Source organism: Nonomuraea sp. 10N515B, from assembly GCF_052245915.1.
Lineage (GTDB): Bacteria > Actinomycetota > Actinomycetes > Streptosporangiales > Streptosporangiaceae > Nonomuraea.
The window spans coordinates 113,438-226,942 of sequence record NZ_JBQQBQ010000005.1; the positions used below are offsets into that span (position 1 = coordinate 113,438).

The window sequence follows — 113,505 nt, forward strand, 5'->3', positions numbered from 1 at the left end:
GCCGACAACGCCCGGCGCTGCACCTCCAGCACCAAAGGCGTGACGTCCATCCCGGTGATGGCGATCCCGTGATCACGGAACTTGTGCTCGGCTCCGGGCGGGACCTCGTGGCGAGGCAGCGCCGGTGGGTGGTCGGCGGCCAGCAGCGGCCCTTCACGGGTGAACTGCTTGGGGAAGGGGAGGGTCACGGACAGCTCGGGGACTGCGGCGGTTTCGGTGACCTTCTCGCCGTTGCGGTACACCTCCAGCGAGATGTCGGTGACGAAATAGTCGTGCGCCGGGGAAACGGCCTTGTGGCCGCTGATCACCTCGATGCCGTTCGTGTGGGTCGTGCGCAACGTGTTGCTGATGCCCGTACGGGGCAGGGCGCTCGCCTCGGCCTCGTCCGACGAGTGGTTCAGCGCGCGAATCATCCCCGCGGTCCGCTCCAGGGAGGAGGCCTGCGAGGACTTGCCCTCCACACCGTCCCCGCCGAACGCGACCGGCTTCTCCGGCGCCAGGCTCGGGTGCTCCACGTGGGTGAACTCGCTCGGCGTCAGCTTGAGGTAGATCACCTTGTCTCCGACGCTGAGTGCCACGCCCCTTTGGAGATGGTTGGTCCAGGTGTCGCGGTTGCCGTCGGAGAGCGCCTCCGCAAGCCACTCGCGGATCGCGCGTCGTTCCCGCGGGGTGACACCCGTGATGCCGTCGGTCAGAGCCCGAGCCGCCGCCGTCGCGTTTTCCGGCACCTTGACGTCGTGTACGGCCGTTTCGCCCAGGGCGCCGATCTCGACGGTGCGAGGTGGAAGCCTTTCGGGCGGTGGAAGGATGTCGGGCTTGTCCTTCCAGGCCACCGGGCCGTCCGGTCGGGACGGCGTAGCGGCGCTCGCCACTGTGTCCGGGTTTTTGCTGTTGACCGACTGTGAAGCGGTATCCGGCCGTGAAGTCGGCTCGGCACCCTTGCTTTCGATAGTCCCCTCGGGCCGAGCCGTCCGACTCGGGTCCGCCGACATCTCCGAAACACCTCGGTCAGCCGACTGCGAGCCAGCCTCAGATCTCGCCGCCAGAAGGACTTGAGCGTTGTGCATGGCGCCCTTCGCTGACTGAATGAGCGCCTCACGCGGCTTCCAGGCCGGCGGGCCATCGGGCCGGGCCGCTGCCCCGTCCACTGACTGCGCGGGCAGCGCGGCGTTCCTCACCGCCGGCGAACCATCTGGCCGCGTGAGCGCCTCAGCGCTCTTCCACACCGGCGGGCCATCGGGCCGGGCCGCGGCGACTTCGGCCTGCTGGGACGGCACGTCGGGGCTCTTCCATACAGACGGCCCGTCAGCCCCGGCGTTGATGGTGGTCCGCTGGTTATGGTTCGCCGCCGCCGACAGGGTCGTTTCACCGTTGGTCTCGGGTACGCGCGCGCCGCCAGTGTCCGGGCCGGATGGAGGGCGTCCGGAGGACGGAGGTTTTCCGGACGGCGAAGGATCCCCGGACGGAGCGGCCGGGCCGGGCGTGGGCGAGCCGTCGGCGCCATGGGGCAGGGTCGTGACGAAGTGCTGCCCGTCCGCCCCGAGCGCACTGGACGTGATGCCCTTGGCCAGCATGTCCCAGGTGAAGTGCCCTTGGGCCAGCAAGGTTCCCGCGGTCGTGATGCCGCCGGTCAGGGCATACTGCGCGGCCTGCCCGTACAACGACGAGCTGGCCGCGGCCAGCAGCTTCTCGGCCGTGGACATCTCCGCCTTGGTCAGACCGGCCCGCAGGGCCGGCGTGGCCAGGCGGCTTAGCCCGCCGGAGAGCAGTCCCATGAGCCCGCCCATGGCGCCTCCGGCCGCCGCTGAGATCGCGACCTGCTGGACGTCGATCTCGTCTCTGCGGCCCTTCGCCATCTGCAGGATCTGGATGCCCAGGTCCATGCCGGCCACGATCCCGGCGAACAGCGCTATGTTGCGCAGGCACGTCTTGGCGATCTGCGTGACCGTCATCCGTGCCAGCTGCAGACGTGGTGGGATGAGCGCCAGACTCGCCCCGCCGCTGGCCAGGGCCATGGCCAGCAGATACGCCAGCTGTGCGATCAGCAGCCAGACGGTGGCCTCGATCATGTACTTGGCGTACTGGATCTGCACTCCCACGCCGTTGAGCGCGACAGCGGTGTCCACGAGCCGCTTGACCACGGCGGCGAGCTGACCGCCGACCACCGCCTCGACATGGGCGGCGAAGGCGAGATGTGCCTCCCCATCCCAGGCGGAGCCGATATTGGACGCACTCCCCGGCTGGTCGGCGGCTGTGCCCTCGACGAGCCGGTGCGCGGCGGTCACGCAGGCGTCGGCCAGCCGGAAGCAGCCGGACTCGTCCCCTTCCGGCCAGTCCATGCCGACCACCCAGCCGATGTACGGCTTGGCGAATTCGGGCACGAGGAACCCGTCGAAGCCCATGGGCGATCAGCGACGCTCGACGGGGGGCTGCTCCGCAGCCTCGTAGTTGCGGGCGCTGACGTTCAGGCCCGAGGCGAGGCGCTCGAGCTCGTCCATGTGCGCCTTCAGGGCGTCGAAGATGCCGCGTTCGATTCCGGGCATGTTCTTGGCCAGTTCGGCGCCGTACTCGTCGTTGCCGAGCGTGTTCCTGTCCCGGTCGAAGGCGGCGCGGAGTTCGTCACGCGCCTCTTTCGCGTTGCGCTCGAGCTCGTCGTAGACCCTGGCCTCACGGCGCAGTGCCTTCCGTTCCACGTAGTAGCCGGTCACGGGGTCGGCTCCACAGGGCTGGGGAAGAACGCGTCGAGCGTGGCGTGCTCGCCGAAGACCTCCTCATGCGGCACGCCCTCCGGCATGAGGGGCTTCAAGAGCTCCTTGCTCTGCTCGGAGACCGCGGCGGTGGCCTTGTCGGCCTGTTGCATGATCGCCTCGGCCAGCTGCGAGGGGGACAGGGTGCGATACACCCGAGGGTTCAGCTCGATGGCGCGCATCTGACCGTGCCGGCCGACGGTCACGCTCACCATCCCGTCCGCGGAACGTGCTGTGTGCTCCAGAACGGAGAGTTCTCCGTACGCCTCGCGAACGCGGGCGATCTGCTGGTTGATCTCGCCCGCGAGCTCCCTGATCTCCGCCTCGAACGCATCCGCCACAGATGCACCTTTCGTACGTTCAACACCAACAGGCATCTTACGTCGCCTTTTTTACCGCGCTTCTATGGATCTGTAACGTTCGCCTGCTGTTAACAGAGCCGTCAGACGGGGCATCGGCCGGGAACGGCGGCCCACCAACCCTGAGGATAGGGTTGTGAGTAAAGCGTCTTTTGTGGCATGTGGGGTAGGCGGATGATCGAGCGGGAGTTCGGCGCACTGGATTTCGACAGGATTCTCAAGAACGCCGACGAGCAGATGTCACGCGTCGCCGAGCTGCGGAACTCCATAACCGAGCTGGTCGGCCGGGCCGAGGACGAGGACGGACTCGTCGCCGTCGAGTTCTCCGGCGGCGGGATCAAGGAGCTCGTCCTCCACCCGAAGGCCATGCGCCTGACCTCGGGCGAGCTCGCCGAGCGCATCAAGCTCACCGTCGCCGAGGCCGCCGCAGATCTGCGGCGGCAGATGGGCGAGGTGATGGAGGAGGCCTTCGGCGAGGACAACCCGATGCGCTTCGGCACCGACGCCGACGCCGCCATGGAGCAGGTACGCCAGGCGCAGGCCGCCTACAACCGCACCTTCGAGGACCTCATGGGGCAGCTCGACCGGATCCGGCAGCGCATGGAAGGCTGAGCGGCCGGCCCCGATCCCGCCCCGGGGCCGGCCTCGCCCGGGTCAGCCGATCTTCTCTGGGCTCGTCTCATGGGAGACCGACCAGATGCCGGGCTCCGGGTCGTAGATCTCGCGGGTGCGCTCGTCGCCCTCGCTGCCGACCGCCCCCATGCCCGCTCCCGGCGGGTAGGCCATGAAACCCGAGCCCGGAGTGGCGGCCCCGCCCCTGAGCACGGCCGGGGTGGCCGCCGGAGCCGTGCCGCTCGTGCCGTACCAGGTGCCCGCGCCCGGCTGGCCGGCCGCATACGGGTTGGGGGTGGTCGCCGGAGGCTGGGTGGTCGTGGGGATGACCGTTGCGTTCGGCGTCGTCTGGTACGGGTTCGTGGTCGTGCCGGGCGGCGTGGTGGTGGTCGGGTTGCCGGCGTCCGCGAGCTGGGTCTGGTCCCTGTTGTCGGCGCCGATGACCGCGGGCACGTCCTGCTGCCGGTCGGCGCCGTCCTGGCCCGGGTTCTGGCCGGTCGGCTGTGGGTCTTCGCCGCGGCCGGGCTGCTCCGGCGTGGACGGATCCCGCGGGTCCGTGGACGGGTCGTCCGTGGAGGGGTCGTCCCGGCCCTGCTCGGGATCCGTCCGGCCGGGGTCCTGCGGGGTGTCTCCCCGGCTGTCCGAGCCGTTTCCGGTGTCGCCGCCGCCGGTAACGCCTGATCCCGGGCCGCCGCCGTCCGAGCCGCCGCCGTTCCAGTACGTGGTCGTACCCGTGGGCGTCCTGGTCCCGCTGCCGGGGTCGAGCTTGCTCTGCTTCTCGAGCTCCACCTCCAGAGGGGCGATGTCGGGCATCTGGAAGGCGAGACCCTCGGCCAGCTGGCGGTTCAGGCTGTCGATCTTGATGTTGAGGGCTTCCAGGTCCCTCCTCGCCTGCGCGTCCGCCTGGAGCGCCGGCGGGAGCAACGGAGTGTTCGACAGGTCGCCGTTGCCGGTGATCAGCGGCGGGGTGTAGCCGGTCTGACCCGTTCCCAGGCCCGAGCCGCCGTACGCGCCGTAGTTGCCGCCGTTCGTGTAGAGCCGGCCGGTGTCGTTGTAGAGCAGGGAGCCGTTGTTCGCCGGGGCCGAGGCCACCTTCTCGCGGGTGGTCCTGACCTCTCTGGCGTAGTCGGTCATCGGCTGGCCGGTGTCGTGCATGGCGTCGGCGAGCGCGCCCGCGCTGGCGTACAGCAGCCGCAGCGCCTTCAGCGCCTTGGTGGCGCTCTCGCCCCGCCACACGCGCGCCAGCCCGCTGGCCGCGTCCATGATGGCGTCCTGGACGCCGCCCTCGTCCCGGATCAGCTTGGCGGCCTCCACGTAGCCCTGGCCGGCGGACTCGATCCGGTCCGGATTGGTGCTCTCCAGCCACGTGACGATCTGCTGCTTGGTGGTGTCGCAGTTGGGTGCGGTGACTTCGACCTCATAGACCCTGATCGGTTCCCAGTGATCGGCCATCGCTCATCCCTGCCCGTTCTTACGCACTGCTGTCCTGATGGAATCTCTCGTAGTTGGCGATAGCCCGCTCCACCGCGTTGGCCCACTTCTCGACGTGCTCGATGAGCAGCGCGTAGCTGGGGTCGAACGCGTTGTAGGCGAAGTGGATGTTGTTGCCGAAGGCCGAGGCGGCCTCCCACTGCCCGGCCTCCTCCGGCCCCACGTTGCCCTCGTAGGACACCTGGTTGACGGTGCCGGGCCCGGTCCAGGTGGCGCTCATGTTCGGCACCGTTTCGCCGCGCAGCGCGCCGAGGCTCGTGCGCAGGGCCTTGATGACGTTCCTGACCTCATGGTGGTCGATGAAGGGACCGCTGCCGTCGTCCTCGCCGAGCCCGGGGAAGTCGGTGGGCAGCTTCAGCTCCGGCGGCGGGGTGCCGCCATCCGCGGGGCGGCTCATGCCTTGCCCTTCGCATCACCACGGAGGTAGGGATTCGTGGTCGCCTCGTCGCTCATGAAATAGTCCTCGTCCTCGAGAAGCCAGGTGGTCCGGGTCGACTCCTGACTCTCCTGCTGGCCGCCTCGGCCTGCCGGCGGGATCATCGGAATCATCGGGGACCTGTTGCCCATGCCGCGCATGGCGGCGGCCGCGTTCGCGGCGCTCGCCATTGCGTTGCCCGGGCCTGTGCCGCCACCGCCGTACGGGCTGCCGATGCCACTGGTGTTCTGCGGGTTCGGCAGGTTCGCGGCGGACGGGGTGGCAGAGGTGGCGGGGGTGGGCAGGGCCGTCGACGGGTCGGGCAGGCCCGCCAGCGAGGTCCGCGGGGCGTTCACGTCAGTGTTGGGGGCGTCGGGCGTGTTCGCCGAGGAGGGGTCGAGGTTCGGGCCGTCGGGCATGCCTGTGCCGCTCAGGTCCGTGCTCGGGTCCGGGATCGCGCCCATGCCGGGGCCGTTCGGAAACCTGCTGCCCGGGTCGGTGGTGCCCAGGCTGGGGATCTGGTGCAGGCTCGGATCCCGCAGGCCGTCCTGGTTCGGCTGGCCCAGGCCGTCCAGGTTGGCGTTCGGGGAGGCGATGGACTGGTTGAGGCCGGTCGGCACCGTGCCGTCGAACCTGTCGCCGCCGTTGAACGGGATCTCCGGGATCTTCGGGGCGAGGGGATCGAACTGCGGGATGTCGGTCTGGAGACTGGCCGGGAACGCCCGGTTGTTCTGCTCGGTCGCCTCGGTCAGCAGCCGGATGTGCTCCTTGGCTGCTTTCCTGTCCTGCTCCTCTTTGGAATCGCCGATGATGTTGGCGAAGGGGCCGTCGGTGAACAGGGCGGTGACGCCTCCGGCCAGCGTGCCGACGACGGCGCCGATCACCATTCCTGGCGGGCCCCCGATGAGTCCGCCTCCGATGGTGCCGGCCACGCCGCCCTGGAAGGCCCCCTCGAGGAAGTTGACATCCGAGTCCGCGGACTCCGGCACGTTCTTGCCGCTGAACGCCGACAACGTGTGGGCCTGCAGGAGGAGCGCGGGAGCGACGCCACTCGGGTTGGCGAGGCACTGCTTCGCGTCGGGGTCCAGGGTCTGCTCGCTGATCGTGGTGGACACGTCCGCGGCGGACTCCCGCAACCTGCGAAGCCCGGCCTTGACTGTCCTGGCGTCCTCGCCCACGGTCCAGTGCTGGTCCAGCTCCCTCAGATGCCGGTCGATCACTCCCACCAGGTTGTCGAGGCGGCGTTTGGCCGTGAGGAGCTCAGAGGCCGCGTTGCGCAACAACTCGGGCTTGTTGTTGGCCAGATCTTCCCGCAGGATCTCGAGGTTCGCGTCCTCGACCTCCTCGGTGTTGATCGGCACCCTGATCTCATGTGATTCCTGAGCCATCAGACCCGCACCTGACCGGATCGGTCCTCACTGCCCACTTCGACCCCGTCGTAGTTGCGCAACGCCTGGTCGAACAGCTCGAGGAGGGTCTGCACCTGCAGGACGATGCTGTTGTACGACGTGGTCACGGCCCTGATGCCGTTGCCCGCGCTCTTGTGGAAGTCCATGGCGGCCGGCCACGTGAAGCCGATGGCCGAGAAGTCGTTGGACAACTCGGTCGCCACGCCCTCCGGTTTGAGCACAGGGGTGGCGGTGCCGCCGTTCTCCCTGTCAGGGCTCAGGAGCGCGAGCGCCTCCGCCAGGTCGTTCCTGGCGGTCTGGATGGCTCGCCTGCTGAGGTCCACCCCACGATCGGTGCCCATGCTCCCCCTTCGCTGTCAGGGCTCCGGCGGTCTCGCCTCGTCTGTCCTACCTGCCGTCGAAGATCTGCGCGTTGATCCTCTCGACCTGCTGCATGTTCATGTTCGTGATGTTGATGTTCTGCTTCATCAGGTCGATGAACTGCGACATGTCGTTGGCCTCGCGCTTCCAGAGCTCGCGGACCTCGTCGAAGACGGTCTTGGCCTCGCCCTGCCAGATCGCGCTCTTGGCCAGCAGGTCCCGCTCCAGGGTGTCCAGAGTGGTGACCATGTCGTTGAACGCCCTGGCGAAGGCGTCCTCACCTTCGCCGAGACCGGCGAAGTTGACCTTGGTGATATCGAAGATGTCTTCCGCGGGCATCGCGGCCTCCTGTGCTGCTCGTTAGATCCGGGACTGCGGCGCGGCGTTGATCATCGCGGCGATCTGGTTGATCGCCTCGGTCCGCTCCTGGTTGAACGCGGCGTAGTTGGTGTTGCTCGTCCCGATGTTCTGCGCCAGGCGCGCCAGGCTGCCCATCACGACGTCCATCCGCTCGTGCCACTTCTTGTGCACGGCGTCGAACGCGGCCTCCGACTGGCCCACCCAGTGGGCCTTGAGCGTCACACCCGCGGTGTCGAGGTTCCTCTGGATGCCGCGCAGTCTCTCGGCGGCGTCCTCGATGAGCATGATCGCGGACTTGAGATCGGATTCGCTTACTTGCGCCTGCGGTTGGGTCCCCACAGGGTCTCCCTCCCCTTGCTGGTCGGCTGACTCAGGCCGACAGCGAAGTGTCGTCCTGATTGGTCACATTAGTGAACATCTGTCGCTAGCGTCGCACGTGATCCAGTTAATTTTCCATATCCTTCGGGCAGATCGTAGGTGTATCGCCAGAACAGGGGCTCTGATTCGGGTGCGTCCGTAATGTGAGCTGGCGTAGCGTATGTGGCGTACGTGACAAGGGGGGCGCATGTCCAACTCATCCTCGTCCAGCGGCGATCCCTTCGCCGGCGCCTACGGCAACCTCGGAGCCGGTAATCTCGGCGTTGGTCTCGATCCGCGGTCCATCGACCCGAAGTTCAAGATGCGCCGCTCCAGCGTCAGGACACTGGGCACGAACGTGGGCGGCTACGGCCAGGACCTGACGGAGATGAGCGACAACACCAGGGCCATCGACATCCATGTCATGGCTTTCGGCGCGATCGGCGGCGGCCTGAACGTGGCGCACCGCTCGGTGCGGGACGGCGCGGCCGATGCGCTCAAGCAGGCCAAGGACGTGCTCGACTCCTGGAAGACGGCGCTCAACACGGCCGCCGACAACACCGAGGCGGCCGAGGAGGCGGGCAAGGGGCCGGGCACCGGCCCCGGAGGGCCAGGTGGCCTCCCGACGGGCAAGATGCCGAAGACCGGCCCCCTGGGCGGTCCCGGCGTCGATCCGAGTGACCTGGGGACCGGCCGCCCGCCGACCATCCCCCAGCCGGACCCGGGCGACATCAAGCAGCCGGACCTGACCACCCCCGATCCGGGAGACACCAAGCAGCCGGACCTGACCACGCCGGACCCCGGCGATCTCCAGCGGCCCGATCTCAACACCCCGGGCGTCAACACCCCGGGCCTCAACACCCCCGGCGTCAACACCCCTGACCTCAACACTCCGGGCGCGAAGACCCCCGACCTGAGCGGCGTCAGCAAGCCGAACACCGACCTGGCCTCGGCGAACCCCAACCTGCCGTCGGCGAACCCCAACCTGCCCACCTCCACCACCCCCCCGTCGATCCGCACGCCGGACGCCCCGGCGTTCGACCCGCGTGCCTCCATGCCCCGCACGGGCTATCCGGAGGGTGGTCCGGTGGCGGGAGGGGCGATGCCGCCAGGTAGCGCGGCGCCGGGGAGCATCGCCCGCGCGCTCAACACCGGGATACCGCCGATGTACCCCCCTCCCGGCATGGGCGGGATGGGGGCGAACAACGGGGACAAGGACCGCGAACGCGGCCCGCACCTCGCCGAGGACGAGGGCGTCTGGGGAACGGACGAGGACTACGCGCCGGCGGTGCTCGGCAAGGAAGAGGCATAGGGCAGCCGGATGGCGGATTACGAGAATGATTTCGACGGCTTCGTCACCGCTGTGGGCCTCGCGACCGCGGCAGCCGTGGTCATGCCGTACGCCTGGCCCCTCGTCGGGCTCATGGGGTTGATGGTCGCCGACCCGTTCGCGCAGGACCAGGGGGCCGACCAGTGGCTCAACCCCCACTCCGTGAACATCTCTGCTGCCTCGGCGTCGCCGCTCATCACGGGCGGCGGGCAGCAGGAGTGGCGCCCGCCGATGGCGGCGCCCGCCGGCAGCGACATCGCCTTCCTCCGCGGCGAGCTGCAGCGGCTGACCAGGGAGATCGGTCAGGGCGAGGATTGGGAGGGCCGGGCTTACCAGTCGTTCAAGGACAAGGTCGAGGTCCTCGACGGGCATCTCGCCACGCTCGACGAGAACAGGGTCGGTTGTGGGAACACCCTCAGATGCACGGCACAGGGGTATCACGTGCTGATGTCCGTCTGCATCATCGTCGCGGCCTTCCTGGATGCGCTGGCGGTGTTCGTCGTGGCGTGCAGGATGTCGGTGGCGGGCGCGCTGCAGGGCGAGGCGTCGGCGATGCGCGCGGTGGTGGGGCTGCACGAGTCGGTGTCCACGGTGTTCAAGAGCCACTGGAAGCTCGTGCTGAAGGCCACCGGCATCCTGGGGGTCGCGGGCATCGCCTACAACCAGTTCGCCCAGGACCTGCCGGGCCTGCAGGCGGTGTCAGCGAGCAAGCCGAACCTGATGGAGGCGAGCGCCATCTACGATCCCTCCTCGGTGGACATCGTCGACAACCCGAAGAGCGAGTTCGACCTGGAGCAGCCGTCGCTCATGCCGGAGATGGGCTGGTAGCCGTCACCTGGTTCGCCGGTGCTCCCGCTTCCCCGCACTCACGCTGGGTAGAGGAGTTGCATCGGACGGTGATGGGCAGGGGACCTGATGTCCGCTTCAGGGGAACCGGTGTGGGAGGCGATCTACGCTCTCTCGCGCTTCGCGGCGCTGGCGGCCGTGGCCGAGCTCGGCTGCGCCGATCATCTCGTGGACGGCCCTCGCAGCGCAGACGAACTGGCTGACCTGTGCGGGGCGGACGCGCCATCGTTGCGCCGCGCCTTGCGTGAGGTGGCGAGCATGGGAATCGTGCACTCCACTCCCGACGGCTATGAGCTCACCGAGCACGGAATGACTCTCCGCTCCGGAGCACCCGGGTCGCTGCGTCCCGTCGTGCGGGTGATCGCTCACGAGGGGCTCTGGTACGCGATAGGCGCCCTGACCCGGACGGTGCGGACCGGCAGGAGCGCGTTCGCCGAGCGGTACGGGAGCTTCTACGACTACCTCGACCGCGATCCAACGCTCAGGACGCTCTTCGATGAGTACATGATCGCGCGTACGCGGCCGTGCATCGGGACGATGGCCCAGAGTTATGACTTCTCCAGATTCCACACCCTTGTCGATGTCGGAGGCGGGAGAGGGCATCTGCTGGCCGCGGTGTTGGCCGGGCACCCGCGGCTCAAGGGTGTGCTCCTCGACCTCGAGCATGTCGTACCGGGCGCTGCCCACGCCCTGGGCGAGCGCGGCGTGGCGGACCGATGCCGGCTCGTGGCGGGAGACTTCTTCGACGGTGTGCCGCCGGGCGCCGATGCCTACCTGCTGGCCAACGTCCTGCACAACTGGTCGGACGAGGACGCCGTACGGATCCTCCGCAACGTCCGGTCGGCGATGAGCCCAGGCGGGACGCTGTTCGTGCTGGAAATGGTGCTGCCGGACGACGATGCCCCGCATCCTGGCAAGGACATGGACATCAGGATGCTCGCCCTGTTCGACGGCGGGATGGAGCGCACGCGCCAGGAATACACCACGTTGCTGCGGGCGGCCGGCTTCCGGTTCGCCGAGATCATCCCCCTGCCCGGGAGCTTCGAGCTCATCGTGGCCGACGGCGCCTGATCAGGGCCTCACCTGCCGGCTACCGTCAGCGGCACCATCGCGGCCGCCGGGTCGAGCGCCGGGCCCTGCGGGATGGCGTGCATGATGCTCGCCGGCACCGGAGCGATGTCGGCGGCGTCATACCCGAGCTTGGCGAGCACGTCCGCCGACGGCACCGGATAGCGCACACCCTGGTCGCTGATCAGCGACAGCGTGCCCGCCACCGCGCTGAGCTGGCCCTCGCCGGGCAGCACGCCGGCCACCACGGCGCTCCCCGGAGGGAGCAGGACCTGGTCGAAGCGGTTCTGGACGCCTGCGTTCGCCGGGGCCGGTATGGCGATCCTGCTGCCGACCGTCACCTTCGCCGCGACCGAGCCCGCCATCGTGTTCGCGTACACCGAGCAGAGCGGCACCGAGCCCGACACGGTGATCACGTTCGGCATGGCCGTCGGCAGGGTGGTGTCCATGACGTTCTGGCGTGACGGTGCCGCGTTGGCCGACGCGGCGTCGATCTGGATGGGCTGCACCGGGCGGTTGCCGTACGCCTTCTTGCTGGCCGGATCCTCAAGCAGCAGCCTGGCCTGGACGGCGGTGATGGGGGCCAGGCCGTCGTCGAGCAGGACGTACCAGCGCGCGGCGGTGCCCGGCAGGGCCGGCACCGTGAAGACCTGCCCGACCATCGCCGCGGTGGCCTGGCCGCCGGTGCGGACTTTCTTGCCCCGGTTCGCCACGTCGGGGCCCTTGAAGTCGTGACCGGCCGGCAGCGCGGTCAGCCAGGCGGTGGGCACCTTCCTGGGCTGGGCGTTGAGCGCGCGCACGCCCGGCTCGCCCACGCGCATGCGCCGGTCTCCCCAGATGACCCAGTTCTGCTGCCCGTCGGAGACCACCATCGCGCTCGTGCCCACCGGCTTCCCGCCGACGTCAGTCCCTCCGACCAGCGTCGTGTACGGCCTGCGCCCGCCGGCGTTGTCGGGCCCGTCCGCCACGCACACCGACCACGGGGCCTTGACCAGCTTCTCCCTAACGGGCAGCGAGTCGGGCGCGCCGGAGATCCCGATGAGCGGCCCACGGGTGAATCCCGCCAGGGACGCGGCGGTCACGCTCCGCGTCGTGATCTCCCCGCCGTCCAGGACCAGCCGCGCGGACACGTAGTTCGCCACCGGCAACAGCCGCTGCCGCTGCTGGCTGTAGACGAACTTGGCCCCGCTCTCCTCCTCGACGAGCAGTTGCCCCGGGTCGGTCAGCTTGGTGGCGTTGCCCGGCTTCACCAGGCCCCAGATCCCGAACACCGCCATCACCAGGACTCCGACCAGGATCCCGCCGAACGTGGCCACGTTCTGCCGCCGCATAGGAGACTCGGGCACGTCCGGCTCGGCCTGCAGGAGCGCCATCCCGAGCCGCTGCTGCATCAAGCGGTGGGCCTGATAGAGGTCCTTCTTGGTCTGCACAGCCCCTCCCGCGCGTCACAGCCCGCGCATCAGCATAAACGCCCAGCTTTCCCAAACGTCCCTAAAGAACCATATCCACCTCTGGCCCCGCGATCGCCGGATCACGGGGCCAGAGGCGCATCGCCGCGACAACCGTCAGCCGCAGTGCTCCAAGGGGCTGTCGTACCTGACGGAGCCGATGGCGCCGCCCCACTTGATGCAGACGTGGGCGGCCTTGGCCCGGATCGGACCCGCGTAGTACTGGAAGCTGCCCGCGCCCGTCTTCCTCGGCTGGTCTTTGAGCTCCAGATACGCCCGCATGGCGACCTTGCCGGAGACGTTGTTCCGCAGGGTGACGACGCAGTTCTGGCCGCTGGAGGCCGAGTAGAGCAGCACCACGCGCCCCTGAGTGCCGAGAGCGGCCGAGTCGATCTGCTTGAAGCCCGAGCCGCAGACCTGCGTGGCCGAGTACGGGTTCTTCGTGCCGCCCGTGGCGGGTGGCGGCGTGGTGGCCTGGCCGCTCCCGCAGTTCTTCGAGGTCAGCGTCTGGTTCGGGTAGCGGAACCTGGTGCCGTTGAACGTGGCCGGGACGATCGTCCCCGAGGAGGTGCGCTGCTCGTAGTGGAGGTGGGCGAGCATTTTGTACTTCTTCGACGTCTTGCCCACGGTGCCGATCTTCTGGCCCTGCCGGACCGTCGCGCCCTTGCTGACCAGCAGGTCGTTCAGGTGGGCGTACAGCGTGACGGAGCCGTCGGAATGCCGGATCTTGATGACTTTGCCGAAGCCGTCCGCGGTCCGGAACTCCGACATCACCACCGTGCCCGCGGCCGCCGCCACGACAGTCCTGCCCAGGTCGCCGTTGCCGTCGCCGGCGCTCCCGTTGAAGTCGACCTCGTACCCAGCGGTGTGCGCTGGGCTCTTGCTACTGCCGACCCAGGTCTCTCCACAGGGGAACGGGAGCTGGAACATGGGTCCGGCCGATACCGCCGAGGCGCTCGCCGCGTTCACGCCACCAAGGGAAAGCGCGGCAACGCCGCATAGGCCGGCTAAAAGGGTCTTGATCCGCATGGAGGGAAGGGTGCCATTTGGATCATCAACGCGTCTAGATCTTCGCGAACTATTCATAAACAGTACGTTCACCCCACGCCCCACCAAAGGCCCGCCGCATGGACGTCACCTTCTCCGGACGGTGAGGGCGGCCGTGGCCGTCATTCGTGGTCGGGGAGAGCCGCTTGGATGGGGGTGATGACGCCGGTCGTCACGAGGATCCCTCGCCCGGGCGGGCCTCCGGTTGCCCCACGGGGCAGCCGAATCGTGAAGAGGTCGCCGTCGGTCTGCCCTTGGACCGCCAGGAGCACACCCGTACGGGCCTTGCGGGTCTCCGCCACGAACCCGCGGTAGGCGACGGCCAGATCCCCCGTCGTGCCGGCGATCAGCAGCGCATGATCGCCGTCTCTCCCCGTCTTGAGCACCTCCTCCAGCGCCGTTCCCAGCGGGCCGTCCGCGTTGATCAGCTCGGCGTCGTCGACCAGCACGACATAGTGGTGCAGGTCCGCGACGAGCTCGGCCAGGTTCGTGGCGTTGGCGTCCAGCACGGCGTGTGCTCCGGCCAGCTCTCTCAAGGGGCTGCGTCTCGGCGCGACGACGATGACGGGCGTGCCCTGGGCGAGCAGCGAATGGGCCGCCGACAGCAGCGTCGACGAACGGCCGGAACGCGCGGGGCCGGCGATCACGGCGCCAGGCCCGTGAGCCAGCAGGTCGAGCCCGAGCGGCGCGAGCGCGTCGCCGCCCGCACCCACCAGCGCCCAGAGCGGCGAGGGAGGACTGAAGGCCGGGTCCAGCGCGAGCGACTGGCCGGCGGTGATGCGCATCGGCAGGGCGTCCACCCGCAAGGGCGGCTCCCCGTGCCAATGCCAGCCTTGTGGACCGGCCGCCGGCGGCTGCGCTTGAGCCGGCCCGGCGGCGGCGCGGGCCACGGCCTGAAGGGCCGCCACCTGCGCGGGGCCGGCCGGATCGGAGGAGAGCAGGGCGATGTGATGCTCGACGATGCCGTGATCGCCCATGGACAGGGCGCGGCCCGGGGGCATGGAGGCAGGCAGGCCCTTGAGCGGGAACCCGGCCAGGCCGAAGTCGGAGGAGTCGGACAGGCGCAGGATCAAGCGGTCGTCGAACACCGTGGACACCTGGCCGAGCAGCCCCGACCGGTCACTGGTGATCACTGCCCTGAACCCCACAGCCGCCCCTTCGCGCAGCAGCTGGAGCAACGACTCGATGAGGCGGCCGTAGTCGTAGCTCTCGAACGCGGCCACGAAGCCTTCCCACCGGTCGAGCATGAACACCAGCCAGGGAAGCCGATGGCCCGCCTGGCGGTATTCGGCCAGCGACGCGTGCCCGGCCTCGGCCAGCAGCTGCTGACGGCGGCCTATCTCGACCCGGAGCCGGGTGAGCAGGCGTTCCACCCGGTCGAGCTGGTCACGGGTCACCACCGCCCCGCAGTGCGGCATCGACACCAGGGGCAGCAGCGCACCCGAGCCGCAGTCGACCGCATGAAGGTGCACGTCGCCGGGGGATGCATGGGCCGCTATCGATCCCGCGATCGTCCGCAACGCCGTCGACCTCCCGCTGCGCGCGGAGCCCGCGATGAGCAGGTGCCCACCGTGGGCCAGGTCCAGCGCGAGAGGCAGCCGGTCCTGCGCCCACGGACGATCCGTCAGACCGAAGGGCAGCGGCGTGACCTCCACGAACGGGTCGTATTCCGGCGGCGGCAGGGGCGCGGCCGTCGGGCTCGATGCCGAAGCTCCGTCCGGTCCCAACGCCGGCTGGCTGAAGCCTTTCACCCGCGCCTGGATCGGGTTGCCGCGGAAGGGCACACCAGAGGCGTTGAGGGGCGGGGCGGACCCAGACCCGTCCGAGGTGGCGTGGAGGGAGGTGGGGAGGTCCAGGACGAAATGGGTGGGGAGGGGGTCCAGCCACGGGCTGGGCTGGGCCGGGACGCCGGTCAGCTGGGCGGCCTCGATGAGGGCGTCGGCCACCAACGTGAGGTCCGTGACCGTCGATTCCTCCTCCGGCTCGGGCGGGGAGGGGAGCGGTTTGCCCAGGGAGCGCCAGTTCACCTCGAGCACCCGGATGTTGCCGGTCGCCGCGCTGTGGGCGCCCGGCGATGATCCGACGAGGTCCTGCGGTGATCCCAGAGGTCTCGCCGGGCTGCGGCCCCCGACCCTGGCCGTCTGCACGGCGGTCGCCGCGCCCACACCCGAACGCACGTAGCAGCGGCCCGGTGTGGATTTGGAGATATGGGCCGCGTCGGGCAGGTCGATGACGTCGGCCGACTCGGCAGGCTCGGTCACGCGAAGCGCGATCCGCAGGGACGTGTTGGCCTGGATGTCGGCCGTCACCACGCCCGCCGGTCGCTGCGTGGCCAGGATCAGGTGGATGCCCAGCGAGCGACCTCTGCGGGCGATGTCCACGAGGCCGGTGACGAAGTCGGGCAACTCGGCGACTAGAGCGGCGAACTCGTCGATGATCAGCACCAGGCGCGGCAGCGGGACCGCGCCCGCGTAGTCGTCGATGTCCTTGGCCCCGGCCTTCAGCAGCAGGCGTTCCCTGCGGCGGATCTCCGCCGCCAGCGAGTCGAGCGCCCGTTGCGTCAGATGGCCGTCGAGGTCGCTGACCATGCCGACCGTGTGCGGCAGGCGTACACACTCCTTGAACGCGGCCCCGCCCTTGTAATCGATCAGCACGAACGTCAGCTGGTCGGGCCGGTTGGCCACCGCCAGCGCGCAGATCAGCGTCTGCAGCAGCTCGGACTTGCCCGCGCCCGTGGTGCCGGCGATCAGGCCGTGCGGGCCGTCGAGCTTGAGATCCACCGAGAACGGCCCCTCGGGCCCGACGCCGATCAGCGCGCTGGTGGTGCCACGGTCGCGCCATCGGGCGGCCAGCTCCTTGCCGGAGGGGTCGGGCATGCCCATCAGATCGAGCAGCCGGACCGCTCCGGGCAGGTTGCCCGCGGGGTCGTCCCTGCTGACGTCACGGATCGGAGCCAGGGACCTGGACAGGCGGTCGGACCAGGCGGCCGACACGAAGTCGCCCAGCACCGGGCCGATGACGTCGAGCCCGCCGCCCCGCAGGTGTACGAGGCCGTCGCCGCCGCACGCGGCCACCGTCTGGCACTCCTCCGGCAGCAGGCGCTGGTCATCGTCGATGGCGAGCGTGTAAACCCCGGAACGGGGTCCCTGGCGCAGCACCTGCGGCATGTTGGGCAGGCCGCGCAGCACCTGTGCCCCGTCGAGGATCACCAGCACGTCATAGGGGCGTACGTCATAGGAGGAGAACGTGGGCTTCTCTGGGCCGCCGAGGTCGTCCCACCCGCTGGGGATCTTGCCGAGCTCGGGGATCGCGGTGTTCTGGCGCTCGTCGATGAGGGCGGCGAGCTCGGAGACGCGGCGCGCCGCCGACTCGGGGTCGGTGCCGAACAGCGCAACACACTCCTCGCCTGCACGTGGCGCGCAGTGCGGCAGCCAGCGCATCCAGCCCCAGCGGCGCTCCGCGTCGGGATGCGCCGACACCACCACGATGGCCAGATCGCGCGGGCTGTGGAGGGTCGCGGCCTGGGCGATCAGCCAGCTCGCCAGGCTGGCCGCGACGGCGCGCGGGCCGGTGACGCCGGCCACGCCCAGCCGCCGCATCGGCAGCGCCACGGGCACGGAACGGCAGATCGGCGGATCGATGGGCCCGCCCTGCTCCTCCGACAGCTCCAGGTTGGCGGGCAGGTCGGCGAGCCCGACCCGCAGCCTGAGCGCGTCGGAGTCGTGGATCCTGCGCTCCCACAGCCGCCTGCGCGGCCCCGTGGCCGTGAGCAGCACCTGGGCCGGGTCCGGAGCGTCCGCCCTGCGGGCGGCCTCGTCGGCCATCCTGGCCTGCTCGACCGCCTCGTCGTACGCCTGGAGCCGCTCTTTCCACTCCTTGATCGCCTTCTTGTGCTGCTTCTTGCCGTGACGGCGGTCGCTCCACCACTGGCCGACCATCATGATCGGCGTCATCAGCGCGATGAGCAGGTAGTAAGGCTGCTTGAGCGCGAACGCCAGCGTCACCCCCAGCGCGGCAGGCAGGAACGCGGCCAGCAGTTGCAGGCGCAGGCCCTCGTTCCTGCTCGGCTCCTTCGGCCGGACGAACGTGCGCTCGGGCTCGGGACGCCGGAGCCTGGGCGGGCGGTTGTAGGACACGCCGCCCTCGCTCCTGGGCGCCAGGTGCGCGTCCTTGGGCTCGATCGACGTCAGCACGAAGACCGAGGAACCGCAGGTCAGCACCGCCTGATCGGTCCATTGGACGGGTTCGGTGAGCGGCCGGCCGTCGATCTGGGGCACCTCTTCGTAGCCGGCCGCGAACTCGGCCGCCTCCCGCTCGGCGACCCGCGCCGTCAGCTCCGCGACCTCGCCGGCCCAGCGGCCCTTGAGCTTGGGTTTGGGCGCCTGGCCCGGCTGCTGCCACGTGCGCTCCGCGGTGATCGCGTCCGGCGTCACCCGTACGGTCACCGCCTCCGGCGCGAGTGCCGGATCGGCGGCGGCGATCGCGCACATCGGATCGGAGCCGATGATGTAGGTGCCCAGCCCCAGCCGGTGCACCGCCCCAGCCGCCGGCCCGCCCACGACCCGCACCTCGGCCACCCCACCCGGCTCCTCGATGACCGTCGCCCGGGCCAGGCGGGACTCCAGCGTGACCTTGTCGCCGTCCCGCAGCACGGAGGTGGCGCGAGCTCGGGGGTCGAGGGGGCGGCCGTCACGCCACATGACCGGCTCCTGTCCGTCCGGCATGCCTGGCGTGCCGGCCCGTTCGGGCCCGCGCGGGCGGGGCACGTGGAGCCCGTCGTCGGGTGGAAGCCCACGGCCGGCGGACATGCCGTAGGGCGCTCGGGCTCTGGGCAGCCGGACGACCGTCGCCAGCGGCCCGGCGTCGCTGAGCGCTTCACTCACCCTGGCCACTGTGGTGCTGTCGTCGCCGTCGATCACGACGTCACGGTCGCCCTGCCCGCCGAGCACGGTGAGCATGATCCGCATGGTGCCGTCTCCTCGCTCGACTTCGGCCGCCAAGGTAGCGCCCGAAGCGCGGCCAGGCCGGTCGGTTGACATCAATGGCATGGCTGAGCGCGGGCGGTGCGGGGCCCATTGGTGGGTATAAATCCGTAGAACCGGTAATCGTGTGCCCCATGTGACTCAAGTGGCAAACAGGCGCGACTAGCCGGAAAAATCCCCACTCGTCAATGCGATAGAAACAATAAGCATTGATTATTTCCCATTGACATCCCGCTACCTGCGAAACAAGCATTGGTCCTCGCATTCGGCCCCCGCCATCCGAACAAGCCCCACATAATGGCGTGGATTCCGCAAATCACCTTGGGAGCCCCCCACCCATGAGGACCAGTGAAAAGCCTGCCGTCAACGCGGCGGCGGGGTTGTCCGGCCCGGCCTCGCGCAAGCTCCCCGTGCCACCCCGCGAACGCAAGCCGGCCCTGGCCGCGCTCGCCGTCCTGCTCATCCTCGGCGGCGCGCTGGCCACGACCCTGCTCGTGCTCAACAGTGGTAACCGCGTCTCCGCCATCAGGGTCACCCAGCAGATCGGCGCAGGTCAGAAGTTCCCGCCTGAGGCGCTCGAAGAAGTGAAGATCGCCGACACGGGCGTCGACTTCGTCAGTTGGTCGCAGCGCCAGCAGGTGGTCAACAGCTTCGCGGCCGTCACGATCCTGCCCGGAACCCTGCTGACGAACCAGATGGGCGTCCGGGCCAGCACCGAGCTCGGCGAGGGAAAGGCCACGGTCGGATTGGCGCTCAAGCCAGGACAAATGCCCGCCGGTATCCAACAGGGCGACCGCGTACAGGTGATATACGTCCCGAGCCGCTCGAGCCAGGGACAAACGCGCGTCCTGGCCTCCAGTGCGCTCGTCTTCGCCGCCGGTGACAAGTCCAGATCTGGAAATTCCGGCCAGATCACGGTGGTCGTGGATTCGGCGGCCGCGCCGGAAATAGCGGCGTTCGCCTCCAGCGGTGAGATCGCGGTGGCCGAGCTGCCGGGGGCACGCTGACGTGGGACTGATCGTGCTGGCCGCCGACAAGGGCGCGCCGGGGGTGACGACGGCCGCGACGGCCCTGGCCGCGGTGTGGCCGCGGCCGGTGCTGCTGGCCGAGTGCGACCCGGCGGGCGGCGACCTCGCCTACCGGCTGCCCGCCGCCGACGGCGGCGTGCTCAACCCGGGCAAGGGCCTGCTCACGCTGGGCGCGACCGCGAGGCGCGGCCTGGAGCCCGCCCAGATCCATCAGCACACGCAGAAGATCATCGGTGGTCTTGACGTGCTGGCCGGGCTCACCCACGGTGAGCAGGCCGCCGGCCTCACCTGGCTGTGGGGCCCGCTGGGCAGATCGCTCGCCGCGATCCCGAACGCCGACGTGATCGCCGACTGCGGCCGCCTCGGCGCGCACCCGCAGCTCGGCGACCTGCTGGCCGAGGCCGAGCAGGTCGTGCTGCTCACCAGAGCGACCCTCGACCATGTCGCCCACCTGCGCGAACGCCTCCAGGTCAGCAAGGCCCACGGCGTGGTGGTGATCGCCGACCCGCGTGCCTACCGCGCCTCGATCGAGGACGTCCGCAGGATCGTCGGCCCCAGCGTGCAGTTCGTCTACGGCCTCGCCTACGACCCCAAGGGCGCCGAGCTTCTGCGCGGCCAGTGGGGTGGCCGCCTGGACCGCTCGCTCCTCATCCGAACGGCCCGCGACCTGGCGACGAGGCTGGTGAACCACCGATGATCGATCACTCGCTGGTCAAGCGGTTCCGCCAGGAGGTCGGCGACCGCCTGGCCCACCAGCGCAGGCTCGACCAGGCCAACGGCCTGCCCGCGATGACCGGGGAGGACGAGCGCCAGTTCGCCAGGGCGCTGATCTCCCAGGTCCTCGAGGAACACGCGCGCAGTGAGATCGGCCTCGGCCGCACGCCTCCCACAGTGGAAGAGGAGGAGGCGCTCGCGGCCGGCATCCACGCCGCGCTGTTCGGCGTGGGCCGCCTGCAGCCGCTGCTCGACGACCCCGAGGTCGAGAACATCGACATCAACGGCTGCGACAGGGTCTTCGTCAGCTACGCCGACGGCCAGGAGCTCACGCAGGACCCGGTCGCCGAATCCGACGACGAACTGATCGAGCTGATCCAGATCCTGGCGGCGTACTCGGGCCTGTCGAGCAGGCCGTTCGACACCGCGAACCCGCAGCTCGACCTGCGCCTTCCCGACGGCTCCCGGCTGAGCGCGGTCATGGACGTCACGGTACGGCCGGCGGTCTCGATCCGCCGCGCCCGCTTGGGCAAGGTCTTCATGTCCGATCTAGTCGGCAACGGCACGATAAGTCAGGACGTGGGGAGGTTCTTGAGCGCGGCCGTCGCCGCCCGCAAGAACCTCATGATCGCCGGCTCGACCAACGCCGGCAAGACCACCCTGCTGCGGGCCCTGGCCAACGAGATCCCGCCCAGCGAGCGCCTCATCACCGTCGAACGCGCCCTCGAGCTCGGCCTCGACCAGTTCCCCGAGCTCCATCCCAACGTCGTCGCCTTCGAGCAGCGCCTGCCCAACTCCGAGGGCCAGGGCGAGATCTCCATGGCCGAGCTGGTCAGGCGCTCGCTCCGGATGAACCCCAGCCGCGTCATCGTCGGCGAGGTCCTCGGCGACGAGATCGTCACCATGCTCAACGCCATGACCCAGGGCAACGACGGCTCCCTGTCGACCATCCACGCCAACTCCAGCATGGAGGTCTTCAACCGGATCGCCACCTACGCCCTGCAGGCCAGCGAGCGCCTGCCCATCGACGCGACCCACATGCTCATCGCGGGCGCCATCGACTTCGTGATCTTCATCGAGAAACGCAACGACTACCACCGCGGCGGCACCCTGCGCCGCTACGTCTCCAGCATCCGCGAGGTCAACGGCTGCGACGGCCGTGTCCTGTCGAGCGAGGTGTTCATCCCGGGACCCGATGGCGCCGCCGTCCCGCACGCGCCGGTCTCCTGCCTGGACGAGCTCATGGCGCACGGCTACACGCCAGGGGGGTGGTGACGGATGGCGCTCACGTTCGACCCGCTCGCTCTGCTGGCCGGCGCCGTGGCCGGCGGCGGCCTGTTCCTGTTCGTCCTGTCCCTGTACGGCCTGCGCCCCCGCCCACCGCAGCCCAAGCGGCACCTGGTCAAGATGCTGACCACGCGCGCCGCGATCGCCGCCGTGGCCGCCACCATCGTCCTGGTGATCACCCGCTGGCCGGTCATGGCGGCGGGCACGGTGCTGCTCGTGTTCGCCTGGCGCGGGCTGTCGGGCGGCGCGGCCGAGGAACGCACCGCGATGCGCCGCCTCGAAGGGTTGGCCGCCTGGACCGAGTCGCTGCGTGACACGATCGCCGGCGCGGCCGGGCTCGAACAGGCCATCCCGTCGTCCATCAGGGCCGCCGCGCCCACGCTCAGGCCCCACCTGCGGGCCATGATCGACCGGCTGCACACCAGGATGGCGCTGCCCGAGGCGCTCGCCCTCTTCGCCGACGAGCTCGACGACCCCTCAGCCGACCTGGTGGTGGCCGCGCTCATCCTCAACTCCAAGCTCCGCGGCCCCGGCCTGCGCGACGTGCTCGGCGCGCTGGCCGTCTCGGCCCGCGAGGAGCTCGACATGCGCCGCCGCGTCGAGGCCGAACGCCGCGCCACCAGGCGCAGCGTCCAGATCGTCGTGATCACCGCGCTGGGCTTCGCCGGGATCCTGGTGGTGTTCAACCCCTCCTACGTCGCCGAATACGAGGGCTTGCTCGGGCAGGCCGTGCTCGTGATCGTGGCCGGGCTGTTCGGCGCCGGGTTCGCCTGGATGAGGCGGCTGGCCAGGTTCGACAAGCCGACGCGGCTGCTGATGGGAGGGGGCGGCCATGGTTGAGGGCGCACTGGCGGGCGCCGTACTGGGACTCGGCCTGTTCGTGTTCTTGCGGGCCCTTTTCCCGGCCCGCCCCGGCCTGGTGGCGCGGCTGCTCGCGCTCGATGCCGTACGCGAGGACGCGGACGCCCCCCGCATCCAGCTCGTGCTGCCGGACGAGGAGGTCAGCGCGTTCCGCCGCGGCCTCGGCGTGCGACTGGCCCGCCTCTACGGGGCCCGCGGCTGGGAGGCGAGATCGGTCAAATCGGACCTGGCGCTGCTGGGGCGGTCGTTCGAGGCGTTCCTCGCGACCAAGGCGCTGCTGGCCGCCAGCGGCCTGCTGGCGTTCCCGCTGCTGCTCGGCTGGCTGGTGCTCATGGGGTGGGGCACCTCGCTCGCCATCCCGTTCTGGTCGTCCGTGCTCGTGGCGATCGTGTTCTTCTTCCTGCCCGATCTGCAGATCAGGAAGGAGGCGGCGGCCAAAAGACGCGACTTCCGCCACGCCGTGGGCGCGTTCCTCGACCTCGTCTCCATGAACCTGGCCGGCGGCCGCGGCGTGCCCGAGGCGCTCATGATGGCCGTCTCGGTCAGCGGCGAGCGCCCCAACTGGGCGATGGGCCGCATCCGCGACGCGCTGAGCGGCGCGAGGATCGTCGGCATCACCCCATGGCAGGCGCTCGGCCAGCTCGGCGAGGAGATCAACGTCGACGAGCTGCGCGACCTGTCCGCCGCGCTCGGCCTGGTCGCCGATGACGGCGCCAAAGTCCGCGCCTCGCTCACGGCCAGGGCCGCCACCCTGCGCCGCCGCGAGCTGGCGGAGATCGAGGGCCGGGCAGGCGAGCGCTCGCAGTCGATGCTCGTGGCCCAGCTCCTGCTCTGCGCCGGATTCGTGATTTTCCTCAGTTTTCCCGCCGCTATGAAGATGTTGGGGGTCTCGTGAACCATCCCTGGATCATTTACCTCACCGCGTGGCTGAGCTCGCGCATCCACCGCGCCCGCACGGCGCCCACCCGCGGCGCCTCCGCCGTGGAATGGGTGATCATCACTGCGATCATCGCCGGGGTGGCGCTCGGCCTGGCCACCTTGATCAGGACTCTTGTCGAGCAGCAACAGGAGCAGATCCGGTCGAACTTCGGCGGCGACGGTGGCGGCGGTGGCGGCGGTTAGGCCCCGCGACGGCGAACGCGGCGTGACCGCGATCGAGCTGGCCATCCTCATGCCGGTCGTCCTCGCGGTGTCGCTGCTCATCGTGCAGGTGGCGCTCTGGTTCCACGGGCGGCAGGTGGCCGAGGCGGCCGCCAGGGAAGGTGCCCGCGTCGCCAGGGCGGCGCCCATCGACTCCGGCGACTGGCCGGGCGCGGCCACGGCCAAGGCCACCGAGATCGTCCGGGCCATCGGGCCGCAGCTGCTCGGCAACGCCACCGCCACGACGTCCGAGAAGGAGCCCGACGAGCGCTTCGTCACGGTGACCGGCAGCGCCGTGCAGGTCATCCCGCTGCTGCCGCCGCTGACGTTCACGATCACCGCGACCGCGGGCGGGCCCGTCGAGTGCTTCCGCCCCGACGACGGCGGCGAGGACTGCGGATGACCAGAGATCCCGAGCGCGGCTCCATGGCCGTGGAGACGGTCATGCTGGCCCCGCTCTTCCTGCTGTTCCTCATGTTCCTCGCCGGTGCCGGTGTGCTGGTGGAGTCGCAGGGGCGGGTCAACGGGGCGGCCAGGGACGCCGCCAGGGCCGCGTCGGTGCAACGTACGTTCGACGAGGCCGAGGCGGCGGCCGAGGCGATCGCCGAGAGCGCGCTCACCGGCCCCTGCGGCTCGCCGTCGGTGTCGCTGGACGGCTCGGAGTGGGAGCAGGGCGGCCAGGTCCAGGCCGAGGTGACCTGCGAGCTGGACCTCGCCTTCCTCGGGTTCGGCGGCACCACGCGGATGACCGGCACGGCCGTGGTGCCTCTGGAGCAGTTCAGGAGGATCGATGAGTGAACGCGGCTCGATGTCGGTGTTCACCGTGCTGTTCTCCGTGGCCGTGTTCCTGCTGGCCGGGCTGCTGGTGGACGGCGGGGCGGCGATCAACGCCCGGCTGCGTGCCGCGGACGTGGCCGAGCAGGCCGCGCGGGCCGGCGCCGACCAGATCGACGTCGACCACCTTCGCGCCACGGGGGAGACCCGGCTGCTCGGCGACGATCAGGTGTGCGCCCGGGCCGACGAGATCGTCGCGGCCCAGGGTGGCGACGACGTGACCAGCGGCGAGTGCTCGGTGGGGCAGGGGCAGGCGCTGGTGACGGTCAGCGTGAGGGTGCGGTGGGAGGCGTTCTTCCTCGGCGCGATCGGTTTCCCCGGCGATGAGGCGATCGGCGAGGCCACGGCCGCGCCCGAAGCGAGATAGACCGAATCTCTTCACTCGATGGATTGCGGAACGCACGAGGCAACACGCTGGACGAGAGACCCCAGGGGCACGGAGCCCCGAGGTAAAGGAGACGGAGAGGCGATGCCGACGCGAGAGCCCGCGCGTCCCACGGGGCGTCACACGTCCGCGCGCATGCCGGCCAGGCGCAGCGCCGGCGACGTGCTCGCCGGGCTAGCGGCGCTGGTGGTGCTGGTCGCGCTCGTGGGCGGGGTGCCTTACGCGCTGCTCACGTTCGTCGGTCCGCCGCTCAGACCTGAGCTGCTCGACCTCGAAACGCTCACCAGCCGCGTCGGCCCCAGCACGATCGTGGCGGTGCTGGTGCTGCTGGTGTGGCTGGCCTGGTTCCAGCTGTTCGCGTGTGTGCTCGTCGAGGTGTACGCCGGGGTCCGCCGGGTGGGCATGCCCGCCCGCGTACCGTTCTCCGGCGGCACCCAGGTCTTGGCCAACAAGCTCGTCGGCGCCGTGCTGCTGCTGTTCACGACCGGGGCCATGCTCGCGCCCATCGCCAAGCTGACGCCCACGCCCGCCGCCCCGCCCGTGACGGCGGTGGCGTACTCCGCGCCGATCGTCGAGAAGACGCTGGAGACGAACAAGACCAAGAAGGTCTACGTCGTCCAGCCGCCGCACGGCCGCCACCACGAAAGCCTGTGGGAGATCGCCGAGAAGTGCCTCGGCGACGGCCGCCGCTACCACGAGATCTACCGGCTCAACCAGGCGAAGGTCCAGCCGGACGGCACCCGGCTGAAGATGGCCGACCTGATCAGGCCCGGCTGGGTGCTCGACATGCCGGATGACGCGAGGAACGCCCACATCGTCCCCACCGACCAGCCGCGCGAGGAGACGCTGCGCGAGCACCCGGGCCGGGCGCAGGTGCCCGACGACGGCAGGGCCCACGGCGAGGTCAAGAAGGAGAAGAAGGGCGAGGCCAAGCACCGCCTGCCGGAGCAGCAGGACCAGCGGCGTCAGGAGCCCGAGCAGCAGCAGCCGGCCGTCCGCGAGAGCCAGGGCAACGAGCTGGTCGAATACCTGGCCGGCGCCTCGCTGGCCGCGGCCGGGCTGCTGCTCGTGCTGGCCAGGCGGCGCCGCGAGCAGCTCTGGGGCCGGATGTTCGGCCGCAGGCTCGCCCGGCCACGCGGCGACGCCGCCGAGGCCGAGGTCGCGCTCCGGCTGGGCGGGGACGCGCCGGGCGCCCGCATCCTGGACGTCGGCTTGCGGGTGCTCGGCGCCGAGCTGGCGAGGCAGAACCGCACCCCGCCCATCGTGTACGCGGCCCATCTGTCGCCGCGCACGCTCGACCTGTGGGTGCATCCGCCGGACCCCGACCCGCCCGCGCCCTGGACGGCCGAGGACAGCGGCCAGGTGTGGCGGCTGCCGGCACACGAGGGCCGGCTGCTGCCGGACCGGACGAGCCCGTGGGGGGCACGAGCCGGCCACCACGAGCCCCACCAGCCGGGCGGGGCGCCGTACCCCGGACTGGTCTCGATCGGCACGAACGTGCACGGGCGGGTGCTCATCGACCTGGAAGCCGCACAGGGCCTGATCAACGTACGCGGCGCGCAGACCACGGCCGCGCTGGCCGCCCTCGCCGTCGAGCTGGCCACCAACCGCTGGTCCGACGGCATGCGCGTCACGCTCGTCGGCTTCGGCGAGGAGCTGACCGCGATCGCACCCGACCGCATCAGGGCCGTCGGCGGTCTGGCCGAGGTGCTCCCCGAGCTGGAAGCCGCCGCGGCACCGCGCAGAGAGGTGCTGACCGGGCGCATCAGCGGCAGCCCGCGCGATGCCCACTACCTGCTGTCCGCGGTCGCGCCCACGCATGAGGAGGCGCGCCGGCTGGCGCTGCTGGCCCGCAGGGACACCGCCGGATACGTGGTCGCGGGCGACGTCCCGCACGCCACATGGACGCTGGAGATCACCGACGACGGCAAGGCCAAGATCGCCGAACTGGGGTTCGAGGTGGACGCCCAGCTCCTGCCCCGCCGCCACTACCGTGCGCTCGTCGACCTGTTCCGCACCGCCGGGCGGCTCGACGGCGAGGCCATCCCCGAGGCGGAGCCGCTGCCGGGGCTGCACCCGCCGGCCGTCGAGATCAGGATGCTCGGCCCCATCGAGGCGCTCGGCCTCAGCCCGCTGGAGGAAGGCCGGCTGGCGCTGGCCACGGAGCTGCTGATCTACCTGGCCACGCACCCGGGCGGCGTGCATCCCGTGGTGCTCGGCGGGGTGTTGTGGCCGCGCGGCGTGCAGGACATGGTCAGGGATGCCACGATCGCCAGGGTCGCCGACTGGCTGGGCCCCCAGCACCTGCTCACCGACGAGGTCGGCCGGCTGCGGCTGGGGCCCGAGGTGCGTACGGACTGGGCGTTGTTCCGCGAGCTCGTCCGCCGCTCGCACGGCGACCCGTCGGCCAGGGCCGTGCTGCTGGAGAAGGCGCTCGGCCTGGTCAGGGGCCCGCTGCTGACCGGCAGGCCGCCCGGCAGGTATGCGTGGCTGGCGGCCGAGGACCTGGAGTACGACGTGGCCGCCGAGGTCGCCGACGCGGCACACCAGCTCTGCGAGATCAGGCTCGCGCAGGACCAGCCGGACGCCGCGGTGGCCGCCGTACGCGCGGCGCTGCTGCTGTCGGCCGACGACGAGGGCCTGTGGCGCGACCTGCTGCGGGCCACGCGCGCGACCGAGGACGTCGTCCGCCTGCGCGCCGTCGTCGAGGGCCTGACCAGAAGGGCCGCCTCGCACCCGTACGGCGGCGGGATGGCCCCGGAGACCGAGGCGTTGATCGAGGAACTGCTGCCCACGTGGCGCATTCACGTCGTGAAGGAGTCGTCGGCATGAGACGAACGGCGATGGCGATGGTGCTGTGCCTGCTGGTCATGGCGGGATGCGGCCAGCAGGAACGCCCGTACGCGCCGCTGGAGGCACCCACGCCCGCCGGGAGTGATCCGGTGCAGGCGGAACCCACGGAGAGCAGCCCTGTACAGGAGGAGCCGCCGCCCTCCGGCACTCAGACCATCGACATCGCCGAAGGCATGCGGGTGCGCGTGGAGTGGCCCGCGAACCCCGACCCGCTGCTGAAGGTCATGGTCGACCAGTACGTCGGCACCCGCAAGGCCGTTGTCGAGGGAACGCGCGTCTACAAGCGCAACCTCGAGATCGATGCCGTGTTCCAGGCGACCAAGTGGGTGCAAGAGCTCATCGACCAGGGACACTCGATGCGCGGAACGGGCCGTATCTACAACTTGCGGGTCAGCGCGCGCATGGGCAGCGGGGCGCAGATCGACGCATGCGTGGACGAGTCGAAAGTGCGCCTGATCTCCTCGCGCACCGGGGAGGTCATCTCCCCCCATCCTGATTGGACCCGCCCCTACGCCGAGAGCGTGGCCGCGCACCGTGGTGACGACGGGGTGTGGCGCATCAGGTCCTACCTCACTCCCAGAGAAGGATGCACCCGATGAAAGCGTTGATCTCGTTCGTGACGGCGGGACTGCTGCTCCTGCCCTCTTTGAGCGCCCAGGATCCGGGGCGGGAAGGTGACACGTCGGCCCGTGGCTCCCAGACCGGGAAATCTGGGAGAAACCTATTCGCCGAAATCGAGTCGAGACGGGTCAAAGTCCACGGCAACGGTACCAAGGGCGGCAAGGGTGACGGCTTCCGGATGAAGCGGCCGTGCTGGTACGAGCCTTTCCTGAACGCCGACGACGCCGTCGACTTCTTCACCAAGGGCCGGGACTCGGCCAACCGACACCGGATCGACGAGGAGAGCCGCCGGGATTTTGAGCAGCCGTTCGTGGACAGGCGGGGTCAGGAAGGGATGTGGTGGACGCCCGGCTACAACAGGGGTGATCCCGCAGGCGCGGCCTGCTGGGCGACGCTCCAGCAGTTCCTGTTCGTGCCGCCTGGGGTCACGCCGCCCTCGGGGATCACACTCGAGCAGCTGGCCGAGATCGCCAGGGCCTCGATGACCGTGCCCGAGCAGACCGTCAAACTCAATCCCGACGCCAAGAGCTTCGTGAACCTGCCCACCCACGTCTGGCTGGAAGGAATAGGCGAGACCAGCCGTTCCGTCACCGCTGAGATCCCGGGCGTCATGAGCGTGACACTGGTGGCCACGCTCCAGGACATCAAGATCGATCCCGGCACCACTAAGGAACGCGCGGAGGTGACTGAGAGCGGTTGCGGCACGGCCGGGAAGCCGTACGTCAGAGGCGGCGAGTTCGCCTGCGGCGTGCGTTACCTGCGTTCGTCGATCGACCAGCCGCGCGAGACGTACCCGCTGACCGTCACGGCTGTCTGGCCAGTGGCGGTGCAGGGCAACGTCGTCCCGTTCCAGTTCGCGCCGGTGGAGCTCGGTGTGACCCGGGACGTGCCGGTCGGCGAGATCCAGAGCAACGTCAAGCCACCCAACTGAGGGGCGCGGTGGGGCTGATGGTGACCGGAGTGGCAGGGATCCAATCCCGCCGCCTCGCACCAGCCTGAACACGGGCGAGGGCTGGCACGGAGCCGTGCCAGCCCTCGTCAGCTCAGTTCGACTGCTCTCTGGCGCTGTTAGGTGCGAGGGCGTTGATGTAGGGGTGGAACAGGTCCTCAACGCGGTCGGCCGTAGCGGCCTCATAGATCCAGTGCTGGAGAAGCTCAAGGTCGTCGCAGCGGGTGAGGCGTTCTCGTGCGTGGTTGGGCACGTCAACGTTGCGCGCCGCCAGAATTATTTTGAGGGCCCTGGCCAGGCCCAAGCCGAACCACTCGCGAAGTGGCTCGCTCCTGGGCCGGGTCCATCCATCGACTATCGAGTTTCTCGACAACCAGGGGGCTATCGAGTCTCTACACGAACAGGTCATCGGCGTTCGTGGCCGTGGCGGCCTTGCGGACCCAGGATCTGAGGATGTCCAGGTCCGTGCACTCGGTGATGCGCTTTCGTGTCTCGTCGGGCACGGGAATGCCACGCGCCTCCAGGAACAGGAGGATGGACTCGGCCTCGCCTTCGGCCTTCCCCTTGGCCGTCCCCTCAGCCATCCCCTTGGCCGTCCCCTCAGCCATCCCCTTGGCCATCCCCTTGGCCGTCCCCTCAGCCATCCCCTTGGCCATCCCCTTGGCCATCCCCTTGGCCTCTCCTTCGGCGACCCACTCGAGAAAGAACTCGATTCTGGACTCGGCTGCCATGGTCATCACGACCTCCCTAACCTTGGCGATCATGGACTGGGGGAGACACGCGAACGCAAGCTCAGCATAGCCTTTCAGCTCCTTGGGCCCGCGTGTGACTGCGTAGAGGAGTGTGAGGACCACCTTCAGGCCGGACTCGGTGCGGCCGTGCAGGATGGCCGAAATGGTGGCGAGCTCGGGTTGTTCGATGGCCTGGCCGATGTCGGTGATCATCGGGATTCCGTCCGGGCCGATGACGATCGGGTACAGCACCCACCCGGGATGCCCCATGTCGATGGCCTTCGCGCAGTCCTGGGCTGTTTTCGCGTCCTCGCAGAAGACCAGGAGTAGCACTGGGCACTTAATGTGAGACCGGAGGGTGGCCACGTATACCGGCCAGCTCCACTGTTTGTCTGGGTCGGTCTGTCGCTGAACCTCCAGCACGATCGCCGACACCGGCTTGTTCTCGTTCCTCAGCACGACGACCGAATCCGCCCGGAATTCAGCGGGTGCCCATTGGTTGAAGTCGACGGTGCCCAGATGGGCCTCTTCGAAGGGGGATACGGAGACGCCCGCCTGTGCCAGCAGGGTGGCGGCCAGAGATGGGCGTCTCCGAACGAGCTCCAGAAGGAACTCGTGTCGCAGAGTTGGCATGGCGAACACATTACCGAATGCATCCGAGTCATTACTATAGGTGAGCAATTTCTCCGGATTCGTGGGCAAGCAGCCACTCTTTGACTGGTACGCCGTAGTAATACCCGCCATATCCCCCACCGGCAGGCAGCACTCGGTGGCACGGGACGAACGGTGCGATCAGGTTCTGGGCGCACGCCGAGCCGGCCGCCCGGGCCGCCGTCCTCGGCAGTCCCGCCCGTTCGGCCAGCTCCGCGTACGAGACGGTGGTCCCCGCCTTCACCTCACGCAACGCCGCGTGCAGCCGATTGCGGGTCGGGCTGCCGGGCTGGGAGACCGGGATGGCGTCCAGGGCGGCCAGGTCGCCCGCCAGGTACGCGCGGACGGCCTCCGACGCCGCCCCCAGGTCGTCCACCACCTCCAGGCCCTCCGCCTGGAGGGCGGGCGTGAGGCGGGCGTACATCTCCTTCGGGTCGGCGGTGAAGCCGGCCGCGACCAGGATTCCCTCGCGGGACAGCAGGGACAGAGGCCCCATGGGGGTCGGGATGAGCTGTGCAGCGATCATGATGAGCTCCAGAGGTGCAGCGCGGCGTAGGCCCGCCAGGGCCGCCACCGCTCGATGTGGTCGTCAGTGATGCCCAGGGCGGCCATGCGCTTCTTGAGCACGAGGTCGCCCGCGGGCCAGGCGTCGGGGTCGCGCAGCGCCCGCAACGCGACGTAGCTGGCCGTCCACGGGCCGATGCCGGGCACTTCGAGCAGTCCCGTCACCGCTTCCGCGGGGTCCTGGCCGCCGTCCAGGTCGATCTGGCCCTCGGCCAGGCGCGCGGCCAGGTCCTTGAGGGTCTCGATCCGGCGGTTGGTCAGGCCCAGGCCGGTGAGGTCGGTCTCCAGGAGGTGGGCCGGCGTGGGGAAGAGGCCGCCAGGTGCGGCGGCTCTGGCGACGATGCGGCCGAGCAGGGTACGGGCGCCCGCCACCGAGATCTGCTGGCCCACGACCGCCCGCACCGCCAGCTCGAACCCGTCGAACGTCCCCGGCACGCGCAATCCCGGCCGGGCCGACACGAGGGGTCCGAGCGAGGTCTGGCCGAGGATCTCGGCAATGGCGTCCGGGTCGGCGTCCAGGTCGAGGAGGCGGCGGCAGCGGGCTACGACGCGGGCGAGCTGCCGCGTGTCGTCCACCGCCACATCCAGGGCGATGTGGTCCGGCCGCGGGGTGAGCGTGATCGTCCCGCCCGGCACGGCCCGCGAGTACGACGTCCGGTCCGCCACCTCCAGGCCCGGAATCGCCCGGGAGGCCAGGAACGCGAAGACCCCCTCCACGTCGTATGGCTCCCGCCGGTGCAGCCGCAGCCTGAGCGTCGCGTCGGAAACCCGCGGTCCGGCCGTGGCCCGCAGCTCGCTGGGCGTGAAGCCGTACGTCTCCCGCATCGTTGCGTTGAACTGCCGCACGCTCCCGAACCCGGCCGCGAACGCCACCTCCGTCACCGGCAGCCCCGTCTCGGTCAGGAGCTGCTTGGCCAGCAGCAGCCGCTTCGTCCGCGCCACCGCCAGCGGCCCGACACCCAGCTCGGCCACGAACAGCCGGTGCAGGTGCCGCTCGGTGATGTGCAGCCGCCTGGCCAGCCCCACGACGCCCTGCTCGTCGGCCCCGCCGTCGTCGATCAGGCGCAAAGCCCGGCCGACGAGGTCGCCGCGGACGTCCCAGCCGGGATCCCCGGGGGAGAGCTCGGGACGGCAACGCTTGCACGGGCGGAACCCGGCTGCCTCGGCTGAGGCCGCGTGCCGGTAGAAACGCACGTTGCGCGAGGCCGGCGTACGGGCGGGGCAGATCGGGCGGCAGTAGATGCGCGTCGTCGTCACCGCCGTGTAGAAGCGCCCGTCGAACCGGGCGTCCCTGGCCGAGACGGCCCGGTAGCAGGAGTCGAAGTCGAGCTCTAGTGGTGACATGTCTTCGACGGTATGCGCTTGTGAGGGTGTTGACTGGCGGAAATCGGACGCCACCGTCAAAGGGCAGGTCAGCAGGTCGTAGCCGCTGACCGGCAGGAATCGGACATGGAATCTCAGGGGTGTCGGCGGAGCGGGGAGAAGAAGATCGGGATCCAGCTCATCGCCATGATCAGGGCGCCCAGCCACAGCGCGGAGCGCACGCCCCAGACCTCGCCGAGCGCGCCCGCCAGCAGACCGCCCAGGCCGAGCGCGCCCATGAGCAGCAGCCGCATCGTGGCCGTCATCCGGCCCAGCATGGCGTCCGGCGTGACGCGTTGCCGCAGGCTGACGAGCAGCACGTTGTTGACCCCGGTGCGGAACGTCAGCACGAACCAGGCGGCCGCCCCCGCCCACAACCACGGCCCTCGGTCCAGGAACGGGATCACGGGCGAGGCAGGAGCCGTGGCCAGGCTGACGAGCCACGTTGCCCGGCCGGTGCCGAGGCGGCGGCCGATCAGGTGGGCGGACGACGAGCCCGCCAGTACGCCGAGCCCGCCGACCGCGAGGTACGTGCCCAGCACCCACTCCGGGTAGCCCAGCTCGCCGACGATGAGGACAGGCAGCAGTACCGAGCAGAGCGGGAATGCCAGGTTCGCCATCGCGCCCTGGACCAGGGCCGCCACGAGCACCGGCGCACCCGCGATCTGCACCAGCACCCCGGCCGCGCTCCGCCCAGCGACGTCCATCCCCGCGCCCATTCCCACGAGCAGCGAGTTCGCCGACGTCAACCGCTCGCGCCCCACCAGTCCAGGCACGAGGCTCATCGACGCCACGTCGAACACCAACGTGCCCGCCCCCACCAGCACCGCCACGGTGTACAGCTGCCCCATGGACAACCACCCGCCCCACCACGCGACCGGCACCGACAGCAGCGCCCCGGCCCGCAGCAGATCGGTGGCGATCATCACCGGCCGCCGCCGCACCCGGTCCACCCAGGCCCCGGCCGGCAGTCCCAGCAGGAGCACCGTCAGCGTGCCGAGCGCCGACAACACCCCCACCTCGCCGGCCCCCGCGCCCAGTGTGGTCACGGCCAGCAGGGGGAGCGCGACGTAGCTGATCTGACTGCCGAGCTGGCTGACCGCCCCGGCCACGAAGAGGTTGCGAAACCCGGGAAACCGCAGCAGCGGCTCGTCCACCGCAGTTGCCGACATGTCAGCCAGAGTGGCTGAGATGTCAGCCAACACCGCCATTGATTAAGTGACAGGCGAATCCAATGACCCTGGACCTGACGTTCACGGCCCACGACCTCGCCAACACCCGCTTCGCGATCTCACCGCTCGGCGAGGTCGTGGCCAGCGTCCGTGTGGTGAAGGACCCGCAGGCGCACCCGCTCCTGCGGCCCTGGGCCGACCAGGTGCGCCGGCGCGTCCAGGACGTCGACTGGAGCTTGCTGTCCGAGCTCGTCCCGGTGCCCACGATCACCATCGCGGGCTTCACCTGCACGCCGCCGTCCACGTCCATGCCGGACCTGGAGCTGGAACTCGCCACGATGCGGGGCGCGGCCGACCGGGTCCGCTCAGACCTGGACGAGATTCCAGGTCCGCGTACGAAACGCGTCCAAGCCCTCTACGACGACCCGGAGCGGGGCCTGGAACGTTTGGCCAAGGAGGTCGAGGCCTACTGGCGGGCCGCGATGGCGCCCTATTGGCCGCGGATCAGGTCGCTGCTGGAGGGCGAGATCCTCTACCGGGCCAAGCTGCTCGCCGAGGGCGGTGCCCAGCGCATGCTGGCGGACCTCGACGAGGCCGTCACCTGGGAGGACGGGACGCTGCGCATCAAGCATCGGTACGCGTCGGGAGTGCGCTCGCTGCGCGGGCTCGGGCTGCTGCTGGTGCCGTGCGTGTTCGTCGCGCCGCGGGTCTTCTCGGTCACCACGCCGCCGTACCAGCCCACCGTGCGCTACGCGCCGCGCGGCATCGCCACATTGTGGGAGCGCCGCGACCTGGAACCGCCCGAAGCGCTGGCCGCCGTGCTCGGCAGGACCCGCGCCCGGCTGCTGGCCGAGCTCGACCAGCCCGCCTCCACGCGCGACCTGGCCCGGCGCGCCGGGCTCTCCGAAGCCGGCGTCAACCAGCACCTCACCGCGCTCCGCAAGGCAGGATTGTGCTCGGCGCACCGTACGGGGCGATACGTGCTTTATGCCCGTACGGAGATCGCCGAGGCGCTACTTCGATGAGACCCCCACCCCCAGGTCGAACTCGCGGTAAACGCGCGCCCAGAACCCGTCACGCAGCCACACCCGGGCCTCGGGGAACGGCCGCAGCGAGTGGCCGAGCTCCTTCTCCGCCTCGATCAGCAGCTCCGTGTCGATCACGGTCGGCAGGATCGGCCCCGGCAGCAGGTCGCGGATGTTGTCGCGGCCACGGGTGAGGATCCACTTCTGCGCCACGTGCTCGCCCACGTCCTCCACGCGCGGCCGGCTCGGCCCGAGCTTGGCCACCTGCCCTGGCTTGGCGTGCGGCTTGGCGGGCGCGCGTCCGGCGAAGACCTGCGCGGGCGAGGGAGCGGCGGGCGGGGTGACGGGGACGGGCTGGGGAGCACGGCTGAAAAACGGCCTCAGGAAATCAGCAGAGATCACTTCTACGGTGTCGGACTCCCACACCAGGCGCTCGGCCTGGTTGGTGCCGTACGGCGGCTCGACGCCCCACAGGTGGATGCGCACGCCGTACGCCTGGGCGGCCTCCACCGCCGGGACCATGTCCTCGTCCCCTGCCAGCAGGATCGTGTCGGTGACCGCATGATGTCTCGCCAGGGCCTCCAGATCGCTCCTGATCTGCGCGTCCACGCCTTTCTGCTGGCCACGGGCGTTCAGGTTGCCAAGTCGCACCTTGACCCAAGGGAGCTGGGCGATGACCCGCTGGTCGACGGTGGGCACGCGGTCACGGGCGGCGTCATACCAATAGATCCGCAGAAGTTCGCCAGAAATACGTGCCTCTGCATGTTTCTGTAGACTCTGGATGAGCTCATCAGCGGCCACCCGATATTCCTTGCGCTCCTTGGCGCCGAGCAGCACTTCACCTGCCGCCGCGTACAGATAACCGACATCCACTAGGACGGCGTACTTGGCTGCCACAGGATGCGGCATGAGGTCTGGGATGGCCATGTCGTCCTCCAGGCCGCGGTGTTAGTTGATCGGCCGACTATATACGCCTACTTTCTCTAGATAGTCCCAACTCCCGGCGAGCTTGACACCCGTTTCCCAGGATCTATCTAAGGTAGAGCGCTCATCCGCCATGCCGACTTCCCGGGAAGGACAGGCTTACGCATGCCTCTGGCGGGGTTTCGCCATGTTTGCCGACGGGGTTGGGGAGGCGTTGACGGTTGGGCGTGTCGTGTGGCGAGCGCGGTCACCAACGCGGCGATCTCCTCGGGCGTGGCGTCGCCCCGGACAATACGCAGATGTGGCGTCATAGCGGGATGTTCCCATGCTTCTTCGGCGGGAGCGTGGCCCGCTTGTTCCGCAGCGCCCGCAGCGCCCTGACGACCTGGGGCCGGGTCTCGGACGGCCGGATCACCGCGTCCACGTAGCCGCGCTCCGCCGCGATGTACGGGTTGGCCAGTGTGTCCTCGTACTCGGTGACGAGCCTGGCCCGCTCGGTGTCAGAATCCTCGGCGGCGGCCAGCTCGCGCCGGTAAAGAATGTTGACCGCGCCCTGTGCGCCCATGACCGCGATCTGCGCGGTGGGCCAGGCCAGGTTGATGTCCGCGCCGAGGTGCTTGGACCCCATGACGTCGTACGCGCCGCCGTACGCCTTCCTGGTGATCACCGTGATCAGCGGCACGGTGGCCTCGGCGTAGGCGTAGAGGAGCTTGGCGCCGCGGCGGATGATTCCGTTCCATTCCTGATCCGTGCCGGGCAGGAAACCCGGTACATCAACGAAAGTCAGGATTGGAATATTAAAAGCATCACATGTTCGAATAAATCTCGCGGCCTTCTCGGATGCGTTGATATCCAGACACCCGGCGAAATGCATGGGCTGGTTCGCGACCACCCCGACCGGCTGGCCGTCCACCCGGCCGTACCCCACGACGACGTTCGGCGCGAACAATGCGTGCACTTCCAGGAACTCTCCGTCGTCGAGCACGTGCTCGATCACCCGGTGCATGTCGTACGGCTGGTTCGGCGAGTCCGGGATCACCTCGTCCAGCTCGGGATCCGGCTCCAGATCCGCGGCGGTCTCGAAGACCGGAGCCTCGTCGAGGTTGTTCGACGGCAGGTACGACAGCAGCGCCTTGACGTAGTCGAGCGCGTCCTCCTCGTCGGCGGCCTGGTAGTGTGCCACGCCCGACTTCGTGTTGTGCGTGCGGGCCCCGCCGAGCTCCTCGAACGTGACCTCCTCGCCCGTCACCGTCTTGATCACGTCCGGGCCCGTGATGAACATCTGCGACGTCTGGTCCACCATCACGACGAAGTCGGTCAGCGCGGGGGAGTAGACGTGCCCGCCGGCCGCGGCGCCCATGATGAGCGAGATCTGCGGGATCACGCCGGAGGCGTGCACGTTGCGCTTGAAGATCTCCGCGTAGAGGCCGAGTGCGACCACGCCCTCCTGGATCCGCGCGCCGCCGCCCTCGTTGATCCCGATGATCGGGCAGCCGGTCTTGAGTGCCATGTCGAGGACCTTGACGATCTTCTCGCCGTACACTTCGCCGAGCGAGCCGCCGAACACGGTCACGTCCTGCGAGAACACGCACACCTGCCGCCCGTCGACGGTGCCGTGCCCCGTGATCACCCCGTCGCCGTACGGCCGCCGCTTGTCCAGCCCGAACATGGTGGACCGGTGCCTGGCGAACTCGTCGAACTCCACGAACGAGCCCTCGTCCAGCAGCGTGAGCACCCGCTCCCTGGCCGTCATCTTGCCCTTGGCGTGCTGCTTCTCCACCGCCGCCGCGGACCCGGCGTGCACGGCCTCATCGAGGCGGCGCTCGAGGTCAGCGATCTTTCCGGCAGTCGTATGGATATCCGGCTTGTCCGGCATGGATTCCGCAGCTGCGCTCATACGCGCAAGGCTAGTCTCTCCTCATAGATTGGTTCCATGACGGATGCCGTTCGCACCCAGGGCCTGTTCAAGCGATACGGACAGCAGGTCGCGGTGGCCGGAGTCGATCTCGTCGTCCCCGCCGGCAGCTTCGCGGGCCTGGTCGGGCCCAACGGCGCGGGCAAGACGACCACGCTCAGCATGATCACCGGGTTGCTCCGGCCGGACGGCGGGTCGGCCGAGGTGGACGGGCTCCATGTGTGGCGCGATCCCGTCGAGGTCAAGGCCCGCATCGGGGTGCTGCCGGAGGGATTGCGGCTGTTCGAGCGGCTGTCGGGCCGCGAGCTGCTCCTCTACGCGGGGCGGTTGCGCGGCATCCCCAAAGGCGAGGTGGAGCAGCGGGCCGGCGAGCTGCTGCACCTGATGGACCTGGCCGGCGCCGCCGACAAGCTGGTCGTGGACTACTCCACCGGCATGCGCAAGAAGATCGGCCTGGCGGCCGCGTTATTGCACAACCCGTCGGTGTTGTTCCTGGACGAGCCGTTCGAGGGCGTCGATCCGGTCAGCGCCAACACGCTCACCGAGGTGCTCCAGCGCTTCACCGCCTCCGGCTCGACCGTCATCTTCTCCAGTCACGTGATGGACCTGGTCGAGCGGCTGTGCGACTGGGTGTCGGTGATGAATGCGGGACACATCGTGGCGCAGGGGTCACTGGAGCAGGTGCGCGGCGGCCGCAGCCTCAACCAGGCGTTCCTTGACCTGGTCGGCGGCTCGGCGCAGGGCCGCGAGGCCGGACTGACCTGGCTGGGCGCCAAGACCAAGGGAGCCCCATGAACACGGTGTCGTTGTTCGCGCGGCTGAAGCTCCGGCTGCTGGTCGGCAATCTGCGTGGCGACCTCCAGCGCAAGCTCGGGTTCATCTTCACCCTGATCATGGCCACCGGTCTGGCCGCGTTCGGCTTCCTCCTGATGAGCCTGCTCCGGTTGGCGCCCGGCGACATCAGGACCTCGCTCGTGATCGTGGCGTTCGCGTTCTTCCTGTTCGGCTGGATGATCGTGCCGCTGATGGCGTTCGGCCTGGACGACACGCTCGACCCGGCCAAGTTGTCGTTGTTCCCGCTGCGGACGCGCACGCTGGCGGTCGGCATGTTCACCGCGTCCGTGACGGGCGTCTGGCCGGCCGCGATGCTGATCGTCACGGTCGGCGCGCTGATCGCGCTGCCTGTCAACATCGGCGGCGTGCTGCTCGGTGTGCCGGCCGTGCTGCTGCAGTTCGCGCTCTGCGTGGTGACGTCACGGCTGATCACCACGTCGCTGTCGAGCGCGCTGCGCACCCGGCGCGGCCGTGACGTGCTGGCCGTGGCCGCCCTGCTCGTGGTGGTGCTCGCGCAGCTGCCCAACCTGGTGTTGAACCGCGGCTTCGGCGACCCGGAGGCGATGCTGCACCAGATGGCAGCCGTGCTCCGGTGGACCCCGCCGGGCATGGCCGCGCACGCGATCGCCGACGGCGGCCTGGTCGGGCTGGCCGAGCTCGCGTTCCTCGCGGTGCTCGTCGTGGCGCTCGCCTGGCTGTGGATCAAAGCACTGAGCCGTGCGCTGGTCACGCCGGACGTCTCCACCCAGGCGGCCTCCGTACGCAGGGAGAGCGGACTGGTGGACCGGATCTTGCCGGACGGGCCGCTGGCCGCTGTGGTTACCAAGGAGCTGAAGTACATCAGGCGCGAGCCGAGGTTCCGCGTGGGCTGGTTCAGCGCCGTCGTGGTCACGCTCGTGTTGTCGGTCTCGCTGAGCAACACGTCGGATGGGCCGCCGGGGCCGGGCCTGCCGATCGTGATCGCGACGGGCGGCGCCCTGATGATCGCGCTGCAGTCGGGCAACGCGTTCGGCATCGACGGGCGCTCGCTCTGGATGAACGCCGTGACGTTCGGCTCCGAGCGCAGCCTGGCCACGGACCTGGCCGGGCGCCACCTGGCCAACGCGCTGGTCGCGGTGCCGCTGCTCGCCGTGATCGCGGTCGGCGCGGGCCTGTTCGCCGGCCACCCGGCGGCGATCCTGCCGGCGATGCTGGCCGGCTGGGGCGCGCTCGGGATCGGCCTCGGCGTCGGCTCCGTGACCAGCGTCGTGCTGCCCTACTCCGTGCCCGAGCGGATGAACGCCTTCAGCGGCGCCGCTCCCGGGCAGGGCGGGCAGGCGTTCGCCTCCTCCATGGGCGCGATGCTCGGGATCGCGCTGCTGTCGCTGCCCTTCGTGGTGCCCCTCATCTTCGGGCTCCTGTGGGTCAGCGTGCTCGCGCCGTTCTACGGGCTGCTGGCCGAGGTGCTCGGCAGGCGGCTGGCCGCCAAGATCGGCTTCGGCCGGCTCCCCGAGCTGCTCGGGGCCGTGTCGAAGGCCTCCTGACCAGTGTCTATGGCCCCACTCCGTTCGGCGGCTCCAGGCGACGGCACTCCCTCGCAGTGGTCTAGTCCAATTGGTGAGACCGGTCTACGGGCACTTCGGGCGACTAGATACCCTTCGAGACATGATTGACCAGGGGCTCGAACATCGCAGCGCCGCAGTGACGGAGATGCCGGACGAGCTGCGCCACGACGTGCGGATGCTCGGCAAGCTGCTCGGCCAGGTGCTCGCCGAGCAGGGCGGCGAGGACCTGCTGGCCGACGTCGAACGGCTGCGCAAGGCCGTCATCGCGGCACGCAGGGGCGAGATCTCGGCCGATGTGATCACCGACATGGTCGCGGCGTGGGACATCGAGCGGGCGGTCCAGGTCGCCCGCGCGTTCACGTGTTATTTCCACCTGGCCAACCTGGCCGAGGAGCATTATCGGATCCGCACGCTGCGCGAGCGGGACGCCGAGGGCAGGGTCCAGCGGGAGTCGATGGCGCAGGCCGTCCACGAGCTGGGCCACGACCGGGTCGCCGAGCTGCTGGAAGGCCTGGAGCTGCACCCGGTGCTGACCGCGCACCCGACCGAGGCGCGCAGGCGCGCGGTCGTCACCGCCATCCAGCGGATCAGCGGCCAGCTCACCGAATACAACACCCCAGGTCGCGGGGCCTCCGAACGGGCCGAGAGCAAGCGGCGCCTGCTGGAGGAGATCGACCTGCTGTGGCGCACGGCCCAGCTGCGCTCGACCAAGCTCGACCCGCTCGACGAAGTGCGCACCGCCATGGCCGCCTTCGACGAGACGTTGTTCCGCATGGTGCCGCAGGTCTACCGCGCGCTGGACGCGGCACTCGACCCGGGCACTGGCACCCGCCCGCCGCAGGCGAGGCCATTCGTCAGATACGGCAGCTGGATCGGCGGCGACCGCGACGGCAACCCCAACGTCACGGCCAGGGTCACCCGCGAGACCATCCAGATCCAGTCCGAGCACGTGCTGGCCGCGCTGGAGGCCGCGTGCCTGCGCATCGCCCGCACGCTCACCGCCGCCGCCACGCTCGCCCCCTGCTCACCCGAGCTGAAGACGGCGCTGGCCGCGACCGTGGCCGCCCACCCCGGGGTCGTCTCCGAGCTGGCCACCCGGTCGCCGCGGGAGCCGCACCGGCAGTGGTTGCTGTTCGTGGCCGCGCGCATCGCCGCCACCCAGCGGCGCGACCTCGACCTGGCCTACCGCTCGCCCGCCGGCCTGCTGGCCGACCTGCGGCTGGCGCAGGAGTCGCTGGCCGCCACGGCGCCGCGGCAGGCGTACGGGGAGTTGCAGCACCTCATCTGGCAGGTGGAGACGTTCGGCTTCCACCTGGCCGAGCTGGAGGTGCGCCAGCACTCCCAGGTGCACGCGGCGGCGCTGGAGGAACTGCGGGCCGACGGTGAGCTGTCGGAGCGCACCGAGGAGGTCCTGGCCACGATCCGGGTGATCGGCTGGATCCAGGAGCGGTTCGGCGTCACCGCCTGCTCCCGTTACGTGGTCTCCTTCACCCGCTCCGCCAACGACGTCGCGGCCGTCTACGAGCTGGCCCGGCACGCGCTCGGCGACCGCGCGCCCGTCCTGGACGTGGTGCCGCTGTTCGAGTCCGGCCAGGACCTGGCCAACTCGCCGCGCGTGCTGAGCGGCATGCTGGAGATCCCGCAGATCCAGGAGCGCCTGGCGGCCACCGGCCGGCGCCTGGAGATCATGCTCGGCTACTCCGACTCCGCCAAGGAACTCGGCCCGGCCGCCGCCACGCTGCGCCTGTACGAGGCGCAGGAGGAGCTGACCGCCTGGGCCGCGAAGCACGACGTGAAGCTGCGCATGTTCCACGGCCGTGGCGGCGCGCTCGGCCGTGGTGGCGGCCCGGCCAACCGCGCGGTGCTGGCGCAGGCCCCCGGCTCGGTCGCGGGTCGTTTCAAGGTCACCGAGCAGGGCGAGGTCATCTTCGCCCGCTACGGTCACATCGCGATCGCCCGCCGCCACCTGGAACAGGTCACCAACGCCGTCCTGATGGCCTCCTCGCCCACGATCGGCGCCCGCACCGCGGCCGCGGCCGAGCGCTTCCGCGGCCTCGCCGAGCAGGTGGCGGTCGCGTCGGAGCAGGCGTACCGGGCGCTGACCGAGGCGCCGGGCTTCCCCGAGTGGTTCGGCCTGGTCAGCCCGCTGGAGGAGATCGGCACGCTGCGCCTGGGCTCCCGCCCGGCCCGCCGCGGCCTGGGCGCGCCGCGCTCGCTCGACGACCTGCGGGCGATCCCGTGGGTGTTCGCGTGGGCGCAGACCCGGGTCAACCTGCCCGGCTGGTACGGCCTGGGCACCGGACTGGCGTCGGTGGGCTCGCTGGAGGAGCTGCGGGCCGCGTACGCGGAGTGGCCGCTGTTCAACGCAATGCTGGACAACGCGGAGATGTCACTGGCCAAGACCGACCGCTCGATCGCCATGCGCTACCTGGCCCTGGGCGGCAGGGAGGACTTCACCCGGCAGGTCCTGGAGGAGTACGACCGGACCCGCGACCTGGTGCTGCGCGTCACCGGGCACACGAGGCTGCTGGAGAACCGCAAGGTGCTGTCGCGCGCCGTCCAGCTGCGCGACCCGTACGTGGACGCGCTGTCGCACCTCCAGCTGCGTGCCCTGCGCGCCCTGCGCACCGGCCAGCCGTCGGAGCAGGAACGCGATCGGCTGTCCACGCTCCTGCTCCTGTCGGTCAACGGGGTGGCGGCGGGCCTGCAGAACACCGGCTGATGCGCGACAACGGGGCTAGCGCAGGCCCGTGAAGAAGGCGATGACGTCGGAGGTGAGCGCCTCGGTCGCGGTGTGCGCGGTGTAGTGACCGTGGGCCGGGGCCGGCAGCGTCTTCCAGCTGACGATGTTGGCGTGGTCCCGGTCGGCGAAGCGGCGGATCGACTTGAAGTCGCCCTCGCCCATCGCCAGCGCCGTCGGCACGGTCGTGGGCTCCTTGGGCTGCTCGGCGCGCGCGTTCTCCCAGTAAAGGCGGATCGCGGAGCCGGCGGTCCCGGTGAACCAGTAGATTGCCGCGTTGGCCAGCACGAAGTCGTCGTCCAGGTCGTCGTCGAGGAGCTGGGCCAGCCAGCCGAGCAGGCCGGCGGGGGAGTCGGCGATGGCGTGGGCGAGCGTCTGTGGCTGCTGTGCGTGCAGCACGTTGAAGGCGCCCTTCTCCTTCCAGAACCACTCCAGCACCGCCAGCCCGGCCTGCTCCTCCTCGCTCAGCTCCGCGAACTCGGCGGGGTCGCCCGAGGGGAACGAGAACAGCTGCGTGACGTGCACGCCCACGACGTGGCCGGGATCGACGCGGCCGACCTCGGGCGAGATCATCGAGCCGGCGTCGTTGCCCACCGCGCCGTAGCGCTCATAGCCCAGCCGGGCCATCAGCTCGGCCCACGCGCGGGCGATGCGCGGGTTGTTCCAGCCCAGCTCCTTGGTGGGGCCGGAGAAGCCGTAGCCGGGCAGCGACGGGACGACCAGGTGGAAGTGGCGCGAGAGCGGCTCGATGGCGTCGAGGTATTCGACGATCGAGCCGGGCCAGCCGTGGGTGAGGATCAGCGCCAGGGCGTCGGGGTTGTCGCTGCGCACGTGGATGAAGTGGATGTTCTGCCCGTCGATCTCCGTGGTGAACTGCGGGTACGCGTTGAGCCTGGCCTCCTGGGCCCGCCAGTCGAAGCCGTCGCGCCAGTAGCCGACCAGGCGCTTGACCCGCTCGACGGTCACGCCCTGGTCGGCGCCGGGGATCTCGTCGGTGAAGCGGGTCATGGCGAGGCGGGCCTGGAGGTTGTCGAGGTCGGTCTGAGGAATCTCGACACGGAAGGGGTTCATGACGCATCCTCTCGGAACGGTTTGTTCTGTTCCAAGAATATCAGAACGGAATGCTTTATTCCATAACTATGGTCTGATCCGTTCCTGATCCGCGTACACGTTGCAGCGCTCCCCGCGCAGGAAGCCCACCAGCGTCATGCCGAACTCCCTGGCCAGCTCCACGGCGAGCGACGAGGGCGCCGACACCGCGCAGACCGCCGGGATCCCGGCGGCGAGGGCCTTCTGCATGATCTCGTAGCTGGCCCGGCCGCTGACCATGAGCACATGCTCGGCCAGCGGCAGCCGCTCCGCCATCGCGGCCCAGCCGACCAGCTTGTCCACCGCGTTGTGCCGCCCCACGTCCTCACGCAGCGCCACCAGCGTGCCGGTGGCCGAGAACAGCCCCGCGGCGTGCAGTCCGCCGGTCTTGCCGAACACACCCTGGGCGCTGCGGAGCGTGTCCGGCAGCCCGTACAGGATGTCGGGGGTGAGCCGCAGCGAGCCCTCCGGGAGGGGCGCGCAGCGGTCGCGCAGCGCGTCGAGGCTGGCCGAGCCGCAGACGCCGCACGCGCTGGAGGTGAGGAAGTGCCGGTCCAGCGCGGGCAGGTCGGGGATGGGGCCGCGCAGGCGTACGGTGACCGTGTTGTAGCGGGCCTCCGGCGGGAGGTCCTCGTCGGTGCAGTAGACGATGGCCGCGACGTCGCCGGGCCGCGCGAGCCCTTCGCCGTGCAGGAACCCGGCGGCCAGCTCGAAGTCGTGGCCCGGCGTGCGCATGGTGATGGCGACGGTCTTGCGCTCGCCGTCCGGCGCGGTGAGCCGGATCTCCAGCGGCTCCTCCGTGGCCAGGTCGTCGCGGCGGTCCCTGGCGACGGAGCCGTTGAGCTCCCGGATCCTGGCGCGGGTGGTGGGGCCGGGTCGCCTCTTCATAGCGGCCGCACGGTGACGAGGGCGTTGTAGTCGGGGATGCGCGCCTGGGGCGAGCGGCGGGACTCATCCAGCAGCACATTGCCCTCCGGCCAGTGAATCTGCAGGTTGCCGGGCATGAGCGGGGCCCGCAGGACCCTGCCCTGGTATGTTCGCCCGCCCGAGCGTAGCTCGACTCTGGCGCCGTCGGGCAGGCCCAGGCGGTCGGCGTCGTACGCGCTCATCAGCACGGCCTCGCGCACCGCGTTGTTGAAGGCGTCGCGTCGCTCGTGGACCATACTGTTGAACTGCTTGCCGCGCCTGGTGGCCACCATGAAGGTCCCATCGGGGCGTTCCAGCGCGGGCGGCTCGACGGCGGAGAACCTGCCGAGCCCGTCCGGGGTCTGGAAGCGGCCGTCGGCGAACAGGTGGCGGCCGCCGTACTGGACGTTGTCTCCGAACTTCGACAGGCCGGCGATGCCCTCGTAGAAGGGGACGGCCTTCTCGATCTCGGCGCGGATCTGCGGTGTGCCGGTGAAGCGGATTTTTGCCGAAATTTCAGGGCGGGTGTGGGCGGCCAGCTCCGTGAAGATCTTCCACTCCGGCCACGCCTCGCCGATCCGCGATCCCTCCACCTCAGGCGAGAAGATGATCCGCCGCTCGGTGGAGGTCTCGGTCACGCCGCCGACCATCTCATAGCGGGTCTGGGCGGGCAGCAGCAGCACGTCGCCCTCGCCAGGCACGAGCATCTGCGACGACAACACGATGTCGATGTGCACCCGCAGCCGCAGCCGCGACAGGGCCTCACGGCAGTAGGCCGGGTCGGGGAGCACCTCCAGGAAGTTGCCGCCCGAGGAGACGAGCGCGTCGAGGTCCCCGCGGTGGGCGGCGTCGATCATGTCGGTGGCGGTCAGGCCGGGCGTGTCCGGCACCTCGAATCCCCACATGTCCGTAAATTTCGCGGCATTTTCTGGTGTGATCGGCAGCCCGCCCGGCAGCCCGGTCGCGTACGCGCCCATCTCCGCCCCGCCCTGCACACCGCTGTGCCCGCGGATCGGCATCAGCCCGCACTTGTCCCGCCCGACGAAGCCCCGGGCGAGTGCCAGATTGACGATCGCCCGCACGTTGTCCTCGCCGTAGGCGTGCTGGGTGATCCCCATGGACCACACGAGCACCGCCGACCGGGCCTCGCCCAGCATCCTGGCCAGGCGGAGCATGTCGTCGCGCGAGGCGCCGGACAGCGCTTCCAGCTCCTCCCACGACTGGCCGGCGACGGCCCGCCGCACGTCCTCGAAGCCGCTCGTCCGCTGGTCCACGAACGCCTTGTCCACCCAGTCGTTCTCGATGAGGTGCTTGAGCACGCCGTTGAGGAAGCCGATGTCGCCGCCCACGTTCACGCCGAAGAACTCATCGGTGATCTTCGTGCCGAACACCGCGGACTCGGCGTTCGACGGCACCCAGTATTTGTCCATGCCGGGCTCGCGGTAGGCGTTGACCATCGCGATCCGGGTGCCCTCCTTCTTGGCGTGGTAGAGGTATTTCATCGCCACCGGCTGGTTGTTCGACGGGTTCGAGCCGATGAAGACGATGAGGTCCGAGCCGATCCAGTCGCTGTAGGAGCAGGTCGTGGCGGCCGCGCCGATGGTCTGCTTGAGTGCGACGGTGGACGGTGAGTGGCAGATGCGGGCGGCGTTGTCGACGTTGTTGGTGCCGAGCGCACGCACCGCCTTCTGTGCCGCGTAGTAGTTTTCGTTGGGCATGCCGCGACTGGTCAGGTAGGCCCCGAACCGTGCTCCCCGCAGCCCTTCCGCCGCCACCCGCAACGCCTCGTCCCACGAGATGCGGGTGAATCCGGCCTCCCCGGCCCGCCGCAGCATCGGATAGGGCAGCCGGCCGAGCTCCCGCAGCTCGGCGCTCTTCTTGCCGGCGAGCCCGGAGACCTCGCGCAGCACGGAGACGTCCATGGCCGGCATCGTGTTGAGCGGCAGCAGCCGCAGCCTGATGTTGCACAGATGGATCTCGTCCATCGTCCAGTCACGCATGCCCTGCGTGCCCAGCGCGCACCCGTCGCAGGTGCCCTGGTTGAGTATCCGCCACGCGTAGCGCCTGTTGCCCTTGACGGACCTGAACGCTTTCCACAGCTCCAGGTAATTGTTCGGCTTGCGCAACCCGATGCCGAACGGCCGCCAGGACGCCCAGTTACGCGGATCCAGACGCTTGCTGCTCATGTCTCCATCCTCCCTCCTGCGAAGATATGAGAATGCGCTACTCCGACCTCGACCGGCCGCCCCTCTCTGCGGCGGCGCTCAACCGCGCCCTGGTCCGCCCGGGCAGCCTGTGGACGGGCATCACCGTCGTGGAGAGCACCGGCTCCACCAACTCCGACCTGGCCAAGGCCGCACAGGAGGGAGCCGCCGAGGGCGCGGTGCTGGTGGCGGAGGAGCAGCTCGCCGGCCGCGGCAGGCTGGCCCGCACCTGGTCGGCGCCGCCCCGCTCCGGGCTGACGTTCTCGATCTTGCTGCGACCGCAGGTCCCGGTGGCCACGCAGGGCTGGCTGTCCCTCCTGTACGGCGTCGCCGCAGCCTCGGCCGTACGCCGGCTGGCCGAGGTGGACGTCCGCCTGAAATGGCCCAACGACCTGCTGATCGGCGAGCGCAAGCTGGCCGGGGTGCTGGCCGAGCGGGCCGGCGACGCCATCGTCATCGGCATGGGGCTCAACGTGTCGCTCAAGCCCGAGGAACTGCCCGTCGAGACGGCCACGTCGCTGGCCATCGAGCAGGCGGCGTGCGTGGACCGGGATCCGCTGCTCAGGGCCGTGCTCAGGGAGGTCGAGACCCACTACAGGGAGTGGACGGCGGCCGGCGGCGACGCCGAGGCCTCCGGGCTGCACTCGGCCTACCTGGCGGCCAGCGCCACGATCGGCCGCCTGGTGCGAGTGGACCTGCCCGGCGGGCAGGTGCTGATCGGGCAGGCGACCGGCGTCGACGCCTCCGGCCACCTGCAGGTGGCGAGCGAGGGCGAACGTCACACGCTGAGCGCGGGCGACGTCGTGCACGTACGGATCGCGGGATGAGCCGGTTTGCGCCGTCCGCGTAGCCGCCGGGCGGCGATGGTGGCACGATGTGCGCCATGACCCTTCCCGACCATCATCTGACGCAGGGTGAGCGGCGCGTCCGATCCTTCAACCCGCACTGGAAGCGGCTCATCGGCCCGTTCCTCGCGCTCGTCCTCATCGTCGCGGCCTCAAGCGCGGCGCTGTGGTTCATACCTGAGTGGGAGTTCGCTCTCTACGCCAGGATCGCCGTCGTCGTCATCGCGCTCGTCCTGCTGACGATCTGGTCGTTCGTGCCCTACCTGCAGTGGAAGAACACCGGCTACGTGCTCACCACGCACCGCTTCACGATCAGCACGGGCGTGCTCAACAAGTCCACCGACGAGATCCCGATCGCCAAGGTCAACACGGTCAGCTCCGACCAGACGTTCGCCGAGCGCCTGCTCGGCTGCGGCACGCTGACCGTCGAGTCCGCCGGCGAGCGGGGCGAGATCGTGCTCCGGGACATCCCGAAGATCCAGGACGTCCGCACTGACATCTTCAGGCTCGTCGAGGACGCCTCGGACGGCGAAGTCGACGGCCGTTGAGCCCGGGCTCCCGGGGGCGGCCGACCGCCGAGGAGATCGAGCTCCGGCTCCTCGGCCTGCCTCGCCGCTACACACGCGCGCAGGTCGCGGGCCTGGCCGGCGTGTCGCAGGAGCTGGCGGGGCGCATCTGGCGGGCGCTCGGCTTCGCCCAGCGCGCCGATGACGACGCGGCGTTCACCGACGCCGACATCGACGCGCTGCGCCGGGTGCGCAGCATGCTCGACAGCGGCCTGCTCGAGGAGGAGACGGTCGTCCGCATGGCCCGCGCGCTCGGCCAGACCACGGCCAGGCTTGCCCAGTGGCAGGCGGAGATCATGACGGGCTCGATGCTGCCGCGAGATCCCGACGAGGGCGACCTGGCCGACGTGCTGGACACCGCGCAGGAGCTGCTGCCGGACTTCGAGCACGTGCTGATCCACGTCTGGCGGGCCCAGCTCGCCGCGGCCGGCACGCGGCTGCTGGCGCTCGCCGACGGCCACGACGAGCTGGTGCCGACCCGCGTGTCGATGGCGGTGGGGTTCGCGGACCTGGTGTCGTTCACCCGGCGCGCCCGCGAGCTGGACGAGCGGGAGCTGGCGGAGCTGGTGGAAGGGTTCGAGTCGCGAGCCTCCGACGTGGTGGCCACGCACGGCGCCAGGCTGGTCAAGACGCTGGGCGACGAGGTGCTGTTCACGGCGCCGACCCCGGCGCAGGCGGCGGCGATCGCGCTCGACCTGGTCGAGGCGGAGGAACTGCGCATCGGCATGGCCTACGGGCCGGTGCTGCCGGTGATGGGCGACGTCTTCGGCACCACCGTCAACCTGGCCGCCAGGCTCACCGCGATCGCCCGCCCGGGCACCGTTCTGGTGGACCAGGAGCTGGCCGGCGGGCTGGACGGCTACGAGGTCCACAAGATGCGACGCCGCCCGGCCAGAGGCCTCGGCGTGGTGCAGCCCTATGTCTTGCGGAGATCATCCTCCTGACACAAGATGGCTGCCATGCCGTACGAAGTGCAGGGCGTCATCGCCCGAGGTAAGGGCAAGGAAGTTTCCCTCGAGACGGTCCTCGTGCCGGACCCGGGGCCGGGTGAGGCCGTCGTGAACGTGCAGGCCTGCGGGGTCTGCCACACCGACCTGCACTATCGGGAGGGCGGGATCAGCGACGACTTCCCGTTCCTGCTCGGTCACGAGGCGGCGGGCGTCGTCGAGGCGGTCGGCCCCGGAGTCACCGAGGTGGAGCCGGGCGACTTCGTGATCCTCAACTGGCGCGCCGTGTGCGGCCAGTGCCGGGCCTGCCTGCGTGGCCGCCCTTGGTACTGCTTCAGCACGCACAACGCGGCCCAGAAGATGACGCTCAAGGACGGCACCGAGCTGTCCCCGGCCCTCGGAATCGGCGCGTTCCTGGAGAAGACGCTGGTCGCGGCCGGGCAGTGCACCAAGGTCGCGGCCGAGGCCCCGGCGCAGGTCGCGGGGCTGCTGGGCTGCGGGGTGATGGCCGGGATCGGCGCGGCGATCAACACCGGAGGAGTGACGCGGGGCGACAGCGTGGCCGTGATCGGCTGCGGCGGGGTCGGCGACGCGGCGATCCTGGGCGCCTCGCTGGCCGGCGCCGCCACGATCATCGCGGTGGACGTGGACGACCGCAAGCTGGAGTGGGCGCGTGGCTTCGGCGCCACACACACGGTCAACTCGCGCGAGAACGACCCGATCGAGGCTGTTCGCGACCTGACCGGCGGTTTCGGCGCGGACGTGGTCATCGAGGCGGTGGGCCGGCCGGAGACCTACATCCAGGCGTTCTACGCCCGCGACCTGGCCGGGACTGTGGTCCTGGTCGGCGTGCCGACGCCGGAGATGAAGCTGGAGCTGCCGCTGCTGGACGTCTTCGGCCGCGGCGGGTCGCTGAAGTCGTCCTGGTACGGCGACTGCCTGCCGAGCCGTGACTTCCCGATGCTCATCGACCTGTTCCTGCAGAACCGGCTGCCGCTCGACAAGTTCGTGTCGGAGACGATCGGGGTCGGCCAGGTCGAAGAGGCGTTCGCGAAGATGCACCGGGGCGAGGTGCTGCGTTCGGTGGTGACGTTCTAAATGATCGACCGGATCATCACCTCAGGCACGTTCTCGCTGGACGGCGGCACGTGGGAGGTCGACAACAACGTCTGGCTCGTCGGTGACGCGCGCGAGGTGGTAATCGTCGACGCCGCCCACGATGCCGCCGCGATCGCCGAGCGGGTCGGCGGGCGCACGGTCAAGGCCATCATCTGTACGCACGCGCACAACGACCACATCAACGCCGCCCGGCCGCTGGCCGAGCTGACCGGGGCGCCGATTCGGCTGCATCCCGCCGACCAGGTGTTGTGGGAGATGGAGTACTCCGACGCGGTGCCGTACGAGCCGCTGACCGACGGCGAGCGCATCGAGGTCGGCGGCTGCGCGCTGGAGATCCTGCACACCCCCGGCCACGCGCCCGGCGCCGTCTGCGTGCACGCGGGGGAGCTCGGCGCGTTGTTCAGCGGCGACACGCTGTTCAAGGGCGGGCCTGGCGCGACCGGCCGCTCCTACTCCTCCTTCGACACGATCATCGAGTCGATCAGGAAGCGGCTGCTGGCGCTGCCACCCGAGACGGTCGTGCACACTGGTCACGGCGACTCCACGACGATCGGCGCCGAGGCCCCGCATCTGGAGGAGTGGATCGCCCGAGGGCACTGATTGGGACAAGCCGTAATCTTCCGATCGCACAGGGATACAGGAGTGTGTCCCACCTAACGTAGGCAAGCCTTACCAAAGTGGGATATCTTAGGTGTGCCTAACCTTGGCATTCCAACTCCTGGCGAGAGGCCGTCCCTGGATGTACGTGTGCATTTGTCGTGCTGTGACCGAGAACGAGGTGCACGACTGCATCGCCTCGGGGGCGACGAGCGCGAAGGAGATTCGCGACACCACCGGGGCTGGTGGGGACTGTGCCCGATGTGTGCGGAAGATCTGTGCGATCCTGAAACGGTCGGAAGAACTGACGACCGCATAGCCGGATAGCAGCAAGGGGCCCGTCACATGCAGGGCGACAAGCAGATCATCGAGTTGCTCAACGAACAGTTGACCGCCGAGCTCACCGCGATCAACCAGTATTTCCTGCACGCGAAGATGCAGGAAAACTGGGGCTACACCAAACTCGCCGAGCACACCCGGGAAGAGTCGATCGACGAGATGCGCCACGCCGAGCGCCTCACCGATCGCATCCTCTTTCTGGAGGGCCTTCCCAACTACCAGAGACTAGGCACCCTGCACATCGGGCAGACCGTCGAGGAGCAGCTCAGGGCCGACTTGGAAGTGGAGATGTCGGTGGTGCAGCGGCTGCGCCCGGCGATCGCCCTCATGCGCGAGAAGGGCGACATCACCTCGGCCAACATCTTCGAGGACATCCTCCGCGACGAGGAACAGCACATCGACTATCTGGAAACCGAGCTCGGCCTCATCAACAGCCTCGGCATCCAGCTCTACCTGGCTCGCTACGCCGAGCCGCCGTCCGCCGACGACTGACCCTGCCGATGGGGCGGGCGGGCCCGGCTCACCCGCCCATCGTGTACGACTCTCCGGCCTGCGCCTCCCAGCTCCACATGTCCCCGGAACGGCTCGCGCCGTCCCACACCGGGCCCTCGACGGCCGCCCGCACCCTGATCTCCCCGTCACGTCCCGCGTGCAGCGTCACCTTCTCGGCGACCCCGTCGCGCCACGAGACGTCCACGGTCAGGTCGCCGCGGGCCCGCAGGCCGCGCACCGACCCCGTACGCCAGGCCGGCGGCAGCGCCGGCAACACGTGGATCACCTCGTGGTGGCTCTGCACCAGCATCTCCGCGATCCCCGCCACCGCCCCGAAGTTGCCGTCGATCTGGAACGGCGGATGCGTGTCCCACAGGTTGTCCAGCGTCGAGTGCGTGAGCAGCTCGACCAGCATCCGGTGCGCATGATCGCCGTCGAGCAGCCGCGCCCAGAAGTTGATCTTCCAGGCCTTGCTCCACCCGGTGCCGCCGTCGCCCCGGGCCGCCAGCGTGATCTTGGCGGCCTCGCCCTCAGGGCTTTCCGCGACGATCTGCCGTCCGGGATGCAGTCCGAACAGATGCGAGACGTGCCGGTGTGTGTCGTCCTGCTCGTCCCAGTCGGCCTTCCACTCCTGCAACTGGTCCCATGACCCGATCCGCAGCCCGGGATCCAGCCGCTCCAGCGCGTCCAGCACCCGCGCGCGGAACTCGGCGTCCACGTCCAGGATGTCCGCCGCCTCCGCGACGTTCGTGAACAGGTCCCAGACGATCTGCTGCGACATCGACGCCCCCGCGGAGAAATCCCCGTGCTCGGGCGAGTAGCTAGGGGACACGACGAGCGTCCCGTCCCGCGGGTCGTCGTGCAGCGTGTCCAGCCAGAGCTCGGCCGCCCCCTTCAGCACCGGATAGGCGCTCTCCCGCAGATAGCCGGCGTCCCCGCTGAACCGGTAGCGGTCGTACAGGTGCTGTGCCACCCAGGCCGCCGCCTCGGGGAACCAGAACGCGGTGGCCCAATCGTGCACGCCGGTGAACCCGAACGGGTTCGTCTCGTTGTGCACCACCCACCCGTCCGCCTCGAACATCTCCCGCGCCGTCCGCCTGCCCGGCGCCATCAGGGCCTGCACGTAGTCGTCGTACGGCTGCGCGGTCTCGGCCAGGTTCGCCACGTCCGCGGGCCAGTAGTTCATCTGCAGGTTGATGTTGACGTGATAGTCGCCTGCCCAGGCCGGGCTGGTGGAGTCGTTCCACACGCCCTGCAGGTTCGCCGGCAGCGACCCCGCCCGCGAGGAGGCGATCAGCAGATAGCGTCCGTAGGCGAAGTACAGAGCCTCCAGCGCGCGGTCGGCGGCCGAGTCGCCGCCGGTGTAGGCCGCCCGGAGCCGGTCCGTCGGCACCTGCGGCGTCTCCTGCCCGAGGTCCAGCTCCACCCGGTCGAACAGCCGCACGTAGTCGTCCTGGTGCGCCTGCTTGAGCGCGTCGTACCCCTGCGCCGCCGCCTTGTCCACGCTCGCGGTGACGGCGTCGTGCGGGTCCTCGCCCCGGTAGGCCGGGTAGACGGGGGAGTAGTCGGTGCCGGCCGAGAGGATGAACACCGCGCTGTCGGCCCCGGTGACCGTGATGCGATCGGCCTCGTCCACCCGAGTGCCGCCCTCCACGACCACCTGCACCTGGGCCTCGAACACCATCCCGTTGTCCGCCAGCGCCCCGCGCATCGTCAGCCGCCCGTCCGCGACGCTGATCCGCTTGTCGTCGTGCGGCGAGGACGCCCGCAACGTGAACTCCACCGCGCCCGGCCGGTCGGCCGAGATCCGCCCGACGATCACGTTGCCCGGGTGACTGGCGAAGTACTCGCGCGTGTGCCGCACCCCGCCGGCCGCATACGTCACCCCGGCCACGGCCTCGCGCAGGCTCAGCTCCCTGCGGTAGCCGGTCGCGGGCGGGCCCGCGGGCAGGTCCAGCCAGAGGTCGCCGAAGGTCTGGTAAGCCCCGAAGCCCGACTTCGGCTGGCCCAGCCTGGCCGCGACCTCCTCCGGGTCCATTCGCCCATCGCGGTCCAGCCGCTCGCGGACCTCGGAAAGCGCGCCGGGGCGCGGGGCGGTCCAGTTGCCGAAGTCGTAGCCCTGCCGCGAGCCCGGCCCTCCCGTCCACAGGGTCTTCTCGTTGAACTGGATCTGCTCGAGTGCCGTGCCACCGAAGATCATCGCGCCGAGCGCCCCGTTGCCGATCGGCAGCGCCTCGGTCTCCCAGTCGATCGCAGGCCGGTCGTACCAGAGCGTCAAGCGTGTCATGAGGGACAACGGTAACTAAGTGGTCCACGGGAATGCGGGTCAAGTGGACTATTTCCCCGAACCGGCGACGCCCTAGCGTGAGGTGGCATGACCTTGCAGGTGTTCCTGGCCGGCGGCACCGGGGTGGTGGGCCGCCGGATCGTCCCGCTCCTGGTCGCCCAGGGCTACACGGTGACCGCGACGACACGTGACGAGGCGAAGGCCGTGATGCTGCGGGACCTGGGCGCCGTTCCCGTGCACGTGGACGTGTACGACGCCGCCGCGCTGCGGGCCGCGGTGCGTGAGTCCGGCGCCGACGTCGTGATGCACCAGCTGACGGATCTGAGCGGGGGTGACTTCGCCGCCAACAGCCGGCTCCGCGAGATCGGCACCCGCAACCTGGTCGACGCTGCCCTGGCGGCTGGAGTGCGGCGCATCGTGGCGCAGAGCATCGCGTGGGTGTACGGGCCGGGCGACGACCCCGCTGTCGAGGAGACCCCGCTCGACGTGCACGCACCGCAGTCACGCCGGCCCATGGTCGAGGCGGTGGCGAGCTTGGAGTCGGCGGTCCGGGAGCTACCGGAGTGGGTGGTGCTGCGCTACGGGATGTTTTACGGCCCCGGCACCTGGTTCGAGCCGCGCGGGCTACGGGCGGAGCAGGCCCGCTCGGGCGCGCTCATGGCCGATGCGGACGTGACGAGCTTCGTGCACGTCGACGACGCGGCGGCCGCCGCCGTACAGGCCCTGGAATGGCCGTCCGGTCCCGTCAACGTCTGTGACGACGAGCCCGCGCCCGCACATGACTGGCTGCCCGCCTTCTGTCGCGCCGTCGGCGCGCCCGCGCCGCCGGAGGACGACGCGCCGCGGAACGGGTTCGCTCGCGGCGCGGACAATCGTTACGCCCGTAAGCGCCTCGGCTGGACGCCTGAGTACGTGTCCTGGCGCGACGGCTTCGCGGCTTACGGGATCAGCCGGTAGAAGCGCCAGAAGCCGAAGTCCTCGATCGGCAGGACCTCGATGTCGCCGAACCCGGCCTCCCGCGCGTAGCGCCGCAGCGTGTCCGGCCGCAGCACGGTTCCGGTCCCGGCCGACGGCTGCTCGCTCATCCCGTCCGGCAGGCAGATGAGCAGGCTGAAGCCGTACATGAGCCGCTCGGTGTCGTCAGCCGGGGCCGCGAAGGACTCGCCCACGGCCTCGTCCATGATGACGACAGCCCCGCCGGGCACGACCGCGCGCCGCACCGCCGCCAGCGTGTCCACCGGCCGCGGCATGTCGTGCACGCACTCGAAGGCGAAGACGGCGTCGTACCGGCCGTCGCCCAAGGCTGCGGCGTCGACACGGCGGAACGAGACCCGCTCGCCGAGACCTGAGGCGGCCGCGTTGCGCTCGGCAAGCTCGATCGACGGCGCGTCGATGTCGACGCCCTCCACCGTCGCCTCCGGGTACGCCCTGGCCAGCGCGATGGTCGACCAGCCACCGCCGCAGCCGACGTCGGCGATGCGGGCGCCGGGACGGCGCAGCGCGGCGTCGAGGTCCGGCACGCCGGCCAGGGTGCCGGGCAGCGCGTGCTCGAACCACGGCCGGTTCATGTCGGCCTGCGATTCCCGCACATCCGGCCCGAACTCCGCCCAGCCGACGCCACCGCCACTCCGGTACGCCTCCAGGAGGGCGGGCATCTGCACGGCGGCGCCCGCGAGCATCCGCGCCAGCGGCGCGAGGTAGGCCAGGCTGGCCTCGTTGGTCAGCACCTCGGCCGCGCCCTTCGGCAGCACGAATCGGCCGTCCGGGGCGACCTCCAGGATCCCGTAGGCGGCCTGCTGCTCCAGCCATTCCCTGGCGTAGCGTTCGTGGCCGCCGGCCCGCGCGACCAGCTCGTCCGGGCCGGCCGGGCCGTGCGCGGCCAGCGCGCGGTACCAGCCCATGCGGTCGCCGATGTGCACGGAGAGGACCTCGATGGTGCCGAGCGACGCCTGGAACAGGCGCTCGGCGAACTCGTCGGTAGTCGTTGACATGATCGTTCTTCCCTTTCCCCCTCAGAATGTCCTGGATGAGGATCGGTGCAGTTCCCCAGCGGCGAACAGGTCATACGACACAGAGCGCAAAATTGCCCACGACGATACCGTCACGGAAGGGCGTGACCCGCCTGCAGGGGTGCCGTCGCGCGGCGGAGGGTTAAGAATTCCGGCTCTGGGCATGATCAGCCAATGATCTCCCCCGGAAAGCCACGGTAATTTAATCACGACCAACCGTATTTTAGTCGTGTTTGCCCAGGTCAATAGATAGGTCAATGACGAGTCAAACTGCGCGCTGTGCCCGGGAAACGATCGCCTAAGGTCCTACGATCGCTTCATGACCTGCGTACTTCTAGCCGAGGACGACACCTCGATCTCTGAGCCTCTTGCGCGTGCTCTGCGCCGTGAGGGCTATCAGGTCGAGGTGAGCCCGGATGGCCCACAGGCCCTCGAGAGGGCCCTGTCGGGCGGCATCGACCTCATTGTTCTTGATCTTGGTCTTCCAGAGATGGACGGCCTGGAAGTGGCCCGCCGAATCCGGGCCGAGGGCCACGGCACTCCAGTTCTCATACTCACCGCCCGCGTCGACGAGGTCGACACCGTCGTCGGGCTCGACGCCGGCGCGGACGACTACGTCACCAAACCGTTCAGGCTGGCCGAGCTGCTGGCCCGAGTACGCGCGCTGCTACGTCGCGGCACCTCCGAGACCCCGGTCGTCCAGGGGGTGCGGATCGACGCCGACTCGCGGCGCGCCTGGATGGGGGAGAAAGAGCTACATCTCACGACCAAGGAGTTCGACCTGCTGCGCGTGCTCGTACGGGACGCCGGCAAGGTGGTCACCCGCGAGCAGATCATGCGCGAGGTGTGGGACACCAACTGGTGGGGTTCCACCAAGACACTCGACATGCACATCTCGTGGTTGCGCCGCAAACTCGGCGACGACGCCGCCAAGCCTCGCTACATCACGACCGTCCGGGGAGTCGGCTTCCGGTTCGAACGCGAGTAGGCGGATGCGCCGTCGACTGCTCACCTCCACGCTGGTCGTCGCGGTTATCGCGGTCCTGTTGCTGGGGGTCCCCCTGGGCGTCGTGGTGAGCCGCCTGATCGTCGACGAGGCGGCTCAAGAGCTCGGGGCTGAGGCAAAACGCCTCGTGGGTGAGGTCGAGTATGCCCGCGTGCAGGAGACACCGCTGGATCCCCAGCAACTGGAGCAGAAATACCCAGGCAGGTACATACAGATCTGGGAGCGCGGAACCCCCCTTCGGGTGACCGTGGTCGGCACGCCGCCGCCGTCCGGTCACCTGATGACAGAGGACGCGCAGACCAACACGGGCGTCTACGTCCGGATAAGTCGTGACCGCGATCAGGTTGAGCGGGATGTCCGGGCCCGCCTGCTCCTCATCGTCGCCCTGGCCGTGGCCGCCCTGGCGGTGGCCGTCAGTCTGGCCGTCGTACAGTCCCGGCGGCTGACACTGCCCTTGCAGGACCTCGCGAAGATCGCCGAACGGTTGGGCTCCGGCGACGCGCGGCCGAGCAAACACCGCTACGGCATACCCGAGCTCGACCGGGTGGCCCAGGTGCTCGATCGCAGCGCCACCCGCATCTCCGACCTGCTCACCCGGGAACGCGAGTTCGCCACCGACGCCTCGCACCAGCTCCGCACTCCGCTGACCGGCCTCACCATGCGCCTTGAGGAGATCGTCGCCGCTTCCGACCACCCCGAGGTGGTACGCGAGGAAGGAGAGGCGGCGATCGTGCAGGCGGAGCGGCTGACCGCCGTGATCGACGAGTTGCTGTCGGCGGCCCGCCGCCAGCGCCACGCCCAAGCCGAACCGGTCGCCATCGACATCGTGCTCGGCCAGCAGATCACCGAGTGGGAGCCGGTGTTCAGGGACGCGGGACGCACGCTGCGGCTGGAGGGCGCGCGCGAGCTGATGGCGATGGCCACGACCGGCGGGTTCGGCCAGGTGATCGCGTCCCTGCTGGAGAATTCCCTGCGCCACGGCGGTGGCGCCGTCACCATCACCACCAGTAGCGGCGACAACTACGTGGTGATCGAGGTCGCCGACGAGGGCCCCGGCATCGCCGACGAGATCGCGCCCAAGATCTTCGACCGCAACGTCAGCGGCGGCGGGGGGACCGGCCTCGGCTTGACGCTCGCCCGCGCGCTGGCCGCCGCCGACGGCGGCCGGCTGGAGCTCGTGCGCCGCCGTCCCGCGACGTTCGCCATTTTCCTGCGGCCGGCGAACGAAGACAGCAGGAGCCGGGTCGTCAGCGGTCCTGCTTGACGGCCTCGGGCAGCTCGACCGGGATCGGCTCGGTGGCCTCCAAGAACACCCACTTCTTGTACGACCAGTAGCGGAACAGCGTGCCGAGCCCGACGCCCAAGAAGTTGGCGATGTTGAGGCTGAGGCCGTCGTCCAGGTTGAGCGTGTATTTGGTGAAGCCGATCACCAGCAGCCCGAACAGCAGTGCGATGCCGTTGAGCAGGAAGAACAGGAAGTATTCGCGCCCCAGCCCGCTCTGCTCGCGGTGCCGGAACGTCCAGAAGCGATTGCCCGCGTAGGCGAACGTCGCCGAGATCGTGGTCGCCAAGACCTTGGACGTCAGCGGCCCCCACTCCAGCCCCAGCAGGAAGAGGTTGTAGACCCCGGTGTCGAGGACGAAGGCGACGGCGCCGATGCTGCCGAACTTGGCCAGCTCATGCACAAGGGCCGCGAACCGCTCGTAGAGGCGTCTAACGAAGTCCACGTCTCCGCTCGGTCCCTTCCGTCGGCTGCTGCTGGTCACCCCAGCGTACCGGTCACGATGTAGGGCCGGTGTCAGACGGATGAACTTACCGCGTCAAGAGCCGGTTTAGAAATGTCGTCCTAAAGGCGGCAATTCCGATCGGCTGCCATTACGCTGCGGTGCGGGTCGCTGGGCGGCCGTGCCTGCAAGGCGACCCGGAACGACCGCCCAGCCCCGTCAGCTTCGAGATCTCGGCACGATGACGTGGACGTCAAGCCGCACGTCAGCGAGCTACTTGAGGAGTTGCCTGGCCATGACCATGCGCTGGATCTGGTTGGTGCCCTCGTAGATCTGGGTGATCTTGGCGTCGCGCATCATGCGCTCCACCGGGAAGTCCTTCGTGTAGCCGTACCCGCCCAGCAACTGCACCGCGTCCGTGGTGATCTCCATGGCCGCGTCCGAGGCGGCGCACTTGGCCGCGCTCGACAGGAACGTCAGGTCCTTCTGGGGCTCGCCGTGCATCGCGCGTTCCGACTTCGCGGCCGCGTGGTACGTGAGTTGCCGGGCCGCCTCCAGTTTCATGGCCATGTCGGCCACCATGAACTGCAGGCCCTGGAAGTCGGCGATCGGCCGGCCGAACTGCTTGCGTTCCTTCACGTAACCGATCGCGTAGTCCAGAGCGCCCTGGGCGATGCCCAGGGCCTGGGCGGCGATGGTGATGCGGGTGTGGTCCAAGGTCGCCAGAGCCGTCTTGAAGCCGGTGCCGGGGGCGCCGATCAGGCGGGTGGCGGGGATTCTGACGTTGTCCAGGATGACCTGGCGGGTCGGGGAGCCCTTGATGCCGAGCTTGCGTTCCTTGGGGCCGAAGGAGACGCCCTCGTCGGACTTCTCCACGACGAAGGCGGAGATGCCGCGGGCGCCGGCTGACGGGTCCGTGACCGCCATCACCGTGTAGTACTCGGAGACGCCGGCGTTCGTGATCCACATTTTGGTGCCGTTGAGGATGTACGAATCGCCGTCCGCCACCGCCCTCGTCTTCATCGCGGCGGCGTCCGAGCCGGCCTCCGGCTCCGACAGCGCGTACGAGAACATGGCCTCGCCCCTTGCCACCGGCGCCAGGTAGCGGGACTTCACCTCCTCCGAGGCCGAGAGGAGGAGCGGGACGGTGCCGAGCTTGTTGACGGCGGGGATCAGGGAGGTGGACGCGCAGGCGCGGGCCACTTCCTCGATGACGATCACCGTCGCCAGCGCATCCGCCCCCGCGCCGCCGTACTGCTCAGGGACATGCACGGCGTGCATGTCCGCCGCCACCAGCGCCTTGTAGACGTCCCAGGAGAACTCCTCGGTCTCGTCGGCCTCCGCGGCATGCGGGGCGATCTTCTCATCGGCCAGGGCCCGGACGGTCTCCCTGAGCATGTCGTGCTCTTCGGCGAGCGCGTAAAGAGGGAAGCTCATGCGGTAGATACTAGGACGTCCGAGCATCTTGTTACCAGCCGGTACGGTTTGCGGAGGGGCACCCGTGGCACGTAGCTGGTAGCGAAAGGCCGGTAGCATGCCTGCGCGATCGAAAGGAGCTCACTCGTGCCATATCGCCTCACGGTGATCGGGACCGGATACCTGGGCATCACGCATGCGGCATGCATGGCGGATCTTGGATTCGAGGTCCTAGGCCTCGACATCGACGCCGACAAGGTCCGCCGCTTGAACAGCGGTGAGCTCCCGATCCATGAACCGGGGCTGGAACCCGTGCTCCGCCGTGGGCTCGACTCCGGCAGGCTTCGCTTCACCACCTCCTACGAGGAGGTCGCCGAGTTCGGCGACGTGCACTTCATCTGCGTCGGCACACCGCAGAAACGCGGCGAGTACGCGGCCGACGTCTCCTACATGGACGCCGCGATCGAATCTCTTGCCCCGCTGCTCGACCGGGAGTGCCTGGTCGTCGGCAAGTCGACCGTGCCCGTGGGCACCGCGGAGCGGCTCGCGGACAAGATGGCGCGCCTGGCCCCGGCCGGCGTCGAGGCCGAGCTGGCGTGGAACCCCGAGTTCCTGCGGGAGGGGTTCGCCGTGCAGGACACCTTGCACCCGGATCGGATCGTGTTCGGCGTCCGTACGGAACGGGCGGAGAAGGTGCTGCGTGAGGTGTACGAGCCGCTGGGCGACGTTCCGATCGTGGTGACGGATTTCGCCACGTCCGAGCTGGTCAAGACGGCCGCCAACGCCTTCCTGGCCACGAAGATCTCTTTCATCAACGCCATGGCCGAGGTCTGCGAGGCCGCGCATGCCGATGTCCAGCAGCTGTCGGAGGCGCTCTCGTACGACGACCGGATCGGCGGCCGTTACCTCAACGCCGGACTCGGGTTCGGCGGCGGTTGCCTGCCCAAGGACATCCGGGCGTTCATGGCCCGCGCCGGTGAGTTGGGCGCGGACCAGGCGCTGACGTTCCTGCGCGAGGTGGACGCCATCAACATGCGGCGGCGCGCCCGCATGGTGGACCTGGCCAGGGTGCTGGCGGGCGGTTCCTTCCACGGGTGCACCGTGGGCGTCCTGGGAGCGGCGTTCAAGCCGAACTCGGACGACATTCGCGACTCGCCCGCTCTCGACGTCGCGGTCACCATTGGCCACCAAGGCGGACAGGTCACCGTCTACGACCCGATCGCGCTCGACAACGCTCGCAAGGCTCATCCCGAGCTGAACTATGGCGCGTCCGCTGTCGAGGCGGTTCGCGGGGCGCATGTGGTGTTGCTGCTCACGGAGTGGCAGGAGTTCGTGGACCTCGATCCGGAGGAGCTGGGCGCGGTGGTCGCCACCCGGCGCATCGTCGACGGGCGCAACGCGCTGGACGCTGAGACGTGGCGGTCGGCCGGCTGGCACTACCGGGCCCTGGGCCGGCCGTAGGGCCTCCCGCCCCGGTCAGAGCTCGGCGGCCTCGGCACGCAGGCGCTCGCCCTTGGCGTGCGCCTGCTCCTTGAGCCGCTCCTGGAACTCCTCCATGCGCCGGCGAAGGTCGGCGTCGGAGGCGGCGAGGATGCGTACGGCCAGCAGGCCCGCGTTGCGTGCCCCGCCCACCGCCACCGTGGCGACCGGGACCCCGGCCGGCATCTGGACGATCGACAGCAGAGAGTCCATGCCGTCGAGGTATTTCAGCGGCACCGGCACCCCGATCACCGGCAGCGGCGTCACCGACGCCAGCATGCCGGGCAGGTGCGCGGCCCCGCCGGCGCCCGCGATGATCACCTGGAGGCCCCGCGAGGCGGCCTGACGACCGTATTCGATCATCTCGGCCGGCATGCGGTGCGCGGACACGACGTCCGCCTCGAACGGCACGCCGAACTCCGCCACCGCCTCCGCCGCGGCCTTCATCACCGGCCAGTCGGAGTCGCTGCCCATTACGATGCCGATTTTCATGTGTATTCCCCGGTGGTCAGGTAGACGGCGGCGTGGCGAGCGCGGGCGCGGACCTCGTCCAGGTTGGAGCCGAGGGCGGTCACGTGGCCGATCTTGCGGCCGGGACGCACCTGCTTGCCGTAGAAGTGCACCTTGATGCCCGGGTCGTGGGCCAGCACGTGCTCGTAGCGCTTGAACAGGTCGGGGTCGTCGCCGCCCAGCAGGTTGACCATGACGACGGCCTGGGCGGTCATCGTGGGCGAGCCGAGCGGCAGATCCAGCACGGCCCTCAGATGCTGCTCGAACTGCGACGTCCGCGCGCCCTCGATCGTCCAGTGGCCGCTGTTGTGTGGCCGCATGGCCAGCTCGTTGACCACCAGACCGCGGGCCGTCTGGAACATCTCGACCGCCAGCAGCCCGGTCACCCCCAGCTCGTGGGCGATCTTCAGGCCGATGCGCTGGGCCTGCGCGGCGTCCTCCTGGTCGAGATCGGGGGCGGGCGCGAGCACCTCGACGCAGATGCCGTCCTGCTGCACGGTCTCCACGACCGGGTAGCTGACGCCCTGGCCGTGCGGCGAGCGGGCCACCAGCACCGCCAGCTCCCGCTCGAACGGCACGAACGCCTCGGCCATCAACTCGGTCCCGGACGCGAACGCCTCCTCCGCCTCGGCGGCGTCAGCGCACACCCACACGCCGCGGCCGTCGTAGCCGCCGCGCACCGCCTTCAGCACCACGGGCCAGCCGTGCTCGTCCGCGAAGCCCGAGACGTCCTTCGCCGACGACACCCGCGCCCAGGCCGGGCAGGGCACGCCGATCGCGGTCAGCCGCTCGCGCATGGCCGCCTTGTCCTGCGCGTGCACGAGGGCGTCGGCCCCCGGGTGAACGGCGTGGCCGCTCTTCGCCAGAACCCTGATGTACTCGGTCGGGACGTGCTCGTGGTCGAACGTGATCGCGTCGCAGCCCTGGGCGAACTCGCGAAGGACGTCCAGATCGCGGTAGTCTCCGATGCGCGTGTCGACGATCACCCGTGCGGCGCTCTCGTCCGGGGCGCCGGCGAGCACCCGCAGCTCGACGCCGAGTGCGATGGCGGGCGGCTGCGACATCCTGGCCAGCTGGCCGGCGCCGACGATGCCGACGACCGGGCCGATGGGGTGGTATGAACTCACGCCAGGTGAGCTTACCGGGACGCAACGATGACTAACCCACCGCTCGCTTCCATAGGGTCTAGGGGTGAACGACACGCCCACCACTGGAACCGCGAGCGACATGGCCACCACTGGAACCGTGAGCGACACGCCCACCACTGGAACACTGCACCACGTGGAGATCTGGGTCCCCGATCTGCCACGGGCGATCGGCAGCTGGCAGTGGCTGCTGGAAGCGCTCGGCTACACCGTGTTCCAGGACTGGGAGGGCGGCCGGAGCTGGCTGCTGGGGCCGACCTACCTGGTGATGGAGCAGTCGCCCGCCCTCACCGCCGACCGCCACGACCGCCGCCGCCCCGGCCTGAACCACCTGGCCTTCCACGTGGGGAGCCGCACCCGGCTGGATGCCCTGGTGGAGCAGGCCCCGGCGTATGGCTGGACGCTGATGTTCCCCGATCGCCATCCGTATGCCGGCGGCGAGCAGCATTGCGCCGCGTACCTGGAGGACAAGGACGGGTTCGAGATCGAACTTGTCGCCTTCGATGGGGCAGGCCGCCTCTGACGCGCGGCAGCTCCGTGGCCTTCGAGGTTTGGGTGGACGGGGGCAAGCGCGCGGCCTCTCGCGGATGATACAGAACTGTACTTCTGAGAGGTATAGTTCTGTACTGGCGTGTCATCGTTCGAGGGAGAGATCCTTGATCGTTAAGCCGGAGCGAGTTTTCGATCGGGTAAGGGAGTGGCAGGGGCTCGCGGGCTTCGCGGCGCCGCAACGGCGGTCTTCGGCGCCAGCGGGTGCAGCACTCGGTGTTGTCAGCGGACGTCGGCGGCAAGGGAAGAGCTTTCTCCTGCAAGCCCTGGCTGAAGTGACCGGGGGGATGTACTTCGCCGCCACCGAGGCGACGGAGGCCGAATCGCTGCGGCTCTTCACCGAAGCCCTCACGCGATACACCCGAGAGGTCGTGGAGATTCCCTTCAGGGACTGGAACGACGCGATTCCCTACCTGTTCCGGTGCTTCCGCGATCGGCCGGTGCCCCTGATCATCGATGAGTTCCCGTTCCTCATCCGGGCTTCTCCCTCGTTGCCGTCCATTGTCCAGCGCGAACTCGGGCCTGGGGGAAGCGGGCGTGAGAGCGCCGCGCGGCTGATTCTTTGCGGATCGGCCATGTCCGTGATGGGCGGGCTCCTTTCCGGGCAGGCGCCGCTGCGCGGGCGAGCCGGATTGGAGCTCATGATCCATCCGTTCCGCTATCGCGATGCGGCGGAGTTCTGGGGGATCACCGACCCGCGACTCGCCATCCTGGTGCACGCCATCGTGGGTGGGACTCCTGCCTATCGGTATGAGTTCACGCAGGGTGACGTACCGGAGGACCTCGACGACTTCGATTCCTGGGTCGTCAGGACCGTGCTCAATCCACAGACGCCACTCTTCCGCGAGGCGCGCTATCTCCTGGCGGAGGAGCCGGATATCCGGGATCCGGCCCTTTACCATTCGGTGCTGGCGGCCATAGCCAGCGGGAATTCCACGAACGGAGGAATCGCCAGTTACGTGGGGCGCAGGTCGGATCAGATCACGCATCCGCTCAATGTTCTGGAGGACTGTGCGCTCATCGCGCGGGAGCCCGACCTCTTCCGGTCCGGACGGGCCCGTTACCGCATCGTGGAGCCCCTGATCACGTTCTATGAGGCGATCATGCGGCGGCGCTGGCCGGAGTTGGAGATCTATCGCGCGGAGACCGTCTGGCAGGCGGTTCGGCAGACGTTCCTCGCCCAGGTCGTGGGACCACACTTCGAGTCGCTCTGCCGCGACTTCGCTCTGGACGCGGATGACACCGTTTTTGGGGAGTTCCCGGCGGAGATCGGCTCGGGTGTGGTCCCCGATCCGGCCAACAAGACTCAGATCGAGGTCGACGTGGTGGCATTGGCCGCCCAGGAGCCCGGACGACCGCGGCGGATCCTGTCGATCGGGGAGGCGAAATGGGGTGAGGTGATGCGGCGTCATCGCCTCGAACGCCTCGCGAGGGCACGTGACCTGCTGAGCGTGAAGGGATACGACACACGAGACACCGTGCTGGCCTGCTATGGGGGAGCGGGTTTCAGTAAGGAACTGATGGTGTCCGCCGATGGTGACGCACGTGTTCGGTTGGTGGATGCCGAGCGGCTGTATCGACGGTGATGGTTTGAGAGGGGCGTAGTTCGGCTCTATTTCACTGTTGGTTTACCAATTTGTCAGACATAATCATGACAGCGGGCTAGCGTCTCGTCTCGGTAAGATCCACAACCGAAGACGGGTACCGCACCATGCGCAAAGTCCTGACGCTCACCCTCGCCGCCACCGCCACCTTCGGCCTCTTCTCTACCACCCCGGCCACAGCGACCCCCGCCGACCTGCCGAAAGAGATCTACGGGGGCACCTGGGCCGCCGGGCACGTGCAGGGCATGGCCATCGACCAGCGCAAGGGGTTCATGTACTTCTCCTTCACCAACCTCCTCGTCAAGACCGACCTCAAGGGCAACCCGGTCGGCTCCGTGACGGGCTTCACCGGACACCTCGGCGACCTGGACTTCAACGCCCAGGACGGCCGCGTGTACGGCTCGCTCGAGTACAAGGCGCAGGAGTCGTTCTATATCGCGATCTTCGACGTCGACCGCATCACCAGCATGAACATGGACGCCCAGACCACCGACGTCGTCAAGACGGTCTACCTCAAGGAGGTCGTGGCCGACTACGTGGCCGACATGAACGGTGACGGCAAGTTCGACGGCAACATCGCCAACACCCCCGACCACCGCTACGGCTGCAGCGGCATCGACGGCGTCTCCTTCGGCCCCGCGTTCGGCAAGAAGCACGGCAAGCAGAAGCTGACCGTGGCGTACGGCATCTACTCGAACGTGGACCGGCAGGACAACGACTACCAGGTCCTGCTCCAGTACGACATCCAGCAGTGGAAGAAGTACGAGCGGCCGCTCACCGAAAGCGACCCGCACACCAGCGGACCGGAGCACACCGACGGCAAGTACTTCGCCTACACCGGCAACACCACGTACGGCGTGCAGAACCTCGAGTACGACGAGCACACCGGCAACTGGATGATGGCCGTGTACAAGGGCAAGAAGCCGCAGTTCCCCAACTACTCGTTCTTCATGGTCGATGGCAGCGCGCAGCCCAGGAAGGGGGACATCGTCGGACAGCCTCGTCCGGAGCAGGGCGAGCTGCTCACCCTGGCGCCGGGTGGCCTGCAGCATGACGCGTCCGGGGTGCGGGGCTGGGAGTTCACCGGTGAGTACGGCCTGATCTCGCTCGGTGGCGGCCGCTATTACGTCTCCAAGGCCGGGACCGTCACGGAGGGCGGCGTCACCAAGCAGACCGGCACCGCCCAGCTGTACCGCTGGACGGGCCAGACCCCGACGCCTTTCGAGCGGGTCGGCTGATCAGCCGCCGGGGCACCCATCCTGCGCGGTGCTGAGCTTTCCTGGGCCTTCCAGACCCGGCTACCCAATCCTCGACGCCGGGCACCCCATGTCCAGGGTGCCCGGCGTCGGTCAGCGGGCCAGGATGCGGACGTTTCCCGAGGTGCTGTGGGCGACGATCTTGCTGGTGGCCATGGAGTCGTTCTTGATCTCGGAGCGCTCGCTGCCGTCCGTGCTGTTCGCCGTCACCGCATAGGAGCCCCTCGGCACGGTCGCCGTCACCTTGCCATCGCTGGACTGGAGGTCCAGGTTGGCCGGTGCACTCGTGAAGGAGAGGTCGATCGCGCCGTCCAGGGTCCGGCATCGGACGTTCGCGGACTTCAGCCCGTCACCCGTGATCGGGCCCTCGCTGCGCAGCCGCAATTTTCCCGAGGTGCCGGACACCTGGATGCGATCCCGGCTCGCCACGTCCACGTCCTGCGGGAGGTCCTTCAGGATGACGCCGTCCGCCGCGTCGATCGACAGCCGTACGCCCGGCGGGACCTTGACGTGGTAGCGGGCGCCGCAGTCGCCGAACACCATGGTGCAGTTCGCGCTGAGCCGGAGGGTGCCGTCCCGCAGGGACCAGGCGGCGCCGCCGTCGTCGGCGGCCTTGCCGCGCACCCACCGCTCCACCTCGACGGTGCTGCCGGTGCCGGCGAGTACGTGGACGCCGCCCAGAGAGGAGATGATCCTCAGAGAGGTCCCGTTCACGGGGAACGACTGTGCTGAGCGCACCTCTTCGGCATCCAGATCCAGGCCGCCGCAACCGCTCGTGGCCAGTGCCACCGTCGCCGCGCATGCCGTTAATGCTGCGATTCGCCTCATGGGTCGATCGTGGCCGGGCGCCGATCGTCGCTCATCGGCCATCCGACCGAGCACCATCGGCCATTCGGTCCTTCCCTCGTTGGAGGCGCGGCCCGGCCGCTACAAAGCCGACAGCAGCGCCGTGACGTGGCGCAGCGGGTCGGAGCCGAGCGGCCGCACCGCCACCGTGTCCGCCCCCGCCGCCCACAAACTCTTGACCTGCGCCGCCGCCCGCTCCGGCGACCCGTCAGCCATCACCACATCCTCCGGAGCCACCCCCAGGAACGACGCCTGCCCCTCCACCATGGGTTGGGCGACCTGCGAACCGTCCGCCTCGGTATGCAGGAACGTGAAGACCACCAGCTCGTGGTCCGCGCCATCCGCGGCCCCGATCTGCTCCAGAATCCCCGGCACCTGGGCGGGACCGATGCCCTCGGGCACGATCGTCCCCTGAGCCACGCGCCCGGACAGCGCCAGTGAGCGCGGGCTCTTCACCCCGGTCAGCACGGGCGGCACCACAGCGGGCGGATGCACCAGCGACACCCCGTCGAGGTGGACGGACTTGCCGTGCAGGGTGACGGTCTCGCCGCGCAGCAACGCGCGGACGGCCGTGACCGTCTCCTCCAGGAGGGCGAGCGGCGACGGCGGGGCGGCGCCCACCTGGCGCATCCAGTCCTGTACGCCGTGCCCGATCCCCGCCGCCAGCCGTCCGGGATGTACGCGGGCCAGGTTGGCCAGCTCCATCGCCAGCAACATCGGGTTACGCAGGGGAGCGGGGGCGATGCCGATGCCGACGCGCAGGCGGGAGGTGACGGCGAGGGCGGTGGCCGCCGAGGAGATGCCGCCGGTCCAGCCCAGGTCCTCCACCACCCACAGGTCGTCGACGGTCGTCTCGTCCAGCGCCCTGGCGAACGGGATGAGTTGCTCGGGCGGCAGGTCCCTGTCGAACATCACGCCAAGTCTCATGATTTGCCTCCAGTAATAACGGAACACCCGGTCGATCTCCGAGTATCCAGTACGTGGGAAGGGGAAGGCCTGGGGCGAGCGGACATCGGCGACGCCCGTGGCCACGGCGACGCGCTGCGCGGCTGCGTCGGCCGCCCTGAGCGCGCGGTGTTCGACGGCGCGGGGCAGCGGTGTGGGTCGGCGGCGTGGGTCGATGGGGCAGGTCGTCAGGCGGCGCTGCCGAGCGCCGTGCGTGCCTCGCCGATCGATTCGCTGGTCTCGAAATGCCGATCGAGGTTAGTGATCATCAGCAGGTGCCGGATCATGCCGGGGCCCAGCACCAGGATCATGCGGCCGTGGATGTGATGGATGCGGTTGAGCGTGGCCACCAGCACGCCCAGGCCCACGGAGTCACAGAACGGCACCTCGGTCAGGTCGACGACCAGGTTGGGCGGATCGGCCTCGGCGATCGCCTGCTCTAACTCGGCCCGCAACCGAGGAGCACCTGCCACATCGAGATCACCGACGACGTGCAGAACCGTACAGGGGTCCTCCCGCCAACGCCTGACCACCACCGGCCTCACCTGCCCAATATGCACAAAGTTATGATTACTTCTTACATATGTTCTGCATTGCCGTTTCCGTTGTAGTTGTAACGCGCGGCTGAGCAGTTGGGGCAGTAGTAGCCTTCTGTTTCCGAATGGTCGGCCGATCGCTCCCGACGACGACCTCGATGCCCTCGACATCGGCCTTCTTCAACTCCGCCCCCGGAACGGCGGCGGCCACCACGCGAGCGGCGGCCTCCTGATCGGCGGCGTACCGGATGACGGTCTTCTTGTAATCCTTCTTCGGGGTGTTGCCCGGCTCGCCCGGGACCTTGAAGCCGTACGCGACCAGCCCCGCCTTCGTACGGGCCCCGAGGCCCGTGATGAGCGTGCCGTTCTTGACCTTGATCGAGATGCTCCCCGGCGCGATGGGCGAGGGCTTGGCGGAGGCCGAGGGAGAGGCTGTAGGCGTGGGCTTGCTTGGGTCCTGGTCGGCGTTGATCTTGGCGAACATGTCGCGGGCCGCCTGCTTGTCCCACAACACCGCCGACTCGCCCGTGGGCGCCTTGAAGTCGACGTTCGTCAGCGGCACCTCGGCGAACTTCACGTCCTGCAGCGACACGTCCCTGAGCTGCGTGGCCAGGCCCAGCAACCCGTCGTCCGGGTCCACCTTCACCGTGCTGAGCGTCGAGTTGACGAACGAGGCCAGCTTGCCCGGATTGGCCAGCGTGCCGGCGCTCAGCGCCCGGTTGAGCAGAGCCGAGATGACCTGCTGCTGCCGGTCGATGCGGTCGAGGTCGGAGCGGGCGGTGGCCCGCGTGCGGGCATAGCCGAGCGACTGCACGCCGTCGAGCTGGTGGGTGCCCGCAGCCAGGTTGAGCCCGGTCTTCGGGTCGTTGATCGCCACCGGCGTGCACACCGTGACGCCGCCCAGCGAGTCCACGACGTCGATGAAGCCGAGGATGTTGACCTCGATGTAGCGGTTGATCTGCAGCCCGGTGGCGGCCTCGACGGTCTGCTTGGTGAGCTTGGGCCCACCGAACTGGTAAGCGGAGTTGATCTTGTGGTCGCCCTTGCCGGGGATCGTCGTCCAGGTGTCGCGGGGCAGGCTCACTACCGTGACCCGGCGGTGATCCTCGGACAGGTGGATCACCATCATGGTGTCGGTGCGCTGGCCGGCCTCGCGGCCCAGCTTGAGCCGGTTTTGCTGCTGACGGGTGAGGTCGTCGCGCTTGTCCACGCCGACCAGCAGGATGTTCTCGGCGCCGCGGGAGGGGGCGGTCACGCCCGCGTCCACGGTGCCGATCTGGCGCGGGGTCGCCCACACCACGCCCGTGGTGACGAGCACGCACGCGGACAGGAGCCCGGCCGCGATCACATTCCGGCGGCGCGCCTTGGCGCTCCTTTTGAACGGCCGGCGCGGACGACCGGGCGGGAGCCTGACGCCGCCGTAGGCGTCGCCGCCCACGAGAACTCCGGCGTCCTCCTCGCCCGAGCCGCGCATGCCGTCCCCCTCATGTCGCACGGAGGATCGAGCTTTCGATTGCCCTCCTCCCCTGCCGGTACAGTAGCGTGAGCCCCGCCATGAAGCAGTTCCCCGACTCGCCGCAGGCGCCCGCGGAAACGCGCGCCTGGCCCCCCATTTCCGTCGTCATGCCGGTCCTCAACGAGGAGCGGCACCTCCGCGAGGCCGTCGACCAGGTCCTCGCCCAGAGCTACCCCGGCGCCATCGAGGTCGTCCTCGCCGTGGGGCCGTCCCAAGACCGCACCCAGGAGGTCGCCGAGGCCATCGCCGCGGCCGATCCCCGGGTGACCGTGGTGCCCAACCCCACGGGCCGCACTCCCAACGCGCTCAACGCCGCGATCGCCGCCTCCCGCAACGGCATCATCGCCAGGGTCGACGGGCACGCCATGTTGCCCCCCGACTACCTGCGCGTCGCGGTCGAGACGCTGGCGGAGACCGGCGCCGACAACGTGGGCGGGATCATGGCGGCCGAGGGCGTCACACCCTTCGAGCAGGCCGTGGCCTGTGCCATGACGTCCAAGATCGGCGTGGGCGCGGCCGCGTTCCATGTGGGCGGCACGCCGGGCCCCGCCGACACCGTCTACCTCGGCGTCTTCCGCCGCTCGGCGCTCGACCGGGTGGGCGGCTACGACGAGCACTTCCAGCGGGCCCAGGACTGGGAGATGAACCACCGCATCCGCCAGACCGGCGGCCTGGTCTGGTTCCAGCCGCGCATGCGGGTCTCCTACCGGCCGCGGCCCAACGTCAAGGCGCTGGCCAAGCAATACTTCCACTACGGCCGCTGGCGGCGCGTGGTCGCGCGCACCCATGACGGCACGATCAACCTGCGCTATCTGGCGCCGCCCGCCGCGGTGCTGGCCATGCTGCTGGGGCTGGTCGTCGCGCCGTTCTTCCCGCTCGCGCTCGTCATCCCCGGCGGCTACGCGCTCGCCATCGTGGCGGGCTCGGTGGTGACCGGCGGCGGGCTGTCGCCGGCGGCGCGGCTGCGATTGCCGATCGTGTACGCCACCATGCACTGCTCCTGGGGATGGGGCTTCCTCACGAGCCCGAAGAAGCTGGCCCGCCCGCCGAAGTCATGACCCGCTCGACCGCCGCGTTGAAGCGGGCCAGCGCGTCGGGATACTCCGGCCCGAACAGATAACTCCTGAGCTTGATCCTGGCCCGGGCCAGCGTGTCCTCCCCGTCGAGGAACTCCGCGAGCCCGGCCAGGTCCTCGCCCAGCAGCACGCCCGCCTCGGTGCTCGGATAACGCTCGTGGAAGGCGCGTTCGGGCAGGCCCGCGACGTTCGTCACGGCGTACGGCTTCTCGCTGGCCAGGAAGTCGGCCACGACGCTGGAGATGTCGCTGATCAGCAGGTCGCACTCGTTGAAGCAGTCGTAGAGGTGCGGCTCGCGGCCCGTGACGACCATGTGCGCGATCCGCGGTGTCGACCCGGCCGCTCGCGACGGGTGCCTGGCCTTCGACTTGGCCAGCTCGACCGTCTCGATCATGGTGACGATCTTCCGGTGCGCGCGCAGGGCGCTCTTGTCGCGGTATCCGGTGAGCGGGTGCGGCTTGTAGATCACGCGGAGCGGCGGATCATGCTCGAGCAGCGCCCGGACGATGCGCGGCCCCATGGTGATCAGCGACGTGTGGAACAGGTCGTCGTTCCAGCCTTCCCACGTGGGGGCGTACAGGACGGTCCGGTACGGCAGCCCGGGCCCCTCCGTCGAGATGCCCTCCAGTTGCGGCCGGCCGACCTCGTGGATGGTCTCGTCCCTGACGCCCACCTTGGCCCGGCGGTAGCGGTCGCGTCCCGCCGGCCCGGCCACCCACACCTCGTCGTAGACCCGGGAGAACGGGTTGAACGACGCCTCCTTGTCGCTGTCCCCGTGGTTGAGGAAGGCGCTGCGCAGGGTGGGGATGCGCAACATGTGGACGTTCCTGCCGACGTTGGAGACGTACAGGCACAGCTTGGCGCTGAAGAGCGTGTGGAAGCTCATCAGGTCGGCCGAGGACGGGATGCACACCATCGGCAGTGTCGTGGGCTCCAGATGGGCGGCCATGCCGCGCTCGCGCAGCACGACGATGGCCCGCCGGTCCATGCGCTCCAGTGTCGGCAGCCACATCCTGGCCTGGTAGGCGGCCGCGGTGGCGCCGGAGAAGTAGAGGATGACCTCCGGATGGTAGGCCCTGACCTGCTCGCTCACGACCTGGATGGCCCGGGCCTTGTCGGTGAGCGGCAGGGCCCGGCGCACGTACGGGAACAGCGTGAGCGCGCCGACGGCGCCGGCCAGGAGTGCCAGGGCCGCGCCGCAGGCCGCCGCGACGGCGCCGGCCGCGGCCCCGAGCACCGGCAGGACGTCCAGATAGAGGAAACGCACGCTGCGGGCGTCACCCAGCCAGCCCGGCGGCATCTTCGGGATACGCAGCGCCGACACGTCCAGGTTGCGGGTGGTGACCGGCATCCTGCTGAGGATCAGCCTGAGCCGCAGCGCCAGCCCGGTGTGCACGGCCCGAACCCCGTGAATCCCGAACATCCCCGCCGCCAGCGCCACGAACCATGGCGAATCCGGCCCCGCCGTCCGCGCCACCAGCAGCAGCGCCGCCGTCTGCCTGACCACGAACCGCAGCGTCATCCCCAGGTGCACCTTGCCGAGCACGTCGGTCAGCCGCCTGACGACGCGCGGCGCGGCGTACTCGGCGGCGTAGGAGAGCGCGGCCACCACGCCGAACAGCACCGGCGCCGGCCAGAGCGCCGACACCAGCAGCACGGGGTAGCAGACGAGCAGAGCCGCGATCACGATGAGTTTCCTCATGTGATCGCACGGTAACAAGGATCAGGTCAAGCGGCATCTCCCCACACGCCTACAACGCGGGGGTTTTCACGCACTTGACCCTTATGCCATTGGCCGCTCGGCGGCCAGCCGCAAGAGCAGCTCGGCGATCCGCAGATCGGCGGGATGGGTGATCTTGATGTTGTGCTCGCTGCCCGGCACCACGTGGATCGGCACCTCGGGCAGGTAACGCAGCACCACACCGCAGTCGTCGGTGGCCGGGCGGCTGCCGAAGTCGGGGTCGGCGAGCGCCCGCTCGTACGCCTGCCTGATCACCGACAGCTTGAAGCACTGCGGCGTCTGGCTGCGCCGCAGCCGCGACCTGTCCAGCACCTCGCCGATGACCTCGCCGTCCGGCCCGGGCACGGCGACGAGGACCGTGTCGGAGCTCGGGATGGCCACGTCGACGGCGCGATGCGTGCGCAAGGCCTTGACGCATTCGGCGATGATCCGGGGCTCCACGAGCGGTCGCACGGCGTCGTGCAGCAGCACGTTGCATTCCTGCGTGCCCAGCGCCTGCAGGGCCCGCCACGTGCTCTCCGTACGGCTCGCGCCGCCCTCCACGATCTTCGTGACCTTGCGGTAGCCACCCTTGTCCACGATCTCGCGGACCCGGTCGGTGTAGCCCGGGGTCATCAGCACCACGATCTCATCGATCTCCGGCGCATCCTCGAACACGGCGATCGAGTGCTCGATGATCGTCTTTCCGGCGATCTCGGCGAGTTGCTTGGGAGTGGCCAATCCCACCCTCTGCCCCACACCGCCCGCCAAAAGCACCCCAACCGACCTTGAATCCATACTGGCAGAGTAACGGTGCTGTTCCGTGATATTGGCCTGACCTGTCGCTACGCTGGCTACGCACCCCCCAAGTCCACGCGCTCCACCCCGGCCGGGAGGAGACCCGCGCTTTGCCCGACTCGTTCACGACCCGCGAGAGCACGACCACGTCGGTCGTGCTGCTCGCCACGACCCCGGCAGCCCGGCTCTCCTGCGCGGACGGCACGTTGCTCGACCGGATCGCCGGCCAGCTCGCCACGCTGCCCGTGAACGAGGTCCAAGTGGTCACCCCGGACGGCGGACTCGGAGCCGACCTCAGGGGCGTCGCCAAGATCGCCCGGATCTCGGCAGGCGCCGTCGCCGTGCTCCCCGCCGACCTCGTGGCCCACACCGAGGCGCTCGCGCTGCTGCTGGAGCACCCCGCGCACGCCACCGGGGCACTGATCTCCCACGACGCGACCGCGGGGCCCATGCGGCCGCCCGTACGCGTCGAGGGCGGCAAGGTCGTCGCCGCGGGCAGCTCATTTCACCTCGTCCCCGAGGCCAACGCCACGTTCCGCGGCGTGCTGCAGGCCGGCGAGTCCGATCTGGGCACACTGGCGGACATCGCCGAGGAGCTGGCCGAACTGGCCGACGCCGGCAAGCTCGGCCCCGTCACCCCGGTCGAAGCAGTGGACCTGCTGCTGGTCGGGCTGGTCAGGACGGGCGTGCCGGTGCGGGCCGCCGGGATCGGGCCGCTGCACGCCGACCGGGTGACCGGCCAGCACGCCGCCGACAGCGCCGTCGCGGCGCTGGCCGAGGTGGACGAGGCCAAGGTCAGGCTGGACACCTCGGTCAAGCAGGACGACGGCTTCTTCGCCACCTACTTCGTCTCCACCTGGTCGCGCTATTTGATCAAGCCGGCCGTCAAGCTCAAGCTCAGCCCCAACACCGTGACCGGCGTCTCGGTCGGCCTGGCCCTCCTGGCGGCCGTGTGGTTCTCCGCGGGCACCCAGGGCGGGCGGCTGCTCGGGGCGCTGCTGTTCTACCTGTCGTTCACGCTCGACTGCCTCGACGGTCAGCTGGCCCGCTACACCCGCACGTTCTCGCCGCTCGGCGCGTGGGCGGACTGCATGGCGGACCGCATCAAGGAGTACATCGTCTACGTCGGCCTGGCCTTCGGCTCCACCGACCCAGGCATCTGGTATCTGGCTGTGGCCGCGATGATCCTGCAGGTCGTCCGGCACGCCATCGACTTCGCCTATGCCGGGGCGGTCGCCGACGCGGCCCGGGTCGGCGCGAGCTGGGGCAGACCGGCCCGCTCGCTGCAGGAGTCGGCCGACGCCCGGCACGCGGCCGGCGTGCTCAGGCTCGCCCAGCGTCTGGACCGCCGGAGAGCCACCCGCTGGATCAAGAAGATCATCGTGCTGCCCATCGGTGAGCGGACCGCACTGATCGCCGTCACCGCCGCCGTCTGGAACCCCAGGGTGACATTCCTCTCCCTGCTCTGCTGGGGTGGCGTGGCGGCCCTCTACCAACTTGCCGGGCGGATGATGAGGTCGGCGCGATGAGTCCTGTGCACATGGCCCCCGTACCCAACAGCACGGTCGTGGCCTACCGCGACGACGGTCCGCTCTCCCGCGCCATGGGCCTGCTCGTGGCCGGGCAGTTGCCGCCGCTGCCGCCGGTGCTCGCCGGCACGTTCGTCACCGGCGTGCTGCTGGTGCTCGGTGTCGCGGGTACCGACGGGCTCGCGGTGTTCGCGCCGGCCGTGACGTTGCTGCTGGCCGGGCCCGGCAGCACCCATCCGCACGACGGCAGGCTCGACTGGCTCGTGCCGCCGATCCTGCGGGTGATCGAGTACACGTTCGTGGCCGCGTGCGGGTTCGCCCACCAGCTGAACCCGGCGCTGATCTTCCTGTTGCTCGGCGCGCTGGCGTTCCACCACTACGATCTCGTCTATCGGCTGCGCCAGCGCATCTACGCGCCGTCGTGGCTGTCCACGCTGGGGCTCGGCTGGGACGGCCGGATGATGGCGGTCTCGCTGGTCGCTCTCCTGGGGTCGTTGACCTTCGGTTACCTTGTGCTCGCGCTCTACCTGTGGGGGTTGTTCGCCTGGGAGAGCTTGACCTGCTTGCTGGCCGCACCCCGATCTGGGGTGGAAGCGACCGATATGGGAACGCAAGACTAACGCCGGATTACCCGCGGAGGGCCCAAAGGGAACTAACCTTTGGGCCTACGTACGTCATGCTCGACATGCTCGACTGAGGAGTGCACGTTGCTGGGAATGGTGCTGGCCGCTGGGGCCGGACGACGCCTGCGGCCGTACACCGACACGCTGCCCAAGGCGCTCGTGCCGGTCGACGGTGAAACCACGATCATGGACATCTCGCTGCGCAACCTGGCCGAGGTGGACCTGCGCGAGATCGTGATCATCGTCGGGTACGCCGCTCAGGCCGTGCACGAGCGCAAGGACGCCTTCGAGAAGAAATACGGCGTCAAGCTCACCCTGGTGCACAACGACAAGGCCGAGGAGTGGAACAACGCCTACTCCCTGTGGTGCGCCCGCGACTACTTCTCCCAGGGCGCGCTGCTGGTCAACGGCGACACCGTGCACCCGGTCTCGGTCGAGAAGACGCTCCTGTCCGCCCCCGAGACCAGCGACATCCTGCTGGCCGTCGACGACGTCAAGAAGCTCGCCGACGAGGAGATGAAGGTCACGCTCTCGCCTGACGGCTCGCTGCGGCGCATCACCAAGCTGATGGACCCGGCCGAGGCCTACGGCGAATACATCGGCGCCACCCTGATCAGACCGGGTGCCGGAGAGCGGCTGGCCGACGCGCTGAAGGCCACGTTCGAGCGTGACCCGCAGCTCTACTACGAGGACGGTTACCAGGAGATGGTCGAGCGCGGTGAGACGATCCACGCCGCGCCCATCGGCGAGGTCGACTGGGTCGAGGTGGACAACCACGACGACCTGGCCAAGGCCCGCACCATAGCCGTTCGCTACTGAGGGGGCGGGCATGCCGCTTCTCGCGAGGATGTTGCCGGCGCCGCTGACCATGCAGGTCAGACGTGGCGCCGTGGCCGAGCTCGGCGCTCTGCTGGCCGATAGCCGCGTGGCGACCTCCGGCAGGGTCGCCGTGGCAGTCGGCCCCGGCCAGGGCGACCACATCGAGAGCCTGATCGCGCCTCAGCTGGATGAGGCCGAGGTGTTCAGGGTGGCCGACGGGTCGGTCGACGCGGCCGTCACGCTCGGCGCGGACCTGCGCAAGGGCGCCTACGAGGTGGTGGTCGGCGTCGGTGGCGGCAAGACCATCGACGCGACCAAATACGCCGCGTCGCTGGCCGGCATCCCGATGGTCGCGGTGGCCACCAACCTCTCCCACGACGGCATCTGCTCGCCCACCGCCTCCCTCGTGTACGAGGGCGGCAAGGGCACCTTCGGGGTCCCGATGCCGCTGGCGATCCTGGTGGACCTCGACTTCGTGCACAGCGCGCCGAAGTCGCTGGTCAGGGCGGGTGTGGGCGACGTGGTGAGCAACCTGTCGGCCATTGAGGACTGGCAGCTCGGCAACATCGAGCGGGGCGAGCCCATCGACGGGCTGGCCTGCTCGATGGCCCGCACCGCCGCAGAGGCGCTCATCGGCCGCGGCGACTCCATCGAGTCCGACGCGTTCCTGACCGTGCTGGCCGAATCTCTGATCCTGTCCGGCATGTCCATGGTGATCGCGGGGTCATCGCGGCCCGCGAGCGGTGGAGACCATGAGATCCTTCATGCCGTGGATCAGCTCTTCCCCGGCACCTCCAACCACGGCGAGCTCGCCGGCATCGGTGCCGCCTTCTGTTTCTTCCTGAGGGAGGACAAGGCCCGGGTCACGCAGGTGGTCGACTGCCTGCGGCGGCACGAGCTGCCGGTCGTCCCCGCCGACATCGGGCTGAGCGACGAGCAGTTCGCCGAGGCCGTCGCGCTGGCGCCGGCGACCCGCCCCGGCCGTTACACGATCCTGGAGCACCTGCGCATGCAGGACAACGAGATCCGCGATCGGGTGGGGGACTATGTCCACGCCTTCGGTCGCTGAGCTGCGGCGGGTCGCCCAGCCCGCCGGCCACCTCGATCGCAGGAACGGCGAGCACTGGGCAGGCGTGCTCTACATGCGCAGGTTGTCGATCTACGTCACCTGGCTGATGACCAAGACGCCGGTCACGCCCAACCAGCTCACCTGGCTGATGACGTTCGTCGGGATCGCGGCGGGTGTCGTCCTGGCCTTGCCGGGGCTGTGGGCCGTCGTGGCCGCCGCTCTGCTCGTGCAGGTCTACCTGCTGCTCGACTGCTCCGACGGTGAGCTGGCCCGCTGGACGGGGAAGACCTCGCTGGTCGGCGTCTACCTGGACCGCGTCGGCGCCTACTTCACCGAGGCCGCGTTGCTGGTCGGGCTGGGCTGGCGGGCGTCGGCCGTCATGCCCGATTGGTATACGGTGCTGGGCGTCGCCGCCGCGCTCGGCGCCATCCTCATCAAGGCCGAGACCGACCTCGTGGAGGTGGCCCGGGCAAAGGGGGGCCTGCCGGCCGCTACAGAGGCGTCCGCGGTGCAGTTCCGCTCCGGGCTGCTGGCACTGGGCCGGCGGGTGCTGTCGGCGACGCAATTCCACCGGATCATGCAGCCGATCGAGCTGTCGTTGCTCGCGCTGGCGGCAGCGATCGTCGACCAGTTCGCCGGCGGCCTGACGGTCACCCGGGTTCTTCTCGTCGCGTGTTTCGTAGCGGCTTGCCTACAGGTTGTTCTGCATTTGGTAAGCATCGTCTCGTCGAGGCGCCTGGCGTGATGGCATATCGGAACCGAAGAGGGGCGATGTCCGTCGTATTGATCGGACGTCCGCCGTTCGGTGGGGGTTCATCCCCGGTTCCGATACGCTTAGCTTCACCCGTACCCAGAAACAGACTCGGTGATCATGAAAGCATGCCACGACCGCCTGGTGATCTCTTGAAGATCTCGTGTGTCATTCTCACCATGGGCAACCGGGTCGCGGAGCTGAACCGGGCGGTCGAGTCCGCGCTCAACCAGGTCGACGGCGACGTCGAAGTGGTGATCGTGGGCAACGGCGCCGACGTGCCCGAGCTGTCGGCCACGCCACCCGAGGGGTCCGCCGCGGTCGTGAAGTCGATCCGGCTCGACCAGAACACGGGCATCCCCGCCGGCCGTAATCGCGGCGTGGAGGAGTGCTCGGGAGACGTCGTGTTGTTTCTCGACGACGACGGCTGGTATGCCAGCCAGAAGGTCGTCGCGCACGTGCGTGATCGCTTCGCCACCGAGCCGGACCTGGCGGTGATCTCCTTTCGGGTGATGGACCCCGACGGCGGCATCGGCCAGCGGCGGCACGTGCCCCGGCTGCGTGCGGGTGACCCGCAGCGCTCCTCGCCGGTCACAACCTTCCTCGGCGGCGCCTCGGCCGTCAGGCGCTCGGCGTTCCTGCAGGTGGGTGGCCTGCCCGAGCGCTTCTTCTACGCCCACGAGGAGACCGACCTGGCCTGGCGGCTGCTCGGCGAGGGTTACCGGATCGAATACGACGCCGAGACGGTGATGTACCACCCGCAGGTCCCGCCGACCCGGCACGCCAACTTCCACCGGCTCAACGCCCGTAACCGTGTCTGGCTGGCCCGCCGCAACCTGCCGTGGCCGCTGGCGGTGCTCTACCTGACCAACTGGGTGGCGCTCACCCTCGTCCGCGAACGCGGGTCGTCGACGGCGCTCAAGGCGTGGTTCGCCGGATTCATGGAGGGCCTGCGCAGCCCGGCGGGCGAGCGGCGGCCGATGGCCTGGCGCACGGCCTGGCGCATGGTCAAGCTCGGCCGCCCCCCGATCGTCTAGCTCGGCCGTCCGCGATCGTCTGGCTCGGCCGCTCCCCGATCGTCCGGCTCAGATCTCCACGGCTGCGCCGAACGTCATCGTCGCCCGCGAGACCGTCGTGGTGAACATGGCCCGCTTGGGCAGACCCAGCTCGCTCAACTCCTTGGCGATGGGGTGGTTGCCCAGGCGGATCAGCGCGCCGCTGGGCCGCATCCTGGCGCCGCGGGCGCGTACGGACCAGGGGACGCGCCGCGTGACCCCATCCCGGTGCGTGTAGGCGTCCATCGGTGCCATCGCCGCGGCGCCCGGCACCGGCACCCCCGGTTTGATCAGCATGTCCAGCACGAGCCTGTCGTCCTTGCGCAGGATGCATCGTTTGTACGGCGAGCCGAGCCGCAACTCGATGTCCGCGAGCTCTTTCGGGAACCCCCAGATCGTGCGCCCCGCGTCCAGCGTGAACCGCTGGTCCACGGGCAACCAGTGCACGAAGATCCCCGCTTCCCGGAGATCGGCGAGTCCCTTGGCCCCCGAGCCGCCAGGAGGGCGGACCAGGAAGGCCATCCCGAACTCGTGGTAGGTGTCGAGGTCCCCGTCGCGGTAGTCGACGAACAGCAGCATGCAGACGGCCTTGCCGGGCAGCGCCTCGGCCACGTCGAGCCCGGAATACGCGATGACCGCCCGGGCGGCGTCGGCACGCACCGGGTAGAAGGCACTGCAGATCTCCGCGTCCCTCACCCGGACAGGCATGTCCACCGTCCGGCCCTGGATCAGATGAGATGCCATGGTCCCAGTACATCAACCTCGGGCCCGGCTTACCATGACTACACCGCCAGAGCGTGCGTGGCGGGCTTGCCCGCCCACGACTCGGCCTGGCGCACGAAGGCCGCCGCGTGGTCCGGCCAGTGGTGGTGCAGACGCGCCTCGGCGTGGCCCTGGGCGCCCAGCCTGATCCGCCGCACCGCGTCCTCCTTCAGGTCCAGGACAGCGTTCAGCACGGCGTCCACGTCCAGCGGCACGACCAGTCCGCAGCCGGCGCCCTCCACCACCGTGGCCCCCTGCGGCGTGGTGATCACCGGCAGCCCGCGGCCCATGTAGTCCATGATCTTCGTCGGCACCTCGCGTACCGTGCCGTCGGCCAGCGACAGGCCGGCCAGCGCGCCCTCGGCCATGCGCAGCGCGTGCCTGTTGGGCACGTACCCGAACCAGTCGAGCAGGCCGACCCGCTGCGCGTCCCGCAGCAGCGGGCGCACGTCGCGCTCGGCGGACCCCATGAGGTCCAGCCGGATGCCGTGCGGCACCAGGCGCTCGGCCAGCCCGATCAGCTCGTTGACGCCGCGCTCGACCGACAGACGGCCGATGTGCACCACCCTGGTGTCGCCAGGAGGGGGAGGACTGGGCGACACCAGGGTCGCTTCGGGCACCACCGCGGAGGTGATCACTCGATGGCGCCGCTCGGCGCGGGCCAGTTGTCTGGGCGTGACATCTTCGCGCATGTCCCACACGACCGGAGGACGCCGGTACGGCAGTGCGCTCAGCAGCCGGTGGTCATGGACGATCAGCAGGTCCGCGCCCCTGACGCCGCGTCTGAGCGCCGCCCGTGCCTTGCCGAACAAGGCCGAGCGGGCCACGTCCACCGCGGTGAGCCCCATGGCCGGGGTCACGTTGTAGTAGGTGAACGGCGCCACATAGGTCACCTCGTGGCCCGCGTCGAGCAACGCCCTGATCTGCCTATGCATGATCCGGGCGTCCTCGGGGTGATGGACGGTTGTGGCGACACATGCGCGCATGTGTCGATGCTCCGCGCCTACCAGGTCAAAGGCGTTAATGCGGGTGGAACGGCCGCTTAACTTCCAGAGGGACGGCGATAGAGCCAGACGAGGCGGGGCTCGAGCACCCACTTGAAGACCGTCCTGGTCTCCGGCAGACACAACACGATCGCCAGGGCGAAGCAGCTGGAGCTGATCGCCAGCACGCCGAGCGGCCCGTGCAGCCACGGGAACTCCAGCCAGCCCATCTCCTTGGCGATCAGCACCGGGATGCCGTGCAACAGGTAACAGTAGAGGGTGCGGGTGCCGAGGTCGGAGAACCACGTCTCACCCCTGGGCACCAGTGCCAGGACGGCGAAGCACATGGCCAGCGAGCACACCAGAAGCCCGGTACGCAGGCCCAGCCCCATGTACCAGGACAGGTCCATGTCCTGGAAGCTGTGCTTGAAGTAGAACGGGTCGAGCGGCGCCTGGGGCGCGACGTAGATCGCCACCGCGGCCGCGCCGATGACCGTGAACCCGGACACGATCTTGATCCACCGCCGGTTGAGCAGCTCGAAGTGCTCGGGCTGCAGCACCAGGCCGATCACGAAGAACGGCAGGAGACCGAAGAAGCGGTCCATGCTGAAATCGCCGGAGATCTGTGAGAACCCGGCGAACAGATAGATCGCGATGGCTACCGGGATGGGGTATTTCATCCGCTTCCACACCGGTGTGGACAACCGCCAGAACAGCAGCGCCAGCAGATACCAGTTGAGCCACGCCGGGTCGATGATCGTCAGGCTCCACTTCTGGCCCAGGGAGAAGCGGAGCGCGGCGTAGCCGACCTCGACGACGACGTAGGGGACCAGGAACGTGTCGACCAGCTTGTTGGTCTTGGCGTTGGAGTTCCAGAAGTTTCTGGACAGGTAGCCGCTGATCAGCACGAACAACGGCATGTGGAAGGTGTAGATGAAGATGTAGAGGGCCCTGGAGGAGTCGGCCGACAGCGTCGGCACCAGCGAGTGGCCGACGACCACGAGCGCGATCAGGACGAACTTGACGTTGTCGAGGAAGGGGTCGCGCTTGCGCTTGCCCGGCTCGGCCTCCGGCGTCGGCTCGGCCTGCGTCAGCGGGCGCTCGTCCGTCGCGACCCCATGCACTCGGGAGCGCTCGTCCGTCGTGATCTCGTGCTCTTCACGCCCGACGCGCTCTCCATGCCCGATGCGCTCCCCATCCGCGCCTGGCGGCCCGACGGGCACCCCGGGAGCCGTGGTGGGCGTCCTGGAGGGCGCGGCGGTGACGGCGCGCGGATCGGCCGGCGACGTGGCGGCGCGAGGGCCCGGCTGGTCGTCCGGCAGGACGCCGTGCGGGTCGGTCTGCTCGCTCCAGAAGGTCTCCTCCGGCAGCGGCCACCGCGCGCCCGTATTGGCGGGCCCACCTCCCTCTTCCGGACCCGCCGGGCTCGGCGGGGATGCAGCCGGTCGAGAGAATCTGGTGTCAGACACGAGCGTCGCTCTTCGCTAGGGGCCGGGGAACACGACGACAACACGACGTGAATGCCACCTTACGATGCGGTGTCGCGCTGCGTCGCCGACCCGCAACAGACTATCCCGCTCCACGGGTCCTGTCTCTCAAGGACGCCCAGAACGGCCGCTTACACAGGGAACTTGGAGTCTTAGGTGCAAACGTTCGTCTGCTGCGAGGCCGTGATGGTGCTCTGCTTCACGCTGTCGGGCAGCTCGGTCACCTTGACGGACTCGAAGTCCTCACCGACGACGAGCTGGATCACCGGGCCGCTCTTGGGCGCGGTCCCCGCAGCCGCGGTCGCCGGGACGTACGCCTGCGCGTTGGTCGCCGGCACCTTGCCCGCCGCCGGAGCCGGCTTGGGCAGGACCGCGCCGGCGAGCGTGTCGGCGTAGTCGGGCGCCGTGTCGATCGTCTTGGCGTAGTGGATCTCGCTCTTGGCCATGCTCTGGCCGTCCGCGGCCTCGTAGTTGCCCACGCCCACGACGTTGAAGCCCTGCTCGGCGAGCTGGTCGGCGACCTCCTTGGCCTTGCCCACGGTCTTGGTGCCGTTGAGCACCTGGACCTTCACCTGCTGCGGCTTGACCGTTTCCTTGGGCTTGGCGCTGGCGCTGGCGGACGGCGCCGGGACGGCGACCTCGGTGTCGGTCTTGACCGAGGTGAACAGCTTGGTGGCGTCGGGCTCCTTCCACACCACGCGAGCCTCCGGGTTCTCGGGGTCGGGGACCCACGGGACCGTCGTGAACTGCACGCCCTTGGCCGTCAGCTGCTTGGCGCTCATCGCGATCTCGATGAGCCGCTCGGTGTCGTTGGCCAGGTCGGGGTCCATGGTGACGGACCCGGCCGCAGCGGCGATGAAGTCCCGCAGCTTGCCCACGTCGGTCATCAGATCGCTGCTGGTGGCCTTGGCGACGACCTTGCTCAGGAAGATCTGCTGGCGCTTGATGCGCTGGATGTCGCTGCCGTCTCCGTATTTGCGCAGGCGCACGTAACCGAGCGCCTTCTCGCCGTTGAGCAGGCTCTTGCCCGGCGGCAGGACCAGCTTGGACGCCTTGTCGTTGACGCCGGACTTGAGGCAGATCTCGATGCCGCCGAGCGCGTCGACGATGTTCTTGAAGCCGCTGAAGTCCACCTCGACGAAGTGGTTGATGCGGATGCCGGTGAGGGTCTCGATGGTGGACATCGTGCAGGCGATGCCGCCGGTGTTGTAGGCCGCGTTGATCATGTCGCGGTGCGGCGCCATCTCCTGCTTGGTGGTCTCGTTCTTGCACCGGGGGATCTGCACCATCGAGTCGCGCGGGAAGCTGATCAGCCGTGCCTTGTCGCGGTTGGGCGAGATGTGCATCAGGATGATCGTGTCGGTGCGCTTGCCGCCCGCGTCAGCGGTCCTGGCCAGCTGCTGGCCGTATTTCGCGTTGCCCTCGCCCGCACGGGTGTCGGAGCCGACGAGCAGCACGTTGAGCGCGCCGGTGTCCGGGGGACGCGGGGTGATGATGTCTTCCTTGACGCTCTTCTGGGTGATGTTGCCGAAGGCGTCCCGGTAAACGGTGTAGGCGGTCAGCGAGCCCGCGACCATGACCGACGTGACGCCGATGCTGATCCAGGCCAGCACCCGCATCTTGCCCTGGCCGCCCCCGCCACCGCGGTGGCTGCGCGACGGCCGGTCGTCGGGTGGCGGCGGTGGCGTGGCGGCCGCCGCGGCCCTGCGCGCCATCCTGCTGCCGGGCTGGGTGGGGGCGCCCCTGCGGTCCTGCGCCGGGTCGGCTACCGGCACGCTTCTGTACTCACTCATACGCCCCCTAGCCTCGTTCCTCGCGCTCGCGCGCCGGCTTGGTCCTTCCGCGCCACGAGACTAGGTCAGGTTCGGCGTGTCCGGTGTGACGACCGCCGGAAACGGCCGTGACCCGGGCGTGATGTTTCCGCGGGCAAGCATACTCAGAGCCGGACATGAGGTGGAATATCATTCGCTGAACTCTTTCTGGCTTCCTGACTGATTTCGCAGGTCAGGCCTGATGCTCAGGGCCGCGGCAAGACAGGCCAGAGGTACGGCCGGCAACACGTAGCGATAGTCGAACTCCGCCGCGGCGGCCGGTGTGATCAGCAACACAATGGCCACCGACCACGGCACCGGCCAGGACGGAGCTCCCGCGAGGCGCCCTGCCTTTCGCCTGCGCCGGAGCTCGGCGATGGCCGCTATGGGAGGCACCAGGAGGACCCCCAGGAGCAGCGGGCCGGGCAGCCGCACCATGCTCTGGTAGGCCCTCAGCCATCCGGCATAGGGCTCGACGATCTCCGTGCCGATCGCACCTTGCTCATAGAGCTTGGCATACTCGGCGCCGACCTGCGCGGGATAACGTCCAGGTGGTCCCGGTGGCGTCACGGGAAACTGGTAATAAGCGTAGATCTCCTGGTCCGGATAGACCGGGCGGTCCCACCGGAACGTGCGGCCGAGCTCGGTCAGCACGGAGGCGGCGTAGTCGAGCGGCTGCTTGACGATCGCCAGGGTCGCGAACCTGGCCGCCAGGTCGTCGGTCTCCTTCGTGAACGTGATGCCAGGCAGCCGCACCAGAGGCGCGTCCTTGGCCCAGATGTACTCCTGGGACGGCGGACGCTGCTCGGGCGGGCGCGGGTCGCACAGGACCTTCAGGTCCGGAGGCGGGTCCATCCTGGCGCAGTCGGCGAACGACATCGTCCTTGCGTACAGGAAGGCGCCGTTCGCGCCGATGAGGCCGACCCGCTGGTAGGTGGCGTAGAACCAGGCGCCGTAGGCGACGAGCGGCACCAGGGCGGCCGCCAGCAGCATCCCGGCGTGCCCCACCCGCCTGCGCAGCAGCACCCCGGTGTGCCCCACCTGCCTGCGCAGCAGGAACCAGGCGGCGAACACCGCGATGAGCGGCTGGCCGACGGTCCTGGTCAGCGTGGCGGCGGCCAGCAGCAGCCCGGTGACGGCGACCGTGCTCGTCCGGCGCGTCGTGCACAGCGCCACGGCGGAGACGACCAGGAACATGAACAAGGTGTCGGACACCAGCAGGTGCTCCAGCTCGACCTGGTAGGCGTCGAGCAGCACGGGCACCGTGGCCAGCGTCGCCGCCCACCGGGGGGCCTTTCTGGCAACCCGGTAGATGAGCACGCCGGTGGCCAGACCGAGCAGATGCTGGACCGCCGCCACCGCGGCGAAGGAATGGAACGGCTCCAGCAGCTTGATGAACATCGAGTAGCCGGCCGGGCGCACCAGGTCGGGGCGCGGCTTGAAGACGGTGACGATGTAGGTGTAGGTGTCGGGAAACCACAGGGCCGGGCGGTAGCCCAGCATGGCCAGGGCGCGCAGCAGCGTGCCGAGGGCGAGCACCACGAGGAACCATCGGTGCCGTCGGGCCACACCGGCCCACCGGCCGCTCAGCGCGGGCTCGGCCGCGCGAACCACCGACGTCACCCGCCCATCCTCCTGCTTGTCCGGCACGTCGCGTACGCTACCGGCCGTCACACGACACCCGCGCCATGAGCGGCCGCCATGTGATGGCGCACACGTGCACTGGGTACGCTCGCTCTCCGATGGAACTCGATCGACCCGGCCGGGTGCTCGCCGCGCTCTCGGTGGCGCCCGCGCTCGCCGTGGCGGGCTGGCTGCTGGCCGGGCTGCCGCTGCTGCTGCTCGGCCGGTTCGCGCCGCTGCCCACGCTGCTGCTCGGCGTGCCCGCCGCCGCCCTGCTGTGCTGGGCGGGGACGCGACAGGCCGGCAAGGTGGTCGAGGCCACGGTCTGGCAGGTCGTCGGGGTGGTGGCGGTCGCGGCGGCGTCGGCCGTCTTCAACGGGGTCATGCACAGCGAGCAGTTGATCGTCAGGCGCGACCCGGCCACCTACGCGCAGTACGCCGCCTGGATCGCCGGCCACGGCGCGCTGCCCATATCCGTCCAGCCGGAGGCGTTCGGCGGGGCCGATTCTTGGCTGCTCTTCGAGGGCGTCGGGTTCTACGGCGTGGATGGAGGGGTGGCGCCGCAGTTCATGCCGGGAGCGCCGATGATGTTCGCGCTCGGCCACTGGCTCGGCGTGCCGTTCGCGGTGCCGGCCGTGCTGGGCGGGCTGGCCGTGCTCACGGTGGCCGGAGTGGTGGCGCGGCTGGCCGGGGCCCGATGGGCGGTGCTCGCGGCACTGACCTTCGCGGTGAGCATGCCGATCCTCTACACCTCGCGGACCACGTTCAGCGAGATCCCGTCGCTGATCCTGCTGTTCGGCGGGCTGGCACTGGCGCACGACGCGCTCGGGCGGCCCGGCTGGGGCCGGGGGCTGCTGGCGGGGCTGGTGTTCGGGCTGGCCGTGCTGGTCAGGGTCGACGGGCTGCGGGACGTGCTGCCGGTGCTCGCGTTCGCGGGGTTGCTGATCGCGATGCGGCGCTCGCGTCCCGCGGGCTCCGCCAGGCCGTATGGGGCGCTGGGGCTGCCGCTGGCGGCCGGGCTGGTGGCCGGTGCCGGGCTCGGGATGTTGGCGGCGTACCTGCTGGCCCGGCCTTACTTGTCGTACCTGTCGAGCTCGGTCAGGCCGCTGCTGTTCATCTGCGGCGGGGTCCTCCTGCTCACCCTGGCCGGCACCGCCGCCGCGCCGATGCTGTCCAGGATCCGGCTGCCCAGGTGGGCGCCCGCGGTGGGGGCCGGGCTGGTGGTGCTGCTCATGGCCGCCCTGTACGTGCGCCCGTGGCTGCAGACCGTCACCCGCGACCCGGTCACGCCGGAAGACCGGCGCACGTTCGCGATGATCGAGTCGATCCAGCGGGCCAACGTCATGCCCGTGGACGGCCGGCTGCTCTACTTCGAAAACTCCCTGCACTGGGTGATCTGGTACGTCGGCCTCCCCGTGGTGGTGCTGGCCACGATCGCGGCGGCCGTGCTCGTCCGCAGGCTGCTGCGTGACGGCACGCCCTTCGACTGGCTGCTGCCGCTCGCGGTCATCGGCTGGACCACCGTGACCACGCTGCTCCGCCCCGAGATCACCCCCGACCACCCGTGGGCGGCCCGCCGCCTGGTCCCCATCGTGATCCCGGGGTTGATCCTGCTCGCCGCGTACGCGCTGAGCCGCCTGGGCACCAGGCGCTGGTGGGTGACGGCGGCGGCCGTCCTGGTCGTGCTCGTGCCGCCCGTAGTGACCTCGATCGGCACCGCGTTCACTCCGGTCGAGCGGGGGGAGGCGGCGGCGGTCGAGGCGATGTGCGCCAAGATCCCGCCCGACGCGTCCGTGCTGGTCGTGGAGAGGGTCACCGGCGACCGATTCACTCAGCTCGTCCGCGGGATGTGCGACCGGCCGGCGGCGGAGGTGAAACGGGGGGCCGGGGCGGAGACCGCGCCCGACGCCGAGGTGCGCCGCCTGATCGAGCGGGTTCGCGCGGCCGGCCGCGTCCCGGTCGTGCTGGCCGCCGCGCCCGGGCAGGTCGCGCCGTACGGGCCGGCTGATCATGTGATGGCGCTGGTCACGCTCCAGGACGAGCGGTCGCTCACCGACGCCCCTAACGGGACGTGGTCAATGGAGATCAACGTGTGGATGGCCGTGGCTCGGTGAAGAGATCGGCCTGATGTGGACCTGGCCTTAAGGTGGGCACAGTAACCTCGAGCCCCGTGAGCACGCCTGAGACCCCCAAGAGTGGACCTGCCGTGGAAGAAGCGCCCTACGTCACCATCGTCCTTCCCTGCTACAACGAGCAGGATCACGTCATCGACGAAGTCGAGCGCATCACGAGGGCCATGGACTCGAGCGGCTACACCTATGAGCTCCTGGCCATCGACGACTGTTCCACCGACCTGACGCTGGCCAGGTTGCAGGAGGCCGCGCCGAGCTATCCGCATCTGCGCGTGCGCGCCTTCCATCGCAACGGCGGTTCCGGCACCGTGCGGCGCATCGGGTCGCAGGACGCCAAGGGCCAGATCGTGGTCTGGACCGACGCCGACATGACCTACCCCAACGAGCGCATCCCCGAGCTGGTGCAGATCCTGGAGAAGGATCCGACGATCGACCAGGTGGTCGGCGCGCGCACCACCGAGGAGGGCTCGCACAAGCTGCTGCGGGTGCCCGCCAAGTTCGTGATCCGCAAGGTCGCGGAGATGCTGGCCGGTCAGAAGATCCCCGACCTCAACTCGGGGCTGCGGGCCTTCCGCAAGTCGGTGGCCAAGCCCTATCTGCGGCTGCTGCCTCCCGGGTTCTCGTGCGTGACGACGATCACGCTGTCGTTCCTGTCCAACCAGCACGACATCTACTACCTGCCGATCGACTACGCCAAGCGGGCCGGCACGTCGAAGTTCAGCTTCGTGTCCGACGCCTACCGCTACATCCTGCAGGTACTGCGGATGATCATGTACTTCAACCCGCTCAAGGTGCTGATGCCGCCCGCTTTGTGGCTGGTCGGCATCGGGTTCGTGAAGGGTGTCTGGGACATGGTCCAGCACCCGTTCTATTTCCCGGCCAACACCGTCATGATCTTCCTGTCCGGGATGCTGATCGGGTCCGTGGCGCTGCTGGCCGACCTGATCGTGCGCTCGCGGGGAGAATAGGCTCGTGCGGATCGCGATCGTCGGGCCGACCTATCCGTACAAGGGCGGCGGGGCGCAGCACACCACGGAGCTGGCGCACCGGCTGTCGGCGCTCGGGCACGATGTGGTGATCGAGTCGTGGCGGGCGCAATATCCGTCGTTCCTCTACCCGGGACAGCAGACGATCTCCACCCCCGAGGGCACGCCCTATCCGGAGACCGTGCGCAGGCTCGACTGGCGGCGGCCGGACGGGTGGGTGGCGGCCGGGCGGCGGCTGCGGTCGGCCGACCTGGTGGTGCTGGCCGTGCTGAGCCCGGTGCAGGTCCCCGCGTACCTGGGGATCTTGTACGGGATTTCGCGAAAAGTCAGGACGATTGCCCTCTGCCATAACGTCCTGCCGCATGAGCCGAAGCCCTACGACGAGCCGCTGATGAAGGCCCTGCTCAAGCGGGTCGACGGCGTGCTCGCCCACTCCGAGCAGCAGGCCGGTCTGGCCCGGGGGCTGACGGGCAAGCCGGTCAGCGTGGCGGCGCTGCCCCCGCACCTGCCGTCCACCACGGCCGAACGGTCCTCGCAGGTGCACCGCCGGTTGTTGTTCTTCGGCATGGTCCGCCCGTACAAGGGGCTGGACCTGCTGCTCAGGGCGTTGCCCGAGGGCGTCTCGCTGACCGTGGCAGGTGAGTTCTGGGGCGGGCTCGACGAGACGAAGGCGCTGATCGACGAGCTGGGCCTCGGGGAGCGGGTGGAGCTCCGGCCCGGCTACGTGGCGGCCGAGGACGTGCCCAAGCTGTTCGCCGCGGCCGACGCGCTCGTGCTGCCCTACCGGAGCGCGACCGCGAGCCAGAACGTCTGGCTCGCCCACGAGCACGGCGTCCCCGTGATCGCCACCCGGGTGGGGGCCCTGGCCGACCACGTCACCGACGGCGTGGACGGGCTGCTCGTCGAGCCCGGCGACGCCGGCGCGCTGCGGGAGACTCTTGAGCGGTTCTACGCCTCGGGGGAGCCCGAGAGGTTGCGGTCGGGGGTCAAGGCCGTCGATCCCGAGCCGTTCTGGGCCGCGTACGCGGGGACACTCCTGGGCACCTGACGGCCGAGCAGGAAGGAAACGCCCGCGGCCGTCGCGTCTGCCAGCGTGAACGCCAGCCGCGACACGATCGCCACGGCCAGCGCGGGCGCGGTGCCGATGACCGGCCCGAGCACGAGCACCAGCGCGCCCTCCCTGATCCCGACGCCCGCCGGCACCACGACGGTGAGGATGCCGGTCGCCCAGGCGAACGCGTAGGCCCCGGTCGCGATGATGTAGAGGTCCGCGCGTCCGCTGAGCAGCCAGATGTGGATGCCGTAGACGAACCAGCCGAGCGCGGTCCACGCCACCGCGACGACCACGGTCCGGCCGGGCAGCACGCTCTCCAGCGGCTCCTTGCGGGCGATGCGCAGCGCCAGGTTGAGGCCCCAGGTGAGCACCTTCGGGTGCAGGCACACGGCGATCACCGGCACGAGCAGCGCCAGATACCAGGCCTGCCGCACCGCGTCCAGCGTCCACAGGGTGGCCGCCGCGATCGAGATCGCCACCCCGATGTTGATCACCAGGCCGAGCGAGATCGTCGCGAACGTGCGCCGCGGCGGGCTCCCATGATCACGGCCCAGGTCCATCATCGCCGCGTACGCCCACACCGCGCCCGGGATGTATTTGCCCAGCTGGCCCACGAACATGATCCGCCCGGCGATCCGCAGCGGCACCCACGTGCCCAGCCCCGCCAGGATCTCCCGCCAGGCCACCAGCATGCAGAACTGGCCGACCAGCACCGCGAGGAAGGCCCCGAGCACCGCCCACGGAGACATCGCCGCCACGGCGGCGGTGGTCTCCTCCCAGTTGCGCGCCAGGCCGTAGCCGAGGAATCCGACCGCGATCAGGGCGAGGACGATGCGCAGCAGCCGACGGAGCATTCGCTCAGGCTACGCGCGGTTCGCCAGGTAAAGCCAGACGACAAGCCCGACGAGCGCCACCGCGGCGAGCACCGCCAGAGCGATCTTGAGTGCGCTGTACGGCCGGTCGCCCTGGACCTCGCCGTTCACGCCGTTGATCAGCACTTGGTACGTCTTGCCGCCGTACACGTAGTTCCCGATCCACACCGGCAGCAGCACCAGCTTGAACGCGACGTGCGAGTAGCTCGTGTCGACCGAGGAGACACGCTGCACGTCGCCGCCGATGTCGCGGCGGCAGTCGTCGTGGATGACCCCCGCCATGACGGTCTTGGCCTGCTCCAGGCCGGTCTGCGGCTCGGTGTCGTAGCGCAGGGTGTGGTGCCCGGCCACGTAGCCCGGGTCGAACGGGACCGCCTGCTGCAGCGGCCAGGGCTGGAGCTTGTCCAGCCGCTCCTTGGGCGCCTGCGTCGTGGCGGCGACCACGACGTCGTCGAAGGCACGCGCCACCCTGCCGCCGGCCGGGTACCAGCGGGTGCGCCTCTCGCGGCGGGTCGTGCCGTTATGGCGCTTGGTGACCCAATAGTGCTCGCCGCGCTGGCCGACGTAGTCCGAGACCGTGTGCGCGTCGAACGTCCAGTGCGGCAGGTACGTGCTCTTCATGGTCTCCGCCTCGCTGACCTTCTTGAGGCGGTTCGGGGCGAACCAGCGGGTCTTCACCCAGCCGCGCAGGGCGTTCCTGGCGCCGCCCCGGTCCAGGCCGAACGGGAGCACGGCCTCGGGAGCGATCTGGGTGTCGTTCGCCGTGTCGGCCACCAGGGCGGCGCCGCAGAACTGGCACGCCTTGGAGATCGCGTCGCTCTCCGTGCGGGCGGCGCAGCCCGGGCAGGTGAACTGGCGGGATGCGAGGGTGTGGACGCGGGGCTTGGCCAGGAAGGCGTCGTAGGAGTGCTCGCGTACGTCGCGGGTGGGTGGGGCGATGCCCTGCCGCAGGCCGCAGTACGGGCACTGGAGGGTCGTCGTGCCGGGGGCGAAGGCCACGCTCGCGCCGCAGCCCGCGCACGGGTGCGCCGGAGTGGTGGTGGTCACGGGGGTCCTCTCGGGCGTGTTCAGGCAGGCGGCAACGGTGGCGGCGTGTCATGCAGCAGGGCGGCCAGCTCGGGCACGTCACGGGCGGGCGCCCATTGCGGCATCCCGGACCTCCAGACCAGCACGTCCGGGGTCAGGCCGGCGGCGGGCAGTGCGGCCTCGTCGAACGGCCCGCGTCGCTCCCCGCCGATGCCGAGGTACCACTGGGGGAGTGGCGGGGGTCCCTGGGGATGCTGGGCGGTGGGTGCTTGGCCGGGCTGGGAGTACTGGGCGGTGGGTGGCTGGCCGGGCTGGGGTTGCGGGGCGAGGGAGGCGGCCATGTGCTGGCCGGCGGCGATGCCCATGCCCAGGCCCATGCCTTCGGCGGCGCCGCCGGCGTTCTCCAGCGCGTTCGCGGCCTGGAAGCGCGCGTAGTCCCCGAGGTCACCGACGATGCCCATCTGCGAGCGCTTGTCCAGCGCCCGCTCCACCTCCTCGGGCAGCGAGATGTTCTCGATCGTGAAGGTCGGGATCGCGATCCCCACCCCGGCCAGGTCGGCCGTCAGGACCTCTGCCAGCCGCCGCCCCATCTCGTGCTGGTTGGCGGCGAGGTCGAGCACCGGCACGCCGGCCGTGCCGAGCGCGTGGGCGAGCCGGCCCACGACCATCTGGCGCAGGTAGCCCTCCACCTCTTCGGTGCGGAACTGCTGATCGGTTCCCGCCAGCTCCCGCAGGAGCGCACGCGCGTCCGTGACCCGGGCCGAGTACGCGCCGAACGCCCGCAGCCGCACCGGCCCGAACTCGGCGTCCCGCACCATGACCGGGTTCTGCGTGCCCCACTTGAAGTCGGCGAACTGGCGGGTGCTGACGAAGTACACCTCGGCCTTGAACGGCGACTGGAAGCCGTACTTCCAGCCCTTCAACGTGGACAGGATCGGCAGGTTCCGGGTCTCCAGTGTGTACGTGCCCGGCGCGAACGCGTCGGCGATCTCGCCCTCGTTGACGAAGACCGCGACCTGCGACTCGCGGACCACGAGCCGGGCGCCCATCTTGATCTCGTTCTCGTAGCGGGGGAAACGCCAGACCAGGGTGTCCCTGCTGTCGTCCAGCCATTCGACGATGTCGATGAATTCGCCGCGGATCTTGTCGAACAGCGCCACTTCGCCCCCGTACGTCCTTCTCATGCCAGGTCGGCCACCGTACCAAAGCGGGTTGGCGGCGAGATGGGTACTGTGGGGCTCCGTGGGGAAGCAACGGCTCGCGCAGCTCGAATACTCGCAGTTCCAGTCCGCCATGCTCGACGAGGAGAAACGGCGGCGGAAGGCAGCGAAGATCATCGCTGTGCTGGAGCACTTCCGCGGGCCGCTCGGCGGGCTGACCGTGGGTGATGTGGGATGCTCGGCCGGTTTCATCGCCGACGAGCTGGCGCAGGCCGGGGCCGGGCACACGCTGGGCATCGACATCGACGTGCCGGGGCTGCGCAAGGCGGCCGACCGGTTCGGCGAGCGGGTGGCGTTCGTGTGCGGTGACGGCACGGCGCTGCCGTTCCCCGACAGGTCGATCGACGTGCTGGTGTTCAACCACATTTACGAGCACGTCGTCGACCCGGACGCGGTGGTGGCCGAGATGCACCGGGTGCTCTCCGACGACGGGGTGCTCTACCTGGGGCTGGGCAACCGGCTCGGGGTGATGGAGCCGCACTACAAGCTGCCCTTCCTGTCCTACCTGCCTCCGGCGCTCGCCGATCGGTACGTGCGGGCGTTCGGGCGGGCCGATCATTACTACGAGCGGTTCAGGACGCGGCGCGGGCTGCGGAAGATGCTCAGGGCCTTCCACGTGTGGGACTACACCTTCCCCGTGCTCGCCACGCCGACCCGGTTCGCCGGCGGCGAGCTGTTCCCCGGCCTGCCGGGGAAAGTGGTGAAGGCCGCGCTGGCCAGGATGCCGCGCGCGGTGCTCAGGCTGCTGCTGCCGGTCGTGCCGACATACCTGTGGGTGGCCACCAAGACCCCGAAGCGCCCCGTGGGCGCGGCGCTGCCGCAGGCGCCTGAGCGGGTGCGCCCGCTGTGAGCGAGCATCCCCGTGAGGCGGCTCTTGCCGGCGGTTCCGCCGACGAGGGCGCGGTGAAGCCGTCTCGCCCCGGCCGGTCACTGGCGAAGAAGCTCGTTCGGTTCGGGTTCCTGCTCGTCGCGCTCGGGTTCGGCGGGTGGGCCGTGGCGTCGCAGTGGGACGCGGTGATCGCCGGGTTCGCCCGGCTGTCCTGGGCCGCGCTGGCCGGGTCGCTGGCCGCCGTGGTCGTCGCGCTGCTCGGGGCTATGCTGACCTGGCGCACCCTGCTGGCCGACCTCGGCTCGCCGCTGCCGCTCAGGCCCGCGGCCAAGGTGTTCTTCGTGGGCCAGCTCGGCAAATACATCCCCGGCGCCGTCTGGCCCGTGCTCGCCCAGATGGAGATGGGCCGCGACCTCGGCGTGCCGCGCTCACGCAGCGCGGCGGCGTTCTTCCTGATGATGCCCATCCAGCTCGCCACCGGACTGCTGGTCACGCTCGGCACGCTCGGCTGGGACCGATACGGCTGGCTGCTGCTGCTCATCCCGCTGCTGCTGGTCCTGCTCGAGCCCAAGGTCATCAACGCCCTGATCGCGTTCGGGCTGCGGCGGCTCAAGCGGGAGCCGCTCGAGCGCCCGCTCACCCGGCGCGGCATGCTGACCGCGCTCGGCTGGGCGCTGGCCGGCTGGACGGCCTACGGCGTGCACCTTTACTTGATCGCCCCGCAAGGCGGCCTGCTGTTCGCCGTTGGCGCCTTCGCGTTGTCGTGGTGCCTGGGCATCATGACCTTCGTGGTCCCGGCGGGCGCGGGCGTGCGGGAGGTCGCCATGGTCGCGGTGATGGCCCCTCACCTCGACCGCGGCTCCGCCATTGCGGTCGCCCTCTCCTCCCGGATCGTCATCGTCCTAGGGGACCTGATCTGCGCCGGCCTGGCGGGAATTGCGGCGCGTCGGGACTCGGTGTGATTTGACGCACCTTTTAGGGGAGGCTGGTCATAAGCTGAACTTTAGAGGGGGACGTCCAGTCCCACGTTGATCTTGAGGGGAGAAGATCTACGTATGCCTCGTGTGCTCGTCGATGCGGCGGCCGTCCCCGCGGACCGCGGTGCGTTGATCAGATATGTGGATGGGCTTGTGGCGGCCCTCCATCGGGCCGGCGCCGACCTCGCCGTCGTATGCCAGCGGGCCGAAGCGGATCGATATCGGCGGCTGGCGCCCTCCGCCGATGTGCTTTCCGGACCCGTCGCGATCACCAACAGGGCCGCCAGGCTCGCCTGGGAGCAGACCGGGCTGCCGTTGCTCGCCCGCCAGGCCGGGGCCGACGTCATCCACGCCCCCTACTACTCCATCCCGCTCAGCTCTGGTCTGCCGACCGTCGTGACGGTGCACGACGCCACGTGGTTCACCGAGCCCGACCAGCACAGCCCGCGGGCGTCGTTCTTCCGCTCGGCCACCCGCACCGCCGTACGCCATGCTCAGCGGGTGATCGTGCCGTCCAAGGCGACGCGTGACGAGCTCGTCCGCGTGCTGGCAGCCGACCCGACCCGCATCGACGTCGCCTACCACGGCGTCGACCTGGCGCAGTTCCACCCGCCGAGCGAGGACGAGATCCGCCGGGCCGCGATGCGGTGCGGGCTGCACGGCCAGCCGTATGTGGCGTTCCTCGGCAATCTGGATCCGCGTAAGAACGTTCCGAACCTCATCCGCGGGTTCGCGGCCGCCGTCAAGCGGCTGGAGAAGCCGCCCGCGCTGGTGCTCGGCGGCGGCGTGCATGAGGACGACGTCGACGCCGCCTGCCGGGAGGTCGAGGCCACGGTCAGGGTCGTGCGACCCGGCTACCTGCGGGCGCCCGACCTGTCCGGGTTCCTCGGCGGGGCGCTCGTAGTGGCCTTCCCCTCGCGCGGCGAGGGGTTCGGGCTGCCCGTGCTCGAGGCCATGGCCTGCGGCGCGCCCGTGCTGACGACACACCGCACCTCGCTGCCCGAGGTGGGCGGGGACGCGGTGGCCTACACTGAGCCGGACGCGGACAGCATCGCCGCGGCACTCGGGGAGTTGCTCGCCTCCGCAGAACGGAGAAAGCAGCTGCAGGAGGCGGGGCTGGCCAGAGCACGTGAATTCACGTGGGACGCCTCGGCCGAGGCGCATCTCAGCTCTTATCAACGCGCCATCGAATAGTCCGATAATCTCACGGAGTGATGGAGAGCTCTTTGCCAGACCTCGAGGCGATCCTCCTGGTCGGGGGGCAGGGCACGCGCCTGCGTCCGCTGACACTGGGCACGCCGAAGCCACTGCTGCCCACTGCCGGAGTGCCTTTCCTGGCCCACCAGTTGGCCCGGGCGCGATCGTTCGGCGTAAGCCGGATCGTGTTCGCGACTTCTTACAAGGCGTCCATGTTCGAGCCGGTCTTCGGTGACGGGGCGGCATTCGGGCTCTCGCTTGAATACATCACGGAGGAGACCCCGCTCGGCACCGGCGGGGCGATCCGCAACGCCGCCGAGGCGCTCACCTCCGGCCCGGACGACCCCGTGCTCATTCTGAACGGGGACATCCTGTCCGGACACGACATCGAGCACCAATTGCGCATGCACCTCGCACAGCGGGCCGCTGTCACGCTCCATTTGACTGAGGTGGACGATCCCACGCGATTCGGGTGCGTGCCGACCGACGAGAGCGGGCGGGTCACGGCGTTCCTGGAGAAGACTCCCAATCCGGTGACCAACCGGATCAATGCCGGTTGCTACGTCTTCACCCGGTCGGTGATCGACTCGATCCCGAAGGATCAGATCGTGTCGGTGGAGCGGGAGACGTTCCCGGGGTTGATCGAGTCGGGGCAGCTCGTGCTCGGCTATGCCGACCGCACCTACTGGCTCGACGTCGGCACTCCCGCCGCGTTCGTGCAGGGCTCGCGCGACCTGGTGCTGGGGCGGCTGCACTCGCCCGCGCTGCCGGGGCCGACGGGCGAATACCTGGCGCTCGCCGGGGCCCGGATTTCGCCGGAGGCCAAGGTCCGGGGTGGCACGGTGGTCGGCGCGCGGGCGGTCGTCGAGGCCGGGGCGTCGGTGGTCGGCTCGGTGCTGATCGACGACTGCGTTGTCGAAGCAGGCGCGTCCGTGACGGACTCCGTGGTCGGCAAGGGCGCGCGGGTGTGCGCGGGCACGGTGATGCGGGACGCGGTGATCGGCGATGGGGCCATCGTGGGGGCCGGCAACGAGCTGCAGCACGGCGTGCGCATCTGGCCGGGAATCGAGCTGCCCGAGCGCGCGATGCGTTATTCCAGCGACGTCTGAGGATCGCATACCTGGTCCGAACGTCTGAGCGGGTGGGGCAGACTGGATCGGTGATGGAGCGCAGGTGGGCGCCCGAGGGGCCGCTGGACGTGGGGCTGGCGTTGTCGCCGCACAGGCACGGCAACGGCGATCCCACCTGGCGGCAGACCCCCGACGGGGCCGTGTGGCGCACCTCCAGGACGCCCGACGGGCCGTGCACGCTCAGAGTGAGCCTCAAGGGCGGATGCGTGCACGGGCAGGCGTGGGGCCCGGGGGCGGAGTGGGCGCTGGAGACGCTGCCGGCGTTGGTGGGGGCCGACGACGACGTTTCCGGATTTGTCGTCAAACACGAGCTTCTGGCGGACGTTGCCCGGAGACATCCGGGGCTGCGGATCGGGCGGTCCGGCCGCGTCATGGAGGCCCTCGTGCCCGCCGTGCTGGAGCAGAAGGTCGTCGGGCGGGAGGCGTGGCGGGCGTGGCGGTGGCTGCTCAGCCGCTACGGAGAGCCCGCTCCCGGCCCGGCTCCCCAGGGCATGTGGGTGATCCCCGAGGCGGCCGTATGGCGGCAGATCCCGATCTGGCACTGGCACCGATCGGGCGCCGAGGCCGTCCGCGCCAGGACCATCGCCAACGCCGCCTGGCACGCCGACAAGCTGGAGGCCGCCACGACCACGCAGGAGCTCGACCGGCTGTTGCGGGCCCTGCCGGGGATCGGGGTGTGGACGTCCGCCGAGGTGCGTCAGCGCGCCATGGGAGACCCCGACGCCGTGAGCGTGGGCGACTTCCACCTGGCCAAGATTGTGGGATACGCCCTGACGGGGGAGAAGACCGACGATCCCGGGATGTTGCGGCTGCTGGAGCCGTACGAGGGGCATCGGCACCGTGCGACGCTGCTCATCACTCTCTCGGGACTGCGCCCGCCCGCACGCGGGCCGCGGATGTCCGTCCGGGACTACAGGTCCTTCTGACCGGCCCCTAGGTGCGGGTCGCGAACTCAGCCCGTCGTACTGTGCCCTTATGGATCTGGTCAGTGATTCCGCGCTCCGCCGTGCTCTCGCCCGCGCCCGCGACGGCAAGAGCCTCGATGTCGCCGAGGCGACCGTACTGCTGCACGCCCGTGGGCCCCACCTCGACTCACTCCTGGAACACGCCTCCCGCGTGCGTGATGCCGGCTTGGACGCGGCCGGCCGGGCCGGGATCATCACCTACAGCAGGAAGGTGTTCATCCCGCTGACCAGGTTGTGCCGGGACCGGTGCGGATACTGCACGTTCGCGACCGCGCCGCACAAGCTCGAGTCGCCGTTCCTGAGCCCGGACGAGGTGCTGGAGATTGCCCAGCAGGGGGCGGCGATGGGGTGCAAGGAGGCGTTGTTCACGCTGGGGGACCGGCCCGAGGACCGCTGGCATCAGGCCCGCGAGTGGCTGGACGCGCACGGCTACGACGACACGCTGTCATACGTGCGGGCGATGGCGATCAGGGTGCTGGAGGAGACCGGGCTGCTGCCGCACCTCAACCCCGGCGTGCTGAGCTGGCGTGACCTGCAGCGTCTCAAGCCCGTCGCGCCGTCCATGGGGATGATGCTGGAGACGACGTCGCGGCGGCTGTTCGAGGAGAAGGGGCAGCCGCACTACGGCTCGCCCGACAAGGACCCGGCGGTACGGATGCGCGTCCTGGAGGACGCCGGGCGGACCAACGTGCCGTTCACGAGCGGGATCCTGATCGGGATCGGGGAGACCGTCCAGGACCGGGCCGAGTCGATCTTCGCGATCCGGCGGGTGGCCCGCGAGTACGGCGGGATCCAGGAGGTCATCGTCCAGAACTTCCGCGCCAAGCCGGACACCGCCATGCGCGGGCTGCCCGACGCCGACCTGCAGGAGCTCGCCGCCACCATCGCCGTGGCCCGCCTCGTCCTTGGCCCCCGCGTCCGGCTCCAGGCGCCGCCGAACCTGGTGGACTCCGAGTACGAGCTCATGATCCGGGCCGGGATCGACGACTGGGGCGGGGTGTCGCCGCTGACCCCCGACCACGTGAACCCCGAACGGCCCTGGCCGCAGATCGACGAGCTGGCCGCCCGTACGGGGGAGGTGGGGTTCCTGCTGCGGGAGCGGCTGACGATCTATCCGGAGTACGTGCTGGCCGGGGAGCCCTGGCTGGACCCTCGTCTTCACGCTCACGTCGCCGCCCTGGCGGATCCGGCCACCGGGCTGGCGCGGGAGGACGCCGTGCTGGAGGGCCGCCCCTGGCAGGAGCCCGACGGCGGGTTCGCCGCGTCGGGGCGCGTGGATCTGCACGTCGAGGTGGACACTTCCGGGCGCGCCCAGGACCGGCGGGACGACTTCGACCACGTCTACGGCGACTGGGACGCCCTGAAGGATCGCCTCGGCCCGGCGGGCCCTGTGTCGGTGGGTGGCGTGGCGGGGGAGGTGTGGCGGGCGCTCCGGCGGGCCGAGACGGATCCGGCGGGCCTGACCGACGACGAGGCCGTCGCGCTGCTCAGCGCGGACGGCGAGGCGCTCGACGAGCTGACGGCCCTTGCCGACGCCCTCAGGAAGCAGGCCGTGGGCGACGACGTGACCTACGTCGTCAACAGGAACATCAACTTCACCAACGTCTGCTACACCGGCTGCCGCTTCTGCGCCTTCGCGCAGCGCCGCACCGACGCCGACGCGTACACGCTGAGCCTCGACCAGGTGGCCGACCGGGCGCAGGAAGCCTGGGAGGCCGGAGCGACCGAGGTGTGCATGCAGGGCGGCATCCACCCCGACCTGCCCGGCAGCGCGTACTTCGACATCGCCAGGGCCGTGAAGGCGCGGACGCCGGACATGCACGTGCACGCGTTCTCGCCGATGGAGGTGATCAACGGGGCGAGCCGGACGAACATGTCCGTCCGGGACTGGCTGGAGGCGGCGAAGGAGGCCGGTGTCGACTCGCTGCCCGGGACGGCGGCGGAGATCCTCGACGACGACGTGCGCTGGGTGCTGACCAAGGGCAAGCTCCCGACGAACGAGTGGATCGACGTCATCACGACCGCGCACAAGGTCGGCATCCCGACGACGTCCACCATGATGTACGGCCACGTCGACACCCATCTGCACTGGGTCAGGCACATCAAGCTGATCAGGCGCCTGCAGGAGGAGACCGGCGGGTTCTCGGAGTTCGTGCTGCTGCCCTTCGTGCACACCAGCGCCCCCATCTACCTGGCCGGCGTCGCCCGCCCCGGCCCCACGCACCAGGAGAACCGGGCGGTGCACGCGTTGGCCAGGATCCTGCTGCACGGCGCGATCGACAACATCCAGTGCTCCTGGGTGAAGCTCCGCGACGACCTGTGCCGCCAGGTGCTCCAAGGCGGCGTGAACGACCTCGGCGGCACGCTGATGGAGGAGACGATCAGCAGGATGGCCGGCTCGGAGAACGGCTCGTACAAGACCATCAGTGAGCTGCGCGCGATGGTCGAGGTCACCGGCAGGCCGGTCAGGCAGCGCACCACCGAGTACGGCGTCCCGACCCCCGAACGACTCCAGGCGTCCGCGGCGAGCGACGGGGTCTGCCAGAGCGTCAGGAGGGTGTTGCCGATCGCCCAGTTGTAACATGTTCTAATAACGGCTTGCACCCACTGTGGGAGTCGCTGGGAGAATCGTCACTCCCCTGGAGAGAGGTTCACCGTGCGGTTGGGTCGACACCGCGCCGCGCTGCCCCCTGAGCAGCGACGCAGGAAGGCGCTGCAGCGCGGCATGCTGGCGGGGCTCGCGGCCGTGGCCGTGGCCGCCGCGGCCGTCGTCGTGGTGTTCGGCGGCGTCGGCACGCTGTGCTCCACACGAGAGCCTGTTCTGGTCAGCGTGGCCGCCGCGGTCGACGTGGCCCCCGCCGTCATGGAGGCCGCCGGGCGGTTCAACGAGACGAAGACGTCGGCGGGCCGGCGGTGCGTGCTGGTCCAGGTGACCGAGCAGCCGCCGGCCACCGTTCTGCGCACGCTGATCGGCGACCGGGCGGGTGTGCTGAGCGAGCGGCCCGACGGCTGGATCGCCGACTCCTCGGCCTGGATCAGGCTGGCCCGCCAGCAGGGCGCGAGCGCGCTGCCGGCGGGGGAGAGCGTGGTGGCGACCTCGCCGCTGGTGTTCGCCACCCGCTCGTCGCTGGCGCAACGATTCTCCGTGGGCAAGACCGAGATGAACTGGCGGATGGTCTTCCCCTCGACCGTACGCGGGCGGCTGACGCCCACCTCGGACGAGCCCGACGTCGTACGCGTGCCGGACCCGTCGCTGGCCGGGGCGGGCATCGCGACCGTGGCCGCCGCCAGGGACGTCGTCGGCACCGGGCCGGAGGCCGACAAGGCGCTCACCGCGTTCGTCCGCTGGGCGCAGGCCGGCTCCGCGCCCGACTACCGCAGCATGCTGGATGCGGTCGACGATCGCTCGTTCTGGCAGCGCCCGGTGGTCATCGTCCCGGAGCAGTCGGTGTGGAACCACAACCTGCGCCCCTCCGCCGACCCGGTCGTCGCACTGCACCCGCGGGAGGGCACGATCAGCCTCGACTACCCGTACGTCGTCACCGCCACCGACCCCACGGTGGCCGAGGCGTCCGCCGCGTTCGCCGTATGGCTGAAGGGGGCGCGGGCGCAGGAGATCGTGCGGCGGGCGGGGTTCAGGTCGGGCGACGGCAGCCAGGGGCCGATCTCGCCGGGGCCGCAGATCCCGCCGGCCGCCCCGAAGACCAGGTCGTCGGTGTCGCCGCAGGACATCGACGAGGCACTGCGGGCCTGGAGCAGGCTGGCCCCGCCGACCAACATCCTCGTGCTGGCCGACACCTCCAAGCACATGGCCGAGCCGCTGAAGGGCAGCACCCGGGTCAGGGTGGCACTGGACGCGGCCAAGATCGGACTGCAGCTCTTCCCTGATTCCACGCACATGGGGTTGTGGGAGTTCGCGGACGGACTGGGGCGGATCAAGGGATACCAGGAACGCGTCGGGCTCGGGCCGATCAATGAGCCGGAGAGCGGTCAGGTGATCCGCAGGAGCCGCCTGGGCGAGATGACCACCACGATCACCGCCCATCCGGGGCGGGACAGCTCGCTCTACGACTCGATTCTCAGCGGGTTCCGGGAGGTCGCCGGGGAGTACCGGGAGGACATGAACAACACGCTCCTGGTGATCACGGCGGGCAGGGACGACGGCAAGGGCACCCGCTTGTCGCAGCTCCTCGAGGTGCTGCGGCGCGACTGGAAGCCGGATCGGCCCGTGCAGATCGTCATCATCGCCTTCGGGGCGGATGTGGATCGGGGGAGTCTCGGGCAGATCGCGGCGGCCACCAACGGGTCGCTGCATGTGGCGCAGGAGCCAGAGGAGATCATCGATGTCTTCCTCGCCGCCCTGGCCCGCCGCCTCTGCCATCCCACGTGCAAGCCGACCGCCTGAGGAATCGGCGGCGCAGACGCGCAAGGGGCGCCCCAGCGGCGCCCCTTGCGCGTCAGGGGGTCAGAGTCGTTGCCAGAGGGCCGGGACGTTCGGCGGTTCCCAGCCGGCGAGTGACGTGTGCGCCTGGATGCAGCGGTAGCTCACGCCGTTGTACGTCACCGTGGTGCCGACCGCGTACGCGACCCCGGCCCGCCACGTGCCCGACGGGGCGGTGGTCGTCGGCGTCGGGGTCGGGGTGGGCGTGGCGGTGACGGTCGGGGTGGGCGTCGGGTTGGGGTTGCCGCCGCCACCGATCTGCAGGTCGATGCAGGAGTAGAAGGCGTTGGCGGTGTCGGAGATGTTCCAGATCGCCAGGACCTTCTGGCGGCCGGAGTAGCCGGACAGGTTGACCGTGTGCGAGACCGTCGCCGGCGGCTGCTGGTTGTTGCCGCTGAACACGGCCACCCTGGTGTTGCCGATGTAGTACTCGTAGGTGCTGGTGGCGTGCCTGGCGGTGAACGTCCAGGTGAAGGTCACCGTGCTGCCCACCGACGCCACCGGCCACGGCTTGCTCTCGTCGCTCAGCTGGGCGAACTGCGACAGGTTGGCGTGGCAGCTCCGCAGGCCCTTCGGCCCCTCCACGCTCTGCGGCTCGTAGATGATGTTGCCGCAGTTGGGCACCTTGCCCTGGGCGCAGTTGGCCTGCCGGCTCGGTGGCGAGTTGACGTACCCGTGCGCGAACGCCGGGGTGGTGTTGAAGAGCGTGGTGGCGAGGGCGATCACCACCACGGCGACTAACGTGAGCATCCTTCGCATGGAAGCGGCTCCTTTACATGGGGGGATGCTCCAAATGTAAAGGAAACTTTCCTAACGGTAAATGGCCTGTTGACCCCTTGTCAGCGCGTCACGATGAAGTCCGCAGCATCGCGGGGCGCCCGATCGCGGGGTGGGGCCGCCGCGTGGCCCACGGCCACGCAGCCCATCGGATCCCACGACTCCGGCAGGTCGAGCACCGCGCGGACGATCGGGCGGCAGAACATCGTGGACGACACCCACGCCGAGCCGAGCCCTTCGACGGCGAGCTGAATCAGGAAGTTTTCCACCCCGGCGCCGGTCGCCACCACGAACATCTCCCGTTCGGAGGCGTTGCGCCGCGCGTCGCGGTAGGTGTGCGAGCCCTCCATCACCAGGCACGGCACCACCAGGTAGGGCGCCTGACGCAGCACGTCGCCCCGCCTGATCCGCTTGGCGATCGACTGCTCGCTGAACCCGTCGCCGCGCAGGTCCTCGATCCACGCCTCGCGCATCGCGTCGAGCAGCTTCGTCCGCGTCTCCGGCGACTCGACCAGCACGAACCGCCACGGGGTCGTGTGGTGCGGCGCCGGCGCGGCGATGCCCGCCGCCACCGCCCTGCGCACCGCCTCGGGATCGACCGGCCGGTCGGAGAACTCCCTGATCGTACGGCGCGCGAACACGACGTCCCGCGACCCGAACCGGAACAGGTCGTCGTCGGCGGCCCGCACCAGCGGCCGCACCCCGGGGCCGTCGTCGCCGGTGACCAGGTGGGACAGCCCGCGGACGATCGCCACGGGCACGCCATCGAGCTTGCCCTTGACCAGCTCGGCCGCGCCCGCGATCTCGTCGGCCAGCGCCGTGACGGTGGCGCTGAGCTGGTTGCCGTAACCGTCGGACGTGCCGCGGAAGTCGTCCAGCGGCCGCATGCCCGCCACCCCGATCGCCACGTCAGTGAGCCCGTTGCGCCACGGCCGGCCGAACGTGTCGGAGACGATCACGCCGACCCTGGCGGCCAGTCCCGCCCTGACACGCCTGGCCGAGGCGTCGGGGTCCTCGGGGAGGAGCAGCACCGTGCCCGGCTCGGTGTTGGAGGCGTCCACCCCGGCGGCGGCCATGACGAAGCCGTGGCGGGTCTGGGAGATCACGGTGTCGCCGCGCCTGGCGACCACGCGCTCGGTCTCGTCCTCGATGGCCTGGACGCGGTCCGGCGCCCGGCGGATCCGGCCCTCGGCCTTGCTCACGATCTTGGAGGTGACGACCAGGATGTCGCCGTCCTGGAGATCCGCGTCCGCGAGCAGGGCCGCGATGTCGTCCCCCGGCCGCACCTCGTCGATGCCCGCCACGGCGATCACTTCGATGCGCTGGGGCGTGGTGGGGAGCGCGGCGTCCGCGGTGTGATCCGGACGTGGTGCGATGGTCATCGGGCGAGCTCCAGGGCCAGGTCGAGCGCCGCGCGGGCGATGGCGGACGCGGCTCCGGCGTCGTGCATGAGGAGCGGGCGGGCGATGACCCGCACGCCGTCGAGCGCGACGCCTTCGTCCTCCTCGGCCACCAGCCAGCCGTCGATCAGATCCGAGCCGTAGAGCTCCAGGACGGCCTGAGCACTCGTGTCGACCCCGATGGCCGTCAGACAGGCGTCGGCCATGCCCCGCACCGGCGCGCTGCCGATGATCGGCGACACGCCGACCACGGTCTTGGCGGTCAGCGCGTCGCGGATGCCCGGGACCTGGAGAATCGTGCCGATGCTGACGACGGGGTTGGACGGCGGCAGGATGACCACGTCGGCCTGCTCGATGGCCTCGAGCACGCCGGGCGCAGGCTTGGCCGTGTCCACCCCCACCAGCGCGAACGAGTGGGCGGGGACGGAAGCGCGCAGGCGCACCCACCACTCTTGGAAGTGCACGGCGCGCTTGCCGTGCTCGTCCTCGATCACCACGTGTGTCTCGCAGCGCTCGTCGCTCATCGGCAGCAGCCGCACGCCCGGCTGCCAGCGCGCGCACAAAGCTTCGGTGATCTGCGAGAGCGGGTAGCCGGCCGCCAGCATCTGGGAGCGGACGATGTGGGTGGCGAAGTCGCGGTCGCCGAGCCCGAACCATTGGGGCTCCATGCCGTACGCGGCCAGCTCCTCCTTGACCACGTGGGACTCCTTGGCCCGGCCCCAGCCCTGCTCCTCGTCGATGCCATTGCCCAGGGTGTACATCACGGTGTCGAGGTCGGGGCAGACCCGCAGGCCGAACAGGGTGATGTCGTCACCCGTGTTGCCGATGACGGTGACCGTGGCCTCTGGCTCGGTCGCGCGTAGACCGCGCAGGAAACGGGCGCCGCCGATGCCGCCGGCGAGTGACACGATGTGCATGCGGCCCAGTCTTTCACCGGCCTCTGACAGGCCTGCCGCGGGAGTGGTTTTCCCCACTTTCAGAGCTGTACTTGCTGGTGTAGGCCTAATTGAGATGAAAGGGGTTGCTGGGACTCCCGTCGCACGACTTGACGATGTGGCAAACTCCCTTCGGGCTAAAGGGTCCGTTGGGGGTATTTGTGAGCAAACTTGACGTCGCCCGGCTGAAGGAGCCGGCCGCCTGGGTCATGCTCGTCACCGGGCTGATGAACGTGCTGCTGGCGATCGGTCACATCCTGATCGGCTCGTCGTCCAGCTCGACCTTCACGGGCCGTGCGGCCTCGAACTTCTTCAGCGTGACGAGTCCGGTCGCCGTGGCGTTGTTGCTGGGTGCGGTTCTGTTGGTCACAAAAGTCGGCCAGCCGTCGCCCAAAGCCAAGCCGATCATGTACGGGGCGGCGGTCGGGCTGCTCCTGGCGTCGGTGTTCGGCATGCTGGCGCTCCTGCTCGGGCTGTTCGCCGGTGACGGGGCCCGTGACGTCGTGGAGTTCGTGCTCTTGGGCGTGCCGCAGCTGGCCTTGGCTGCCATCGTGCTCGTGTACCTGATCCCGCAGGTCCTGCCCGAGCGTCCGGCCGCGCAGATCTACCACCACCCCCAGTTCGGCCAGCAACCGCCGTTCGCCGGTGGCCCGCAGGATCCGGCCGCCGCTTATGGGCAGCCCCAGCCCGGCTACGGCCAGCAGCCTCCCGCCGCGTACGGCCAGCAGCCGCCCTCCGGTCACCAGCCGGACTACGGCCAGCAGCCCGGCTATGGTCAGCAGCCGCAGATGGGCCAGCCCCCGTCCGGGCAGCAGCCTGGTTTCGGTCAGCAGGAACAGCCTCCCGCCGGGTACGGCCAGCAGCCGATGTCCGGGCAGCAGCCCGCCTACGGTCAGCAGCCCGTCTCCGGTCAGCCGGAGCAGGCGCCGCCCGCCTTCGGCCAGCAGCCCGCCTACGGCCAGCCGGAGCAGGCGCCACCCGCCTATGGCCAGCCCGAGCAGGCGCCACCTGCCTACGGCCAGCAGCCCGATTACGGGCAGCAGCCGCAGCAGCCTGGATACGGGCAGCAGCCGCCGAGCTTCGGCGGTGGTCAGCCCGGGCACTACGCGCCGCCCGCCGACGCCCAGCCCCACCAGACCGCCGAGCCCGCTTACGGCCAGCCGCAGCCGGAGGCGTACCAGCCGGTCAGGGCCGCGCTCCCGCCGGCGCCGTCCGACCAGCAGCAGCCCCAGAGCTTCCCGCCGGCCCAGGAGTACAACACCCCCGCCGCCGAGTACCACCCGGCCCCCTATGTCCCGGCCGACAGCCAGCCGAACCTCTACGCCCAGCCGAGCCCGAACCCCTACGCGCCGCCCCCGGCGAACGACCCCTACGCGCCCCCCGCGAACGACCAGAGCCCGTACGCGCCGCAGGACGTCTTCGACACCCCGGCCGAGCAGCCCTCCTACCCGACGGGCGAAACCTCGCCGAACGTCCCGTTCCAGCCGCCGTACCAGGGGCAGAGCGCGTTCGACCAGCCGCAGCAGGGCGGCACCCCGTTCACCGGCTATTCGGGCTCCGAGTTCGCCACCCCGAACGCCTACCAGGAGCCCGACCCGGCCGTGGACCCGCGCTCCCAGCAGCTCATGGACGCCTACCAGCAGGCGGAGACGTACCAGCACACGGCCACCGCCGGCACCGCGCCCGACCTGCGCGTGCCGGACTACGCCGCCCAGGCCGGGCCGTACGAAGACCCGTTCGGCCAGCCGCAGCAGCCGCCCCAGCAGCAGAGCGCGTACGAACCCCAGCAGGGCGCCTACGAGCCTCGTCCCTACCAGCCGACCCACCAGGCGCCGGCCGGCAGGCAGGACCAGGGGGAGTCGACGATGCGGCTCGACCCGTCGGCATACCGGGGAGATCCCCTCGGCGGCCGCCCGGGGGACGACCCCATTGACCCGACCGCCATATATACCCCCAACGAGCCACGCAGGTAACGGACCGGCAATGAACAGCTAGAGAGAGGGTGCGTCGCGGGCGGGCGTCTATCCCGCCCTGATACGGTTCGGACCGCTGGCAGGTTGAACGAGCCTGACCGAAACCATTGCGCGGATGGGGTGGGCCGGGCGAGAACATCACATGCCAAGCACACCGGGGCGAGGTCTAGTCTTTCCCCGGATACCTGCATGCCGCTTGACGTCAGCTACGACACGCGCGTGTAATTACAACCATGTTGTTACGCCTTCCGGTGGGTGGGTACTAAGGAAGGCGTCCATGGGGGGCTCCATTGCGGGCGGGCGGCAGGGAGGTGTGCAGTGACCGATCCGGTCATCGCACAGGATCAGCTTGACGCTGAAGAACTCGGCTGGCAGGAGCGCGCGTTGTGCGCGCAGACCGATCCGGAGGCGTTCTTCCCGGAGAAGGGCGGCTCCACCAGAGAGGCCAAAAAGGTGTGCCGATCGTGCGAGGTCCGTGCCGAGTGCCTTGAATACGCACTCGAGCACGATGAGCGGTTCGGCATCTGGGGTGGGCTGTCCGAGCGGGAGCGCAGACGGATCAAACGCCAGGCCGTTTAGTCATAGAGAGGGTCACGCGGCACTGCCGCGTGACCCTCTTCGCACCTCTTTGACCCGATTTCGCCTGTAGGGTGGGCGCGCCTGATCATCCCCCCAGGAGTGACCCGCCCATGTCCCGCCCGTACGTCACTGTGATCGTCGTCGCCCACGACGGCGCGCGCTGGCTCGGAGAGACGCTGCGCGTGCTGGCCGGCCAGAGCCGCAGACCCGATCGCGTAGCCGGCGTCGACAACGGCAGCAGGGACGGCTCGGCCGACCTGCTCGCCCAGACGCTCGGCAGCGGCAACGTCATTTCCCTGCCGCGCTCGACCGCCTTCGCCGAGTCCGTCGCCGAGGCGCTCGAGAGGCTGCCCTCGCGCGGGCCCGACGAGTGGATCTGGCTGCTCCACGACGACTGCGCCCCCGACAGGCGTGCGCTGGAAGCCCTGCTCACCGCCGCCGGCCACGATCCCAAGGCGGCCGTGCTCGGACCGAAGCTGCGTGACTGGCTCGACCGGAGACGCCTGCTCGAAATCGGCGTGACGGTGGGGCGTACCGGGCGCAGGGACACGGGGCTGGAGCCGCGCGAGTTCGACCAGGGCCAGCACGATGGCACGCGCGACGTGCTGTCGGTGTCGACGGCCGGGATGCTGATCCGCCGCGAGGTGTGGGAGGAAGCCGGCGGGCTGGACCCGTTCTTCCCGCTGTTCCGCGACGACCTCGACCTGTGCTGGCGGGTGCGCAACGCCGGGCACAAGGTCCTGATCGTGACCTCGGCCGTGGCCTGGCATGCCGAGGCGGCGGCCCGCAGGCGACGGCGCATCACGGTCAGCGGCGACCACCCGCGCCGGCTCGACAGGCGAAACGCGATCTTCGTGGTCATGGCGAACCTGCCCTTTCGCGCCATGGTGTGGGCACTGCTGCGGAACGTGCTCGGCTCGGCCTTCCGCACGCTGTTGTTCCTCGTCAGCAAACAGCCCGCGAACGCGCTGGACGAGATGGTGGCCATGGGGTCGATCCTGGTGCACCCGTTCCGGCTGCTCAGGGCGCGGCGCGCCCGCCGCCACGGCCGCAAGCAGGGATATGTCCGCATCAAGCGGTTGATGACGCCTCCGGGTGCGGCCTACCAGCGGCTGATCGACATGGCGCAGAGCTTCCTCGCAGGCGAGGCCCCTGTCGACTCGGCCGGCCGCCACCACCACGTGTCCGCGGAGGAGGACGAGGTGCTCCCGCCGCCGGACACCGGCGCGGTCAAACGGTTCCTGGCCCGCCCAGGCGTCGTCCTCATGCTCGCGCTGACCGCGATCTCGCTGGTCGCCGAGCGGTCGCTGCTCGGCGGCGACCGGCTCGGCGGGGGCGCGCTGGTGCCCGTGATCGGCGGAGCCGGCGACCTCTGGGCGTTCTACACCGAAGGATTCCACGACATCGGGCTCGGCTCGGACGCCTGGGCGCCGCCGTACGTCGCGGTCGTGGCCGCTGTGTCCACGCTCGCGTTCGGCAAGACGTGGCTGGCCGTGTCGGTGCTGCTGCTCGGCTCGGTGCCGCTGGCGGGCGCCACCACGTACCTGGCCACGCGGCACTTCATCCCCTCGGTGCCCGCGCGGGCGTGGGCGGCGGGGACGTACGCGCTGCTGCCCGTCGCGACCGGCGCGATCGCGGCGGGACGGCTGGGCACGGCGGTGGTGTTCGTGCTGCTGCCGGTCTACGCCTCGCTCGGCACGACCCTCCTGTCCGCCGAACGCCGTCCTGCCCGCCGCGCCGCCTGGGCGCTCGGGCTGCTGCTGGGGGTGGGGACGGCGTTCGTGCCGCTGGTGTACCCGATGGTGGCGGTGATGGGCGGACTGTCCTTGGCGGCGGGACGACGGCGCGGTGCGACGCGGCGGAGCCGTACGGGCCGGCGGGCCGGCGCCGGCGGCGTGGGCCGGGATGGCCGCGCACCTGGCCTGGGGCGGCGGGATGGTGTCGCGGTGTCCATGGCCATCGCGCTGCTCGTCCCGGTGGCGCTGCTGTTCCCGTGGCTCGCGACGCTGGTGAGCGACCCAGGAAGGCTCCTGCTGGAGGCCGGGCTGCACGATCCCGCGCTGGTGGACGCCGCACCGGCCCCCGAGTCGTTGCTGGCGTTGGCCCCTGGGGGGCCGGGGCTGCCGCCGTTCTGGGTGACGGCGGGGCTGCTGGCGACGGCGCTGTCCGCGCTGCTCTTGCGCCGCCGGCGCATGATCGTCGCCGTCGGCTGGGGCGTCGCCCTGTACGGGATGCTCGCCGCGATCCTGGTCACCCGGTTCTCTGTCGAGGGCACACGGGTGTGGCCTGGGGTACCGCTGGCGTTCGCGGGGATGGGGCTGGTCGTCCTCGTGGGCCTGACCGCGCACCGCCTGGCCGGGCTGCGCGCCGGCGGCGGCCTGCGGCGGCTGGGGGCGACGGTGATGGTGGGCGTGGCATTCAGCACGCCGCTGCTGGCCGCCGGCTACTGGGTGGCCACCGGGGTCCGCGGTCCGCTCGCCGGGGACGCGCCCGACGTGCTGCCTGCCCTGGCCGCCTCCAAGACCGTCCAGGGGGGACGCACATTGGTGATCAAGGGGTCGGAGTTCACCGTGCTGCACGGGCGTACCCCGCTGCTCGGCGAAGCGGAGCTGCCCGTCGCGTCCGAGGCCCGCACCCGCGTGGCCACCGCCGCCCAAGGGCTGGCCGGCGGGCGCGGCGGCGACGCGGCCACGCTGGCGCAGCACGGCATCGCGATGGTCGCCGTGGCGCCGCCGGTCGCGCCGCAGCTGACCAGGACGCTCGACTCCCAGCCTGCGCTGCAGCGCATGAGCCTGTCGGAGGCCGGCGGCCTGTGGCGCGTCGTCGAACCGGTCACCCGCGTGCCGGCGCAGCCCGAGAGCGCCCTGCACAAGCCGTGGTTGTGGACGCAGGCAGCGATGGTGCTGGTGTTCGCCGTGCTGGCCGCGCCGGGGCGGCGTGAGAGTCAGCAGGAGGCTGTGGAGCCTGCGCCCGGTGCGGTCCTGGTGGGGGCATCATGAAGTCCCTGGTCGAGAACAGATTCGGCCTGCTGGCGCTGGTGGTCGTGGCGTTGGCGGCCCTGTACGGCGTCGCGTACGTCACCAGACCGGCCGCCCCCGCCGCCCCGGGGCAGGTTGCACCCCGGAAGGTGGCGGTTGAGTCGGTCACCGCCGTGTGTCCCGGCACGAAGAGGGAGAAGGTCGGCGTGTACCTGCCCGGCGGCCTGTCCCACGAGACGATGGCGGACGGCAAGCCGTACGTGACGAAGGGCCCCGCCGCGCTGGAGGCCGGCTACACCACCCGCGCCACCCGGGGCGCCGCACGCGGCCTGGCCGGCGTACGCTGCACCGAGCCCGCCCCCGTGACCTGGCTGCTCGGCCCCGGACCGGCGAACGGGGGCGTGATCCTGCACCTCACGAACGCGGACAAGGCGCCGGCGCTGGCCGACGTACAGGTCCACGCGGCCGAGGGCCCGGTCTCCGGCGACAAGGGGATCGGCCTGGAGATCGCGCCCGGCGAGCACCGCGAAATCGACATGAGGACGCTCGCCCCATCGGCCGACATCATGGCCGTGAGCGTCACCACCGTCTTCGGCCGCGTCGCCGTCGCCGCCCGCACCACGCTCGAGACCGGAGGCGTCGACTGGCTCCCGGCCGCCGCACCACCCGCGACGCGCGTCGTCGTCCCCGGGATCCCGGGCGGCGGCGGCCGCCGCGAGCTCCTCGTCGCCGCCCCCGGCGAGACCGACGCGCTCGTGCGGGTGAGGGCGGTGAGCGAGGACGCCGAGTACGCGATGCGGGGCCGCGAGACGGTGGACGTACCGGCGGGAAGCGTCGTCTCGGTGGACGTGACCACCGGCGTGGGCGGCTCCTCGGCGGCCCTCGTCCTCACCTCGGAGACCCCGATCGTGGCCGGCCTGGTGATGACCGGCACCGGCGGCCGCTCGGACATCGCCTTCACCGCCGGCACACCTTCCCTGGACCTGGGCAGCGCGGTGGCCCGCAACGGCACCGGCTCCCGCCTGATCCTC

At 70.0% G+C, this 113,505-nt stretch carries 100 protein-coding genes (2 of these 100 only partly in view); 55 read left to right on the top strand and 45 right to left on the bottom strand.

The window, feature by feature from the left end:
• The 3 genes in view from ACTWQA_RS08945 to ACTWQA_RS08955 are tightly spaced (at most 6 nt apart) and all read right to left on the bottom strand, a layout consistent with a single transcriptional unit that may run on beyond the window.
• On the bottom strand, window positions 1-2,402 hold the beginning of the coding sequence (locus tag ACTWQA_RS08945) for a WXG100-like domain-containing protein (RefSeq protein ID WP_443158806.1). Its footprint begins 3,811 nt before the window's first position; only the first 2,402 of its 6,213 coding nucleotides appear in the window; the start codon lies at window positions 2,400-2,402; its stop codon lies beyond the left edge, outside the window.
• 6 nt (window positions 2,403-2,408) lie between these two features.
• Complete coding sequence (locus tag ACTWQA_RS08950; protein ID WP_443158807.1) at window positions 2,409-2,708, bottom strand: hypothetical protein; 300 nt, start codon at window positions 2,706-2,708, stop codon at window positions 2,409-2,411.
• Window positions 2,705-3,088: a YbaB/EbfC family nucleoid-associated protein gene (locus ACTWQA_RS08955; RefSeq protein WP_443158808.1), complete on the bottom strand. Its 384-nt coding sequence runs from the start codon at window positions 3,086-3,088 to the stop codon at window positions 2,705-2,707. Before ACTWQA_RS08955 ends, ACTWQA_RS08950 begins: the two co-directional genes overlap by 4 nt.
• Window positions 3,089-3,280: 192 nt before the next feature.
• Between ACTWQA_RS08955 and ACTWQA_RS08960 the strand changes: the two genes are divergently transcribed.
• Window positions 3,281-3,718 carry a YbaB/EbfC family nucleoid-associated protein gene (locus ACTWQA_RS08960; RefSeq protein ID WP_443158809.1) on the top strand — a complete coding sequence of 146 codons (438 nt, stop codon included), beginning with the start codon at window positions 3,281-3,283 and terminating at the stop codon, window positions 3,716-3,718.
• A gap of 42 nt (window positions 3,719-3,760) precedes the next feature.
• Here the strand turns inward: ACTWQA_RS08960 and ACTWQA_RS08965 are convergent, their stop codons facing one another.
• Genes ACTWQA_RS08965 through ACTWQA_RS08990 form a run of 6 tightly spaced genes read right to left on the bottom strand, consistent with a single transcriptional unit; the run spans window position 3,761 to window position 8,092 of the window.
• On the bottom strand, window positions 3,761-5,170 hold the full coding sequence (locus ACTWQA_RS08965; protein ID WP_443158810.1) for a WXG100 family type VII secretion target: 1,410 nt from the start codon (window positions 5,168-5,170) through the stop codon (window positions 3,761-3,763).
• Window positions 5,171-5,189: 19 nt separating this feature from the next.
• Window positions 5,190-5,606 carry a hypothetical protein gene (locus tag ACTWQA_RS08970; RefSeq protein ID WP_443158811.1) on the bottom strand — a complete coding sequence of 139 codons (417 nt, stop codon included), beginning with the start codon at window positions 5,604-5,606 and terminating at the stop codon, window positions 5,190-5,192.
• Window positions 5,603-7,012 carry a hypothetical protein gene (locus tag ACTWQA_RS08975; protein ID WP_443158812.1) on the bottom strand — a complete coding sequence of 470 codons (1,410 nt, stop codon included), beginning with the start codon at window positions 7,010-7,012 and terminating at the stop codon, window positions 5,603-5,605. The genes ACTWQA_RS08970 and ACTWQA_RS08975 overlap by 4 nt, the downstream gene beginning before the upstream one ends.
• A complete protein-coding gene (locus ACTWQA_RS08980) occupies window positions 7,012-7,374 on the bottom strand; it encodes a hypothetical protein (RefSeq protein ID WP_443158813.1) in 363 nt (120 codons plus the stop codon). Before ACTWQA_RS08980 ends, ACTWQA_RS08975 begins: the two co-directional genes overlap by 1 nt.
• A 46-nt stretch (window positions 7,375-7,420) precedes the next feature.
• Window positions 7,421-7,732 carry a WXG100 family type VII secretion target gene (locus ACTWQA_RS08985; RefSeq protein ID WP_443158814.1) on the bottom strand — a complete coding sequence of 104 codons (312 nt, stop codon included), beginning with the start codon at window positions 7,730-7,732 and terminating at the stop codon, window positions 7,421-7,423.
• 21 nt (window positions 7,733-7,753) lie between these two features.
• Complete coding sequence (locus ACTWQA_RS08990; protein WP_327585496.1) at window positions 7,754-8,092, bottom strand: WXG100 family type VII secretion target; 339 nt, start codon at window positions 8,090-8,092, stop codon at window positions 7,754-7,756.
• 226 nt (window positions 8,093-8,318) lie between these two features.
• On the opposite strand from ACTWQA_RS08990, the gene ACTWQA_RS08995 reads away from it, so the two are divergent.
• From ACTWQA_RS08995 to ACTWQA_RS09005, 3 genes are all read left to right on the top strand, one after another.
• Window positions 8,319-9,422 carry a hypothetical protein gene (locus ACTWQA_RS08995; protein ID WP_443158815.1) on the top strand — a complete coding sequence of 368 codons (1,104 nt, stop codon included), beginning with the start codon at window positions 8,319-8,321 and terminating at the stop codon, window positions 9,420-9,422.
• Between the two features lie 9 nt (window positions 9,423-9,431).
• The gene (locus tag ACTWQA_RS09000) at window positions 9,432-10,268 is read left to right on the top strand and encodes a hypothetical protein (RefSeq protein WP_443158816.1); all 837 of its coding nucleotides are present in this window, start codon (window positions 9,432-9,434) and stop codon (window positions 10,266-10,268) included.
• Window positions 10,269-10,355: 87 nt separating this feature from the next.
• Entirely contained in the window at window positions 10,356-11,357 is a 1,002-nt protein-coding gene (locus ACTWQA_RS09005; protein WP_443158817.1) for a methyltransferase, read from the top strand.
• Window positions 11,358-11,365: 8 nt separating this feature from the next.
• Here ACTWQA_RS09005 and eccB read toward each other — a convergent pair whose 3' ends face one another.
• The 3 genes from eccB to ACTWQA_RS09020 all read right to left on the bottom strand — a co-directional run bounded on the left by eccB (window position 11,366) and on the right by ACTWQA_RS09020 (window position 18,816).
• Window positions 11,366-12,784 (bottom strand): type VII secretion protein EccB, encoded by a 1,419-nt coding sequence (gene eccB / locus ACTWQA_RS09010; protein ID WP_443158818.1) that lies wholly within the window; start codon window positions 12,782-12,784, stop codon window positions 11,366-11,368.
• A gap of 135 nt (window positions 12,785-12,919) precedes the next feature.
• A complete protein-coding gene (locus ACTWQA_RS09015; protein ID WP_443158819.1) occupies window positions 12,920-13,771 on the bottom strand; it encodes a M23 family metallopeptidase in 852 nt (283 codons plus the stop codon).
• A 200-nt stretch (window positions 13,772-13,971) separates the two neighbouring features.
• On the bottom strand, window positions 13,972-18,816 hold the full coding sequence (locus tag ACTWQA_RS09020; protein ID WP_443158820.1) for an FtsK/SpoIIIE domain-containing protein: 4,845 nt from the start codon (window positions 18,814-18,816) through the stop codon (window positions 13,972-13,974).
• A gap of 353 nt (window positions 18,817-19,169) precedes the next feature.
• On the opposite strand from ACTWQA_RS09020, the gene ACTWQA_RS09025 reads away from it, so the two are divergent.
• From ACTWQA_RS09025 to ACTWQA_RS09080, 12 genes are all read left to right on the top strand, one after another.
• On the top strand, window positions 19,170-19,838 hold the full coding sequence (locus ACTWQA_RS09025) for a hypothetical protein (RefSeq protein WP_443158821.1): 669 nt from the start codon (window positions 19,170-19,172) through the stop codon (window positions 19,836-19,838).
• 1 nt (window position 19,839) lies between these two features.
• Window positions 19,840-20,556 (top strand): hypothetical protein, encoded by a 717-nt coding sequence (locus ACTWQA_RS09030; RefSeq protein ID WP_443158822.1) that lies wholly within the window; start codon window positions 19,840-19,842, stop codon window positions 20,554-20,556.
• Entirely contained in the window at window positions 20,553-21,848 is a 1,296-nt protein-coding gene (locus ACTWQA_RS09035; RefSeq protein ID WP_305920259.1) for a CpaF family protein, read from the top strand. Before ACTWQA_RS09030 ends, ACTWQA_RS09035 begins: the two co-directional genes overlap by 4 nt.
• Window positions 21,849-21,851: 3 nt before the next feature.
• Window positions 21,852-22,700: a type II secretion system F family protein gene (locus ACTWQA_RS09040; protein ID WP_443158823.1), complete on the top strand. Its 849-nt coding sequence runs from the start codon at window positions 21,852-21,854 to the stop codon at window positions 22,698-22,700.
• Window positions 22,693-23,616 (top strand): type II secretion system F family protein, encoded by a 924-nt coding sequence (locus ACTWQA_RS09045; protein ID WP_305920261.1) that lies wholly within the window; start codon window positions 22,693-22,695, stop codon window positions 23,614-23,616. The genes ACTWQA_RS09040 and ACTWQA_RS09045 overlap by 8 nt, the downstream gene beginning before the upstream one ends.
• On the top strand, window positions 23,613-23,843 hold the full coding sequence (locus tag ACTWQA_RS09050) for a hypothetical protein (RefSeq protein ID WP_305920262.1): 231 nt from the start codon (window positions 23,613-23,615) through the stop codon (window positions 23,841-23,843). Before ACTWQA_RS09045 ends, ACTWQA_RS09050 begins: the two co-directional genes overlap by 4 nt.
• Window positions 23,830-24,264 (top strand): TadE family protein, encoded by a 435-nt coding sequence (locus tag ACTWQA_RS09055; protein WP_443158824.1) that lies wholly within the window; start codon window positions 23,830-23,832, stop codon window positions 24,262-24,264. The genes ACTWQA_RS09050 and ACTWQA_RS09055 overlap by 14 nt, the downstream gene beginning before the upstream one ends.
• Window positions 24,261-24,659 carry a TadE/TadG family type IV pilus assembly protein gene (locus ACTWQA_RS09060; protein ID WP_443158825.1) on the top strand — a complete coding sequence of 133 codons (399 nt, stop codon included), beginning with the start codon at window positions 24,261-24,263 and terminating at the stop codon, window positions 24,657-24,659. Before ACTWQA_RS09055 ends, ACTWQA_RS09060 begins: the two co-directional genes overlap by 4 nt.
• Window positions 24,652-25,062: a flp pilus-assembly TadE/G-like family protein gene (locus tag ACTWQA_RS09065; RefSeq protein ID WP_327585483.1), complete on the top strand. Its 411-nt coding sequence runs from the start codon at window positions 24,652-24,654 to the stop codon at window positions 25,060-25,062. The genes ACTWQA_RS09060 and ACTWQA_RS09065 overlap by 8 nt, the downstream gene beginning before the upstream one ends.
• Window positions 25,063-25,164: 102 nt before the next feature.
• Window positions 25,165-27,912 carry a BTAD domain-containing putative transcriptional regulator gene (locus tag ACTWQA_RS09070; protein ID WP_443158826.1) on the top strand — a complete coding sequence of 916 codons (2,748 nt, stop codon included), beginning with the start codon at window positions 25,165-25,167 and terminating at the stop codon, window positions 27,910-27,912.
• Window positions 27,909-28,532 (top strand): hypothetical protein, encoded by a 624-nt coding sequence (locus tag ACTWQA_RS09075; RefSeq protein ID WP_443158827.1) that lies wholly within the window; start codon window positions 27,909-27,911, stop codon window positions 28,530-28,532. Before ACTWQA_RS09070 ends, ACTWQA_RS09075 begins: the two co-directional genes overlap by 4 nt.
• Window positions 28,529-29,485 carry a hypothetical protein gene (locus ACTWQA_RS09080; RefSeq protein ID WP_443158828.1) on the top strand — a complete coding sequence of 319 codons (957 nt, stop codon included), beginning with the start codon at window positions 28,529-28,531 and terminating at the stop codon, window positions 29,483-29,485. The genes ACTWQA_RS09075 and ACTWQA_RS09080 overlap by 4 nt, the downstream gene beginning before the upstream one ends.
• A 410-nt stretch (window positions 29,486-29,895) precedes the next feature.
• Here ACTWQA_RS09080 and ACTWQA_RS09085 read toward each other — a convergent pair whose 3' ends face one another.
• The 4 genes from ACTWQA_RS09085 to ACTWQA_RS09100 all read right to left on the bottom strand — a co-directional run bounded on the left by ACTWQA_RS09085 (window position 29,896) and on the right by ACTWQA_RS09100 (window position 33,983).
• Entirely contained in the window at window positions 29,896-30,867 is a 972-nt protein-coding gene (locus ACTWQA_RS09085) for a hypothetical protein (RefSeq protein ID WP_443158829.1), read from the bottom strand.
• A 34-nt stretch (window positions 30,868-30,901) separates the two neighbouring features.
• Entirely contained in the window at window positions 30,902-31,411 is a 510-nt protein-coding gene (locus ACTWQA_RS09090; protein WP_443158830.1) for a methylated-DNA--[protein]-cysteine S-methyltransferase, read from the bottom strand.
• Window positions 31,408-32,793 carry an AlkA N-terminal domain-containing protein gene (locus ACTWQA_RS09095; protein WP_443158831.1) on the bottom strand — a complete coding sequence of 462 codons (1,386 nt, stop codon included), beginning with the start codon at window positions 32,791-32,793 and terminating at the stop codon, window positions 31,408-31,410. Before ACTWQA_RS09095 ends, ACTWQA_RS09090 begins: the two co-directional genes overlap by 4 nt.
• 113 nt (window positions 32,794-32,906) lie before the next feature.
• Entirely contained in the window at window positions 32,907-33,983 is a 1,077-nt protein-coding gene (locus ACTWQA_RS09100; protein ID WP_443158832.1) for an MFS transporter, read from the bottom strand.
• Window positions 33,984-34,045: 62 nt separating this feature from the next.
• Between ACTWQA_RS09100 and ACTWQA_RS09105 the strand changes: the two genes are divergently transcribed.
• Complete coding sequence (locus ACTWQA_RS09105; RefSeq protein ID WP_443158833.1) at window positions 34,046-35,008, top strand: DUF5937 family protein; 963 nt, start codon at window positions 34,046-34,048, stop codon at window positions 35,006-35,008.
• On the opposite strand, the gene ACTWQA_RS09110 is transcribed toward ACTWQA_RS09105, so the two are convergent.
• From ACTWQA_RS09110 to ACTWQA_RS09120, 3 genes are all read right to left on the bottom strand, one after another.
• A complete protein-coding gene (locus ACTWQA_RS09110; protein WP_305920277.1) occupies window positions 34,997-35,935 on the bottom strand; it encodes an NYN domain-containing protein in 939 nt (312 codons plus the stop codon). The genes ACTWQA_RS09105 and ACTWQA_RS09110 overlap by 12 nt on opposite strands.
• Before the next feature lie 107 nt (window positions 35,936-36,042).
• Window positions 36,043-36,243, bottom strand: a complete 201-nt coding sequence (locus ACTWQA_RS09115) for an acyl-CoA carboxylase subunit epsilon (protein ID WP_327585476.1) — start codon at window positions 36,241-36,243, stop codon at window positions 36,043-36,045.
• Entirely contained in the window at window positions 36,240-37,829 is a 1,590-nt protein-coding gene (locus ACTWQA_RS09120) for an acyl-CoA carboxylase subunit beta (protein ID WP_443158834.1), read from the bottom strand. Before ACTWQA_RS09120 ends, ACTWQA_RS09115 begins: the two co-directional genes overlap by 4 nt.
• A gap of 36 nt (window positions 37,830-37,865) precedes the next feature.
• Here ACTWQA_RS09120 and ACTWQA_RS09125 point away from each other — a divergent pair, with 36 nt between their 5' ends.
• The 3 genes from ACTWQA_RS09125 (at window position 37,866) to ACTWQA_RS09135 (ending at window position 42,947) form a co-directional block, all read left to right on the top strand.
• On the top strand, window positions 37,866-38,642 hold the full coding sequence (locus ACTWQA_RS09125) for an ABC transporter ATP-binding protein (RefSeq protein WP_443158835.1): 777 nt from the start codon (window positions 37,866-37,868) through the stop codon (window positions 38,640-38,642).
• Window positions 38,639-40,204, top strand: coding sequence for a hypothetical protein (locus ACTWQA_RS09130; protein ID WP_443158836.1), 1,566 nt, complete (start codon window positions 38,639-38,641; stop codon window positions 40,202-40,204). The genes ACTWQA_RS09125 and ACTWQA_RS09130 overlap by 4 nt, the downstream gene beginning before the upstream one ends.
• A 121-nt stretch (window positions 40,205-40,325) precedes the next feature.
• Complete coding sequence (locus ACTWQA_RS09135) at window positions 40,326-42,947, top strand: phosphoenolpyruvate carboxylase (RefSeq protein WP_443158837.1); 2,622 nt, start codon at window positions 40,326-40,328, stop codon at window positions 42,945-42,947.
• Between the two features lie 15 nt (window positions 42,948-42,962).
• Here the strand turns inward: ACTWQA_RS09135 and ACTWQA_RS09140 are convergent, their stop codons facing one another.
• The 3 genes from ACTWQA_RS09140 to ACTWQA_RS09150 form a co-directional block, all read right to left on the bottom strand.
• Entirely contained in the window at window positions 42,963-44,036 is a 1,074-nt protein-coding gene (locus ACTWQA_RS09140) for an epoxide hydrolase family protein (RefSeq protein WP_443158838.1), read from the bottom strand.
• Between the two features lie 66 nt (window positions 44,037-44,102).
• Window positions 44,103-44,942, bottom strand: a complete 840-nt coding sequence (gene fdhD, locus ACTWQA_RS09145; RefSeq protein ID WP_443158839.1) for a formate dehydrogenase accessory sulfurtransferase FdhD — start codon at window positions 44,940-44,942, stop codon at window positions 44,103-44,105.
• Window positions 44,939-47,146: an FdhF/YdeP family oxidoreductase gene (locus tag ACTWQA_RS09150; protein WP_443158840.1), complete on the bottom strand. Its 2,208-nt coding sequence runs from the start codon at window positions 47,144-47,146 to the stop codon at window positions 44,939-44,941. The genes fdhD and ACTWQA_RS09150 overlap by 4 nt, the downstream gene beginning before the upstream one ends.
• Window positions 47,147-47,178: 32 nt before the next feature.
• Between ACTWQA_RS09150 and ACTWQA_RS09155 the strand changes: the two genes are divergently transcribed.
• The 7 genes from ACTWQA_RS09155 to bfr all read left to right on the top strand — a co-directional run bounded on the left by ACTWQA_RS09155 (window position 47,179) and on the right by bfr (window position 52,069).
• Window positions 47,179-47,991, top strand: a complete 813-nt coding sequence (locus tag ACTWQA_RS09155; RefSeq protein ID WP_443158841.1) for a biotin--[acetyl-CoA-carboxylase] ligase — start codon at window positions 47,179-47,181, stop codon at window positions 47,989-47,991.
• Between the two features lie 56 nt (window positions 47,992-48,047).
• On the top strand, window positions 48,048-48,557 hold the full coding sequence (locus tag ACTWQA_RS09160; protein WP_327585467.1) for a PH domain-containing protein: 510 nt from the start codon (window positions 48,048-48,050) through the stop codon (window positions 48,555-48,557).
• On the top strand, window positions 48,554-49,519 hold the full coding sequence (locus ACTWQA_RS09165) for an adenylate/guanylate cyclase domain-containing protein (protein WP_443158842.1): 966 nt from the start codon (window positions 48,554-48,556) through the stop codon (window positions 49,517-49,519). The genes ACTWQA_RS09160 and ACTWQA_RS09165 overlap by 4 nt, the downstream gene beginning before the upstream one ends.
• 15 nt (window positions 49,520-49,534) lie before the next feature.
• On the top strand, window positions 49,535-50,620 hold the full coding sequence (locus ACTWQA_RS09170) for an S-(hydroxymethyl)mycothiol dehydrogenase (RefSeq protein WP_443158843.1): 1,086 nt from the start codon (window positions 49,535-49,537) through the stop codon (window positions 50,618-50,620).
• Window positions 50,621-51,241, top strand: coding sequence for an MBL fold metallo-hydrolase (locus tag ACTWQA_RS09175; RefSeq protein ID WP_443158844.1), 621 nt, complete (start codon window positions 50,621-50,623; stop codon window positions 51,239-51,241). It begins immediately after the preceding gene.
• 139 nt (window positions 51,242-51,380) lie between these two features.
• A complete protein-coding gene (locus tag ACTWQA_RS09180) occupies window positions 51,381-51,557 on the top strand; it encodes a (2Fe-2S)-binding protein (RefSeq protein ID WP_327585463.1) in 177 nt (58 codons plus the stop codon).
• Between the two features lie 26 nt (window positions 51,558-51,583).
• On the top strand, window positions 51,584-52,069 hold the full coding sequence (bfr, locus tag ACTWQA_RS09185; protein ID WP_127939837.1) for a bacterioferritin: 486 nt from the start codon (window positions 51,584-51,586) through the stop codon (window positions 52,067-52,069).
• 28 nt (window positions 52,070-52,097) lie between these two features.
• On the opposite strand, the gene ACTWQA_RS09190 is transcribed toward bfr, so the two are convergent.
• Window positions 52,098-54,356, bottom strand: a complete 2,259-nt coding sequence (locus ACTWQA_RS09190) for a glycoside hydrolase family 95 protein (RefSeq protein ID WP_443158845.1) — start codon at window positions 54,354-54,356, stop codon at window positions 52,098-52,100.
• Between the two features lie 87 nt (window positions 54,357-54,443).
• Here ACTWQA_RS09190 and ACTWQA_RS09195 point away from each other — a divergent pair, with 87 nt between their 5' ends.
• Window positions 54,444-55,313, top strand: coding sequence for an NAD-dependent epimerase/dehydratase family protein (locus ACTWQA_RS09195; RefSeq protein WP_443158846.1), 870 nt, complete (start codon window positions 54,444-54,446; stop codon window positions 55,311-55,313).
• On the opposite strand, the gene ACTWQA_RS09200 is transcribed toward ACTWQA_RS09195, so the two are convergent.
• Window positions 55,295-56,347, bottom strand: coding sequence for a class I SAM-dependent methyltransferase (locus ACTWQA_RS09200; RefSeq protein ID WP_443158847.1), 1,053 nt, complete (start codon window positions 56,345-56,347; stop codon window positions 55,295-55,297). The genes ACTWQA_RS09195 and ACTWQA_RS09200 overlap by 19 nt on opposite strands.
• A 337-nt stretch (window positions 56,348-56,684) precedes the next feature.
• Here ACTWQA_RS09200 and ACTWQA_RS09205 point away from each other — a divergent pair, with 337 nt between their 5' ends.
• Entirely contained in the window at window positions 56,685-57,353 is a 669-nt protein-coding gene (locus tag ACTWQA_RS09205; protein WP_043620820.1) for a response regulator transcription factor, read from the top strand.
• A gap of 4 nt (window positions 57,354-57,357) precedes the next feature.
• Complete coding sequence (locus ACTWQA_RS09210; protein WP_443158848.1) at window positions 57,358-58,635, top strand: ATP-binding protein; 1,278 nt, start codon at window positions 57,358-57,360, stop codon at window positions 58,633-58,635.
• Here ACTWQA_RS09210 and ACTWQA_RS09215 read toward each other — a convergent pair.
• Window positions 58,619-59,098 (bottom strand): GtrA family protein, encoded by a 480-nt coding sequence (locus ACTWQA_RS09215; protein WP_443158849.1) that lies wholly within the window; start codon window positions 59,096-59,098, stop codon window positions 58,619-58,621. The two genes, ACTWQA_RS09210 and ACTWQA_RS09215, sit on opposite strands and share 17 nt — an antisense overlap.
• A 270-nt stretch (window positions 59,099-59,368) precedes the next feature.
• Complete coding sequence (locus ACTWQA_RS09220; protein WP_443158850.1) at window positions 59,369-60,532, bottom strand: acyl-CoA dehydrogenase family protein; 1,164 nt, start codon at window positions 60,530-60,532, stop codon at window positions 59,369-59,371.
• 126 nt (window positions 60,533-60,658) lie between these two features.
• On the opposite strand from ACTWQA_RS09220, the gene ACTWQA_RS09225 reads away from it, so the two are divergent.
• Window positions 60,659-61,972: a UDP-glucose dehydrogenase family protein gene (locus ACTWQA_RS09225; protein WP_443158851.1), complete on the top strand. Its 1,314-nt coding sequence runs from the start codon at window positions 60,659-60,661 to the stop codon at window positions 61,970-61,972.
• 15 nt (window positions 61,973-61,987) lie between these two features.
• Here ACTWQA_RS09225 and purE read toward each other — a convergent pair whose 3' ends face one another.
• The gene (gene purE, locus ACTWQA_RS09230; RefSeq protein ID WP_443158852.1) at window positions 61,988-62,482 is read right to left on the bottom strand and encodes a 5-(carboxyamino)imidazole ribonucleotide mutase; all 495 of its coding nucleotides are present in this window, start codon (window positions 62,480-62,482) and stop codon (window positions 61,988-61,990) included.
• On the bottom strand, window positions 62,479-63,627 hold the full coding sequence (locus ACTWQA_RS09235; protein WP_443158853.1) for a 5-(carboxyamino)imidazole ribonucleotide synthase: 1,149 nt from the start codon (window positions 63,625-63,627) through the stop codon (window positions 62,479-62,481). Before ACTWQA_RS09235 ends, purE begins: the two co-directional genes overlap by 4 nt.
• Before the next feature lie 64 nt (window positions 63,628-63,691).
• Here ACTWQA_RS09235 and ACTWQA_RS09240 point away from each other — a divergent pair, with 64 nt between their 5' ends.
• From ACTWQA_RS09240 to ACTWQA_RS09250, 3 genes are all read left to right on the top strand, one after another.
• A complete protein-coding gene (locus tag ACTWQA_RS09240; protein WP_443158854.1) occupies window positions 63,692-64,168 on the top strand; it encodes a VOC family protein in 477 nt (158 codons plus the stop codon).
• Window positions 64,169-64,301: 133 nt separating this feature from the next.
• Window positions 64,302-65,780: an ATP-binding protein gene (locus ACTWQA_RS09245; RefSeq protein ID WP_443158855.1), complete on the top strand. Its 1,479-nt coding sequence runs from the start codon at window positions 64,302-64,304 to the stop codon at window positions 65,778-65,780.
• A 125-nt stretch (window positions 65,781-65,905) separates the two neighbouring features.
• Window positions 65,906-67,036, top strand: a complete 1,131-nt coding sequence (locus ACTWQA_RS09250) for a hypothetical protein (RefSeq protein ID WP_443158856.1) — start codon at window positions 65,906-65,908, stop codon at window positions 67,034-67,036.
• A 111-nt stretch (window positions 67,037-67,147) separates the two neighbouring features.
• On the opposite strand, the gene ACTWQA_RS09255 is transcribed toward ACTWQA_RS09250, so the two are convergent.
• From ACTWQA_RS09255 to ACTWQA_RS09270, 4 genes are all read right to left on the bottom strand, one after another.
• Entirely contained in the window at window positions 67,148-67,882 is a 735-nt protein-coding gene (locus ACTWQA_RS09255; RefSeq protein ID WP_443158857.1) for a DUF4097 family beta strand repeat-containing protein, read from the bottom strand.
• A gap of 99 nt (window positions 67,883-67,981) precedes the next feature.
• Entirely contained in the window at window positions 67,982-68,827 is an 846-nt protein-coding gene (locus ACTWQA_RS09260) for an LLM class flavin-dependent oxidoreductase (RefSeq protein ID WP_443158858.1), read from the bottom strand.
• 206 nt (window positions 68,828-69,033) lie between these two features.
• A complete protein-coding gene (locus ACTWQA_RS09265; RefSeq protein ID WP_443158859.1) occupies window positions 69,034-69,405 on the bottom strand; it encodes an STAS domain-containing protein in 372 nt (123 codons plus the stop codon).
• A gap of 10 nt (window positions 69,406-69,415) precedes the next feature.
• Entirely contained in the window at window positions 69,416-70,876 is a 1,461-nt protein-coding gene (locus ACTWQA_RS09270; protein WP_443158860.1) for an LCP family protein, read from the bottom strand.
• Between the two features lie 59 nt (window positions 70,877-70,935).
• On the opposite strand from ACTWQA_RS09270, the gene ACTWQA_RS09275 reads away from it, so the two are divergent.
• A complete protein-coding gene (locus tag ACTWQA_RS09275; protein ID WP_327591210.1) occupies window positions 70,936-71,955 on the top strand; it encodes a glycosyltransferase family 2 protein in 1,020 nt (339 codons plus the stop codon).
• Here the strand turns inward: ACTWQA_RS09275 and ACTWQA_RS09280 are convergent.
• A complete protein-coding gene (locus tag ACTWQA_RS09280) occupies window positions 71,915-73,675 on the bottom strand; it encodes a CDP-glycerol glycerophosphotransferase family protein (protein WP_443158861.1) in 1,761 nt (586 codons plus the stop codon). The two genes, ACTWQA_RS09275 and ACTWQA_RS09280, sit on opposite strands and share 41 nt — an antisense overlap.
• 81 nt (window positions 73,676-73,756) lie before the next feature.
• A complete protein-coding gene (locus ACTWQA_RS09285; RefSeq protein WP_327585446.1) occupies window positions 73,757-74,491 on the bottom strand; it encodes an IspD/TarI family cytidylyltransferase in 735 nt (244 codons plus the stop codon).
• Between the two features lie 110 nt (window positions 74,492-74,601).
• Here ACTWQA_RS09285 and ACTWQA_RS09290 point away from each other — a divergent pair, with 110 nt between their 5' ends.
• The 6 genes from ACTWQA_RS09290 (at window position 74,602) to ACTWQA_RS09315 (ending at window position 80,319) form a co-directional block, all read left to right on the top strand.
• On the top strand, window positions 74,602-76,020 hold the full coding sequence (locus tag ACTWQA_RS09290; RefSeq protein WP_443158862.1) for a CDP-alcohol phosphatidyltransferase family protein: 1,419 nt from the start codon (window positions 74,602-74,604) through the stop codon (window positions 76,018-76,020).
• Window positions 76,017-76,640 carry a DUF5941 domain-containing protein gene (locus tag ACTWQA_RS09295; RefSeq protein ID WP_443158863.1) on the top strand — a complete coding sequence of 208 codons (624 nt, stop codon included), beginning with the start codon at window positions 76,017-76,019 and terminating at the stop codon, window positions 76,638-76,640. Before ACTWQA_RS09290 ends, ACTWQA_RS09295 begins: the two co-directional genes overlap by 4 nt.
• Before the next feature lie 87 nt (window positions 76,641-76,727).
• Window positions 76,728-77,462, top strand: a complete 735-nt coding sequence (locus ACTWQA_RS09300) for a phosphocholine cytidylyltransferase family protein (RefSeq protein WP_305920312.1) — start codon at window positions 76,728-76,730, stop codon at window positions 77,460-77,462.
• Window positions 77,463-77,490: 28 nt separating this feature from the next.
• Window positions 77,491-78,531, top strand: a complete 1,041-nt coding sequence (locus tag ACTWQA_RS09305; RefSeq protein WP_443159020.1) for an iron-containing alcohol dehydrogenase family protein — start codon at window positions 77,491-77,493, stop codon at window positions 78,529-78,531.
• Complete coding sequence (locus tag ACTWQA_RS09310; RefSeq protein WP_443158864.1) at window positions 78,509-79,276, top strand: CDP-alcohol phosphatidyltransferase family protein; 768 nt, start codon at window positions 78,509-78,511, stop codon at window positions 79,274-79,276. The genes ACTWQA_RS09305 and ACTWQA_RS09310 overlap by 23 nt, the downstream gene beginning before the upstream one ends.
• Before the next feature lie 158 nt (window positions 79,277-79,434).
• Window positions 79,435-80,319: a glycosyltransferase family 2 protein gene (locus ACTWQA_RS09315; protein WP_443159021.1), complete on the top strand. Its 885-nt coding sequence runs from the start codon at window positions 79,435-79,437 to the stop codon at window positions 80,317-80,319.
• A 48-nt stretch (window positions 80,320-80,367) separates the two neighbouring features.
• Here the strand turns inward: ACTWQA_RS09315 and ACTWQA_RS09320 are convergent, their stop codons facing one another.
• The 5 genes from ACTWQA_RS09320 to ACTWQA_RS09340 all read right to left on the bottom strand — a co-directional run bounded on the left by ACTWQA_RS09320 (window position 80,368) and on the right by ACTWQA_RS09340 (window position 87,030).
• The gene (locus ACTWQA_RS09320) at window positions 80,368-81,081 is read right to left on the bottom strand and encodes an acetoacetate decarboxylase family protein (RefSeq protein WP_443158865.1); all 714 of its coding nucleotides are present in this window, start codon (window positions 81,079-81,081) and stop codon (window positions 80,368-80,370) included.
• 38 nt (window positions 81,082-81,119) lie between these two features.
• Entirely contained in the window at window positions 81,120-82,034 is a 915-nt protein-coding gene (locus tag ACTWQA_RS09325; protein WP_443158866.1) for a glycosyltransferase, read from the bottom strand.
• A gap of 107 nt (window positions 82,035-82,141) precedes the next feature.
• Window positions 82,142-83,551 (bottom strand): acyltransferase family protein, encoded by a 1,410-nt coding sequence (locus tag ACTWQA_RS09330; protein ID WP_443158867.1) that lies wholly within the window; start codon window positions 83,549-83,551, stop codon window positions 82,142-82,144.
• Window positions 83,552-83,721: 170 nt separating this feature from the next.
• A complete protein-coding gene (locus tag ACTWQA_RS09335) occupies window positions 83,722-85,362 on the bottom strand; it encodes an LCP family protein (protein ID WP_443158868.1) in 1,641 nt (546 codons plus the stop codon).
• Window positions 85,363-85,530: 168 nt separating this feature from the next.
• Entirely contained in the window at window positions 85,531-87,030 is a 1,500-nt protein-coding gene (locus ACTWQA_RS09340) for a hypothetical protein (protein WP_443158869.1), read from the bottom strand.
• Window positions 87,031-87,122: 92 nt separating this feature from the next.
• Here ACTWQA_RS09340 and ACTWQA_RS09345 point away from each other — a divergent pair, with 92 nt between their 5' ends.
• From ACTWQA_RS09345 to ACTWQA_RS09355, 3 genes are read left to right on the top strand one after another with little or no spacing between them, the layout of a single operon-like run.
• Complete coding sequence (locus ACTWQA_RS09345; RefSeq protein WP_443158870.1) at window positions 87,123-89,117, top strand: glycosyltransferase family 39 protein; 1,995 nt, start codon at window positions 87,123-87,125, stop codon at window positions 89,115-89,117.
• Window positions 89,118-89,173: 56 nt separating this feature from the next.
• Window positions 89,174-90,103: a glycosyltransferase family 2 protein gene (locus tag ACTWQA_RS09350; RefSeq protein ID WP_305920321.1), complete on the top strand. Its 930-nt coding sequence runs from the start codon at window positions 89,174-89,176 to the stop codon at window positions 90,101-90,103.
• A 4-nt stretch (window positions 90,104-90,107) separates the two neighbouring features.
• On the top strand, window positions 90,108-91,169 hold the full coding sequence (locus ACTWQA_RS09355; RefSeq protein WP_443158871.1) for a glycosyltransferase family 4 protein: 1,062 nt from the start codon (window positions 90,108-90,110) through the stop codon (window positions 91,167-91,169).
• On the opposite strand, the gene ACTWQA_RS09360 is transcribed toward ACTWQA_RS09355, so the two are convergent.
• The 3 genes from ACTWQA_RS09360 to ACTWQA_RS09370 are packed head-to-tail and all read right to left on the bottom strand — an operon-like array spanning window position 91,070 to window position 94,257.
• Window positions 91,070-92,029, bottom strand: a complete 960-nt coding sequence (locus tag ACTWQA_RS09360; protein ID WP_443158872.1) for a lysylphosphatidylglycerol synthase domain-containing protein — start codon at window positions 92,027-92,029, stop codon at window positions 91,070-91,072. The two genes, ACTWQA_RS09355 and ACTWQA_RS09360, sit on opposite strands and share 100 nt — an antisense overlap.
• Window positions 92,030-92,038: 9 nt before the next feature.
• Window positions 92,039-93,094 carry a hypothetical protein gene (locus ACTWQA_RS09365; protein ID WP_443158873.1) on the bottom strand — a complete coding sequence of 352 codons (1,056 nt, stop codon included), beginning with the start codon at window positions 93,092-93,094 and terminating at the stop codon, window positions 92,039-92,041.
• Window positions 93,095-93,114: 20 nt separating this feature from the next.
• Complete coding sequence (locus tag ACTWQA_RS09370; protein WP_443158874.1) at window positions 93,115-94,257, bottom strand: SPFH domain-containing protein; 1,143 nt, start codon at window positions 94,255-94,257, stop codon at window positions 93,115-93,117.
• Window positions 94,258-94,315: 58 nt separating this feature from the next.
• Here ACTWQA_RS09370 and ACTWQA_RS09375 point away from each other — a divergent pair, with 58 nt between their 5' ends.
• The 7 genes from ACTWQA_RS09375 (at window position 94,316) to ACTWQA_RS09405 (ending at window position 103,796) form a co-directional block, all read left to right on the top strand.
• Window positions 94,316-95,143 (top strand): class I SAM-dependent methyltransferase, encoded by an 828-nt coding sequence (locus ACTWQA_RS09375; protein WP_305920325.1) that lies wholly within the window; start codon window positions 94,316-94,318, stop codon window positions 95,141-95,143.
• Complete coding sequence (locus ACTWQA_RS09380; protein WP_443158875.1) at window positions 95,140-96,084, top strand: lysylphosphatidylglycerol synthase domain-containing protein; 945 nt, start codon at window positions 95,140-95,142, stop codon at window positions 96,082-96,084. The genes ACTWQA_RS09375 and ACTWQA_RS09380 overlap by 4 nt, the downstream gene beginning before the upstream one ends.
• A gap of 93 nt (window positions 96,085-96,177) precedes the next feature.
• Window positions 96,178-97,293, top strand: coding sequence for a glycosyltransferase family 4 protein (locus ACTWQA_RS09385; RefSeq protein WP_443158876.1), 1,116 nt, complete (start codon window positions 96,178-96,180; stop codon window positions 97,291-97,293).
• Between the two features lie 32 nt (window positions 97,294-97,325).
• Complete coding sequence (locus tag ACTWQA_RS09390) at window positions 97,326-98,405, top strand: sugar phosphate nucleotidyltransferase (protein WP_443158877.1); 1,080 nt, start codon at window positions 97,326-97,328, stop codon at window positions 98,403-98,405.
• Window positions 98,406-98,458: 53 nt separating this feature from the next.
• A complete protein-coding gene (locus ACTWQA_RS09395; RefSeq protein ID WP_443159022.1) occupies window positions 98,459-99,352 on the top strand; it encodes a DNA-3-methyladenine glycosylase family protein in 894 nt (297 codons plus the stop codon).
• Between the two features lie 49 nt (window positions 99,353-99,401).
• Window positions 99,402-101,972: a bifunctional FO biosynthesis protein CofGH gene (locus ACTWQA_RS09400; RefSeq protein WP_443158878.1), complete on the top strand. Its 2,571-nt coding sequence runs from the start codon at window positions 99,402-99,404 to the stop codon at window positions 101,970-101,972.
• A gap of 75 nt (window positions 101,973-102,047) precedes the next feature.
• Window positions 102,048-103,796: a substrate-binding and VWA domain-containing protein gene (locus tag ACTWQA_RS09405; protein WP_443158879.1), complete on the top strand. Its 1,749-nt coding sequence runs from the start codon at window positions 102,048-102,050 to the stop codon at window positions 103,794-103,796.
• 60 nt (window positions 103,797-103,856) lie between these two features.
• Here the strand turns inward: ACTWQA_RS09405 and ACTWQA_RS09410 are convergent, their stop codons facing one another.
• The 3 genes from ACTWQA_RS09410 to cofD form a co-directional block, all read right to left on the bottom strand.
• Window positions 103,857-104,591 (bottom strand): lytic polysaccharide monooxygenase, encoded by a 735-nt coding sequence (locus ACTWQA_RS09410; RefSeq protein ID WP_443158880.1) that lies wholly within the window; start codon window positions 104,589-104,591, stop codon window positions 103,857-103,859.
• Between the two features lie 80 nt (window positions 104,592-104,671).
• Complete coding sequence (locus ACTWQA_RS09415; RefSeq protein WP_443158881.1) at window positions 104,672-105,991, bottom strand: coenzyme F420-0:L-glutamate ligase; 1,320 nt, start codon at window positions 105,989-105,991, stop codon at window positions 104,672-104,674.
• Window positions 105,988-106,926 (bottom strand): 2-phospho-L-lactate transferase, encoded by a 939-nt coding sequence (gene cofD, locus ACTWQA_RS09420; protein WP_443158882.1) that lies wholly within the window; start codon window positions 106,924-106,926, stop codon window positions 105,988-105,990. Before cofD ends, ACTWQA_RS09415 begins: the two co-directional genes overlap by 4 nt.
• A 179-nt stretch (window positions 106,927-107,105) precedes the next feature.
• On the opposite strand from cofD, the gene ACTWQA_RS09425 reads away from it, so the two are divergent.
• From ACTWQA_RS09425 to ACTWQA_RS09440, 4 genes are all read left to right on the top strand, one after another.
• Entirely contained in the window at window positions 107,106-108,917 is a 1,812-nt protein-coding gene (locus ACTWQA_RS09425) for a hypothetical protein (RefSeq protein ID WP_443158883.1), read from the top strand.
• 318 nt (window positions 108,918-109,235) lie between these two features.
• Window positions 109,236-109,496, top strand: coding sequence for a WhiB family transcriptional regulator (locus ACTWQA_RS09430; protein ID WP_020546325.1), 261 nt, complete (start codon window positions 109,236-109,238; stop codon window positions 109,494-109,496).
• A 110-nt stretch (window positions 109,497-109,606) separates the two neighbouring features.
• Window positions 109,607-112,495 (top strand): glycosyltransferase, encoded by a 2,889-nt coding sequence (locus tag ACTWQA_RS09435; RefSeq protein WP_443158884.1) that lies wholly within the window; start codon window positions 109,607-109,609, stop codon window positions 112,493-112,495.
• Window positions 112,492-113,505 carry the 5' portion of a DUF5719 family protein gene (locus ACTWQA_RS09440; protein ID WP_443158885.1) on the top strand. Its footprint extends 297 nt past the window's final position, so only the first 1,014 of its 1,311 coding nucleotides appear in the window; the start codon lies at window positions 112,492-112,494; its stop codon lies beyond the right edge, outside the window. The genes ACTWQA_RS09435 and ACTWQA_RS09440 overlap by 4 nt, the downstream gene beginning before the upstream one ends.

Excerpts from the sequence above, each read along its gene's own strand:
- ACTWQA_RS08980 (WP_443158813.1), bottom strand. The coding sequence starts at position 7,374 with ATGGGCACCGATCGTGGGGTGGACCTCAGCAGGCGAGCCATCCAGACC.
- cofD (WP_443158882.1), bottom strand. The coding sequence starts at position 106,926 with ATGCACATCGTGTCACTCGCCGGCGGCATCGGCGGCGCCCGTTTCCTG.
- ACTWQA_RS09070 (WP_443158826.1), top strand. The coding sequence starts at position 25,165 with ATGCCGACGCGAGAGCCCGCGCGTCCCACGGGGCGTCACACGTCCGCG.
- ACTWQA_RS09160 (WP_327585467.1), top strand. The coding sequence starts at position 48,048 with ATGACCCTTCCCGACCATCATCTGACGCAGGGTGAGCGGCGCGTCCGA.
- ACTWQA_RS09135 (WP_443158837.1), top strand. The coding sequence starts at position 40,326 with ATGATTGACCAGGGGCTCGAACATCGCAGCGCCGCAGTGACGGAGATG.
- ACTWQA_RS09210 (WP_443158848.1), top strand. The coding sequence starts at position 57,358 with ATGCGCCGTCGACTGCTCACCTCCACGCTGGTCGTCGCGGTTATCGCG.
- ACTWQA_RS09370 (WP_443158874.1), bottom strand. The coding sequence starts at position 94,257 with ATGAGAAGGACGTACGGGGGCGAAGTGGCGCTGTTCGACAAGATCCGC.
- ACTWQA_RS09400 (WP_443158878.1), top strand. The coding sequence starts at position 99,402 with ATGGATCTGGTCAGTGATTCCGCGCTCCGCCGTGCTCTCGCCCGCGCC.
- ACTWQA_RS09150 (WP_443158840.1), bottom strand. The coding sequence starts at position 47,146 with ATGAGCAGCAAGCGTCTGGATCCGCGTAACTGGGCGTCCTGGCGGCCG.
- fdhD (WP_443158839.1), bottom strand. The coding sequence starts at position 44,942 with ATGAAGAGGCGACCCGGCCCCACCACCCGCGCCAGGATCCGGGAGCTC.
- ACTWQA_RS09075 (WP_443158827.1), top strand. The coding sequence starts at position 27,909 with ATGAGACGAACGGCGATGGCGATGGTGCTGTGCCTGCTGGTCATGGCG.
- ACTWQA_RS09385 (WP_443158876.1), top strand. The coding sequence starts at position 96,178 with ATGCCTCGTGTGCTCGTCGATGCGGCGGCCGTCCCCGCGGACCGCGGT.
- ACTWQA_RS09220 (WP_443158850.1), bottom strand. The coding sequence starts at position 60,532 with ATGAGCTTCCCTCTTTACGCGCTCGCCGAAGAGCACGACATGCTCAGG.
- ACTWQA_RS09115 (WP_327585476.1), bottom strand. The coding sequence starts at position 36,243 with ATGACGCCACATCTGCGTATTGTCCGGGGCGACGCCACGCCCGAGGAG.
- ACTWQA_RS09095 (WP_443158831.1), bottom strand. The coding sequence starts at position 32,793 with ATGTCACCACTAGAGCTCGACTTCGACTCCTGCTACCGGGCCGTCTCG.
- ACTWQA_RS09045 (WP_305920261.1), top strand. The coding sequence starts at position 22,693 with ATGGTTGAGGGCGCACTGGCGGGCGCCGTACTGGGACTCGGCCTGTTC.
- ACTWQA_RS08985 (WP_443158814.1), bottom strand. The coding sequence starts at position 7,732 with ATGCCCGCGGAAGACATCTTCGATATCACCAAGGTCAACTTCGCCGGT.
- ACTWQA_RS09310 (WP_443158864.1), top strand. The coding sequence starts at position 78,509 with ATGTCCACGCCTTCGGTCGCTGAGCTGCGGCGGGTCGCCCAGCCCGCC.
- ACTWQA_RS09415 (WP_443158881.1), bottom strand. The coding sequence starts at position 105,991 with ATGACCATCGCACCACGTCCGGATCACACCGCGGACGCCGCGCTCCCC.
- ACTWQA_RS09090 (WP_443158830.1), bottom strand. The coding sequence starts at position 31,411 with ATGATCGCTGCACAGCTCATCCCGACCCCCATGGGGCCTCTGTCCCTG.
- ACTWQA_RS09020 (WP_443158820.1), bottom strand. The coding sequence starts at position 18,816 with ATGCGGATCATGCTCACCGTGCTCGGCGGGCAGGGCGACCGTGACGTC.
- ACTWQA_RS09000 (WP_443158816.1), top strand. The coding sequence starts at position 9,432 with ATGGCGGATTACGAGAATGATTTCGACGGCTTCGTCACCGCTGTGGGC.
- ACTWQA_RS09295 (WP_443158863.1), top strand. The coding sequence starts at position 76,017 with ATGAGTCCTGTGCACATGGCCCCCGTACCCAACAGCACGGTCGTGGCC.
- ACTWQA_RS09175 (WP_443158844.1), top strand. The coding sequence starts at position 50,621 with ATGATCGACCGGATCATCACCTCAGGCACGTTCTCGCTGGACGGCGGC.
- ACTWQA_RS09170 (WP_443158843.1), top strand. The coding sequence starts at position 49,535 with ATGCCGTACGAAGTGCAGGGCGTCATCGCCCGAGGTAAGGGCAAGGAA.
- ACTWQA_RS09105 (WP_443158833.1), top strand. The coding sequence starts at position 34,046 with ATGACCCTGGACCTGACGTTCACGGCCCACGACCTCGCCAACACCCGC.
- ACTWQA_RS09325 (WP_443158866.1), bottom strand. The coding sequence starts at position 82,034 with ATGCATAGGCAGATCAGGGCGTTGCTCGACGCGGGCCACGAGGTGACC.
- ACTWQA_RS09345 (WP_443158870.1), top strand. The coding sequence starts at position 87,123 with ATGGAACTCGATCGACCCGGCCGGGTGCTCGCCGCGCTCTCGGTGGCG.
- purE (WP_443158852.1), bottom strand. The coding sequence starts at position 62,482 with ATGAAAATCGGCATCGTAATGGGCAGCGACTCCGACTGGCCGGTGATG.
- ACTWQA_RS09275 (WP_327591210.1), top strand. The coding sequence starts at position 70,936 with ATGAAGCAGTTCCCCGACTCGCCGCAGGCGCCCGCGGAAACGCGCGCC.
- ACTWQA_RS08970 (WP_443158811.1), bottom strand. The coding sequence starts at position 5,606 with ATGAGCCGCCCCGCGGATGGCGGCACCCCGCCGCCGGAGCTGAAGCTG.
- ACTWQA_RS09060 (WP_443158825.1), top strand. The coding sequence starts at position 24,261 with ATGACCAGAGATCCCGAGCGCGGCTCCATGGCCGTGGAGACGGTCATG.
- ACTWQA_RS09305 (WP_443159020.1), top strand. The coding sequence starts at position 77,491 with ATGTTGCCGGCGCCGCTGACCATGCAGGTCAGACGTGGCGCCGTGGCC.
- ACTWQA_RS09205 (WP_043620820.1), top strand. The coding sequence starts at position 56,685 with ATGACCTGCGTACTTCTAGCCGAGGACGACACCTCGATCTCTGAGCCT.
- ACTWQA_RS09130 (WP_443158836.1), top strand. The coding sequence starts at position 38,639 with ATGAACACGGTGTCGTTGTTCGCGCGGCTGAAGCTCCGGCTGCTGGTC.
- ACTWQA_RS08965 (WP_443158810.1), bottom strand. The coding sequence starts at position 5,170 with ATGGCCGATCACTGGGAACCGATCAGGGTCTATGAGGTCGAAGTCACC.
- ACTWQA_RS09040 (WP_443158823.1), top strand. The coding sequence starts at position 21,852 with ATGGCGCTCACGTTCGACCCGCTCGCTCTGCTGGCCGGCGCCGTGGCC.
- ACTWQA_RS09025 (WP_443158821.1), top strand. The coding sequence starts at position 19,170 with ATGAGGACCAGTGAAAAGCCTGCCGTCAACGCGGCGGCGGGGTTGTCC.
- ACTWQA_RS09140 (WP_443158838.1), bottom strand. The coding sequence starts at position 44,036 with ATGAACCCCTTCCGTGTCGAGATTCCTCAGACCGACCTCGACAACCTC.
- ACTWQA_RS09180 (WP_327585463.1), top strand. The coding sequence starts at position 51,381 with ATGTACGTGTGCATTTGTCGTGCTGTGACCGAGAACGAGGTGCACGAC.
- ACTWQA_RS09395 (WP_443159022.1), top strand. The coding sequence starts at position 98,459 with ATGGAGCGCAGGTGGGCGCCCGAGGGGCCGCTGGACGTGGGGCTGGCG.
- ACTWQA_RS09280 (WP_443158861.1), bottom strand. The coding sequence starts at position 73,675 with ATGAGGAAACTCATCGTGATCGCGGCTCTGCTCGTCTGCTACCCCGTG.
- ACTWQA_RS09190 (WP_443158845.1), bottom strand. The coding sequence starts at position 54,356 with ATGACACGCTTGACGCTCTGGTACGACCGGCCTGCGATCGACTGGGAG.
- ACTWQA_RS09320 (WP_443158865.1), bottom strand. The coding sequence starts at position 81,081 with ATGGCATCTCATCTGATCCAGGGCCGGACGGTGGACATGCCTGTCCGG.
- ACTWQA_RS09335 (WP_443158868.1), bottom strand. The coding sequence starts at position 85,362 with ATGAGTGAGTACAGAAGCGTGCCGGTAGCCGACCCGGCGCAGGACCGC.
- ACTWQA_RS08960 (WP_443158809.1), top strand. The coding sequence starts at position 3,281 with ATGATCGAGCGGGAGTTCGGCGCACTGGATTTCGACAGGATTCTCAAG.
- ACTWQA_RS09120 (WP_443158834.1), bottom strand. The coding sequence starts at position 37,829 with ATGAGCGCAGCTGCGGAATCCATGCCGGACAAGCCGGATATCCATACG.
- ACTWQA_RS09080 (WP_443158828.1), top strand. The coding sequence starts at position 28,529 with ATGAAAGCGTTGATCTCGTTCGTGACGGCGGGACTGCTGCTCCTGCCC.
- ACTWQA_RS09250 (WP_443158856.1), top strand. The coding sequence starts at position 65,906 with ATGCGCAAAGTCCTGACGCTCACCCTCGCCGCCACCGCCACCTTCGGC.
- ACTWQA_RS09435 (WP_443158884.1), top strand. The coding sequence starts at position 109,607 with ATGTCCCGCCCGTACGTCACTGTGATCGTCGTCGCCCACGACGGCGCG.
- ACTWQA_RS09285 (WP_327585446.1), bottom strand. The coding sequence starts at position 74,491 with ATGGATTCAAGGTCGGTTGGGGTGCTTTTGGCGGGCGGTGTGGGGCAG.
- ACTWQA_RS09110 (WP_305920277.1), bottom strand. The coding sequence starts at position 35,935 with ATGGCCATCCCAGACCTCATGCCGCATCCTGTGGCAGCCAAGTACGCC.
- ACTWQA_RS09410 (WP_443158880.1), bottom strand. The coding sequence starts at position 104,591 with ATGCGAAGGATGCTCACGTTAGTCGCCGTGGTGGTGATCGCCCTCGCC.
- ACTWQA_RS09255 (WP_443158857.1), bottom strand. The coding sequence starts at position 67,882 with ATGAGGCGAATCGCAGCATTAACGGCATGCGCGGCGACGGTGGCACTG.
- ACTWQA_RS09260 (WP_443158858.1), bottom strand. The coding sequence starts at position 68,827 with ATGAGACTTGGCGTGATGTTCGACAGGGACCTGCCGCCCGAGCAACTC.
- ACTWQA_RS09195 (WP_443158846.1), top strand. The coding sequence starts at position 54,444 with ATGACCTTGCAGGTGTTCCTGGCCGGCGGCACCGGGGTGGTGGGCCGC.
- ACTWQA_RS09085 (WP_443158829.1), bottom strand. The coding sequence starts at position 30,867 with ATGCCAACTCTGCGACACGAGTTCCTTCTGGAGCTCGTTCGGAGACGC.
- ACTWQA_RS09100 (WP_443158832.1), bottom strand. The coding sequence starts at position 33,983 with ATGTCGGCAACTGCGGTGGACGAGCCGCTGCTGCGGTTTCCCGGGTTT.
- ACTWQA_RS09065 (WP_327585483.1), top strand. The coding sequence starts at position 24,652 with ATGAGTGAACGCGGCTCGATGTCGGTGTTCACCGTGCTGTTCTCCGTG.
- ACTWQA_RS08975 (WP_443158812.1), bottom strand. The coding sequence starts at position 7,012 with ATGGCTCAGGAATCACATGAGATCAGGGTGCCGATCAACACCGAGGAG.
- bfr (WP_127939837.1), top strand. The coding sequence starts at position 51,584 with ATGCAGGGCGACAAGCAGATCATCGAGTTGCTCAACGAACAGTTGACC.
- ACTWQA_RS09005 (WP_443158817.1), top strand. The coding sequence starts at position 10,356 with ATGTCCGCTTCAGGGGAACCGGTGTGGGAGGCGATCTACGCTCTCTCG.
- ACTWQA_RS09125 (WP_443158835.1), top strand. The coding sequence starts at position 37,866 with ATGACGGATGCCGTTCGCACCCAGGGCCTGTTCAAGCGATACGGACAG.
- ACTWQA_RS09360 (WP_443158872.1), bottom strand. The coding sequence starts at position 92,029 with ATGCTCCGTCGGCTGCTGCGCATCGTCCTCGCCCTGATCGCGGTCGGA.
- ACTWQA_RS08995 (WP_443158815.1), top strand. The coding sequence starts at position 8,319 with ATGTCCAACTCATCCTCGTCCAGCGGCGATCCCTTCGCCGGCGCCTAC.
- ACTWQA_RS09155 (WP_443158841.1), top strand. The coding sequence starts at position 47,179 with ATGCGCTACTCCGACCTCGACCGGCCGCCCCTCTCTGCGGCGGCGCTC.
- ACTWQA_RS09200 (WP_443158847.1), bottom strand. The coding sequence starts at position 56,347 with ATGTCAACGACTACCGACGAGTTCGCCGAGCGCCTGTTCCAGGCGTCG.
- ACTWQA_RS09035 (WP_305920259.1), top strand. The coding sequence starts at position 20,553 with ATGATCGATCACTCGCTGGTCAAGCGGTTCCGCCAGGAGGTCGGCGAC.